This window comes from Arenicella xantha (genome assembly GCF_003315245.1).
Taxonomy (GTDB): domain Bacteria; phylum Pseudomonadota; class Gammaproteobacteria; order Arenicellales; family Arenicellaceae; genus Arenicella; species Arenicella xantha.
The window spans coordinates 523,273-638,615 of sequence record NZ_QNRT01000002.1; the positions used below are offsets into that span (position 1 = coordinate 523,273).

Annotated in this window: 90 protein-coding genes; 43 read left to right on the forward strand and 47 right to left on the reverse strand. The window is 46.2% G+C overall.

What is annotated here, in order from left to right; genetic code table 11:
* Nucleotides 1-35 precede the first annotated feature (35 nt).
* Both DFR28_RS08150 and DFR28_RS08155 read left to right on the forward strand, forming a co-directional pair.
* On the forward strand, nt 36-1,127 hold the full coding sequence (locus DFR28_RS08150) for a CNNM domain-containing protein (RefSeq protein ID WP_113953838.1): 1,092 nt from the start codon (nt 36-38) through the stop codon (nt 1,125-1,127).
* Nucleotides 1,128-1,409: 282 nt separating this feature from the next.
* Nucleotides 1,410-3,350 carry a S8 family peptidase gene (locus DFR28_RS08155; protein ID WP_170132023.1) on the forward strand — a complete coding sequence of 647 codons (1,941 nt, stop codon included), beginning with the start codon at nt 1,410-1,412 and terminating at the stop codon, nt 3,348-3,350.
* Nucleotides 3,351-3,988: 638 nt separating this feature from the next.
* Here the strand turns inward: DFR28_RS08155 and DFR28_RS08160 are convergent.
* The 4 genes from DFR28_RS08160 to DFR28_RS08175 form a co-directional block, all read right to left on the reverse strand.
* Nucleotides 3,989-4,525: a hypothetical protein gene (locus tag DFR28_RS08160; protein WP_113953840.1), complete on the reverse strand. Its 537-nt coding sequence runs from the start codon at nt 4,523-4,525 to the stop codon at nt 3,989-3,991.
* 32 nt (nt 4,526-4,557) lie between these two features.
* Nucleotides 4,558-5,451 (reverse strand): hypothetical protein, encoded by an 894-nt coding sequence (locus DFR28_RS08165; RefSeq protein WP_113953841.1) that lies wholly within the window; start codon nt 5,449-5,451, stop codon nt 4,558-4,560.
* Nucleotides 5,452-5,712: 261 nt separating this feature from the next.
* Entirely contained in the window at nt 5,713-7,281 is a 1,569-nt protein-coding gene (locus DFR28_RS08170; protein ID WP_113953842.1) for a choice-of-anchor Q domain-containing protein, read from the reverse strand.
* 165 nt (nt 7,282-7,446) lie between these two features.
* Nucleotides 7,447-8,502: a class I SAM-dependent methyltransferase gene (locus DFR28_RS08175; RefSeq protein WP_211316927.1), complete on the reverse strand. Its 1,056-nt coding sequence runs from the start codon at nt 8,500-8,502 to the stop codon at nt 7,447-7,449.
* A gap of 334 nt (nt 8,503-8,836) precedes the next feature.
* Between DFR28_RS08175 and DFR28_RS08180 the strand changes: the two genes are divergently transcribed.
* Nucleotides 8,837-10,459 carry a winged helix-turn-helix domain-containing tetratricopeptide repeat protein gene (locus DFR28_RS08180; protein WP_147250959.1) on the forward strand — a complete coding sequence of 541 codons (1,623 nt, stop codon included), beginning with the start codon at nt 8,837-8,839 and terminating at the stop codon, nt 10,457-10,459.
* Between the two features lie 273 nt (nt 10,460-10,732).
* Here the strand turns inward: DFR28_RS08180 and DFR28_RS08190 are convergent, their stop codons facing one another.
* Entirely contained in the window at nt 10,733-10,918 is a 186-nt protein-coding gene (locus tag DFR28_RS08190; RefSeq protein ID WP_147250960.1) for a hypothetical protein, read from the reverse strand.
* A 396-nt stretch (nt 10,919-11,314) separates the two neighbouring features.
* Here DFR28_RS08190 and DFR28_RS08195 point away from each other — a divergent pair, with 396 nt between their 5' ends.
* Nucleotides 11,315-13,186 carry a gamma-glutamyltransferase family protein gene (locus tag DFR28_RS08195; protein ID WP_113953846.1) on the forward strand — a complete coding sequence of 624 codons (1,872 nt, stop codon included), beginning with the start codon at nt 11,315-11,317 and terminating at the stop codon, nt 13,184-13,186.
* Nucleotides 13,187-13,268: 82 nt separating this feature from the next.
* Here the strand turns inward: DFR28_RS08195 and DFR28_RS08200 are convergent, their stop codons facing one another.
* From DFR28_RS08200 to DFR28_RS08225, 6 genes are all read right to left on the reverse strand, one after another.
* The gene (locus tag DFR28_RS08200; RefSeq protein WP_113953847.1) at nt 13,269-14,999 is read right to left on the reverse strand and encodes a hypothetical protein; all 1,731 of its coding nucleotides are present in this window, start codon (nt 14,997-14,999) and stop codon (nt 13,269-13,271) included.
* 317 nt (nt 15,000-15,316) lie between these two features.
* A complete protein-coding gene (locus DFR28_RS08205; protein WP_113953848.1) occupies nt 15,317-15,700 on the reverse strand; it encodes a hypothetical protein in 384 nt (127 codons plus the stop codon).
* Nucleotides 15,701-15,884: 184 nt separating this feature from the next.
* The gene (locus DFR28_RS08210; protein ID WP_170132024.1) at nt 15,885-16,493 is read right to left on the reverse strand and encodes a thiol:disulfide interchange protein DsbA/DsbL; all 609 of its coding nucleotides are present in this window, start codon (nt 16,491-16,493) and stop codon (nt 15,885-15,887) included.
* A 35-nt stretch (nt 16,494-16,528) separates the two neighbouring features.
* Nucleotides 16,529-17,269 (reverse strand): DsbC family protein, encoded by a 741-nt coding sequence (locus DFR28_RS08215; RefSeq protein ID WP_147250961.1) that lies wholly within the window; start codon nt 17,267-17,269, stop codon nt 16,529-16,531.
* A 102-nt stretch (nt 17,270-17,371) separates the two neighbouring features.
* A complete protein-coding gene (locus DFR28_RS08220) occupies nt 17,372-18,391 on the reverse strand; it encodes a winged helix-turn-helix domain-containing protein (RefSeq protein WP_170132025.1) in 1,020 nt (339 codons plus the stop codon).
* 152 nt (nt 18,392-18,543) lie between these two features.
* A complete protein-coding gene (locus tag DFR28_RS08225) occupies nt 18,544-20,763 on the reverse strand; it encodes a M20/M25/M40 family metallo-hydrolase (protein ID WP_113953852.1) in 2,220 nt (739 codons plus the stop codon).
* Nucleotides 20,764-21,079: 316 nt separating this feature from the next.
* Between DFR28_RS08225 and DFR28_RS08230 the strand changes: the two genes are divergently transcribed.
* Complete coding sequence (locus DFR28_RS08230) at nt 21,080-21,526, forward strand: hypothetical protein (protein ID WP_113953853.1); 447 nt, start codon at nt 21,080-21,082, stop codon at nt 21,524-21,526.
* 407 nt (nt 21,527-21,933) lie between these two features.
* Here the strand turns inward: DFR28_RS08230 and DFR28_RS08235 are convergent, their stop codons facing one another.
* Entirely contained in the window at nt 21,934-22,488 is a 555-nt protein-coding gene (locus DFR28_RS08235; protein ID WP_113953854.1) for a hypothetical protein, read from the reverse strand.
* An 11-nt stretch (nt 22,489-22,499) separates the two neighbouring features.
* Nucleotides 22,500-24,479 (reverse strand): hypothetical protein, encoded by a 1,980-nt coding sequence (locus DFR28_RS08240; RefSeq protein ID WP_113953855.1) that lies wholly within the window; start codon nt 24,477-24,479, stop codon nt 22,500-22,502.
* Nucleotides 24,480-24,965: 486 nt separating this feature from the next.
* On the opposite strand from DFR28_RS08240, the gene DFR28_RS08245 reads away from it, so the two are divergent.
* Complete coding sequence (locus DFR28_RS08245) at nt 24,966-25,487, forward strand: histidine phosphatase family protein (protein ID WP_170132026.1); 522 nt, start codon at nt 24,966-24,968, stop codon at nt 25,485-25,487.
* Nucleotides 25,488-25,726: 239 nt separating this feature from the next.
* On the opposite strand, the gene DFR28_RS08250 is transcribed toward DFR28_RS08245, so the two are convergent.
* On the reverse strand, nt 25,727-27,235 hold the full coding sequence (locus tag DFR28_RS08250) for a choice-of-anchor Q domain-containing protein (protein ID WP_113953857.1): 1,509 nt from the start codon (nt 27,233-27,235) through the stop codon (nt 25,727-25,729).
* 677 nt (nt 27,236-27,912) lie between these two features.
* Here DFR28_RS08250 and DFR28_RS08255 point away from each other — a divergent pair.
* The 6 genes from DFR28_RS08255 to DFR28_RS08275 all read left to right on the forward strand — a co-directional run bounded on the left by DFR28_RS08255 (nt 27,913) and on the right by DFR28_RS08275 (nt 36,108).
* Nucleotides 27,913-29,883, forward strand: a complete 1,971-nt coding sequence (locus DFR28_RS08255; protein WP_113953858.1) for an ankyrin repeat domain-containing protein — start codon at nt 27,913-27,915, stop codon at nt 29,881-29,883.
* A 247-nt stretch (nt 29,884-30,130) separates the two neighbouring features.
* Nucleotides 30,131-31,144 carry an SGNH/GDSL hydrolase family protein gene (locus DFR28_RS08260; RefSeq protein WP_113953859.1) on the forward strand — a complete coding sequence of 338 codons (1,014 nt, stop codon included), beginning with the start codon at nt 30,131-30,133 and terminating at the stop codon, nt 31,142-31,144.
* A gap of 251 nt (nt 31,145-31,395) precedes the next feature.
* Entirely contained in the window at nt 31,396-31,530 is a 135-nt protein-coding gene (locus tag DFR28_RS19985) for a hypothetical protein (RefSeq protein WP_281268366.1), read from the forward strand.
* A 293-nt stretch (nt 31,531-31,823) separates the two neighbouring features.
* On the forward strand, nt 31,824-32,885 hold the full coding sequence (locus DFR28_RS19665; RefSeq protein ID WP_170132027.1) for a hypothetical protein: 1,062 nt from the start codon (nt 31,824-31,826) through the stop codon (nt 32,883-32,885).
* Between the two features lie 281 nt (nt 32,886-33,166).
* Complete coding sequence (locus DFR28_RS08270) at nt 33,167-34,591, forward strand: right-handed parallel beta-helix repeat-containing protein (protein ID WP_113953860.1); 1,425 nt, start codon at nt 33,167-33,169, stop codon at nt 34,589-34,591.
* Between the two features lie 185 nt (nt 34,592-34,776).
* Nucleotides 34,777-36,108: a hypothetical protein gene (locus DFR28_RS08275; RefSeq protein WP_113953861.1), complete on the forward strand. Its 1,332-nt coding sequence runs from the start codon at nt 34,777-34,779 to the stop codon at nt 36,106-36,108.
* 9 nt (nt 36,109-36,117) lie between these two features.
* Here the strand turns inward: DFR28_RS08275 and DFR28_RS08280 are convergent, their stop codons facing one another.
* Together DFR28_RS08280 and DFR28_RS08285 are read right to left on the reverse strand one after the other, a co-directional pair.
* The gene (locus DFR28_RS08280) at nt 36,118-36,651 is read right to left on the reverse strand and encodes a hypothetical protein (protein ID WP_147250962.1); all 534 of its coding nucleotides are present in this window, start codon (nt 36,649-36,651) and stop codon (nt 36,118-36,120) included.
* A 550-nt stretch (nt 36,652-37,201) separates the two neighbouring features.
* A complete protein-coding gene (locus DFR28_RS08285) occupies nt 37,202-37,885 on the reverse strand; it encodes a sigma-70 family RNA polymerase sigma factor (protein ID WP_211316928.1) in 684 nt (227 codons plus the stop codon).
* Nucleotides 37,886-38,106: 221 nt separating this feature from the next.
* Here DFR28_RS08285 and DFR28_RS08290 point away from each other — a divergent pair, with 221 nt between their 5' ends.
* The 4 genes from DFR28_RS08290 to DFR28_RS08305 all read left to right on the forward strand — a co-directional run bounded on the left by DFR28_RS08290 (nt 38,107) and on the right by DFR28_RS08305 (nt 45,695).
* Nucleotides 38,107-39,711, forward strand: coding sequence for a bifunctional AfsR/SARP family transcriptional regulator/alpha/beta hydrolase (locus tag DFR28_RS08290; RefSeq protein WP_211316929.1), 1,605 nt, complete (start codon nt 38,107-38,109; stop codon nt 39,709-39,711).
* A gap of 394 nt (nt 39,712-40,105) precedes the next feature.
* On the forward strand, nt 40,106-41,050 hold the full coding sequence (locus DFR28_RS08295) for a DegV family protein (RefSeq protein ID WP_113953864.1): 945 nt from the start codon (nt 40,106-40,108) through the stop codon (nt 41,048-41,050).
* Nucleotides 41,051-41,171: 121 nt separating this feature from the next.
* On the forward strand, nt 41,172-44,369 hold the full coding sequence (gene lacZ / locus DFR28_RS08300) for a beta-galactosidase, LacZ type (RefSeq protein WP_113953865.1): 3,198 nt from the start codon (nt 41,172-41,174) through the stop codon (nt 44,367-44,369).
* 702 nt (nt 44,370-45,071) lie between these two features.
* Nucleotides 45,072-45,695: an SGNH/GDSL hydrolase family protein gene (locus DFR28_RS08305; RefSeq protein ID WP_113953866.1), complete on the forward strand. Its 624-nt coding sequence runs from the start codon at nt 45,072-45,074 to the stop codon at nt 45,693-45,695.
* Nucleotides 45,696-45,872: 177 nt separating this feature from the next.
* Here DFR28_RS08305 and DFR28_RS08310 read toward each other — a convergent pair whose 3' ends face one another.
* Nucleotides 45,873-46,778, reverse strand: coding sequence for a LysR family transcriptional regulator (locus DFR28_RS08310; RefSeq protein ID WP_113953867.1), 906 nt, complete (start codon nt 46,776-46,778; stop codon nt 45,873-45,875).
* A gap of 75 nt (nt 46,779-46,853) precedes the next feature.
* On the opposite strand from DFR28_RS08310, the gene DFR28_RS08315 reads away from it, so the two are divergent.
* Both DFR28_RS08315 and DFR28_RS08320 read left to right on the forward strand, forming a co-directional pair.
* The gene (locus tag DFR28_RS08315) at nt 46,854-47,324 is read left to right on the forward strand and encodes an anthrone oxygenase family protein (RefSeq protein ID WP_170132028.1); all 471 of its coding nucleotides are present in this window, start codon (nt 46,854-46,856) and stop codon (nt 47,322-47,324) included.
* A gap of 169 nt (nt 47,325-47,493) precedes the next feature.
* Entirely contained in the window at nt 47,494-48,024 is a 531-nt protein-coding gene (locus DFR28_RS08320; protein ID WP_147250963.1) for a hypothetical protein, read from the forward strand.
* 36 nt (nt 48,025-48,060) lie between these two features.
* Here the strand turns inward: DFR28_RS08320 and DFR28_RS08325 are convergent, their stop codons facing one another.
* The 8 genes from DFR28_RS08325 to DFR28_RS08355 all read right to left on the reverse strand — a co-directional run bounded on the left by DFR28_RS08325 (nt 48,061) and on the right by DFR28_RS08355 (nt 56,709).
* Nucleotides 48,061-50,007, reverse strand: coding sequence for a RecQ family ATP-dependent DNA helicase (locus DFR28_RS08325; protein ID WP_113953870.1), 1,947 nt, complete (start codon nt 50,005-50,007; stop codon nt 48,061-48,063).
* Nucleotides 50,008-50,097: 90 nt separating this feature from the next.
* Complete coding sequence (locus DFR28_RS19670; protein WP_170132029.1) at nt 50,098-50,268, reverse strand: hypothetical protein; 171 nt, start codon at nt 50,266-50,268, stop codon at nt 50,098-50,100.
* An 83-nt stretch (nt 50,269-50,351) separates the two neighbouring features.
* Nucleotides 50,352-51,143, reverse strand: coding sequence for a ribonuclease H family protein (locus DFR28_RS08330; protein WP_113953871.1), 792 nt, complete (start codon nt 51,141-51,143; stop codon nt 50,352-50,354).
* 400 nt (nt 51,144-51,543) lie between these two features.
* The gene (gene lnt, locus DFR28_RS08335) at nt 51,544-53,097 is read right to left on the reverse strand and encodes an apolipoprotein N-acyltransferase (protein WP_211316930.1); all 1,554 of its coding nucleotides are present in this window, start codon (nt 53,095-53,097) and stop codon (nt 51,544-51,546) included.
* Nucleotides 53,098-53,260: 163 nt separating this feature from the next.
* A complete protein-coding gene (locus DFR28_RS08340) occupies nt 53,261-54,064 on the reverse strand; it encodes a hypothetical protein (RefSeq protein ID WP_113953873.1) in 804 nt (267 codons plus the stop codon).
* A gap of 200 nt (nt 54,065-54,264) precedes the next feature.
* Complete coding sequence (locus DFR28_RS08345; protein ID WP_147250964.1) at nt 54,265-54,846, reverse strand: hypothetical protein; 582 nt, start codon at nt 54,844-54,846, stop codon at nt 54,265-54,267.
* Nucleotides 54,847-55,489: 643 nt separating this feature from the next.
* Entirely contained in the window at nt 55,490-55,744 is a 255-nt protein-coding gene (locus tag DFR28_RS08350) for a GFA family protein (RefSeq protein WP_113953875.1), read from the reverse strand.
* Nucleotides 55,745-55,863: 119 nt separating this feature from the next.
* The gene (locus DFR28_RS08355; RefSeq protein WP_170132030.1) at nt 55,864-56,709 is read right to left on the reverse strand and encodes an alpha/beta fold hydrolase; all 846 of its coding nucleotides are present in this window, start codon (nt 56,707-56,709) and stop codon (nt 55,864-55,866) included.
* A 249-nt stretch (nt 56,710-56,958) separates the two neighbouring features.
* On the opposite strand from DFR28_RS08355, the gene DFR28_RS08360 reads away from it, so the two are divergent.
* The 3 genes from DFR28_RS08360 to DFR28_RS08370 are packed head-to-tail and all read left to right on the forward strand — an operon-like array spanning nt 56,959 to nt 58,860.
* Nucleotides 56,959-57,387 carry a tautomerase family protein gene (locus tag DFR28_RS08360; protein ID WP_113953877.1) on the forward strand — a complete coding sequence of 143 codons (429 nt, stop codon included), beginning with the start codon at nt 56,959-56,961 and terminating at the stop codon, nt 57,385-57,387.
* Between the two features lie 47 nt (nt 57,388-57,434).
* Nucleotides 57,435-58,226, forward strand: a complete 792-nt coding sequence (locus DFR28_RS08365) for an SDR family NAD(P)-dependent oxidoreductase (protein ID WP_113953878.1) — start codon at nt 57,435-57,437, stop codon at nt 58,224-58,226.
* A 40-nt stretch (nt 58,227-58,266) separates the two neighbouring features.
* Nucleotides 58,267-58,860 carry a TetR/AcrR family transcriptional regulator gene (locus DFR28_RS08370; protein ID WP_113953879.1) on the forward strand — a complete coding sequence of 198 codons (594 nt, stop codon included), beginning with the start codon at nt 58,267-58,269 and terminating at the stop codon, nt 58,858-58,860.
* Between the two features lie 13 nt (nt 58,861-58,873).
* On the opposite strand, the gene DFR28_RS08375 is transcribed toward DFR28_RS08370, so the two are convergent.
* The gene (locus DFR28_RS08375; protein ID WP_113953880.1) at nt 58,874-59,206 is read right to left on the reverse strand and encodes a hypothetical protein; all 333 of its coding nucleotides are present in this window, start codon (nt 59,204-59,206) and stop codon (nt 58,874-58,876) included.
* A 463-nt stretch (nt 59,207-59,669) separates the two neighbouring features.
* Here DFR28_RS08375 and DFR28_RS08380 point away from each other — a divergent pair, with 463 nt between their 5' ends.
* The 6 genes from DFR28_RS08380 (at nt 59,670) to DFR28_RS08405 (ending at nt 65,540) form a co-directional block, all read left to right on the forward strand.
* Nucleotides 59,670-60,488 (forward strand): helix-turn-helix domain-containing protein, encoded by an 819-nt coding sequence (locus DFR28_RS08380; protein WP_113953881.1) that lies wholly within the window; start codon nt 59,670-59,672, stop codon nt 60,486-60,488.
* Nucleotides 60,489-60,566: 78 nt separating this feature from the next.
* Nucleotides 60,567-61,139, forward strand: coding sequence for an NAD(P)H-dependent oxidoreductase (locus DFR28_RS08385; protein WP_113953882.1), 573 nt, complete (start codon nt 60,567-60,569; stop codon nt 61,137-61,139).
* Nucleotides 61,140-61,164: 25 nt separating this feature from the next.
* Nucleotides 61,165-62,151: a zinc-dependent peptidase gene (locus DFR28_RS08390; protein WP_113953883.1), complete on the forward strand. Its 987-nt coding sequence runs from the start codon at nt 61,165-61,167 to the stop codon at nt 62,149-62,151.
* A gap of 159 nt (nt 62,152-62,310) precedes the next feature.
* Entirely contained in the window at nt 62,311-62,907 is a 597-nt protein-coding gene (locus tag DFR28_RS08395) for a Crp/Fnr family transcriptional regulator (protein WP_113953884.1), read from the forward strand.
* A gap of 89 nt (nt 62,908-62,996) precedes the next feature.
* Complete coding sequence (locus DFR28_RS08400; RefSeq protein WP_113953885.1) at nt 62,997-63,755, forward strand: helix-turn-helix transcriptional regulator; 759 nt, start codon at nt 62,997-62,999, stop codon at nt 63,753-63,755.
* 465 nt (nt 63,756-64,220) lie between these two features.
* On the forward strand, nt 64,221-65,540 hold the full coding sequence (locus DFR28_RS08405) for a spinster family MFS transporter (RefSeq protein ID WP_113953886.1): 1,320 nt from the start codon (nt 64,221-64,223) through the stop codon (nt 65,538-65,540).
* Between the two features lie 287 nt (nt 65,541-65,827).
* On the opposite strand, the gene DFR28_RS08410 is transcribed toward DFR28_RS08405, so the two are convergent.
* The 4 genes from DFR28_RS08410 to DFR28_RS08425 all read right to left on the reverse strand — a co-directional run bounded on the left by DFR28_RS08410 (nt 65,828) and on the right by DFR28_RS08425 (nt 68,586).
* Nucleotides 65,828-66,343, reverse strand: a complete 516-nt coding sequence (locus DFR28_RS08410) for a hypothetical protein (RefSeq protein WP_113953887.1) — start codon at nt 66,341-66,343, stop codon at nt 65,828-65,830.
* Nucleotides 66,344-66,588: 245 nt separating this feature from the next.
* The gene (locus tag DFR28_RS08415; RefSeq protein ID WP_113953888.1) at nt 66,589-67,278 is read right to left on the reverse strand and encodes a haloacid dehalogenase type II; all 690 of its coding nucleotides are present in this window, start codon (nt 67,276-67,278) and stop codon (nt 66,589-66,591) included.
* A 22-nt stretch (nt 67,279-67,300) separates the two neighbouring features.
* On the reverse strand, nt 67,301-67,777 hold the full coding sequence (locus tag DFR28_RS08420) for a hypothetical protein (RefSeq protein WP_113953889.1): 477 nt from the start codon (nt 67,775-67,777) through the stop codon (nt 67,301-67,303).
* A 254-nt stretch (nt 67,778-68,031) separates the two neighbouring features.
* A complete protein-coding gene (locus DFR28_RS08425; protein WP_113953890.1) occupies nt 68,032-68,586 on the reverse strand; it encodes a carboxymuconolactone decarboxylase family protein in 555 nt (184 codons plus the stop codon).
* A 251-nt stretch (nt 68,587-68,837) separates the two neighbouring features.
* Here DFR28_RS08425 and DFR28_RS08430 point away from each other — a divergent pair, with 251 nt between their 5' ends.
* Entirely contained in the window at nt 68,838-69,416 is a 579-nt protein-coding gene (locus DFR28_RS08430) for a TetR/AcrR family transcriptional regulator (protein WP_113953891.1), read from the forward strand.
* 150 nt (nt 69,417-69,566) lie between these two features.
* Here DFR28_RS08430 and DFR28_RS08435 read toward each other — a convergent pair whose 3' ends face one another.
* The gene (locus DFR28_RS08435; RefSeq protein WP_147250965.1) at nt 69,567-69,755 is read right to left on the reverse strand and encodes a hypothetical protein; all 189 of its coding nucleotides are present in this window, start codon (nt 69,753-69,755) and stop codon (nt 69,567-69,569) included.
* 383 nt (nt 69,756-70,138) lie between these two features.
* On the opposite strand from DFR28_RS08435, the gene DFR28_RS08440 reads away from it, so the two are divergent.
* Together DFR28_RS08440 and DFR28_RS08445 are read left to right on the forward strand one after the other, a co-directional pair.
* Nucleotides 70,139-72,292, forward strand: coding sequence for a right-handed parallel beta-helix repeat-containing protein (locus DFR28_RS08440; RefSeq protein ID WP_113953893.1), 2,154 nt, complete (start codon nt 70,139-70,141; stop codon nt 72,290-72,292).
* A gap of 520 nt (nt 72,293-72,812) precedes the next feature.
* The gene (locus DFR28_RS08445; RefSeq protein ID WP_113953894.1) at nt 72,813-73,202 is read left to right on the forward strand and encodes a VOC family protein; all 390 of its coding nucleotides are present in this window, start codon (nt 72,813-72,815) and stop codon (nt 73,200-73,202) included.
* A 70-nt stretch (nt 73,203-73,272) separates the two neighbouring features.
* Here the strand turns inward: DFR28_RS08445 and DFR28_RS08450 are convergent, their stop codons facing one another.
* Nucleotides 73,273-74,262 (reverse strand): hypothetical protein, encoded by a 990-nt coding sequence (locus DFR28_RS08450; RefSeq protein WP_113953895.1) that lies wholly within the window; start codon nt 74,260-74,262, stop codon nt 73,273-73,275.
* 287 nt (nt 74,263-74,549) lie between these two features.
* Here DFR28_RS08450 and DFR28_RS08455 point away from each other — a divergent pair, with 287 nt between their 5' ends.
* Nucleotides 74,550-75,110 (forward strand): hypothetical protein, encoded by a 561-nt coding sequence (locus DFR28_RS08455; protein ID WP_113953896.1) that lies wholly within the window; start codon nt 74,550-74,552, stop codon nt 75,108-75,110.
* 149 nt (nt 75,111-75,259) lie between these two features.
* On the opposite strand, the gene DFR28_RS08460 is transcribed toward DFR28_RS08455, so the two are convergent.
* Complete coding sequence (locus DFR28_RS08460; RefSeq protein ID WP_113953897.1) at nt 75,260-76,852, reverse strand: ABC-F family ATPase; 1,593 nt, start codon at nt 76,850-76,852, stop codon at nt 75,260-75,262.
* Nucleotides 76,853-77,290: 438 nt separating this feature from the next.
* Between DFR28_RS08460 and DFR28_RS08465 the strand changes: the two genes are divergently transcribed.
* The 4 genes from DFR28_RS08465 (at nt 77,291) to DFR28_RS08485 (ending at nt 82,098) form a co-directional block, all read left to right on the forward strand.
* Nucleotides 77,291-78,361, forward strand: coding sequence for a hypothetical protein (locus tag DFR28_RS08465; RefSeq protein WP_113953898.1), 1,071 nt, complete (start codon nt 77,291-77,293; stop codon nt 78,359-78,361).
* A 2-nt stretch (nt 78,362-78,363) separates the two neighbouring features.
* Nucleotides 78,364-79,086: a 2OG-Fe(II) oxygenase gene (locus DFR28_RS08470; protein ID WP_113953899.1), complete on the forward strand. Its 723-nt coding sequence runs from the start codon at nt 78,364-78,366 to the stop codon at nt 79,084-79,086.
* A gap of 160 nt (nt 79,087-79,246) precedes the next feature.
* Nucleotides 79,247-80,119: a radical SAM/SPASM domain-containing protein gene (locus tag DFR28_RS08475; RefSeq protein WP_170132031.1), complete on the forward strand. Its 873-nt coding sequence runs from the start codon at nt 79,247-79,249 to the stop codon at nt 80,117-80,119.
* Nucleotides 80,120-80,445: 326 nt separating this feature from the next.
* A complete protein-coding gene (locus DFR28_RS08485; protein WP_113953902.1) occupies nt 80,446-82,098 on the forward strand; it encodes a choice-of-anchor Q domain-containing protein in 1,653 nt (550 codons plus the stop codon).
* A 132-nt stretch (nt 82,099-82,230) separates the two neighbouring features.
* Here DFR28_RS08485 and DFR28_RS08490 read toward each other — a convergent pair whose 3' ends face one another.
* The 6 genes from DFR28_RS08490 to DFR28_RS08515 form a co-directional block, all read right to left on the reverse strand.
* A complete protein-coding gene (locus DFR28_RS08490) occupies nt 82,231-83,745 on the reverse strand; it encodes a PepSY-associated TM helix domain-containing protein (protein WP_113953903.1) in 1,515 nt (504 codons plus the stop codon).
* Nucleotides 83,746-83,755: 10 nt separating this feature from the next.
* Nucleotides 83,756-85,873, reverse strand: coding sequence for a TonB-dependent receptor family protein (locus DFR28_RS08495; RefSeq protein ID WP_113953904.1), 2,118 nt, complete (start codon nt 85,871-85,873; stop codon nt 83,756-83,758).
* Between the two features lie 90 nt (nt 85,874-85,963).
* On the reverse strand, nt 85,964-86,377 hold the full coding sequence (locus tag DFR28_RS08500; RefSeq protein ID WP_170132032.1) for a DUF2946 family protein: 414 nt from the start codon (nt 86,375-86,377) through the stop codon (nt 85,964-85,966).
* Nucleotides 86,378-86,455: 78 nt separating this feature from the next.
* Nucleotides 86,456-86,959, reverse strand: a complete 504-nt coding sequence (locus tag DFR28_RS08505; protein WP_113953906.1) for a cytochrome b — start codon at nt 86,957-86,959, stop codon at nt 86,456-86,458.
* 189 nt (nt 86,960-87,148) lie between these two features.
* Complete coding sequence (locus DFR28_RS08510; protein WP_113953907.1) at nt 87,149-88,501, reverse strand: hypothetical protein; 1,353 nt, start codon at nt 88,499-88,501, stop codon at nt 87,149-87,151.
* Nucleotides 88,502-89,007: 506 nt separating this feature from the next.
* The gene (locus DFR28_RS08515; protein ID WP_113953908.1) at nt 89,008-89,796 is read right to left on the reverse strand and encodes an SDR family oxidoreductase; all 789 of its coding nucleotides are present in this window, start codon (nt 89,794-89,796) and stop codon (nt 89,008-89,010) included.
* Nucleotides 89,797-90,046: 250 nt separating this feature from the next.
* On the opposite strand from DFR28_RS08515, the gene DFR28_RS08520 reads away from it, so the two are divergent.
* Entirely contained in the window at nt 90,047-92,029 is a 1,983-nt protein-coding gene (locus DFR28_RS08520) for an acyltransferase family protein (protein ID WP_113953909.1), read from the forward strand.
* A gap of 107 nt (nt 92,030-92,136) precedes the next feature.
* On the opposite strand, the gene DFR28_RS08525 is transcribed toward DFR28_RS08520, so the two are convergent.
* Together DFR28_RS08525 and DFR28_RS08530 are read right to left on the reverse strand one after the other, a co-directional pair.
* Entirely contained in the window at nt 92,137-92,781 is a 645-nt protein-coding gene (locus DFR28_RS08525; RefSeq protein WP_113953910.1) for a response regulator transcription factor, read from the reverse strand.
* Entirely contained in the window at nt 92,778-94,346 is a 1,569-nt protein-coding gene (locus tag DFR28_RS08530) for a two-component system sensor histidine kinase NtrB (protein ID WP_113953911.1), read from the reverse strand. The genes DFR28_RS08525 and DFR28_RS08530 overlap by 4 nt, the downstream gene beginning before the upstream one ends.
* Before the next feature lie 475 nt (nt 94,347-94,821).
* On the opposite strand from DFR28_RS08530, the gene DFR28_RS08535 reads away from it, so the two are divergent.
* The 3 genes from DFR28_RS08535 (at nt 94,822) to DFR28_RS08545 (ending at nt 100,030) form a co-directional block, all read left to right on the forward strand.
* Nucleotides 94,822-95,370, forward strand: coding sequence for a hypothetical protein (locus DFR28_RS08535; RefSeq protein ID WP_113953912.1), 549 nt, complete (start codon nt 94,822-94,824; stop codon nt 95,368-95,370).
* 431 nt (nt 95,371-95,801) lie between these two features.
* Complete coding sequence (locus DFR28_RS08540; RefSeq protein WP_113953913.1) at nt 95,802-97,550, forward strand: energy transducer TonB; 1,749 nt, start codon at nt 95,802-95,804, stop codon at nt 97,548-97,550.
* 59 nt (nt 97,551-97,609) lie between these two features.
* Nucleotides 97,610-100,030, forward strand: a complete 2,421-nt coding sequence (locus DFR28_RS08545; RefSeq protein WP_113953914.1) for a TonB-dependent receptor — start codon at nt 97,610-97,612, stop codon at nt 100,028-100,030.
* 104 nt (nt 100,031-100,134) lie between these two features.
* Here DFR28_RS08545 and DFR28_RS08550 read toward each other — a convergent pair whose 3' ends face one another.
* Complete coding sequence (locus DFR28_RS08550) at nt 100,135-100,662, reverse strand: Crp/Fnr family transcriptional regulator (RefSeq protein WP_113953915.1); 528 nt, start codon at nt 100,660-100,662, stop codon at nt 100,135-100,137.
* 78 nt (nt 100,663-100,740) lie between these two features.
* On the opposite strand from DFR28_RS08550, the gene DFR28_RS08555 reads away from it, so the two are divergent.
* Together DFR28_RS08555 and DFR28_RS08560 are read left to right on the forward strand one after the other, a co-directional pair.
* The gene (locus DFR28_RS08555) at nt 100,741-101,472 is read left to right on the forward strand and encodes an SDR family oxidoreductase (protein WP_113953916.1); all 732 of its coding nucleotides are present in this window, start codon (nt 100,741-100,743) and stop codon (nt 101,470-101,472) included.
* Nucleotides 101,473-101,725: 253 nt separating this feature from the next.
* Entirely contained in the window at nt 101,726-102,415 is a 690-nt protein-coding gene (locus tag DFR28_RS08560; protein WP_113953917.1) for a response regulator, read from the forward strand.
* A 1-nt stretch (nt 102,416) separates the two neighbouring features.
* Here the strand turns inward: DFR28_RS08560 and DFR28_RS08565 are convergent, their stop codons facing one another.
* Nucleotides 102,417-104,141 carry a hybrid sensor histidine kinase/response regulator gene (locus DFR28_RS08565; RefSeq protein ID WP_113953918.1) on the reverse strand — a complete coding sequence of 575 codons (1,725 nt, stop codon included), beginning with the start codon at nt 104,139-104,141 and terminating at the stop codon, nt 102,417-102,419.
* A gap of 282 nt (nt 104,142-104,423) precedes the next feature.
* Here DFR28_RS08565 and DFR28_RS08570 point away from each other — a divergent pair, with 282 nt between their 5' ends.
* On the forward strand, nt 104,424-106,151 hold the full coding sequence (locus DFR28_RS08570) for a TolB-like translocation protein (protein ID WP_113953919.1): 1,728 nt from the start codon (nt 104,424-104,426) through the stop codon (nt 106,149-106,151).
* Nucleotides 106,152-106,493: 342 nt separating this feature from the next.
* Nucleotides 106,494-108,467, forward strand: coding sequence for an ankyrin repeat domain-containing protein (locus tag DFR28_RS08575; protein ID WP_113953920.1), 1,974 nt, complete (start codon nt 106,494-106,496; stop codon nt 108,465-108,467).
* 194 nt (nt 108,468-108,661) lie between these two features.
* Here the strand turns inward: DFR28_RS08575 and DFR28_RS08580 are convergent, their stop codons facing one another.
* The 4 genes from DFR28_RS08580 to DFR28_RS08595 form a co-directional block, all read right to left on the reverse strand.
* Nucleotides 108,662-110,104, reverse strand: coding sequence for a linalool dehydratase/isomerase domain-containing protein (locus DFR28_RS08580; protein ID WP_113953921.1), 1,443 nt, complete (start codon nt 110,102-110,104; stop codon nt 108,662-108,664).
* A gap of 128 nt (nt 110,105-110,232) precedes the next feature.
* Nucleotides 110,233-113,367, reverse strand: coding sequence for an efflux RND transporter permease subunit (locus tag DFR28_RS08585; protein ID WP_113953922.1), 3,135 nt, complete (start codon nt 113,365-113,367; stop codon nt 110,233-110,235).
* Nucleotides 113,360-114,730, reverse strand: a complete 1,371-nt coding sequence (locus DFR28_RS08590; RefSeq protein ID WP_113953923.1) for an efflux RND transporter periplasmic adaptor subunit — start codon at nt 114,728-114,730, stop codon at nt 113,360-113,362. The genes DFR28_RS08585 and DFR28_RS08590 overlap by 8 nt, the downstream gene beginning before the upstream one ends.
* Nucleotides 114,731-115,025: 295 nt before the next feature.
* Nucleotides 115,026-115,229, reverse strand: coding sequence for a CopG family transcriptional regulator (locus DFR28_RS08595; RefSeq protein WP_113953924.1), 204 nt, complete (start codon nt 115,227-115,229; stop codon nt 115,026-115,028).
* Nucleotides 115,230-115,343 lie beyond the last annotated feature (114 nt).

The window sequence follows — 115,343 nt, forward strand, 5'->3', positions numbered from 1 at the left end:
TTGAACTGAAACACCAAACTTAATAGAGTCATATAATGTATACGTTGTTAATCACATTTTTTGTTCTTGCGATCTTCTTTTCTTTCATGTGCTCGCTATGGGAGGCGGTGCTGCTTAGTATTACGCCAACCTACGCCCGTATCCAACAACAAAAAGGCACAGCTACTGGCAACTACCTCAACGCATTTAAGCAAGACATTGATCGTCCGTTATCAGCAATTTTGACGCTGAACACCATTGCTCATACTGTCGGTGCGATTGGCGTGGGCGAGCAAGCCGCGGCCATATGGTCCGAAAGCAATCCACTTATTACTCGTTTAGTCGTGCCGGCCGCCATGACGCTGGCAGTTCTATTATTATCTGAGATTGTGCCCAAGACCATCGGCGCACTTTATTGGCGCAAACTAGCGGGCTTTACGGTTGCTTCGCTACGATTTCTACTCGTTGTATTGGCGCCGCTTGTATGGATGAGTCAACTACTAACAAAATTACTCAAGACAGACGGCCACGGCGCAGTGCTGACGCGAAATGATTTTCTAGCCATGACAGAAATGGGGGCTGAGGACGGCGTCTTAGAAGCAGTCGAATCGAAGATGTTGGGTAGCATGCTGCGGTTTCAGGGGATCACGGCGAGCGACGTAATGACTCCACGCACAGTGGTTTCAGCCACTCCCGAAGAACAAAGCATTGGCGACTACTACAACGCACGCAAAAGTACTCAGTTTTCGCGTATTCCCACATTCACGCAAAACAATAAAGATCATATTTCTGGTTACATCCTGAAAATGGACGTGATGGAAGCAATGATCGACAATCGTGAAAATGATTCCGTGGCGAGCTTAAAACGCGACATCATTGCTATTGGTCAAAATTTTGCATTGACTGAGCTATTTACTACATTGATGCAACGCAAAGAACATATAGCCGTGGTACTCGATGACTTCGGTGGCATGGCTGGCATCGTCACGATGGAAGACGTGATTGAGACGATGCTGGGTATGGAGATAATAGATGAGACCGATACCGCGACCGACATGCGAGTGCTCGCGCAAGGCCTTAGGAAAAAACGAGCCAAATTATTGGGAGCTATCGACTCGGCAGTCACCGATGACAACGTGACCCCATAAAGTAAAGCAGGTTAGAATCAATTTTATCTCACGAAAAAGCATTGACTTCAAACCACACAAACTTTGTAGGCCAGCTACTGCAACGTACATTTAGAACTAACGAAAACCGACAATAACTATTACTCATTTAAAGGGCCCTGAATCAAGATAGTTTAGGAAAGCCCGCCTCGTCAAGGCCTGATCGATATCTGCCGGCTAAAGACCACATAGCGTTTTTGGTTACACTGTTCTGAAAACTCGGTAGAATGCATTGCTATTTTGGATTTAAAAATGGGGCTTAGCTTGAAAAAACAAATCATTATTTGCGCTTTATTATTAAGTATAGGGTGCTCGAATTATTCTTTTGCCAGCGTATTTGATGAGGCTGGGTCGAACCAAGAAAACATGGTGACTAGTGAGCCCACAGCAAATCACACTACAAACAAGCGCGCCAAGTTGAAGCCTTTCAACACGCTTAAGAAAAACAACGATGTTCAATTTAAGCCAAGCCTGCGCAAATTTGGAAAATTTCTTGCCAAAAGCCTGTCTAATCAAGAAGAAACGAGTGCTAAAACTGATGGTGCAAACACACCGAATACGAGCGCCTTCGTACATCGCAATCAGCACGACCAAATCCAAGTTTATATTGACTTCTTTAACCTCGACGAGGCCGTTGAGAAGGCTATCAGAAATGCCGGCCTCACTATTGAACTAGTTAGTTCTGATTTAAACCGAGTACAGGGCTGGGCCAATGAACAAACTCTTCTAGCGCTAGCTGAAGATAGCAATGTCTTGAGAATTTCAGCGCCCAATTATGCGTTTCCAAAATCGGGTGCCGCAGTAACTCAAGGAGACCAAATCCTAGGTAGTGACCTCCTGCGACAAATTGGTCATACGGGAAAAGGAGTACGTGTCGGGATTCTTTCTGATGGGGCGAAGAACTGGACGCAAGCACGAGATTCTGGTGACCTACCTGCCAAGATTACGCTCTATGGAAATTGTGATTCAGGCAGTACGAGCGCTGATCTTTGTCGAGCCGGTGGAGGCACCTGCAATGAAGGAACAGCTATGGCCGAGATAGTACATGACATCGCGCCCGATGCTGACATAGCGGTAGCATCAGTACGCACATCGCTGGAATTCATAGATAAGATAAACACTCTAATTAACGACTTTGGTGCCGATATCATCGTGGATGATCTTGGCTTTTATGGAGAACCATCGTTTTATGACGGTGACATCGCAACCGCCGTGGCGAATGCATCAAAGCGAGTGCTGTTCGTGTCCGCAGCAGGAAACGACGGGTATGGCCACTATCTGGCTAGTTACCGAGGCTCTCATGAACCAATTTGGCTTGATAATCCAAATTATAGTAACACTTCCGTTCACACGTTTGTTGATCCGTTGAGAGGTAACACTTACTACCCTGCTGAAGAGGATCATTATCACGGGTTTATCGTCACAGCCAATAGCGCGTCAACCGTCATCTTACAGTGGGATGGTCGACTTGGCGGATTTGGTAGCCGAAATGCTCTTCGACTCAGAATACATGATAGCCAAGGATATGTTGTTTACGCGAGTGACGGCACTCGAACAGCTTCCCCCGAGGATGCAATCGAGGGCGTCTGCATTCCAAATCCATCTAACGATGATAAAGTTTATTTTGTCACCGTCGAGCTAACTAACGGTCCAGTTTATCAATTTCATTTTAGACTCTTTTTTCTAGGTCAGGGCGCCATCGAGTACCCTATGGCCGAGTCAAGCATATTTGGTCACCCAAGTGTTGAGCGAGTCTTGGCTGTCGGAACCATAAATTCAAGTCAAGTCAACACTGGAGAGGTCGCGTTTTACTCCTCTCAAGGCCCGGCCCTTATACACACAACCTCCAGAAATTCAGTGACTGGAGGTGCCCAGTTTGAATCACAACAGAAAAGAAGAAAACCGGACTTAGTTGCGCTAGATCAAGTTTCCGTATCGGGGGCCGGTGGGTTCCCGTCGCTATTTTATGGCACCTCTGCTGCTGCACCTCACGTTGCAGGAATTGCCGCACAGCTAATGAGTGTCACAAATCTCGTGAAAGCTGACGATGTCCGCAGAGCACTTATAAACGGTGCACAAGATATAGGTAAAAAAGGGTTTGATTTCACGTCTGGCTACGGATTAGTAGACGCTGAGCAGGCTCTCGACAAGCTGCAATATGGGAACCCACTCCCTGCAATATTTTTACTTCTGGATAAGCGGTGAAAATGAGCAAAGTAGTAATACAAGAACGCCCCACTAGACACTCAAAAGCCGACGCGAAGCTGGAGACCCATCACTACGTCCCTAGTTTCTCCACTTCTCGTCATAGGTGTCCTGATAAGTTTTTATGGAGCGAACAATTTCGTGGGCATTGGTAACAACCTTGTCTTGCTCTCCACCCAGCAAAAGCTGCAACTGAGGGAGGTGACTCATTCGAGCCCAGTGGAACAACAACTGTGCGATTTATGATTGATTCAAACATTAGACGCTCCCTTAAAACGAAACTTTAGGAAGGTGTCAGATCTTGCAGTTTGCACGATCAACCCGAAAGGGGAATGGTTGGGGTCAAAGCCGAGTCGAACTAAGCCGCGATACAGTTCATGGCGGCAACTAGATTAAGCTGATGCCTACATAAAACAGGTTCAAATAGCCCTAAATCAATCGTGTCATGCACCGCCCAATAGTTCCCTGACTTCAACCCTAGCAGAGCTCCTTAACACGCTTAGTTTGTTACCTCTGCAGTGCAGCTGAAACAGCTTAGGAGGCCGCCTTTAGACCCGACTAATCGTACACAAGCAATAGTGGCAAAACACAAGGTAAAGCCACTATTCCTGCAATCAAAGTCACACTCTATAACATAATCACTTAGCTGCCTTAGTTATGCAGCCATTACTATTATTGATCAAACATGACTGCTTGCTAGCGCACGACGCATCACGTTGTACCGTGCCACCATATGCCGTGCAGTCACTTGTACTAATGGCCGCGGAGTTAACTCTTGTGGAGTTCTGCTGCGACGTTTGTCTATGATCACGTGGCTTTCGTGTGCTGCTCGATGCGGGGGCGACTCTTTGTGGGCCACCAGCCTGAGGCGTTTTGTCTGGGCGATCTGCGACTCGATCGCGTGTTAGGCAGTCCGAAGTCGAGCCGTAGGCATTTTTACACGTATTCACCTCGCTCGACTGGCACAAACTGGATGCAAGATCTGTGCCGTAAGTTGAGTCACAATCCTCATTAGCGCTGTCAACACAGCTGCGCAGTTTAGCGTCACACCACTCAGTTCGATCCTCCGAACCAGGCGCACCCTTGCGCGCTGCTTCGGCGTTGGTAGCGTATGCTGTGAGTATGATAATCGTTGCCGCAAGCGTGAGATACTTGCTCTGTAGAAAGTGGTTCATTCGATTGTCTCCCTGATTGACTATGTAATTGACTATTGATTTTTCAACATCATGGCAGCCCATACTTCGGGGCGTAAATTTTTCTTGCTGGTGTATTTTTCGCTGCGAGTACGTAAGGTGGTGGCAAGGTACTCGGTGCTATCAGGCCAACCTAAATGCCCCGCATTGTCCCGCGCGTAGTAGATCATTGGTTGCTTATGCTTCACGTTATAGAGGATTACCCAATCTTTACCTGCCCGTACTGTGGTACCAGGCTTGCCACCAAGCACGGCCCACTCATAGACAGGCTTTTTGTCCCAGTTCAGGTTAATGCCCTTCTTACGTTTGCTGTACTTAAGAAATCTCCAACTGTTGTTCGGTGTACTTGCACCCGGTGAGCGTGGCTTCGGTTGACGACCAAGCGCAATTAGCTCCCCGTACTTGATGGGTTGCGCGCGAAGTGCTTCACCGCGATCTTTAACGCCGACACGTCGAGATTGATCCTTAGGCACGAAGACCCAGTAAGAGCTATCAGCAGCCGTTTTGGCGCTGGCGTTATTAGTCCAACCCAAGTTAATGCCGCCGAAATAACCCTGACGTTCGTACTGCAGAAACTTCCTATTGTCGAGGCCTTTGAGGTTGTAGCGACTTCCGATAGGTGACGTAGGCTTGATCACCGCATCGACTACCCCAGACCCATTAGCGCCAATCATCCATGTCTTAAACACAGCAACTTCATTTGCAGCACTTTCAAAGTTGACTCGATGATCGACGCTTGCCCGCTCTCGTTCAGCAGCGTGACCGTTTATGACAAACAGCATTAGTAAAGCAGCACCTAGCTGCAGCGCGGTCCGAATTGTTGTGTGCCAGTCAAACAGCTGGATTAGATTAGATCGCTGATCAACAGCATTGCCGGTACACTTACTGGCGAGTTTTTTATAATTCATAGGGTTTACACCTTTATTGGGAACATGGTTGGTAGGGGGAATGGTTAAACGTTCTGGGTTAGATGACGTATCCTTGTCAAATCGAAGTCAATCCTAAAGTTCGATCAGACTAGCCTTAACTTAAGCGGTATGAACTGTGATAGCTATTATCAAGTTGGATGAGGTTTCGGCAACAAAGAACGACGGCCGCGTTCTACAGTAAGCAATTTACTCACGAGGATCCTCATGCCGGCCCCATACTTTGATAATTGCCGGGGCATACTAAATCTCGAATGCGCCGACATCGCATTCGCCATCGAGGTTGATGACGGCGATTTTTTTGCTAGCAGTGACTATCGGAACAAACATACCGGCGATATCACGCACTTCACCGCGTTGATCGGTCGACGGGCATTGCGATGGGTTTGCAGTGCCGATCGCTGGGCTAGTTAGGCTTAGTGCATGTGTGTCAGTTGAACCACCGTTGTTTGCCAGGGGCAACAAGCCTGGGTCGCCAAAACGACTAGCCCCGCAGGAAGCATCTTCAATTATGGTAGCGTAGTCTACGGTAATGGTACTGTCGATATTGTCGCAGTCACCATCACCAAGAGAATTAGCAATAATACTGTTGCTCAGGTTTATGGTAGCCGAACTTGCTGCAACTCCGCCACCGTATAGGTCAGCTGAATTATCCGAAACAGTGCTATTAATTAGGGTGATGCTACCGGAGTTAGCGTTAATTCCGCCGCCGCGATAATTCGATAAATTACTCGATACGGTACTGTTAACCAAGCTTACGTTGGCATAGTTACCAGCAAAAACCCCTCCGCCCGCATAATAAGCCGAATTACTCGACACGCTACTGTTGCTTATGCTCATACGGGTATAGTTACGGGTGAAAATACCGCCGCCGTTGTAGGCGTGATTACTCAATATATTGCTACCACTCAAGCTTGCGCTAGCGTAATCGCTTATCTGAATTCCACCGCCGGAACTAGCCGAATTGCCAGACACGGTGCTGTTAATTAGGCTCACGCTGGCTGAGTTGACAGCATGAATTCCGCCGCCTCGAATTGCAAAATTAGCAGACACAATACCACTGTCGATATTCACGCTGGCAGAATTATGGGCGTAAATTCCACCGCCGTTGTCCGCTAAGTTACTCGATATGACACTGCTATTTAAACTTACGCTGGCTGAGTTAAGGTAAATTCCACCACCAAGACCTGCGACGTTTTCAGACACTGCACTGTTGTTTAAACTTAAGCTGGTGGACACCGTACTAGCATAGATTCCGCCACCGCCAAGATTTGCCGAATTACCAAACACTCTGCTGTCGCTTAGGCTTAGCTTGGCCGAGTTGATCGCGACCACGCCACCGCCAATGCTTGCGGATCCGCCAGTTATATTCAGGTTAAGTAAGCTTACGGTCGCTGAATTAATATAAAGAACACGCGACGCGTTATTTGCGTCAATGGTAATTCCGCCAGTGATGCTGCTGGCATTAATCTCAATATTCTTACTTTCAAGCTCAAGCGCGCCGGCCAACAGAGTGATCGTGTTTGATGCCAAACTGTTTGCAAACGTAATCGTGTCGGTGCTCGTGGGGATACCCCCTGATACGCAGCCGTTGCCGAGACTCGAAGGATTGTTGGCCGACGCAATAGCCTCACGCAAACTGCAGCCAGTGACTGAATTGGTATCTAAATTAGAATTAACCGAAATTGTGTTCGCCTGCACCGCACTGTGTGCCAAGCCGAGGCCGATAATGCTCGCGCGAATAGCTAGGTTTAATGGCGTCAAGCTGATCGCGGTACTTGCACTAGGCTTTTCGATACGATTCGATTTCATCGTCTATCCTAGTTTGGTAAAGAGAAGTTATGCACTGATTTACGATTGCATCTACTCAAGACTAACAGCCTGTTTGCATTATTTTTAACGTGCGTATTCATTAAATTTTTCCTATTTATCAATTTTGGTTCTGCGCTCTTGCTGCGCTTGGCGAATCAACATCAACTAGAACCTTGCTTCAATTACCATGTTTGTGGCGGTCTCAGTGGCCCGGCGGACATTGCCAAAACCAGCTTGAGTAAGTACGTCAGTCAGTTTTTTCTCGCCAGCCTGCGCACCAAGACCCAAGCCCACTTCTTGTGCTCGTGATGCCGGAACGCAAACAGTGGTGGAAAAACCATAAAATATAGCGCCTAGCAAATTAAGGTTCTCTTCCAAACTGTCATTGGCTAATGGCTCGACCAACATGAAGCTGCCATCTTCCTTCATACATTGTTTGATATTTGCGGCAGCACCGACCGGGTCCCCCATGTCATGCAGCGCATCGAAAATACACACAAAATCAAAATCTCTGTCGGTTATTTCCTTGGCTGAAATTGTGTGAAATTCCACATTTGAGATGCCGGCGGCAAGTGCTTTTGCTTTGGCAGCGTCAATCGATGGTTGATGAAAGTCATAACCATGCACGGTTGAATTGGGGTAGTGTTGTGCCATTAATAGACTTGAGGATCCGCGACCACAACCAATGTCTGCGACCTTTCCGCCCTGTTGTAGCTTTTCGTCAACGCCCTGCATCGCGGGGATCCAGTTAGCTATTAGGTTTACTTGATAGCCTGGGCGAAAAAATCGATCCGTGCCACAAAAGCAACCAGGATTATGATCACCCCAAGCACGACCCTCGCCAGTTTTTAGTGTCTCAATAGCTGTTTCGCTTTCCATTACTTGTGTAATTACTGATTGAAAAAAGCCTTGCAGACAAGTTGGCTCGCCTTCGTGCGCAAACAACGCTGCTTGCTCAGGGCTTAGTCCAAATTCACTGGTCTGCGGGTTATAGTCTATGTATCCTGCAGCCGCATTGGCCGACAGCCACTCAAGCAAATAACGCTCATCTACATTCGCCTTTTGCGCCAACACCTCTGCCGTACATGCCCCCGCTTGATCCAAGGCTTTATATATCCCTGCTTGATCGCCCATGTAGGCCATAAACAGCCCCATGGCGCCGCCAATGTCGGCGAAGACTTTGCCAAAAAGCTGATTAAATTTTTCTTCGTTAATGTCCACTTCATTCTCCAAATTAATACACGATCAAACGTATTTATGCGGTGGTCCTCACCTGTCACTACACAACTTTGTGCAACAGCGGCTCGCATAAAATGCATTCAATTAGTTAGCGCTTGCTCAAGCTCGATCATGGTAAACACCCTAAAGCGAACCACTATTCGGAACTTCACGCGCAGTAATATTACGCCGCAGTGTGCTACCCTCACTCTGCTTGGCATAACTTGACATCAGTCATTTTAGCTCTAAGCTGCGTATAAATTACTTAGGGAATTCTTGTGATTTTCTTGTGATTTCCCTATATTTTGCTGTCTATGGATGATTTAGATAAATAGTTTTGAAATACCAACTCGATGGTTACGAACTTTGCACTAACGCGATGGAGCTAACGCGTTTTGGCCGCCCACAACGAACCGAACCGCTGCATATTAAATTACTGACGTTCATGTTTCAGAACCCAAACAGGGTATTGTTGTATGAAGAGCTAGTGGCGGCAGTATGGTATCCAGCTGTGGTATCAAACTCTGCGCTGAATGCAGCAATAAGCAATACCCGAAAAGCCTTAGGTGATAGTGGAAAGTGTCAGAAATACATCAAGACTGTGTCAGGGTCTGGGTACCGTTTTATTGCCGATTTCAGCATCATCGATACACCACAATTTGCTAATTACGCGCAAAACAGCTCTCAAAACGTGAAGCTTCCACGTTCCGATCAAACGAACTCTACACATAAAGAACCGGCACTACCCAACAAACCATCCATCGCCGTACTCGATTTTGATTGTGTGGCGGCAGACCAATTCAGCACCTTGTTCGCACGCGGGCTTTGTATCGATATCAACGCACAACTCTCTCGACAGTCACATATATTTACCATCGCTAGAGCGTCCGCAGCCCGGCTAAACCCCAACCTAATGCGGCCCGAAGATATTGGTCGGATTCTTGGTGTGCGGTATTTAGTGTACGGACACGTTTTGCATACCGGTTCACAGTTTCGCATTACACTGTCAATCACCGATGCGACTCAAGATTGTGAGATTTGGTCAGAACAATTTGATTGCAGCGCTGATGGTCTTTTAATGCTGCAATTGGAAATTATACTGGCCATCGCCAGCGCGATTGATCGCGCGGTCGAGACCTGTGAAATCGAACGAGCTTTCCTGTTACCAACTGAAGATTTAAACGCATGGGAGGCGTATCACAGAGGGCTTTGGCATATAGATAAACCAACACCAAAAGACATTGCCATTGCTCAAGCTCACTTTCAATACGCGATCAAACTTGACCCACGTCTTTGCAGAGCCTACGCAGGACTTTCAATTATTCACACCAATAAAGTTTTCATCAACGTAGACGGCAATACCACTGAAGACATGTCTCAGGCCAGCGATTATGCCAAAAGAGCTATCGAACACGGAGACCGAGATGCATTAGCGCATTGGTCTTGGGGCAAGGTATTATTCCTTGCTGGAGAGCATCAACAATCTCTTCAGGTTTACCGCAACGTCGTGTCCCTAAGCCCCAGCTACGCGCACGCCTACGTGGCTATCGCGGCAGTATGTGCGCACCATGATAAAAATACTGAGGCTTTAACCCACATCGCGCAAGGTGAACGCTTGAGCCCATGCGACCCCTTACAATTTGCCCAAGACTCGATGCGCGCAGTGGCTTTGGCAAATCTGCAACATTATCAACAAGCCGCCGACTCGGCCGTAAACGCAGTCGCGGCCCCAAATGCCTACTTTATGACCTATGCGGTGGCTGCCGCCTGCCTCTACTTATCCCAAGATATTCAATCAGCAAAAGCCATGGCCGACAAGGCCCTACAATGCCAACCAGACTTTTCTGTTTCGGCCTACCAACGTTGCTTTCCAGCTAGTGATGAATCGTCTAGATCTGATTTCATTGAGGCAATGATTGCTTCAGGTTTACCAAGAACTCAGACAGTTAGTCAGAATTAAATAGACAAGTAAGCGTTCACATCAGCCGGAACCGAGGGCCGATCACGCAAATTGCCATATAACTAACCATTATCACTTGCTAGTAGCATCGTTAGCCTTCAATTAACCGCATTTTAGTGCCCGCAGCTCCGTTGAGCTGAACTAATCGCTGCCCCCACGACTCAGTCAACTCACAGTCTTGATCCATGATAAATTCCATTCGGTAGAATTTTGCATCACACCGAAAGACCAACTCATCAAGCTGACCTGATACCTGGTCGACGGTGAAGCGATTCACCAGTAGCCAGCATAGTTCATACCCACGATCTGATTTTTGAGCATTGCTCGCAACGATTCCCGCTCGGCTGTAACCTTTTCGATCTGTCTTAAGGGTTCGGCAAAAGGCCCCGATTCAAGATTGACTAAATTCAGCAGTTGCCAATGACTTCCCTTAAACTGTTGAAGATATTGAACCTGCATCAATATCGCCTCTAGGCTAACGTCTTTAGACCTGACTATCACCGTGTGCTCTGCGGTGAAAAAGCTAGTGCCCTAAACAAAATTGGGAACACTGTTCACCGACCTTTTACAAAGCGCGCATAGAATTCTTCTGCCTTCCTTTTTAGGCAGCCCAACTTCCTATGACGAAAAATCATGCTAGTAGACCGTAACCTAGTTTAGAGTCTAGACTCGAGGAACAACTGGAAAATCGTGATCTAGCATTTATAAGTCTAGTGAACATATCGGTCCAGCATAAATACCTGGCGAGCGCTAAGTCATTGAGGTGTACTTTTCGATCGAACCGACTAGGCCTTAAAGGCGATCTGCTCGCGCGTTTTGCAATTATTTTTAACGATGTTGTAGTGGAGGCTTTGAATGACAATTAAGCGGTTGATGATAGTCGGAAAATTTTTAGGTATTTGCGCATTAGTACTGATTGTCTCAATCTGGTTAGCGAGTGTGCTCGATCAACCAGAGCTGGTTGAATGGCAAGACCCGTGGCAGCAAAAACGCGAACATGTGCAAGCCCAAGACTATATGGTTGTCGCCGGCACGCCATGGGCAGCTCAGGCCGCGGCCGACATATTAGACAATGGTGGCAACGCGTTTGATGCAGCGGTGGCGGCTCTATTAGTATTGAACGTTACCTTTGGTGAAGCGGCCAGCTTTCCGAGCATTGCGCCATTACTAATTTATGACGCTAAAAATAATGAATCGCGTTCCTATGTCGGTGTAGGCACAGCACCAGCCGCCGCTACGATTGACGCTTTCAATGCCCGAGGGTTTAAAGTTGTACCCAAAATGGACATCTACTCGCAGTTGATCCCTGCATCGCCAGATGTGATTGCCCGCTTACTCAGCCAGTATGGCACTCGATCTTTTAAAGAAGTCAGCGCACCTGCGATACAGATTGCTACGGATGGTTTTCCCGTACATAAAATCATGTTGCGTAACCTCGACCTCAATGTGTTTGAGCGATTTGCTTATAATTATTTATTACCTTATAACGCGAAGGTGTACCTCGATAACCGGTGGTGGCGCCCTTTGCGTCATAAACAAAGGTTTACGCGGCCCGATTTAGCCAAGACGTTAAGCCAGTTAGCTCAAGCAGAAACGAAAGCGCTCCTAAATGGCGGAGATCGCAATGCCGGTTTACAAGCAATGCGAGATTATTTCTATAACGGCCCGTTAGCTGAGAAGATTGTTAAATTGCATAAGGAAAAGTCAGGCTTGATTAGCGCTGATGATTTGGCAAACTATTCTGGCCATTGGGAAAAACCATTGTCCGGCGATTTTCAGGATTTCGAGATTCAAACCAACGGCACATGGACCCAAGGTATTGTTGTGCCAATGGTGCTACAGATACTAGATGGTATCGACTTAAAATCCATGGGCCATAACTCAGAGCAGTACGTTCATACGGTTGCCCAAGCAATTGAATTAGTAATGGCTGACCGAGAAACCTTTATTGGCGACCCTGAGTTTAATGACGTGCCGATTGAGCAGTTATTGAGCAAAGAATATGCGGCTTTACGCCGTGGTTTAATGAACAAGAAGGCCTTTAACGCCATCCCCAATGCCGGTGCGCCGCTTGAGATGCAAGCAAATGGTGAGCAAGTTAATTTGAATGCGCACGTGGCATCGCTGTATAACAAAACGATTGGTAGAGACACCAGCTACCTTAGTATTGTAGACAAAGATGGCAACGCGGTATCGATGACACCAAGCGACTTCCCACACTCTCCGATGGTGCCAGACACTGGTATGACGCTGGGTATTCGGATGACGCAATTCAGGCTAGATGACACTCATCCATCATCATTAGAGCCAGGCAAACGCCCACGGGTAACTCCTCATGCACTGATGGTTTTTAACAAGTCTGATCAATCGCTTTATATGAGTTTAGGAACCCCTGGGGCTGATATGCAAACCCAGGCGTTAATTCAAGTTCTTCTAAATCACTTGGTGTTTGATATGGACATTCAAACAGCAGTAGACCAGCCCCGTTTTCGCTCGAGGAACTTACCAGACTCTTTTTCACCGCACAGCTATTCACCGGCCACCTTGGATCTAGAGGATGACTTGTATCAGTCGATCTCGGTAAGCTTGAATAAACGTGGCTATACCACCAAGCGTTTTGAAAAGCTGCACAATCATTTTAGCGCCGTAGGCGCTATTGTGCTAAAAAATAACCGCTTGTTTGCCGGTGCCGACCCGAGAGAAGGCACCACCGCGATCGGTCATTAGAACAATTCCTACTTAGCGGCATAAGCGCACAACTCTGCATGTTAATTACTGGTTTCTGCGTACACCGAAGCCACACCTAACATTACAAACAAACCAGAGCGCCTTTGCCGTTACTCGGGAGTATCGGAAAACAAAGCTCATCGCGGTACTCTACCGCGCCGATATCGCATGCCCTGCCATCAAAACGCGAAGAACGTAATTGGTCGTCTCTAAACGGCGGTGGTGGCAGCGCTGCCGATTGGATTACCGTCTCTGTACCACGACAGCCTTGTATGTAAACTGTTTGTGGCCCACTTGGCGACGAGATTGTAAAGGTATCTATAAAAGCAACGGCAGCGTCAATCGCTGGGCTCCCACTGGCCAATGCGTGATGCGCACGACTTGTTCCGCTCTGCTGGAGCGGCTTAATAATTCCATTTAGCGCCGTTGGTCGATCACCATCCACAGTGAGAATTAGATTATCGTTCTGCGAAAAATTATAAGCAATAGGTGGCGAGTCAGGCGCAGCTTTGTAAGTTGCTTGATGGGACGAAAAAGTAAATGCTTCCGATGAGCCAAACACCGAATGGCTAGGGATAAAGTTAGTTTTATTGTCATAGATCAAAAAAATATTCTTGCCCGACGACAGAGATGCATCTGCACCAAGGTTGCCGGCTATAATGGAATTCGTGATAAAAAATTTGCTATTCAATTCATTTGCCGCATGGGTAAAGGCGACATTGACCGCGGCGAAATCACCCAAGTTATTCGCAATAGTAGAATTCGTTATCAAAAGGTCAACTTGCCCAAGCGCACCCGATATAGCACTCCCCGATTTGGCTCTATTACCGGAAAGGGTTGAGTCGAGGATCGACACATTTAAATTGCGGCTGATTCGAAGGGCTCCACCGGTCGACGTGCTGATTGATCCTTCTTTGTAACAAGTATTGTTTGCGAAAGCCGATCGCATAATAACAACTCTCGGTCTAAGATCAGACGTGACAACGCCAGTTTTTCCACTAGCGATATTAATGGCGCCGCCGGAGCACCCCCTATTTAGACTTGAATCAGTCTCAGCGACGTTGGCTTGAAACACGCTATCGATAATTGTTACATTGCCAAACAAGTTGCTGATTGTAATCGCGCCTCCAGACAGTAATCGAGATGCGCTATTATCACTGCTGTTTACACGAGCTCCGTTACTAATAAATCTCGTGTTTTCAATGGTGACATCTGCGCCATCCACACCGTTGAAAAAGATTGCCCCACCTACTGCCCCGCTATTAGAGTCCACACTTGTCGCTGCATTCTGTAGAAAGTCAGAATTACGGATAGTCAAACTGCCACCAATCACACTGACCGCCCCTCCGCGCGGTGTAGTAGTCATACCTGGAAGCGAGTGGTTTCCTTTAGAGAAAATCAAATTCTCTAAAGTGAGAGAGGCTTGCAGCACACTAATAAACCTGAATGGTTGACTGGCAGAATTAGCTCGCGTAATCAAAGCCTTGCCACCCACGCCACGAATCGTGAGTGGATCCACATTGGTATATTCTATAAATGCATTCCGCGCATCATGCGCCTGAGTGACGTGTGTTTCAATTGAGCTCGGCACCAATATCAAATTTGAAAAAGGTTGAGTGGCACTACTAGTTGCCAACACGCAACCACCGACACTACTTTCTACATTCATCGATTGCATTGCTTCAGACAAACTGCAACCACCGGCATCCGTAGCCGAGTCTACGGTGGTTTCCCATACCGACGGTGCTGATCGCGCCAGCGCACCGTAAGAGCAACACAACACCGATACCAATATTAATGCTAGACCTTTCATAGACTCTCCCTAAAAACGTATTCTCACGCGTATGCACAAAGACCGAAGAGTCTAACCTTGTTGGACAATAATGAAATTATCCTATGATAATTTCGCTCTATTTTTTGAACGTTGCCATAAGAAACTATGTGCACGACGATCATTCAAAAAAAACAAGAATAAAACAAACGTGACCAATGAGTTAACGCAGTATCTCTGCTGTTTATTACTACGAGTCAGCAGTCTAAAACCCCACGCTGATTCGCCAGTTAGCGTATTGATGCAGTGTATTGATCATGATTTTGAGTAATATAGTGGTACTCGTTCTCAGGGATGTGCTATTTCCAAAAATACTTCTGAGTCGCTAAACTACTTACTTGATACTTTTCAATTACCCGTCTGGGCTCGAACACATTGAATTCGGCATGCCAAAAGTACCATTGCTTATGACCAATAACTACGGTGCCGTGCTCTCTATACAGCTCGCACAGCGACACCGGAATCTTGAACCCGTGCGTATCTTCAAGTAACTCGTTCAACTCCTCACGCGAGAATTCCTTCACCCACTTCGGTAAATAACACTCTCCAACATTTCGCTCATAGCCCTCTCCCAGATGGGTACTGTAGTCAGTCAGAAAACGTTCGAAACAGACCAAGTAATCCGTAAGCGAAACATTGCCTGGTAGAATCAATTGATCAAAATACTGAGTCGAACTAGTCATTCTTATACGCGTAGTGAGCTGGATTGAAGACGACCTTTAAAAAGTTCGCTTCCTGCGTCTCTCGTATTGTCCAGAGATACAGCGCTAGATCAGTTCAAGACAGGTTTGCTAGCATGTTGCTGAGCACATGAGATACTTTGGGCTAAAAACTCACACAGAAGAACAGCTTAAGGTTGAATCCAACTTACTCAGGCAAACTATTTAAATAGTCGATCAACCGAGTAAAGTCATCAGCTGACGATACCGCGGCAAGGATGACTTGGTAGCGACCATTAACAACGAAGCTCGGCACGCTTTGAACCTTGCGGTTAATCCCCTCCTTATTCATCTGACGCAGTTTAGTATCCGCTGAGAAAGATCTAAATAACTGTTCAACTTTTAGGCGCTCATAGCCAATATCGACAAAATAGCCGATGATCTCCTCATCACTATCGAATAAGTCTTGCTGCAGGTGAATTCGCTCAAAAATCGCATTTTTATATTGTTCGGCATGGAGCAAGGTCATCAATACAAATACTTTCTGAGACTGTTTGGCTTTTCTACCGCCATAAGGCATGTGCACACGACGCAAATTGATCTCTGGCATTGCGGCTTGCATTGACTCTACTAATGGTTCCATGGCGTAGCAACCGGGGCAGCTGAACGAGAAAAACTCGACCACCTCTGGTGATTCTGAAAGTGTAGAGTGCTCAACAACAGAATAATGAGTGCCTTCTACAAAGCTTTGTGCCTGAGCCGATTGAACGACAAACAGTGACAGGCATAACGCTAAAGCTATAAGTATGGCTCTCATCGTAAAAACACGATTGCTAATATAAAAACAGCTGATCATAGCGGCGCTCCGTCTAAATCATTTAGTCGTCGATTTGCGAGTTCGATCAGGCTCATAAGACGATCCGGTGTCATAAAACCAGGTTTAAGCTCGCCATTCGGTAACACGACGGTCGGCGTCGATGTAATGCTCAGCGCTCGTGCTAATGACATTTGCTGATTCAGCTGCGTAGCTTCGCAATTCTGAGGCGCGGGTATCTGTCCTTGCATTGCATCGGTAATCGCCGCCGCAGGCGTATCAGAACATAGAGCATTGAGTGTCTTGGTATAGGATGCGGAGTCAACTCCGGCCCTTGGAAGCATCACGTAGTTCACGGTAATGCCACGTTGATTCATATCGTCCATATAATTATGTAGCTTGCGGCAATAGGGGCAGTCGATGTCGGTGAACACCGTGATCTGATGTTTTTGGCCATTGCTACTTGGGTAACGAATGAATAAGGACTCTGGCTGCTCACTCAGCAACGTTTTGCGCGCCAGGGCTTCTTTCTCGGCAACTAGATCAACCTGACGTTGGGTATCAATTACTGGCCCAGCAAACACATACCGTCCGTCATGAGTTGTATAGAAGTTAGAGGTACCGACTACCACCGATTTAAGTTGTGCATCGTGGTCACTGACTTGAATCGATTGATCGCCAAACACCGCTTGCAAACGTTCTTCCAAACCTTCAGCTCGCACTTCGCTGATCGCCCCACAGACCATGGCGACATAAAGAGTTAATATGATGTTTTTCACTGGTTAATTACCTCATGTTGAGGCCGCAGTGTGGGTTAATCGAACGCTATAAATAAAGTATAAAAATCTATAAGTATCTAAATATCCATATTTATCAGAAACTTAAGACACACCTATCACCCGACTTTCGGTAGTGCTCGCATAATAACTGTCGGTATCTTCAGGCTCGCAGTAAGAGGTTTTCTTAGTGTCAGTGTTTAATTGTCCGCATTGTGTTTCATAGTTTTCAGGTCTGGTACCGTTGGATTCAGAACCAGAACCATCAGCGCCTTGCTGCTCACCTGAGGATGCTACCGGCAAGCCTAACTCTCCCTCTAGCATTTCAATTCGTCGCTCGACCACGTCGACCGAACATTGCGCGATCACGTTTGCTTGCCCTGACTCTCGCGCATAACGCAGAGCGTCATGCAACCGGCCCTCACGCTGACGCACACGGCTGAGCAAATCCGTAGCGGTCATTTTGTTGTATGCGTCAAGCGTGGGTTTTTCTAATAGCGCCTGCAACTGTGCTGAAGACTCCGCTGTTTTATCTTGTTTGAGCAGGGTCTCGGCCAAGAACAAGGACGACTCCACTGACTCCGGATTCTCAGTCAATGCAAATTCAAACCATTCAGCAGCCAGCTCATTGTCTTCGCGTTCCAATGCCACCACGCCCTTAGAAAAAGCGCTATGCGCCGGCAGTCGATCGGACTTAGCGGTCGTTATATCGCCCCCGTTCATTGTTGTCGAAATGGTGGCAGTCATTGTGAACCACGCCATCAAACAGAGCGCAGCCGAAGCCATGCTTGCAACGAACTTCAGCGGCATGCGAATTGGGCGTCGCACCACCTTAGTCGGCACCGTCCATTGGTATCCTTCATTGGGCTGGGTTCGCAGGAAATCTGCTCTTAGTGGCGGTTTGCGTAACTCACTGATTAGCTGAAACAAGAGATGATCACGCGCATAGTTCGAGTCCCAAACACTCGCCATAATCTCTGACTTGGCAATTACTCGCTCGCGATTTTGAATAAGTAAATTCAATAGCTTCTGCGCCTTCGGCCGCAACGCCACTTGCTTGCCTCGATGCGTGAGTTGGTAATTCATTGAGTCAAACCTAAACTCATCAAATTTATATACGGTCATTTGAGACACCACTTGGAAGCTTCTATCAGAGTTAATAAGCTTAGCATATCTCACATAGATCATTTCCTTTGCAGCGGTAGTTAGCAGCCAAGGCTTACCGCGCCCTACGCCCTGCCATTAGCAAAGACACGCTAAATTAATACACACATTAATTACCGCAACTCAACAGTGTTAGAGACCACACGTAGATCCCCCCAACTTCTCGGTAGCACAGAATCAGGGCGTGCCTGCAAGAGCCGTTGTCCCTCATTCCCTAAGCCATAACGAAAGCCATTCACCTGTAGGCTTACATCGGTCTCATGTCGACTCACTGATAAACTGAGTGTGAATGACCGACATTGCCGGCCATGGCAGGAGAAGCGACTGGTGCCAGCATCAGCACTGGCAATTCCATTGAGCGTCATTGAGTTAACGATCACCGCTTTGGGTTTGACACGCCCCGTAATAATGTCGCTGTCGGGCGCAGTAACTTTGAGAACCAGCAAACGTTCATCAGCCACGATTTCATCACTTTCAATCCGGACTTCAACGCCCTCTGTAGCAAAACTTGGTGCCGGAGCTACATAAGCCTCATCATCAAAGCCAGCAACAGAGCCACGCTCAAATGGCGTAACCGCGAGCATTGCCGCTGGCAACAGATCGTCAGTGAACGCTACGAACTTGGCGTCGTCGGATCCATTTTCAGCAGCCTGAATAATCGACAAACCACGTGGTGCATCTGGACTATAAGCGGGAACTAAAGTGGCTACAGTAACCAATAATAGTACGATACTACCGCCGGCCGCTGACACGCCCCATGCACGCTTCTCTTGATAGCCATCAGCTGGTAACACATGTGGAACAAATAGCAAAAAGCAGAATACTAAGAACACCGTAAACGGTGCAGCGTATTCTGGAAACAGCATCATTTCTGCCAACGCCGAGGTCGGCACCACCAGCAGCGAGAATAGCAGCGCCGCCAACACCGACAGAATGCTAGCCAACCTTTGTTTATTTATCAGCACCAACAGCGCAGCGACCGTCATTGTCAGCAACGCGGGTACAAACAGAATTGCCGCGCCAGGGAAGAAGAAACTCAATACACCACCGAGCAGTGCTAGACAAAACCACGAAGACGCCAGCAATCGCCAAACAGCAATCGAGCGACCTATCAGCATAAACGCTAACAGCGCCCCCAACAAAGCCGCCGCGTGTTGTGTCGCTCGCAGCGCCCATGGATGCGCCGCTGCATAATGTGATTCCGGCCGCATTGCATCGACACTAAACGAGGCCGCAACCGCAAAGCTAACGCCAAGTAAAATAGCTAAAAACGGAAAGGCCAACGCACGCACCGGCGAGCCCGCACCTTTAACCACGAACACGGCTAACGCCATTAGTCCGCCGAAGATAATCAGTGGCATGCCGACTACTTGTGGTAGCGAAATGATCGATAAACCCAAGACGTCAGCATAAATCCACTGTTGCTCGGGTTCATCACCTGATTGCGCCAACAGTGCTTCGACGGTATTCAAAGCACTGACGCCCATATGAAAAAACGAGCGTTGATCGAGCATCGCCAAATTGTCTCGTGGCGTGTGATAAAACTCTGGCGAACCGCCGATCGCAAAATTATTGGCATCTATACCGAGTTTTAAGAACTGCGTAACGTCGGTGCCATTCGGCATTCGTTGATACACATCCGCCGCCAGCGAATTGGTCGACGCCGTCTTAATATCAGACTGCATCGCAGCGATATCACGACCATTTGGTGTGCTTGTTTGAAACATCGCAACTGGGCCACTCACTCCACGCGCTTCCATACTAACTACGGCACTGACCAGTTTAGCCACGGGGTCTTTTGCAACGAACGAAGCCGCGCCCACCAAACCAATTTCTTCACCATCGGTGATCAGCACCAACACTGGCCGCGCTAACGCTCGACCTTTCAACAAGGAAGCAATTTCTAGGCTAGCGGCCACACCAGCGCCATCATCCCCAGCGCCCGGCCCTGCCGGCACCGAATCATAATGCGACGCAATCATCACCGCGTTTGGCCCAGCTTCACCGACCCAAAACAGTATATTTTGCACTTGCGCGCATCGCATCGCTTGTCGGCCTTCACTGCAGTGGAAATCATCACGTACGATCGGGCTAAAACCCAAAGCCCGAATCTCAGTCAATAGACGCTCACGTACCGCATCATTCGAGACCGAGTCGACAGGATGTGGCGCTTCATCATCAAGCAAACGAACCAACCGTGAGAAAGCTTGGTCTGAGTTAAACGCATGCTCCGGATCAACCGACGGTGGACTAACCGTATACAATCGCAGGGTAAACACCAAGAACAACACAGCCGTCATAACGACTAAGCGAAAGACCACATTCTTATGCATACACTCTTCCTTCACCAATCGACTGACGTTTAACTAACACGCCAACTAATCTCCAGTTAACAATAGCTTCAAACTATCACACTTCTACGCATATCGTGAAGCTGCGAAAAATACACCACGCATCTACAACCACGCAGACTGTGAACTAGACAAGTTCATTAGCTGAACCACGCGAGAAGAGTTACCGTTGCTAGTGGCTAAGCGACTGTGACGTTTATCGCTACCTTGGTTTCAGTCGCTTCAATTTATCTTGCGAGACTTTCCTTGATCTAGAATCAAATGTTTGGTTATCATTCGCTGGATAAAAGACACGAGAATGTCGCAAAACAACGAGAACATTATGCAAAGCTGGCTAGGTTTATTAGTATTATTATTGTCCCAAAGCACGTTAGCGGGCGAAATCCAAACGCACACAGACAATGGTGGACGCGCTCACTTTAGCTCCAAGCAAGCAACTGCAAGCAACGTGTCTTCCAACGATTCGTCGGCACTAAAAATCGACAGTCGTTTTATGCTCGGTCGCTGGCAAAGTGAAGAGTATTCGGCGTATGGAACAGTAATTCCGGCGCAAGTATATGTCTTCACAGCAACGACTCAGGGAGTTGAAGGAGTGTCGCAAACGTTGCCGGTAACGGCTTACTCAGTTAATGGCAAAGTAATTTCCGTAGAGGGCTCAATCAGTCAAAACTATACGGTTATTGACCGCAACACCGTAAGCTATGACACTGGTGTCGTGGGAACAAAGACATTGCGCCGACTGTAGCTTTGTATTACGCCATCCAGCCCACAGTGGTAACACGAGCGCGACGGCAATATTAGCCCTAGCCTGAGGCTTAGTGGCTCCCAACATTACACAAATTGCTTGATCAGCAAGCTACTCGACTTTGAATGATTGTCGTTGAGGCTTGCTTACTTACTGCCTTGCTCACCGAATCACTTGGCGGTCTACGGCAAACAAGATTCACTCAGCTTAGGCGACTATGCTAATCCAAGAACATGCTAATCCAAGAACATGCTAATCCAAGTCGCGGCACTGATTTAGTGAGCGTCGTCATAGCCATACCCCATCGCCTTCGTTCGGAGCAATGCACCAAGGCAACGGTGTTCTATACCGTTGCCCCGCATTGTTAATTAAAAAAGATCGCCTTGTGCGCTTTAATTAAAAATTTTCTAGAACCGTTCGGCGGGCATTTCAATAATATTCTCTTTATCTTTCGGTGCGTTCTTGTGCTCTACCTGCGGTTTTGGCATGCCAACTTGGATTGGTACCGAGAAGCTGCGACCCATCAATCCCTTACCGTGAATATCGAACTCTCGCACCGACACATTCAAGTAGTACAAGCCATTAGTTGGAGTGCCTAGCACAACGTCGACATTACTGCTTGGAGTCGTCGGCAAGTTTAGGCTGAAGCTCTGCGAATTTAACAGCACCATACCTTCGTCCGCATTTAGCTTGACCTGCAATTGGCCCTGAGTCTTTTGCGCCGAAAATGCCAAGTTGACGTTGATTGTTTCGCCCGCGCTGATGGTCTCAGGAACTTGGTAGGTTAACGCAACCGACGCACCCGGTTTGCCGTGTTGCGGATTGATCGTGTGTGTCACTAACGGTTTCGTGTCAGCAAGTTGCGCCGACATATCATTCGCGGATGCCGTGTTACTCACACTAATCAGTGTGCTGAACATGACTGTAATAGCAGCAATTGGAATAAAAATTGATTTTTGCATGATGCTCTCGTTCAGTTAGGTGAGGAAAAAATTGAGATGTCGAAACAGGCAACACCGCTCGCGCCGTTCTCGATGTTGTAGTCATTGATCGACATAACATGGTCACCACTCGTTAGCGCACCAGTTGCTTGTTCAAAATCCACGTCGGTCGAATTACCTTTAAATTTTGATACGCCGTTGTGCACGATATCCAACTCTGGGTCTGTGTCCATTCCTTGGTTGGTGGAAGGCGTTTTACTTGCCTCCACAGTGTAGTTGCCGTCGAATGGCACATTAAATGTCAAGAAGCGATAGTTGGAAAGCTTGTTACCGTCGCTGCCACTATTGAATTGCGTAATAGTACACACATTGACGGCGCTGCCGCCGACAGTAATCGAGGTATACACCGGTAGCACGTTATTCGCCACATCGGCATTGTTGGTTTCGGTAGAGCCGGTTGCATCAATCGTAGACCCAACAATAGACTGGCCATCAACTATTGCACTGATACCCGCAGCTTGAGCAGCGTTGTTGGCTTTCAACGCACTAATGAAGGAGAAGATGCTGGTGTAGACTGGACTATTCTTTTGCTCGTTAACCAACACGTTGTAGATTGGTGCGAGACCCAGTGACACGGTGTCAGGGCCATCGTCAGCGCTGTCATACAGATCGTAGAGAATCGATTGAACGCTGCCTTCACTGTACCAGCCGGGATTAGTCCAGCTATTCTGTTCAACATCAATAATGAATCCGCTGGCTTGCTCGCTGCCAGATGTGTCTACGTAGATCGGATCGTCGGTGATGATGCCTGATAGCGCATTGCCAAAGCCTTCGCCAAATGCAACGCGCATATCAACACGATCAGCATCGCCATGATCACCGCCGGGGCTATCTGAACGTGACAGCTTGTCTTCGAAATAGTGTCCCCACTCGTGCAAAATGATGTGGTCATCAAACTCATCGGTGTCACTGTTTTCTTTACCTAAGATATAGAGTTTACCGTCACCATAGAACGAAGTGCCAATCGCACCAGCAGCTAAATTCTGTGGCGAAGTGGGGGCGTTGTTCACACTCCAGTTAACTACCAAAGGTGGAAACACTACGCTCGGATCGACGTTCACGATGTCGCTTATTGCTTCATAAATGGAATCCAAGATCGCGAACGGTGCGGCCGCACGAACACCCGTGTATGAGCTTTGTCCCCAGCCAGCGTTGGCATTAAGGTTTCTAGTCCCGGTTGCACTAATTAGACTTGGCGACGTTTCGGCTAAAGTGTAAAGCGCATCGGCACTCGTGTTATCAACCACTTTGACATCGTATTGGGCGCCGGAGGTTTTTAGTAGTTCTGCTCGAACACGTAACCTAACTGGTTGATTTTGCGGAATGTCAAAGAGGTACTCGCCGTTTGCCAGAGTTTCTTTAGTTTGCAATACAGTGTTAGCACTATCTAACAGTTCAATGGTCGCGCCGCGCACAGGCTGCTGTGTGATGTTGGCGTAATCAAGAGCGGTTGACGGCGTAGATATCGCGGCTATACGGTCATACGTGATGAAGCCATGTAGAATAGCCGGACCGTTAAAAATGATTAATGAGACGGTCGTCAGATCGCTACCAACGGCATTGGTTGCGGTGATAGTGAATTCGGTTTCAGGATGCGTTGTTCCCGGTGTTCCGACAATTTCGCAGGTCTTTGCATCCGCAGATATTTGAATACTCAAACCCTGCGGTAGCGCCGGTGATACTGAGCAATCAGTTATATCAGGTCCACCAGTATTACCAACCGATAGGGTTATCGGTCCATCAGTTGTATAAAAAATGGGTTCGGGGAAGCTTTGTAAATTAGGGGCAGTAGGGCCGTCAAATAACAAAAGGCTAATTACGGCAGTCAGAGCACGTGTATCTTGCTGGCCAAAAGCTGAGGTGCTAAAGCTCAATGTCGTTGCTAGCAGCAGGCTTATAAGCAGCCCAACACGTTTTGTTGACCCATTTTTATAGGTAGACGAGTAGTTCATTATTTGTGAGGCCTGAGGTTATTCGAATTTGAATCGCGAATAGGCTATTCGATAGAGTCATTTCACGCAACAAATTATGCCTACGATCGGCAAAAAAATCAGATAACAAGAACGATGTCAATTAACATCATTGTAATGAACAGCATCATTTAATCACCCAAGCGACCACGCACTTTGCACATGTTGAGCTAATGCTAAAGAGTGCGTAAAGTGTGACCTTAAATATTTTGAGCATTCACAGCGACGGTACTTCTAGCCCAACTCGCGATGTAGTCAAGCTAGTTAATCCGCACCGTTGCCCAACGGAGGTTCAATGCGCGCCTTAAAATCTTAGCTAAATTCGAAACGCGTTTTTTTGCTAAGATAAACACAACATAAAGCGTATACGAAACAACACTTGTTCACGGACATTCAATAGTAAGCCGCAATAGACATACATACGGATCTTTCAGGTGGGGTCGCAAAATGAGAATGAGGCAGATCGTCATGTATCACAAAACAATATATTGCGCCCTATTGCTGACGCTGGCATTTACCGCTGGTTGTGCCAATGATCCTTACACAACAATTACCATCGTACGCCACGCCGAAAAAATAGCCGATGGAAGCAAGGACCCCTCATTAACGAATCAAGGCAACGCAAGAGCACTCGCGTTACGAGATAAGTATACAAACACACCAATTTCAGCGGTGTATTCGACCAGCACCAATCGTACTAAGCAAACCGCTATGCCGCTTGCTATCGCTAACGGTCTTACTGTCACGAGCTACAGCACGCCCGAGGAAGTTGCCACAGCGATAATCAGCAAGCACGCTGGTGAGCACGTGGCAGTAGTTGGGCATAGTAATACGGTAGGCGACATTATTTTGGCACTTGGTGCACAAATACCCGAAGGCTTAACCCACCCTATGGATGAAAGTGATTACGATAATTTGGTCATTGTTTTAATCAATAACAACGGGCTGGCGACCGCCACACACTCCACATACGGCAAGGTCTCACCATAGAAATGGCTCCTCTCGGCCAAACTCGACAACTGTCGTTTGACCCTAACGATGCTAGGCCAAACGCAGCATGCAACAACCGTATCTCCGATTCCAGTTTCCTGTTAGCTCACACCAACCTCCGCCAGCGCGACAAACAGCTGTGACAGCATCAATTTTTTGTTACTAACGCATCGCACTCAGTAAAGAGTCAGCGAACAGCAATAGCTGTTCGCTGTTCGCTGTTAAAACAATCAGTGCGTTTATTGAACCTCGTAAGCACCAATATCGCAGCGATTAAGCACTCGCACATACCCTCGTTGATCACGGCTCAATGGTGAACCGCTGATCGCGCTGACACAGTTGTTAGCGCCTGAGTCTACGGCATTACTTGCCGAAGAAATCGCGTGCGTCTGGGTAAATCCTCCATTATTGCTTAAATTTGAATCTAAACCTGACACGCTGCCAAGGCTAAACGGCAACGCAAACCCGTATGGCCCAGAGTTGGCTCCATTATTCGGGTCGCAGGACAATGTATCAGTCAGGTTATGCTCTCCAACAATGAAGCCATTCGCGCCATTAAAGTCACACTCCACTCCGGTGTTTTTAGAAAAAATGGAATTTGATATCACTTTATCACCGGTATTTAACAAAGTATGAAAGCTTAGAACCGAGCCGTTAGCTCGGTCTTTGCTGTGGTTCGCAAAGAATGTGCTGTTGGCAATACCGGCAAGGTCGTAGGCCGACCGAAACTCGATAGCTGAGCCTTGTTGTAATGCCGAATTTTGGCTAAAGGTTGAGTTATCCACAGACAGTGACTCAACACTAAGAGCACCTCCTTCAGTCGCGCTGTTTCCATAAAATGTCGAGCGTCGAATATCTAAGATATTTGTACCAATATCGTATAACGCACCACCGGCAAGCTCGGCGTTATTCTTGAAAAAAGTTTCATTAGTTAGCTTGGCATGCAGCGAGGGCGAGCCAAACGTCGAAAGAGCTATAGCGCCGCCCTCTCCAACCGCCGAATTTCCCGTATAGGTATTTTGATTCGCGCTGATATTATTGGTTTGCCACGCGAATATAGCCCCGCCGCTCCAAGACGTACCCGACCCAACCGGCTGCGCTTTATTTTGGTCAAAGGTATTTCGAAATATCTCTATGCCATCGCAATAACCACAAGCTATCGCTCCACCGCCGCCATCGTTGTTGATTGGCAAGCTAGACAATACTTTATTCTGGCTAAATTCACTCTTACCAATCAACAAGTTGCTGTATGCACTAAGCGAGCTATTGTCACGCCCCGCTAAATAGATTGCACCACCGTAGCGCCCTGCGGTATTTCGCACGAAGGATACTTGCCAAATCTTGAGATGAACCGCCAGAGCACAAAGCGAACCACCTTCGCGATATGCGGACGAACCACAAAGTGGCGCAACGAGGGAGTTACCATTGGTTAGCGTCAAGTCTTGTAAACCAACGCTGTCAGCGGATTCAAGTATATTAAAATGTCGTCCATCCTCGGTTGCATCAACAATGGTGTTTTGCTGACTCTCCCCAACAATTGTTAGTCGCTTATCGATGACTATGTCGTGTTCAAGATAGGTGCCGTTTCGTACGTATATTTGATCTCCAGCGCTGGCGGCAAAAACCGCACCGGCTATTGTTTGGTATTGGCATCCACTAGTGCACACTTGCAACGTGGCGGCCTCACTCTGCTGACTATAATTTGCCGCCAGCAACAGCCCTAGACTCAGTATTATTTTATTTTTCATATTGGTTTCCTTAAAGGTTGATATTCACGAAAATGTGCAGAACTTAGCGCATACAAAGGCTTGGTTCCCCACGACACTTGGGCATCCGTATGGAATGGCGGTGAGCAAAATGCACAACGCGCTCCACGATATTAAAAATGGCTACCACCGGCCTTCCGATAGGGTATTCAGGTGGATTGAATGAAAGCCACTATTGATGGACTTTGCTGCCTCCTTCGTTTGCAGCATTTTTTGCTTCACTTAGATAGCCCCACCCCTTTCGAATAAACGTCTCTACCGGCAATTAACTACAGCCTCGTAGCGGTATAAATACACGCTAGCACACGCGGATTAATGGTCGTTACGGGCCAAATGGCCAGTTTTAGCCAAGCAAGTACCCGCTCGCCTCGGAAACCAGATGCGCAAGCACCAACGTTGACTAGTCAATATTGATGAGTGCGGTTTCTCCGCCGCACTTAACCGTCAACTTCTCACATCAATCCAAACGTTGGTTTTCGTAAAACCGGCGACTAGGCTGCCGGTCGTTATGGTTGCCCAGACCTATCCTCATCTGTTCAAGCCGTGACGAGCACATTTTCCCGCAGACCAGTTAGACAATTGACGCACACAATTAATCGGGATAGCCTTGCGCTCCCGGCACATAAAATTTTGATTAAAAAAGGATTAGGAGAACGTAAATGGGAGTCCACTCTGAATGTATCAGCTCGACCGTCGCCATTGATGCGAAGCAAGTTGATAAAGCCCTCAAGACTTTAAAGAGACAAGTCTTGGACATGAGCTTTATGCGCGATATCAACATCGAGCTCTGTCACAGTCTGCCCGAGGCGCTAGATAAACTAGGTTTTGAGTGTGAACTGACTAAGACCGGTGTCAATAAGATTCAGTTTGTTGGTGGCAAGGGCGATAATTCAAGTTTGATTTGGCCAATCCTCGCGCCATATGTGAAGGAAGGCAGCGAGATCATAATGGAGCATGATGGGGAGCGTGAGATCACGATTTTTACGGACGGCGAGTGCTACACCCAGTGTGATGATGAAGAAGACTATCAAGATGAAGAGGAAGACGACGAACCTAGCGATGCTGTTTACGACTTATTAGAAAAGCTCGAGCAAGATGAACTTAACGAGCAAGACATCCGATCACACGTCACCACTCATGGTGTCGCTGGCCCAGTCGATTACAGCGGTAACTCTCTATTGATGGTGTTGCTTGAAAAGTACTGCGAGTATGACCAAGACGACACCTCCCAAGAACAAACCCTGGATTCAGAGATCAGCAATTTGGTGCAGGTGTTATTAGACGTCAAAATCGATCTCAACAAGGTGAATGATGAAAGTGAAACAGCGTTATACATTGCCTTGCGGGGAACCTATCTCGAGCTAGCAAAGACACTAATTGAGCATGGTGCCAAGTTAGCACCAAAGGGCAGCGCTAGTTTGTTTGATATGGCGGCTGAATACTTAAATCTCAATGCATTAGAATTTTTGCTCGAGCATGACGTTGATTTTTCCAAGCACGGCAAGACGACATTGATCACCGCCTGCACCGCTGATCATGACAACCCAGCCAAACTGCCATTCGTGCGCCACCTGATCGACGAGCTAAATGCCGATGTGAATGCCGCTAGTAAGAAAAAGATATATGCATGGCATGGGGAATTAAGTAAGCGAGCGACTCCATTAATAGCAGCTGCCTATGCCGATGATTTTTCACTACTCGAGCTACTTATTGATAAAGGCGCAGACACTTCTACTCCGGATGCGGCTGGCAACACAGCGCTGCATTATTGCAGTGGGCAAACATGGCCATCAGGCGATGGCTCTGTTTGTTGGCGGGCAGGCAAAGACAACCTATCGGTCGTAAAATTGTTAAGTGCTGATGCGAGCACAATTGGCGTCCGCAACAACGTCGGCAAAACACCATACATGCTTGCAAGAGAAGATAATCTACCGGCTCTCGAATGGTTCCGCGCCCAGCTAACTGCGAGTGGCCGACAAGTCCCAGTCGAACTCACTGCTGACTTAGAGGGTACCGTGTCTTATTCATCCGACACTGGGCTCGGTTATGCACTCTCATTTAAACAAGGCAAACTGCACGGTCAACAAAAGTTCTTTACTAAGAACGGCGCGCCATTTGTAGAACTCACCTACGTGGAGGGCTTAGCACATGGCGCTTACAACGCTTGGTACGAAGATGGTCAGCCAATGCTGGAAGCATCCTTACAACAAGGGAAATGGCATGACGAGGTCAAACTATTTCACCCATCTGGCTTATTGATCAAACACCTCAGCTATTTAGAGGGTAGACGCCATGGTACGCAATTTATCTTTCAGGAAGATGGAGAGCCCATGATCGAAGCACACTATAAGCAAGGTAAAAAGCACGGACGATTTAATTTCACTAAGCCCGACGGTGAAGTAGTCGTCGACGAAATATTTGTTGAGGGCGTTGCAGAAAGTAGCGCTGAAGAAACTGATACCGAAAAACCAAAGGGCTTATTGTCGGCTCTATTTGGTTCCATCTCCAAGGCCAGCGTGGCAGCCGAATTAGTTGAGGACAAGTTAGCGCCAAGTGAAAAACTATTCTTCCACGATCCAAAGAAAGTGCTCGCCATTTTCGAAAAGACGCAAGCGCAACTGTGTTGTTGATTTGTGCGAGTAACTAAGCAAGAAGTTTATCAGCATCCTCCTAGTTGAGTCTCTCGTCTGCTAAATTGCGAAAGTGAACTGCAAACCGCAGTTTACTTTTGCATATCGTACCAAATGGATACAAAGGTACTTATAGCCGCAAGCTACCTCTCCATAACTTGATCGATTGAAACAGCACATAGTGCCGCAAACACCTTTTAATCGGCAGCATTGCGACTCCCAAAACTAACTGGTAATTCGTCTAGATATGCTTAAAACCATTGCGACATACTTTTTCATTTTGTTTGCCTCAATACTAGCGACATGTGTGCTCATTGAGAGCTTATTGCGTTATACGGCGTGGTTAGATCAACTCAATAACCCACAACCATCTTATATTCCGGCGTATCTGTATGAGCAATATCAAGAGGTCGATAAAGATGGGTATGTCGATCTATTTGGCTTTCGAACAACCTTCGCGACCAACAATCTAATCGAGACACTAAAACAAACTGATGGATGTCGGGTCGTAGTATTAGGTGACAGCTTTGTTTGGGGTAGTGGTCTTTCCGTACAACAGTCGTGGCCAAGTCAACTACAAAAACTGACTCCCTGCACCGTATTCCCCTTTGGCAAACCGGGTTGGTCTAGCTATCAATATCTAAATCTATACCAAACTCATTTGCGCGAGCTTGAATTTGACTATTTAATCATTGGTATCGTAGCTAACGACCCCCACCCGCTCGGAAAGTTAGATACTCTGAACTTTTCACCAGAGTTGTATCAGCGGCACTCCGTTAAACTGATTAACCATAATGGCCAACGCCAGTACTTAGACTCACTAACATTCGACGACTATATTAACTCGGTGCTTGGAGGGTTTGCCGAAAGCAGCAAATCTAGCCAAGGTAGCATGGATCGGCCTCCGATTATTTCATGGGGCTACTATAATTGGCGAAAGCGCCTTTACGAATCAGACGTTTATACTGCTTGGGAAAACGCATTAGTAAAAACCGTCGAATCAGCCAAACACCCAACCTGCTTGCTTCTGACACCTACCAGCAATTCTGCCGATGAAATTGCGATTTTTGACCAGATCGAAACGACGCTCGCTAATCATGGTTTGAATTATCTCAACATGATGCCAAAACTCGATGCGTTGTTTGAATCAAGCATTAGACCTAGAGATGCTTGGGCAAATCCTGCTGACGGCCACCCGGGTACAAAACAAACCGCCTTATACGCGAAAGGCGCCAGTGAATTGCTGTTAGCTTGCGATTGAAATGAGCTGGCTCATCAAGATAAAGATGGGTTTAGCTTCACATTGATGCAGAAGCTGCACCCATCTAAAGCCAAATATGACCACCGAATCAAACCCTCCGTTATAACTAACACACGAGTTTGATGGCGATTATTCCTAGCTATACTGCTTGGTAATAAGAATCGGAAAATTATTTTACAATTAATACATCCAAAGCACTCATTAGCTGCATCAAAGAGGAAACAACAAAAACCTTCTTATAGAGGCAGCCAATGAAATACTTTTTTCTTATGCTGATGCTAGCGATGCAAAGCACCTTCGCATCAACTAACATCGACTCCAATCTCTTTAAAGATCTCGAACAGATGGATGCATTGTTATTTGAGCGCGATTTTTATCGAAGGTAATATGGTCGCGCTAACCATCGGTGGCGGTTGTTTAGCCCTAATTCTCAGCGTGTTCTTAGCGCAGCAAATAGATGATGACTAGTGGCGGGTTAAGCTCTCACAACCATAAACTCAATACCGAATATACCACCGCGCTCTGATTGAGCTTGTAACGTGTCGCCGCTCCTTCGACCCTTTCAATCAACACTGGTTAATTCAATTACGTCACCTAGCGCTATTAAATTCAGCGAATCTGAGCCCGAAAATTCATGATAATATCTTTGCTTAAATTAAAAACTTAAGGTCAAAGGGTTATGAAAAAGAACGACTCAATAGATAAGTCGCGGCGCGTGGTGATTAAGAGTTTAGCGGTCGGTGCTACTGGTATTACGTTCGCCAAGTTAGTGCCAGCGCAGGCTGCCGGAGAAAAAACAATTCCGGCTGTTGTGAACCTTTTAATGGACGACACTAAAGTCTGCGCTGCACTTGGAGAACCCTTAACCTTAGGCCCTACCTCACCAAACGCTGCACAAAATGTTTGTATTCCTGAAGGTGCCATTCGAGCAGTTGTTAGCCTAAATGGCGCAGGCGGCGGAAGCGCGAATGCGGCTGGCAGCTCTTTAGCTTTTAGCAGCGCACCTGGTGGTAATGGCGGTAACGTAATCGGTTCTTTAGATGTTAGCGGTATTGATGAATTAATCGTACATGTTGGCGAAGGCGGCAAACCAGATGGTACGCCCGGTGAATTTGGCGGTGGCGCGGGCGGCACTACTCCGTTTGACGACATGACTACCTTTGGTTCTGTCGCTGGCGGCGGTGGTGGCGGTTACGCCGCAGTATTCGACAGTAACGATACCGTGCTTGCTCTGGCCGGTGGCGGTGGCGGAGGCGGTGGCGGTAACGATGCGCAGAGCTCCATAGGTGGTGCTGGTGGTACAGCGACCAATAATAATGAAGAAGGTGATGGCAGCAACGGCCAAGGATTGTACTCTTACTTAGGAGGGACATTCGGCAACGGCGCGAATACGACTGGTGGCGCAGGCGCGAATGGAGGCGGCGATGGTACCGGAGGTAGCTTATTACAAGGTGGTACTGGCGGTAGCAACCTCATCACCACGGTAAACAAAGGCGGTGCCGGCGGTGGCGGTGGCGGTGGCTTAACTGGTGGTGCCGGTGGAGGCGCCGGTGGTGGTGGTGAAGGAGATGACGGCGGCGGCGGTGGTGGTGGCGGTGGCGGCCTACAAGTACTCCCGTCCGTGGCTACTTCCGACACATCAGGCGGCGGACAAGGTGGTACGGGCGCTCTAGAAGGCAGCAGCGGCAACGCAGGCCAAGCCGGCAGCGTGCAAATTACTTTTTATGATTCCGCTCCATAATATTCTGTTTCGTATAGTCGAAACAGACATAGCCGCGTTAACCAAGTCGAGCTTAGTCATTTCGAATCAAAACTGAAAGTAAGCCTGAGCAGTTACAGCTCAGGCTTTTTATTTAGCCGCTTCTGGTCTCCGACTCACACCACGCGTAAAAAAATCTAACGACCGAGTACTTGCCCGTTTAACTATCGAGCGTGAAAATCAAGCCGTTTATTTATCTCACTTAAATGCTAAAGTAATGTTGGGCTAGGCGCGGGGCATTAACTTAAAAGATTGAGCTAGAAATGAAATCGAATCCAACACATCTGTTCCTGCTAACCGCGTGTGCGCTAATATATTTATCCGGACCAGGGGTCAGCCTAGCGGCTAACTTTTACATCGATCCGATTAATGGTGATAGTGAAAACTCAGGCACTCAGGCCGCACCATGGCGAACCCTGCAGCAAGTAATAGAAGATGACTTGATAGAGTCGCACGCTTGGCGTCGCCCATATTACTCGTTTGGCGATACAGAACCTCGAAATCAAGGCGCACCGGTTAAAGCCGGCGATACCTTAATATTAATGTCTGGTTATCACGGCAAAGTTAATATTCACAAATACGTTAATACCAGCACCATCCACGTCAAAGCCGGTGCAGGTCAGACCCCAACGTTGAGCCAACTGCATTTTCAAGCCTCGGCCAATTGGTCAGTTAGCGGCTTAACGATTAGCCCAATCTATGGCGACATCGATGAAAGCTCGTTGCTCCGAATCGAATCAAATAGTTTTAACGGTCCCAGCCACAACATCACGGTGCAAGACAATGAGCTGTTCAGCGCAACCGATGTCAGCAACTGGTCAGTTGCAAACTGGCTAGAGCGACGCAAGAGCGGCATTTCGGTGGACGCAGATAATAGCCTGATCGCAAACAACACAATTCGCAACATTGCCTTTGGAATCACAGTCAGCTCTGACAACGTGACGGTACGCAATAATCGCGTAATCAATTTCTCTGGCGACGCGCTACGCGGGCTTGGTAACTACGGATTATTTGAATACAATTTTGTCGCCAATGCCTTCAAGGTTGACGGCAACCATGACGATGGTTTTCAAAGCTGGTCACGCGACGGCAAACCGGTGGTTGGTATGACCCTGCGAGGCAATGAATTTTACACCAACTACAATCATCCCAACCCTGCCCTACTATCGAATTTTCAGGGCATTGGCTGCTTCGATGGCTTCTACAATAATTGGCTTATCGAAAACAACTTGGTCGCAGTCAGCCACTGGCATGGCATTAGTGTGTATGGCGCGAACAATACACGCATCATTAATAACACGGTGGTCGATGATCCACGTCATACTGATGACCCAATGGTGCCATGGATTCGTCTGACCACGCATAAAAATAATACCCACGGCATTAACAACGTAGTGCGCAATAATATCGGCAAACTTGCCTCAACCACTCTCGGTGTTACGCTGGACCATAATTTTGATCCAGGTGTCGCTGCCGACGATCATAGTAATTACCTTAGCTACTTCCGCAGCCCGTTAAACTTCGACTATAGATTAAAGCGCACTGCCCCACCGGTTGGCGCTGGGAGTGAAATATTGGCTCCCAACATCGACATTACCGGTCGCCTGAGAAACAAACCATTCGACGTCGGTGCGTACGCATTTCAGCTAATTGTGTTGCCCTTCTTACCATTAATAATGGAAGACTGATTTTTCGCCATATATGCCACACCCGCAACAATCTGAGTAGCGAGAACTCTGAGGTTGTAGCTAACATCCGGCGCCCGTTCAGCGTTTAGTACGCGTAAAGGAATCGGGCGCGTGACTGTTTAACAGCGTTCACATCGCCAGAATGCGCTCTAGACACACATACATAAAAATTACGATAGATAATCATGATCAAACGAATTGGCAAAGCTTTACTAATCATCATTGGTGTATTTGCGCTAGCAACAACGGCACTCAACTACCTCGGAGTTGCTCTCGACGAGAAGCCTCTCGATTACACGGGTCTGTATCCAATTGCCGATGTTTCGTCAAACAACAATGGTTTTGATGATCTACAGGAATTCCTTTCTGAAGCCGATGAAGAAAGCTCAGCCGAAGTAGAAGAGGCTCTTGAAAACGCTTTCAACAAAGCCCGTACTGACGCTTTGTTAGCCCAGCACGAACACAGACTCTTACTAATCGAGCAAGCGTTAGAAAAGCCCTCGTTTAAATCTCACCCGATTGACTTCGATAGTCCCTTTCCAAACTATGGTGGCTATGGCGACCTACTAAATATCGTTTTATTAAAGGCAAGGAGCGAGCTACAAGCACAGAATTTTCCAGCCGCGATTACTCATATCGAACTAGCGGTTAAATTAACGCAACAAATAAAAACCGATCAGTCGGCGACCCTTATTACTTATCTGGTGGGCGTTAGTTATCAAGAAAAAGTTATGAATTGGTTACATCAGTTTGTTTCATCACAGCAATTGTCTGAATCGGAACTTAGTCAGCTTATGGCGGTTATCGATGTGATTCCCGATTACCATAATGATCAGTTCAACATGGTATTTAGTGGGGAGTTTGCTTACATGCAATCATTTCCAGAAGAAGTTTCGAACCCGTCAATTGGCGCTCGCATTTCAGCACTTCTCGATTCTGATTCAGACGCCAACCTATGGTGGACAGTGTGGCAAGACAATACGGCGGTAAACTTGCTGTCGATTCCAAGCTATAACTATTTTTACCAGAAAAATCGAACCAAAAACAAGCTGTACAAACACCTCCAATACTTGCAAAAACAAACTACTACAAACTACTGCACAAAAATAGACTATCAGACTATACCCTCTGGGCAGCCAAGCTTCTGGACGTCGCTAGGCATGAACGCTCTTAGTATTGTTAATCACGACACCTGGAGCACTTACATAAACCGACGCTGTTTTAGTAACTTTCACACGCAGGCAATCAAAACCATTGTTGCGCTAAAACAATACTCATTGACGTACAACAAACCGGTTAAAACGCTCGAACAACTTGTGCCAGAATATCTAGATAGCGTTCCAATCGATGCATTTACTGGCGAGCCTATTTTATACAACCGATCAGCCCAAACTCTTTACTCGAGGGGCATCGACGCAACGGCTGGCAACGGCGAGGTTGCCAACTTTGTTGCTCGGTGCTTCGCAGACATCTCCTGTAAAAACGACCCGACTATTTCAATCGAGTTTGATCAATAAGGGTAGGCATCACTGTGGCAGAGCCAAACACATACAGTGCGCTTGAAGAGAATTGTCGGAACCACCACTTTCGTCATGATAGAAGTAGCATCCACTAAGATTTTGTTTCACGTAGCAGCCCATTACATCTTCTTCACTGGCGTTTGATTTAAAGGTACCACACGAGATAGCGACTTCCCCTGCATTGCAATCCACCGATGTGTAGCCATTTGTTACGGGCGTAGCCGAACGACGGGTCAAATTGAAAGATGCTAGACCAGCCGGGCCCTGCGGGCCAGGTTCGCCTCTCGCTGCAACCAATCCCCAATGAGACGCAGCTGGGGGACGATTGCTCTCAGTAGCGTCGTGCGAAACCAATGCTAGGTAACTATTACCATCATTTGATGCCACGTCGCCCTTGCTGTAAGTTTGACCAACCAACCACTCACCGCGCCAGTTACTTTCTTCGCCACCCAGTGGAATGACCACTACTTTATTATGGGCAGAAGTCGTTCCAGACCACAGCACGGCGATTACTAAAGATACTAAAACTAGCTTATACACGCTTGGCACTCCATTGAGTAAAAGGTTAGAAACCTTGTTTTTGAACTAAGCAGGGGCAATCAAACCGAGACGATAAACACTGTTTCACTATTCGCCATGTGTTTGTCGAGACCACAAACACCTACAAGAAAATTTTAGCTAACCGGCATTGCCAAAATTTACCTAACGCTTGGCTTCGCGCAAACATTGCAGCGCATATTTTTGACCCAACTAAATTCTGTTATCCCACACGAGCGCCAACCGGTCAAAGGACCATATGGCCCTCCGCAGAGATTCTGCAACAAGCTAAAAATGTATATCTAACAAAATCACGCAGTTCTCGTGTACTAACGAGGATCAAAAGTTGAGTAGTCCATGACTCCCATGCTAAGTCCTTGGTTGCTTCGCTGGCTAGTTATTGAATTGCCTTCTAGACCTCAGTCTACTTCCTAAGCTCAGTAAAAATATATAGAGTATCCCCGCGTATGTAATGAGCCTATTGGGAACCACTTACTAGTTCATGCTGATTGATTTTGGCGGTCATTTACTGCGCACGTTATCTAACTATTTATTAGATCGACCGCAAAACAAACTGCGGTGCGGATGCTAACTTTTTAGCAACGATACTTATTGGCTTGCGAAGCGCCTGGCTGGTGCTCGGCGCCACACCAATTCGATCGGCTTCGAGTGCTGCTTTAAGTTTCTTGCGTGCATGAAACAGACGGGTCTTTACTGTGTTAGCAGGAATATCCACGATTTGAGCAATTTCAGAAGTACTATAACCATGAAAATACGCTAGTTCAGTAACAATGCGATGTGCTTCGGAAAGTTCGAGTAAGGCCGCATGTAACGATTCATTGACGTCGGCTTGCGCCTCAGTACCTTCGCCTGATATCACACTGTCGACAAGCTCGTCAGAGCTAACATGGTTATGACGACGCTCTTTACGCGAATGGGCAAGACCTGTACGGTAGGCAATACCAAATAACCAGGTCGATACTTTGGACTCACCTCGAAAACCAGCAGCCTTATTCCACACCGTTAATATCACGTCATTGTAAGCTTCTTCGACCAACGTGGTTGAAAACATCTGGCGCTGTAAAAAACGGGTAATGGGTAATTGAAATCGGTGATAGAGTTCGCTTAAAGCCGCACGATCGCGACTCGTGCCTATAAGCATAAGAAGTTTATCATCAGCGAACTCGCTATAACGCTCGCGGAGCTTGGCATGCTCTTTGACTATGCAATGAGGCATAACAGTTGTTACAACTGGTTTGTTAGTTCCCATTGGCTCTCCATAAAATTGATCGCGTGTTGTGGTGACAAAGGTAACTGCCAATACAGTAAGCATGATGTTCGCGCGCCGTATCGATAGTCGTTATCTTGTTGATTGGAATTTATCGGTAGAGCGTTGTAACGAGCGTGGTAATTTCAGGGAAAGACCACGGTATTTTTTAGAATTCAGGTGATTTAGGTTTGAATAAAGCAATATTTATTAAAACGTTGGGGTCTTTAACGCTATCTCGGGACGGTCAAGAACTGCCGCTGCCTGCGTCTAAAAAGACACGCGCCTTGTTGGCTTTTTTGGCAATAAGCGCACGCCCCCATCGGCGCGAACGTCTGTGCGAGCTATTTTGGGAAGCGCCTGATGACCCGCGTGGCGCCTTACGTTGGTCGCTGAGTAAATTGCGAGGAGTGTTAAAATCAACAACCGAGATGGGGCCAATAATAGCCGACCGAGAACGCGCGCAGCTTAATCTCGAAGGCATTGACATTGATTTCTCCACGATCAGAAAAACCCTGTTTGATCAGCATGCCGTGTTGCCCTTGGCCGAGTTAAGGAGTATCGCTGCAATGCTTGAACAGCCACTATTAGACGGGCTCGACTTGCCCAATCAACCGGGCTTTCAATCGTGGTTAGTCGCCGAGCGAGAAGATGCTCGTTTACTTAGAGTGAACGTAATGCGACGCCTTACGCTACACCCCGAAATTGAACATCAAGAAGCATGCAATTGGGCGCGTCGCTGGCTTGAGCTAGACCCGTTCAGCGACGGTGCCGCCGAAGCTCGCGTCATGACTCTGCGTCGACTTGGTCAATTGGCCGAAGCTCAACAAGTCATCGACCACTTTACGTCGTCACTTCAAAGCGCTGGGCTAACCATCAATGCCAAATTTGAAACTAGTCTGCAAGAGTATGATCGAAAAGATCAGGAAGAACCCAACCGAACATTGCTACGGCAGCAGAATATTAGCTTCTGTAAAACCGCGGATAATGTTCGGATTGCTTATGCAACCGTAGGGTCGGGACGCCCCATTGTCAAAGCGGCGAATTGGTTAAATCATTTGGAGCTTGATTGGGACAGCCCGATATGGGGCGACTTATTTCATGCACTTGCTAAAGACCGAACCTTTATTCGCTATGATGAGCGTGGCAACGGTTTATCAGATTGGGACGTAGACGAAATAAACCAAGCGGTCTTTGTCAACGACCTTGAGACCGTGGTGGATCAACTTGAACTAAAAAAGTTTCCGCTCTTAGGTATCTCACAAGGCTGTGCGGTATCGATTGAATACGCTGTACGTCATCCAGAGCGAGTGTCCGCACTGATTCTTATCTCCGGTTATGCAAGCGGCTGGCGCATCGGCGCAAGTGTCGAGGAACAAGCAAAACGTGAAGCAGTGATGACGCTAACCCAACACGGATGGGGCGGCAAAAACCCGGCCTATCGACACATCTTCACCCAAACGTTTATGCCCGACGCCAAGCCCGAAGAGCTTGACTGGTTCGACGAATTTCAACGACAAACCACGTCGCCTGAGAATGCGGTTCGGTTTCAACAAGCCTTTGCCGATATCGATGTGCGTGCGCTCCTGAGTCAAGTTAATGTACCGACCATCGTCTTCCACTCACGACATGACCAGCGGATATCCCTAGAACAAGGCCGAGAAGTAGCCAACGGCATACCGAACGCTCGCTTTGTAGCGCTTGAAAGCAACAACCATATTTTACTTGGACACGAACCCGCGTGGCAGGTAGTGATGGATGAGACTGAGCGTTTCCTCGCCGAACATAAACTCTAATTCGGAAGCGCGCCCAGATTAAGATATCTTTCAAGTCTACTAACTAAGCGCAACTCGGCATGAGGACATATTCACTTATCATGCCCTATCCAATCACTCGCATAGGCTTGCCTTTTCGACCCTATTTTTCCACTTGATTAGGAAGATTAGCACTCTTTACAAGTGTTAAAGCGACCAATCTAACGATAATCGTTATTGCAGCCCCAGAAAGATGAAATGGATCAATCGCTAAGTCTTCAGCAACCTCTAACCCTCAAGCGGCTAGCAAATGGTTTTAAATTTTTGTTTCAAAAAGTAGTCGTATCAAACTATGCTACCGCTAGACAAACGTAAGCACCAAGAATGCAAGCCTGCGAAAAATAATTATAACTATAAAAAATAAGGTAATACGGCAATGAGCTATACGATTATTATTGATTCGAGTGCGCAACTTCCAGAATCATACATAAAAGACAGACCAATCACAGTTTTACCCCTGCATATATCGCTCAATGGAAACGTTTTTTCAGACCGTATTAGTGAAAACAAACTAATAGATATTTATAACAGCGGTGAGATCACGGTCGATGCACAGATAAGTAGCGAACCCATTACCACGGGCGAGCTTATCGAGTTTATGGTTGAGAAAATAATACCGAACTATGACACAGCAATCTGCCAGACCATTGCCAAGGCACACAGCGCTACTTATGATAATTACACCAATGCGATTAACTCAATATTAATTGAGTCCCGAAGACTGCGCGCTGCGCAGGATTTACCACGCCCATTTCGCATGACCTATATGAGCACTGGCAACACCTCTACGGGGCAAGGCTTAGTCGCGGCATATGCCGACGCCCTGGTCAGCAGAGGCTATGAATTTAATAAATACAAATCACAAATCGAAAAATTTAAAGTCTTTGCTAAGTCATACACAACCATCAAGGACATGGTTTATGGTCGACACAAATCCAAACAGCGCGGCGTTAGCTCTGTGTCGTACCCAACAGCCGTGATTATGAATAAAACCGGCGTGGTGCCGATTGTCTGCAATAACAACGAGAAAATGTGGGTAATTGGGCTTCAACCTAAGTTTGAAAAAGCGGTCAATAGAATATTCAGATATGCCATCGAAAGAATCAAAGAAGGGCTGTATTTTAATACGATCATAGTCAGCATTGCCGACGATACAGGTCGGTTAGATAACTTTTCTGAATACTCAAAACTAATCAGTGTTGCACAACAAGCCGGGGTACAGGTGTTAGTAAACGTTATGACCCTGACCATCGCGTCCAACTATGGCCCCGGCTCTTTTTCGTTGGGTATTGCACCTAAGAACAGCAAAGTAGAACCGTGATTTCGATATCAGAAAACACCTAGTCTCACCAACTCAAAATATTAAACTCATCTGAACCGTGAGCACAATAAAAAGTACGCTCACCGTGCTTCATCACAAATACAAAAGGGTAACTCAAGTTATGATTAGACTACACAACTTGGCGGTCAGCGCGGTTGCGATTCTGTCTTTATTCGCGGTCAGTTCAGCCACCGCGAAGCCGCTCAGCGACGTTTCTGATTGGCAAAACCCCGAAGTGTTTCGAATTAACAAATTGCCTGCACGTAGTTTTTTTCATTCCTATAACAATGTGCAGGACTTACAACAAGAACTCGCTTGGGATACGCAGAATCACCAACTACTGAATGGTACCTGGAAATTCCATTGGGTAGAACATCCCTCGCTGCGGATACCTGAATTCTACAAGCTCGACTTCGACGACTCGAATTGGTCCAATATCGCGGTGCCAGCCAACTGGGAAATAAACGGTTATGGCATACCGTTTTACCACAGTCATCAGTGCTTTAAAGACGGCGCAATACCACCAGAACTGCCAAGCAAATACAATCCCGTCGGTAGCTATCGAAGCAAATTTGAAGTGCCCGAGAGCTGGTTAAATCAGCAAGTTATCATTCATTTCGGCGCAGTGAAGTCAGCCTTTTACCTTTGGATAAATGGTCAGAAAGTTGGTTATTCCCAAGACTCGAAAACGGCGGCTGAATTTGATATTACGCCCTTCATTCAATCGGGCAATAATCAGCTTGCGCTCCAAGTATTTCGATACTCAGACGGTTCATACTTCGAGTGCCAAGACATGTGGCGTCTCAGCGGAATCGAACGCGACGTCTATCTGTTTACCACGCCGCAAACTCATATTCGCGATTTTCATGCTAAGACAACGCTAAGCAATAATTACAAAGATGGAGTGGTTGAGTTGTCCACCGAAGTCCACAATGCATCTGAACTAATTAGCGAGGCACGGTCCTTACGTTTCATGCTTATTGACCAAGCGGGCAAATCGATTTCAAGTGAGACACTTAAGGTTCCGCGTATCAATCCGCATAGCTCAGTCACAATTGGTACTAAGAAAACTATAGCCAATGTCGCCCGCTGGAGCGCGGAACAAACAAATCTCTATACCGTGCGCCTAACACTCGATAATGCGACACAATCTGGGACCCAAATGCTTCAGCGAAAGATCGGCTTTCGATCAACAGAGCTTAAAGATGGCAACATTCTAATAAACGGAAAAGCCGTTTTGTTTAAGGGCGTTAACCGACACGAACATGACCCCATCACGGGGCATGTAGTATCACGAGAATCGATGCGCGCTGATATTAAACTAATGAAGCAGTTCAACATCAACGCGGTGCGTTTAGCGCACTATCCACACGATTCTTATTGGTACGATTTAGCTGACGAATATGGTCTTTACGTGATGGACGAGGCTAACATTGAATCGCACGGAATTGGCGCAGCGAACCAATCAGAGTATGACCCGAGCATTCATCTAGTCAATAAACCCGAATGGCGTGCTGCCTATATTGACCGCATCCAGAATATGTACGAACGTAGTAAAAATAACGCGTCGGTGGTAATGCGCTCGCTTGGAAACGAGTCGGGCGATGGGCCGAACTTAGAGGCCTCATACGATTGGTTGAAGGCACGTGACGATGCTCCAGTTATCTCTGAACAAGCACAGCTGCGTCGACATACCGACACTTACAGTCAAATGTACGCGCCAATTGAGTTACTTGAGCGCTATGCTACCGCTCAGCATGACACACGACCCGCGTTGTTAATCGAGTATGAACATGCAATGGGCAATTCACTCGGCAACTTGCAAGAATATTGGAACGCCTTCGAGAAGCACTCGGCATTGCAAGGCGGGTTTATCTGGGATTGGGTCGACCAGACCTTTGCACGATTCACTGAGACTGGACAAGCCTACTGGGCTTATGGCGGAGACCTCGAACCAGAAGGTACCAAAAACTCTGCTAGCTTTTGCGCAAATGGCCTCGTCTATGCTGACCGTCAGCCCTACCCTTACCTGTGGGAGGTGAAGAAAGTTCATCAAAATATTGCCTTCAACTGGCACGATGAAGAGCTCCAACAACTTCGAGTATCGAACAAATTCTATTTTCAAGACCTAGCTGACCTGCGACTAGATTGGGAGATAATCGCCGATGGCGTTCCGGTGGCATCCAGTCGAATATCGAAAAGTGGAATCTCCCTAAGTGCAGAGGCACAATCGAGTGAAGTAATAGAGTTACCCTATCAAATTAACTACGAGTCTGGGGTTGAATACTTTCTAAATTTGGCGGTAACCACTACTAAAAGCAAGGGCCTACTGGATGCTGGCCACAATATTGCAACCGAACAACTTGCCGTATCAGCTAGCGCTGAGCAGGTCGAAAACAACCCACCAGAAAATACCAGAGCGTTGACTATAAACGAGGGCCAAGATTCAATTCGCTTTACTGGGCCGGCATTCTCAATGAGCCTGAGTAAGGGCACAGGGCGAATTGACTCATTAACGTACGACCAACATGAACTGTTCAAAACAGCACCAAGACCAAACTTTTGGCGCGCGCCGATTGATAACGATTTTGATGTTACGCCGTATCGCGATGGCCTCGAGGTCTGGCGCAAGGTTGGCAAAACCCCACACCTGACTTCGCTGCGCGTATCTTCGACCTCTGATACACAGGCAGTTATTGATATAGAACACGCCTTACCGGAGATCGAGAGCCGTTATTTCACTCGCTATACAATCAATGGCAACGGCCATATAAAGACTGACGTGTGGTTTTACGCTGCTCCCCACAAGAAACACACAGAGCTGCCTAGAATCGGCACGCTGTTCGAGCTAGATAAGCAGTTTGAGGCAGTGCAATGGTATGGCCGTGGTCCGCATGAAAACTACTGGGACCGGCAAGCCTCCGCCCACGTCGGCCTATACAATGCCACCGTTGATGAGCTCTACACGCCTTACGTTCGCCCACAAGAAAATGGTTACAGAACCGATGTGCGCTATGTGACGTTGAGTAATAAAGACGGCTTGGGCGTAAAGTTCCGCGGCACGCCACGCATCAATTTTAACGTACAACGCTTTGATCCCGAAGACTATGACACCACTGCAGCTGATCGCTCGCGCAATACGCACCCACATGATTTAGCAACCACTGAAACACTGTTTTTGAATATTGATTATCGACAACGCGGCGTCGGTGGCACTGACTCTTGGGGCTCCCCACCACTAACGAAATACACATTGCCGTGGCTTGACTACCGATATTCATATTTTATAGAGCCTTACCACGCGATAGACAATGACTAATCATGATTGGCCTGAGGGAGGCGGGAATGACATACAGCCGCTTGGGTAACATGTATTAGGCGGCTGAAGTGAGAATCATCAGCGAAGTTGAGGCAAACTATTATCTAAGAGTATATCCGTAAACATGCTCAGTATCCCCTAGAGCGGTGACTAAAACGCTAACACCACATAAAACTATTAGCCTTTGAACTCAGTAGGTACTCGTCCAAATTGGCTCGCCTAGTACTTTAGTACAATTGTCTAACTATAGACTCTTGTCGTACACTAGCTATATGACGCAGAGAGATACTTATTAGTACCCTGTTCTCCTGCAACAACCTAGCATTTTTTTACTAGATAGTTTGATAGCTCCAACAGCGAGAGCTAACGTTAGATAGTTTATCTAGTGCTAAGTAACCGAATATAAGTTGGCAGTACTTTCTCGGGTAGATATGTCTCATGCTCTATCCCCTGAATGGCCATGAGATATGTCGATAGAAACCGACAGTACTGCCAGCTTATTCATCACTAGAAACTAAAACGAGTAGTTAAAGTCGCATCGCAACCTTGCTTGGCGGCACGATTGAGTTCGTTCCTTCCAATACCTTAAATAGACAAGCTCTAGACACACAAGCTGTGCTTTGCCCATTTTTGCTTGGTAACGCCCACCTTATAGTGTAATCTACGCAGCGTTTTGACTCAGATTTATCGCCTCTTCCTATTATGTCTTTCGCATTTAATCGCTCTTCGCTTCTGGTTCTCGCCAGTGTTTTCCTAATCGCCTGTGGAGGCGGTAATTCTGACAGTGGTGGTGGTCAGGTGCCACCCGAACCTACCGCTGAAAAAACCACCGTCATTGCCATTGGTGACAGTATTGGCAACGGCTTTGGCATTGCGACCCCGTGGCCCACCATTTTAAGTGGCAAAATTAGCCGAGAAATGGTTAATACTTCTGTCACCAATGAACGAACCGACTTTGGCGTACGCAACATCGAGATACTCGTCAATGAGCATAACCCTAGCCATGTTTTCATCTTGCTGGGCACCAATGAGGCCCTAAGAGACGAATCTATATCCAACGCAATTAGTAACTTACAAAGCATGGTTGACTTCGCGCGTTCAAGAGACGTTGTTCCAGTAGTCGGAACGCTTCCACCGATTACCGCTGATTCAGCTCAAAATCGTCGTGCAGACGAGATAAGTCGAGGTATACGACGCCTCAACAATGCGGTAGTCGCCGAGGTGCGCGGCGCACTTGGCAGTGGCGAGACGATTATCGATGGGGTACATCCAAACCAAGAAGGACAAGAAATTATAGCCAATGCCTTTGCTAGTGTATTCCCATAGCATCGACCTGCTGCGGCATAAACGGAACCACCAGACATAGAACCATTACTTAAACAGCGCATTTTTAGCGTTAGATTGATAACCGTTAGGCAGCTTTCTAAACCAGCTTTGAGTAATTGCCAACTCAGAGCTAGTTTCATGCCGAACATCTAGGCTTACTTATGCTGGCTCTCGCTTCTAAGATCCCAAATGCGAGTCGCCAGCAAAGCGATCCGCCATAAAATCCACAAACGTTCGGATTTTTTGCGCAACATACTTTGCCTGCGGATACACCACGTACAGTGACTGAGGAGTGGGTTGGAAGTCTGGTAAGGTTTGCACTAACGTGCCACTCGCCAGCTCTTGACTGACAATAAAGGTAGGAATAAGACTGATGCCAACGCCAGTGGTTAGCGCATCACGCAGAGCAAGACTGTTGTTGACAATTAGCGGTCCAGTTACGTCAACTGATTGAATCTCGCCAGCTTTGCTGAACAACCAGGTTTTTGGTGACGACGACAGACTGTAGACCAAACAACGATGCCTATGTAAGTCGATCGGCGCCTGCGGGCGTCCAAACCTTTCGAAGTACTCTGGAGCCCCACATAAAACCCGCTCTACCGATGACAAATGCCGTGAAACAAGCGTTGAGTCTTGGAGAGCGCTGCCAACACGAAGACCGACATCGAAGTCCCCTTCAATTAAATCGACAACATGATCGTCAAGCACCAGTTCGACTTCAATATCTTGATACTGAAACAGGAACTCAGAAACTAGCGGTGCCACATGCAGCAGCCCGAACGACATCGGCGCGTTTACCCGTAAGCGGCCACGCGGCTCGCAAGAATTAGACGCTGCAGTGAGATCCGCTTCCTCTAAATCTTGAAGAATGGCAACACAGCGCCGATAGTACGCATCCCCGACTTCAGTAACGCTGAGACGCCGAGTGGTTCGCACCAGAAGCTGTGCACCAAGGTGTGCTTCTAAGTCACTGACATTTTTACTAATGGCGGCATTCGATATTCCAAGTTCACGCGCGGCAGCTGAAAAACCGTTGAGCTCGACAACTCGCCTGAATACCCGCATTGCATTTAACTGATTCATTGTTAACTTTTATAGAACTATATTTCAATAAAATCAAATATTATCAACCATTCACGAACTATGTATTATTGGCACATGAATTCGATAACTACATTTTTTAGCATTGTGAGCCTCGCATCGGCAACGGCGTCGGGAATATTAGCTGGCGCGCTTTTGACCGAGGCCAACGTACTTGTTCCATATTGGCGAAAGATGAAACCAAAGGAATTCCTTGGTTTGCACCATCAAATGGGGCCGTCACTATTCCGCTTCTTCGCACCTCTTACAATTGCGGGCACCATGCTGCCGCTTATTACGCTAATTGGCGCCTATATCGTTGGCTCACAAGCCCTGTACTGGTGGGCAATATCGGCTGCACTGGGGCTGCTTATGCTAGGCATCTATTTTGCTTACTTCAAATCGGCTAATAAACGCTTTGAAACCTCCTCGATAAGCGAAGACGAATTACCGGCCGAACTCTCAAGATGGGCTTATTGGCATAATTTACGTTGCGTATTAGCGGTTGCCAGCTTAATAGCCGCACTACTCGCGATTCGAATCCAGTAGAGAAGAACCATAGCTTCAACCCGAAAACCAAACGCTTAAAGAAAATCAATTAAAAATAGGTATATACACTCATGAACTAAGCTGCCGAATTCTCCAGAATACAATTCAGTTTACGGCCGCAATAAAAAGTAGCTGAATATGAATATCCTATCGATTTGGAGTTTTTACGATGCACCGAAGCCTATGTACAAGCGCCCTACTGTTGTTGCTCAGCACAACTCAGTCGGTGGCACAAAATAAAGTTGTGGTAGTGCCATTACTGGGCGATGAAGACCAGCCGTCCACTTACCAACAAAGCGGCGACTTGAACAATGCGCTTTACGATATCTTCAGCCACAGCAGCCATCCCTTTGGCACGCCGATAGGCCCTTCGGTAATATTCAATAAACAAAGTGACGATACTGCATTAGAAGCCTTTCTGTTCAGCCATATTAGAATCCGCGGTCTCTCAGCTGAAGTAAGTGCGCCGTTTTGTCAGTTTACCCTGCTTGCCAATGGTAGTGAGCCCAGTTATTACAACCGCGCTGGACTAGACAACGACCGTAGAGAGGATGAGGTTTCACTCTGGTCGGTATATCAAAATCTACCTAAGGGCGTCTACGAGTTTCGTGTTTACGCATGGACAAACTCTATCGCACTCGACGTTGGGCTAGACCCCAACGGCTATGGCGGTCGGATAATCGTGAAAGAAACGAGATAAACCCAAAGTGCGGTTTACCATCCGCGTAAAAGATGCTCACATCAAGCTTTGAACTTTACTGCGAATATCGGCGTATCTAAAGTTCTCACATACTGCAAAACCACCAAGCTGCCTAACTTTATGGCGCGCGAAGATAGGCACACTTAACCCCGCAAGAAACCGGCAAAACAACTCTTCTGACAATTCGGAAAGAGGCGCAGCGAGTTTGTCTGTAAGGTGGCTTTGTAACGTGGATAAAGCCTGCCGTAACGATTCATCGCTGGGCCAATCTAGTTGCTGTGAATAGCTCAGCGTTGCAACTTGACCTCGACATACCGAGCAATGCCCACATTGTTGCGGAGCTTGCTGGTCATCAAAATATCGTGACAAGTTGTGGCTCAAACAAACATCCAACTCAAAGAAACGTATCAGTGCAGCAATGCGTTTAATCTCTTTTTGCTCTTTTTCGATGAAATACCGATACAATGTTTGGGCTAGATTAACATCCGCTAAAGCATCGGAATTGACGGCAAACACCTCGGTCATGCGTTTGCTCTCCAACTCAATGCATTGCGTTTCTTGTAAGTATTCCAGCGCCCGAATCACTCGCCCACGATCACAAGAATAGTTGCTATACAGGGCGTCGAAATCCGGTTGGCCCCATACTTTCTTCATATGTGTGTGCTTAAAAATTGCATCGATAAAGCTACGTCTCTCGCCGTCAAAGCGAGCTAGTATTTGATCACGCGATTTTATGAATTTGTAATTAATGTCTGCAAAATAGGCATACTTTGGGCGTACGACTCCCAATAACTCCAACTGTACTAACAAGGTTTTTAGCGGTAGCTGCCGTACATTACTAGCATTGGAAAGGCTCACTAACAACAACTCCCAGTTACCGTCCTGTTGCTCGCTTCGAATATTGTCTAATACAAAGTTGATCGAGGCTAACTCAGGTGTATCACCGTAGACGAAATTCTCAACAGTGTTCAAGCCATCTAAATTGGCCAAGGTGATACACCGCGAAGGCAAACCATCTCGCCCGGCTCGTCCAATTTCTTGACTGTAGTTCTCAATAGATTTAGGGAGATCATAATGCACTACGAAGCGTATATCTGATTTATCAATACCCATACCAAACGCGATGGTAGCCACCACGATTTGGATACCCCCAGCCATAAACTGCTCTTGTATCTGCTGCCGCTTTTGGTTGTCGAAGCCGGCATGGTAGGCCGCCGCATTGAGGTTATTTTGACATAAAAAATCGGCAACTTTTTCTGCCGAGTGTTGCAGCGTGACATACACAATGCCAGCACCCTGAATTGATGACGCGTACTCGAGTAGCGCGACGTTTTTGTCTGCCGTCGTTACCGGCACCACGGCCAAATCGAGATTGGGTCGATAGAACCCGGTTTGCACAATATTTTGTTCAACGATAGCAAATTTGTGCGCCATATCACGTTTGACCGCTTTGGTAGCGGTTGCCGTTAACAAGAGCACCAATGGAATATTTAAGTCATCACAATATGCCGGTAGCTTTAAGTAGTCAGGCCTAAAATTATGGCCCCATTCTGAAATACAATGCGCCTCATCAACCACTAACATGGATATCGGCACACTACCGATAAATTCGCGAAAGCGTTCATTTTTGAAACGCTCAACTGACACCATCAATATCTTCAAATCACCAGCACGCACGCGCGCCATCACCTGCTGATTTTCAGACGGGGTTAAGGTGGAATCAATGCTAGCCGCAGAAATACCTTTGCTTGCTAAAAAAGCAAGCTGATCCTTCATCAAGGCCAACAATGGCGAAACGACCAACGTAAGGTGAGGCAAATGCAAGGCGGCAAACTGATAACACAATGATTTACCTGACCCGGTTGGAAAAATCGCTAACGACGAATGACCCGCCAATAGTTGCGTAATTGTTTGCTCTTGCCCTTCGCGAAACTGATCAAAGCCGAACGTCTGTTTTAGTGCATTGTGAATATCTAGTTTCATATTTTTGGTCAAAGCAATACAGTGAATCCTTGGTTGCTTAAACACTCCTTTGTGGTTGCCGGTGAGCTGTAAACCAAGCTTGCAGCTACATTAGTCTTTTTTAGCAATGGTGATTTCTAGCGTTTCAGCGTCACCAGCAAACCATTTCTGCACATACAAAGTGCCAATTATTGGAGCCTTACCTGCTTCCGGTTGCTCTTTATAACGCACACTATTTTTGGTTTCTTTTTCTATACTAAATTTTACCGTGATTTGTGACATACAAATTCCTGCGTTTTTAGTTTACGTGATTGTTTGACTTTGGTTACATCTAAGATGCATCGACGGAGTTACCGGTAACAACATTATCCGGCTCGCATTGCCAATAAGCCATTGACGTCAAGTTCGCCGGTGTACCGAGTAAAGCTTGGGTCTTTGGCTTTAATTGCCAGAATTGACATGCGATCCGCCAACTCGTTACCCTCAACACCAACGTGACCATTCACATGCAACACCTGTACCTTGTCCTTTAGCTGTTGATGGAGGGGAAACATTTCTTTGATTAGCTCAAGGTTTTTAATCTCACCGCCATTTTTTTTCCACCCCTTTTTCTGCCAATTCACCGCCCATTGGGTAACACATTGAATGGAATACTTTGAATCACAAAGTATTGCGACAGACCTATCATGCTCAATTTCGTCTTTTGCCATGATTAATGCTTGATGCAAGGCATGCAACTCGGCCGTGTTGTTGGTGCCATTGGGGCTGTACAAACCGTACCAGAGCTCATCAACTGCGTTGTTGCGATATATCGCTATGCCCGAGCCCGCTTCTCCTGGATTGGGCTCACAACCTCCATCCGTGAAGATTTTGGTATCCAGTGACAGCGCCGCGACTTCGTCGGCAGTATAGGTTTTTACTGTCTGTCTAGACGAGCTCTTTTTGACCGGCGACCCTCCTGACTTACCTGCCCCAAAGCTTACGGCAGCTTTTGCGGCACCAGCATTGCCGGTATAAGCCGCTTCGGCTTCAGCCCGAGTTTTGAACGATTTATATTTCGCTCCAGGGAATGCGTCGACTTGCTTTTTACAGGTATTCCAATCGGTAAAAATACCTGTTTCTCTGCCCTTCCAGACCACATAAAATTTTTTTATCACAGCTGCTTCTTAATAGTTTTAATAGACCTAGTATTTTAACAAGATCATTAGGAAAGTCTTAAGGTATCTAGCTACGTATGTAGCTCGCTTTTTGAGGCTTCGACCAATTACTCCTACCATCCAAATTTTCTTCTCATATTAGAATCTGCAAGCTGCTTATGGAAAAACCACCACGAGGGATCGGCTTATTGAGTTTATCGTGTTGACACTAAACACATAGGCAATTGAAACTGAGGGTATTATTAATAGATAATTACTAATGAGCTACGCGAAACATCAAATATCACCGTCAAGATAAACATAGCCCGCTGCTTTAGCACTTTGCAGTTATTCATGTTGTAAGCTAAAACTAAAGAGTGAGCAACCAGCTCCTCAGCCGCCGCGCGCAAGCAATCACTGGTTATGATTTTATGGTACTCAATCCAGTTGTTCGCCTCACCATTATTGTCATGACTAAAGCAATGGTCAAAACTAAAATACAAAAGACTATAAAAATATCACCGATGTAAAAATAGATGGTGCGAGTGCTTCGCAGCCGAACATCTGCTATTACAGTACTCGGCTCAAATATCTCATCGGACATCGCCAAAACTCGACCATTAGAATCTATAATTTGGCTGGGGCCAGTATTTGATGATATTACCAAAGGCAACCCGTTTTCAATTGCTCTAAAAACAGAAATGTTGTTGTGCTGATATGGTGCAGGTGTGTTGCCAAACCAATTATCATTAACTATATCAATAATGATATTTGACTCCTTAGATAAGGATTTTTTAACAAAACCTGCAAATAAATTTTCCCAGCAAATAATGGGCACTGCATGAATATCACCGGCACTCATTGGAGTAGACTTAACACCGGGGGTTAAAAACATATCATTCGGCACCAACCATCTTGGCCATACAATAATGCCTTCTAAGGGTAACCTCTCTGAAAATGGCATTAATAGCATCTTGTGATAAATGGTTAGCTCCTTATCTGAATCAATCAAGATTGCTGCATTAAATTGTTCTTTAGAATCGACCTGACTGGAGTACTTATCATCCCGCATGTAACCAAGCACGATAGGTATCTGATTTCTTTTAGCAAAAGCCCGTAGTCTCGCCAGATTAATATCGTAAGCGACACCATTACCATGAAGTGTTCCTTCAGGAAAAACCAATATATCAGGTGATTCGGCAAGGCTGTCCTCAGCCATAGATAAAACCCTTTGTAGCCGGCGCGCTGGATCCACATTTTCAGCAGTTCTAACTCGTAAAAAATTCGTTTGAAAGGAAGCCACTCTGACCGGTTTACCTGTTTGATCATTGTTGAAGTAATAATCCAATGCGCCGCTTAGATAGAAAATCACAACAAACAAAGCGCTTACTCTGATTTCTCGTTTACTAAACGTTTTGTGAGCATAGAATATATAGTTAACAGCGATTATGAAAAACGCAATAACATACTCACCAAAAACAGCCGACCATTGAATTAGCCAAAGGTTTGAGGTCTGCGACTGGGCTAGTGTGTTCCATGGAAACGCCAGAAATCCCATATTCGCCATACCGTACTCAAGCAGCACCCAAACCGATGCAACACTTAGCATCTTCAAAGTTTGCGACAATTTACTCCGTAGTATCCAGCTAGTGCATGCGCCCCAAATCGACCAATATAGGGCAAAATAAACTCCAAGTAACAATCCATGTACCGGCGTAAAAACTTCGAGTTTATATATCCAAATGAAGATGATATTTTCGACAATCAAGCCTACGCACATCAGTATCGCAAAACTTTGAAATGCAGAGTGCTTTGAGCACACTATCATCAATGGAACAAACGCAATAAACGCTAAAGGCCATATCGAAGTAGGTGGAAATATCGAAGCAAGCAATATTATGGAAACAAACGCACAGAATGATGTCTTCATTGCAAACCTAAAACCCGCCCCATTTTTGCTAGATGAAATTTGCACATGCGCCTTCAAGCCGCAACCAAAGCTATTAAACCTGAATAGGTCAATTTATTATATAGGTAACAATAGCAAACCCGCATTCGACCAAATCAATGTTATATTAGACTAATTCTAGTCCCAATATAGCTAGTGCATTTCAGATCAAAAGTTGAGCATATTTAAACTATTGCTGTATAGCTGCTCGTATCTCCGCAATGACCGCAGGGTCATTCAAATCAAGTTGATTTTCCGGCAACTTAGTCGAACGATCACTAACATAACCTTGGTATGAAATTTGCCCGTTTTTCTCAACCTGCTTCAGTCTTGTGTCTGGAAATTGTGTAGAAAGAGCAATAAGCATGCGATTTTCAGCTTCAAATAGCTCTTCTTCCGAAAACTTGCCGCCATTATTGCTAGTAAATGAGATATCAACCTTACAAACACCTGCTTTGCACGTCGCTTCATTGACTTGAGTTGTAGCGATACTCTGTAATTTTGAATCCGATATTGATTCACTAATAAATGCTTGAGACTCGGCACTCCAACTAGGGTCTATATCGGACAGTTGAGAGAAATATAGATCCGTTTCTTTATCAGAGTTTAATTGATGCCTATCCAAGTACGGAGCAATTTTCATTGCTACTGAATCAGGGTCATCCATATATTGTTGAAATAACTCAGCAAGGCCAACAGTATTTGAATCGGCATCGTTATTGCCTGAGTTTGATGAATCACCCCCACTATGCTGAAGCTCGCTTACTGCCACCTTCATCGTATCCAAGTCGGACCTAATTTTGACAATCTCTTTGTATAAATCGGATAAAGTGAAATCATCTCCCCCAGAAGACTTTTCGATCGAATCACCATTTCTCGAATCACTTAAACTAATGGATTCATGAGAAGGAGGCTGATTTAATGACCAAGCAAGAATAACCGCCGAGGACAACACAACAAATAATGCGCTAATTATAGTAGTTTGTTTTGACATTGTTTTGAGCACGTAAACTGAGCAAGAAAAATTCGAGATAAGCTCGCCTGAACTTAACCAAGGTTACAAAGGTGAAGCACAATTGCCCACCAACATTCCATTTCTGAGTCATCACGAGCGATCCACGACCGTACCCAGAAATGAAATGAAGGTGAGACTTGCCTAACCGGCATTGATCCACTAAGAATCTAGCGCATCGATTATGACGAAGGAAGAGTCTGATTCGCCCAATAAGCATTGATTCCGACACCAGGATCTAAAGCGCAGGTCATGGTATAAGTACGTGTGGTAGACGCAGAACCACCAATTCCAATGTTAATACCAAAACTTAGACCAGCGCCAGAACTGAAGCTGCCTCGAGCAGTATTGGCGGCTGCAGCATCGCCATTGACAACCGTTACAACTGAAGTATCAGCGCCAGCATTTCCAGTGCTTCCAGAGCTCATTTCGCGAAAAATACAAGCGGCTTCAGCCGAACCACTCGCGTCAGCGTGAAAATATGCCTCAACACCGCCTGACTCGACGGAAGTGATCTGCAACGACGGGTCCATATCCATATACTTTGGCCCAGTAGAAATCGTGCAAGTAACAAATCTCGTATTCGGGTTAGTCGCGGGGTTTAGTACACGCGCCTGGTTCCATTGGAGTTCGAAAGCTTGATTCAAATTCGCGGCAACACAAGCATTACCATTAATTACATCATAAGCATGGACAGCCCCACCGGTAAACCCAGCACTGACTAGCGCTACAAATGAGAACAGCTTTATCATATTTTTCTTCATAATAATTAACCCGTTTTTATAGTTAACTTTGCTTAAGGTAAGCACAATATAGATGCACTTACTCATAACAAAGAGTTGAACAAGGAAAATCAGTATAACCAAAAGATTTTTTAGGTAAATCCCTCATATGGATGATTCTCTACTCATTTTTGGTGCTTACTACTCAGTTTTAACTAATTTTTGAGCAAAACTGATCTTGATTAAGGCTCAATGGCGTTGGTCATCAATCAATGAACCAACAGTATTTCACTATTCACACATTTTCAAAACTTAGCTTTTAGCGCAATACCGATATGAAGTTTTATCAGCAAAGAGATACCTAAATCACCGAAGATAAGCAGAAAATAGCGGAGAACATTATCGAGGTTTATGAGAAGACATTACGTCAGCGTGGACTTCTAGAAGAAGGCCTCAGTGTCGTTTTACATTGGTGGTGCGGCTCAGAATAATTTCGTACAAATATGAATTGACCTCATAGCCTGCGACCGTTCTGGTGACCTGGAGCGCTCGGGTTATCATTATCGCTGCCACCGTTATTATACCTTGCGTTAAGGATCGAAACTTTGATTCGGAATTTCACATATGCGAAACTCAATTCAAGAAGGCTACTTTTCACCTCTTGAAGACGCCAAAGACAAATCGCTCAGAATAAAGCATCGCCGCGATCACGACAAAATGCTTTAGAAAATTCACGTGTAGGATGTTCATATTGTTTAACTTTTTGCTGACCATACTCCCAAATAATATTGCCGCTAACAGTAAAAAAGTTTGACGCAAATGCGGTGCCGGTTAGTTGCTGACATTGTCTACAATGACATTGATAGAACGCCTTGAAGTCGTCTCTTAGTGAATACACTACACCACCACAAAGACAACCACCCTTTATCTTGTTGTGCATTTTGCTACTCCTTGAATGCCTAGCATTACCAGAAAAAATTGAGATAAATCGTGTCATTAACTCAGCCGTTTTACAAGATCAAGCGTTAGCTTACTAGCGGCAACATCAAACTTGCTAGGCTATTCATTACCCAAGAAATTATTCACATCAACTGAGAACCGACTCGCATATTGAAATAAGAATGCATGGCCTGCATCCGGATAAATCACTAGTTTACTATCAGGTATTTCGCGATGAAGTACGATTGAGTTAATCACCGGAAAGGCTAAATCGGAATCACCATTAGCGATCAAAACTGGGCGCTCAATATGTGTAAGCCGTTGGTACCAATTCCCCCGATTATCAATAAAGCCACGCGCGGCAATAGCTTGGGGCATAATTATCGAAGCGCTCGTTTTAGTCCTTACCCCACGTTCATAAAGTCTTTCAAACCTTTGTTGTGATTCAAGCGCGGCCCTTAATCCTGAATCAGTCGTGGTATAGAAAAGGTAAGCCATATCCGCTGCTGAATTCTCTGGCTTGGTAGCAATGGAGGTCCACTCATCCGGTGCAAATTGCACCTCGTCACTTCCAGCTGGTGGAGTAGTACCGGCCAGTATGAGCTTTTCTACCCGGTCAGGATGCTTAATCGCCAATACTTGTGCCGTCATTCCACCTAAAGACCAACCCAACACATTTGCCCGTTGAATTTTGAGTGCGTCCATAAAGGCAACAACAAAATCGGCGGCACCTTCAAGCGTTTCGGGAATCTGTCCTTCACTGTCTGCAACCCCAATGCTATCAAAAGTGATTACACGGTTCGAAACAGACAATGCCGTCAAAAGTTCTGGGTCCCAGTCGTTTAGACTGCCACGAAACCTCTGCAATAGCAGCAGCGGCGCCCCTGTGCCGAACGACCTGTAACTGATTTTTTCTCCATTTACCTCAACAACTTCAGTTTTAGAGTGCATCACATTATCAGTCATACCAAGTCTGTTCTTAGGAGCTATACAGCCTGATACTGTTACGCACAACATCAATGCGAAACCTAACAGGACTGTTCTCTTACAATAATCTATTGTCTTCATTTGGCCTCCGACGGCAGTAGTAATAAACAACAAGCCCATAGTATTTCAGTCGTAATGCTATTGCAATCCGCAATCGAGGTATTTATATTGCACTTGTAATATTTATTAAAAAATTTCTTTATAACTAACTATTCGAGGATTTATACGATGCCACTTTGGAACTTTTATCACCCGACAGATGCCTACAACGCAGACGATAAGCAAGCAATAGCTGAGAGCATCACTGCAATATATGCTCAATTTATGCCAAAATTTTATGTCGGCGTGGTTTTTCAACCCATTGAATCCGAGTCATTTTATATCGGAGGCGTGGCTAGAAATAATTTCATAAGAATTTGGATTGATCACATCGCCCGCGACTTTCCCGATGAACAATCAAGTGTTCGGTTTATCAATGCGGTTAACAAGGTAATTGCGCCTTGGGTTAAAGATCGAGGCTTTGACTGGGAATTTCACGTCGACGAAACCCCATTCTCGATGTGGTCAATACAAGGCCACTTCCCTCCACGCGAAGGCACCGAAGACGAAGCTCGCTGGATTGCTCAGAACAAGGCTTCTCCGCGTACACACGCATAGTTCACATCTAATCCAACACAAAAACCTTTGTATAAAAGGAAAATTTCATGACTAATTCAAATCAAAAAGGGCTCGCCATTATCACTGGTGCATCGTCCGGTATTGGCGCTATTTATGCTGATAGACTCGCAGCACAGGGGCATCCGCTACTTATTGTTGCAAGAAGGAAAGATCGTTTACAACAACTAGCAACACAACTCAAAAAGCGGTATACGGTAAATGTGGAAACACTGTCATTAGATCTAGCAAATCCAAGCGACTTGTTAACTTTAGAGACAAAACTCAAATCAGATCCAGTCGATATTTTGGTAAATAATGCCGGTAGCGGTGGCCTCGGCCCCTTATCCTCGACTACTGCAGATAAAACAGAAGCACTGGTTCGTCTAAATATAATCGCAGTCACTCGCCTTTCGCAGGCTGCTCTTGACGGTTTTCGTGATCGCGGCAAAGGCACGCTAATAAACCTTGGTTCCATTATTGCTTTTTGGCCAAGTGCCGCCGCGGCAGTTTATAGTGGCACTAAAAGCTATGTAGTCAATTTTACTCGAAGCATCGCGATGGAGTTTGAAGGCACGGATATTCGAATTCAAGTCGTGATGCCAGGCCCAGTGCGAACAGAGTTTTTTTCCTCACAAGGAATGAGCGACTCGGTGTTTCCAGACGACTACTATATCACCGCAGATGAATTAGTTGATGCCGCACTGAGCGGCCTTGAACAAGGTGAAATTGTGACCAACCCGACAATGGCTGAGCCAAAAGTATGGGAAGATATGGAAAACACACGTACTACATACTTTGCTGCTGTTAGCTCAGGAAAAGTCGCACCACGCTACTTATAGTTTTAGAATAAAGGGGCTTCCAACCAACAAACCGAAATGTATGAGATACCAGGAAACACATAAATCTGAGACACGGCGAAAGCTGATATCTCAAGCATCCATTCGTCTACGCCGTGACGGGCTTAATGCTGTTGGACTGCGAACTTTGGTCGCTGATGCAGGGGTAACCCACGGGGCATTTTATGCGCATTTCCCGTCTAAGGCTAAGCTCGTCGAAGCCGCAATAGAAGAGGCGCTAAGCCAAACCTATCAGAATCTGCTTGCCGTCGTTCAGCTCGCTGAGGCAAACGAACAATTAGAAGCATTTGTGTCGGCCTATCTAAGCCAACGGCATTGGGAGTCATTTGATAACGGTTGCATTATTGCTGCACTCGCCCCGGAAGTTAGCCGCGAGAGCCATGAGATGCGAGTAGCGCTTACCGAAGGAGCGAGACCTATTGTGTCATTATTAGCGCGCTTACTGCCTGACGGAGGAGGTTCACCAAACCGAGAAGCCCGCGCCACAACAATTTTCGCTGGTATGGTAGGAGCCCTACAATTTGCACGGTTATATGATGACGTAACAGCCGTCAACGCGATGTTGGCGGCTGCACGTGTTAATGCCCTTATTGCGGCACGTCAAGGCTGGAAGTGATCAGGTGTTCGCTTTAGGCGACAAACTCTCTGTCAAACAGATGACACTTTCGCCCTCGAGTAATATGAGCCATTAATTGATCGGCCAACATCCCATCACATTCGGTTAACGAACTCTCTATTTTATTGCTGAACTCGGCTCGAAGATGTAAATAAATCGAGCGCAAGCGCCGGTCTTTACTGCGCTTAGAATTACGCAACACTTGTATAACAGCGTCATCCAATTCTAAGTCAATTAGCTCGCCAGTATTGGCATGCCAAATTAATGCAAACTCAGACAAAAGAGCCAATGCTTTGTGAGAAAGCATGTCCTTTTTCAAGTCTCTATAACTAAATTCAATCCCCATTTTCTACGTTCCCCCGAAGTAAGATAGGCAAATTTAATCATTCGGGTAGATACCGAGCAATGGACTAAAGGCCCGTCTGCATGCTGCCATTTATTGACATGCCTAGACACGCATAGAATAAGGCCGCGCGGCCCATGTCAGACAAAAAATGTCAGCCTGTTTTTTAGCTAATTTCGTTAGAGTTACATTTATGTAAGTGCCTATAAACAACGAATTTATTGGAATAACATAAGAAGACTTCCTTTAACACTAAACAGTAGTGCAAAGTCAGTAGCACAAGGTCAGTAGCACAAGGTCAGTAGCACAAGGTCAGTAGTACAAAGTCGGGAACCAAGCTTCTTGAAATACCCCGACAACTGTCTGTTTGCGATTTGACAATGCTGCTTGAGTATCGAATGATCAAGTCTCGAAACCACACCCAAGAACTCGCCCTTGGTGAAGTCTAATTACTTAGCACCGACGCATGCGAACAAACAGTCAATACACTCATTATAGAATCGATGTCCCGGATGAATTTTCAGCTGTATTTTCTCACTTCTATTTCGCACAAAATAATTCCGAGAAAACGATTCGCCGAACGTTATTGCCTTCGTTTCAGACTATTCTGATTTTTAGCTTCAAAGCTAGAACCATCCTAGGCAGCCAGACAAGTGGGCAAATCAGCGTAGACAAATGCTTGATACTTGGTCCGATAAAACAAGCCTTTGACTATGCCCTACCAGCAAACTCAGAAATTCTAGTCGCTAACTTTAAGGACGATGCATTCTTTCGTTTCTTTGGACTCGTCGCTATTCAAGAAAATCGTCAAACCAGCCCAGATGAATTGTTAAGTGATAATTGTTTCACAGCATTGTGGCATGACCTCAATCGAATCGATTCCGCTTATAACCGCGTGGACTTTATTCTAGAGTTTTGTCGGCCATACTTAAAAACCCGCAATGAACTCGCCGCGCAATTAGTTCATGCTAAAGGGCAATCACCAGAACCAATAAACACCGTTGCCCATTCTAGCAACAAGTCACAACGCACCATTCAAACGCATTTCAAAAGGTATTTTGGCTACACCGCGAAGCAAGTCAACCGATATCAACGCTTTCTAAAAGCCATTGAATTGGTCCATCATTTAAACGATCAGGATAAATGCATCGATTGGTTCGACGTACTCTCAGAATGCGGTTACTACGACCAAAGTCACCTAATTCATGACTTCAAGCATTATCTTAATTTGAGCCCATCGCAGTACCTCAAGTTCCAGCAAACCATTTGCAACCCAGTCAGCTGAACTTCGTTTTCTTACAATCATCGATCACGCCAAGCTTCTATTCTTGAGTTAACGCAACCAACAATTTAAGCCCTAGCCATGAATCATCTAATCGTGTTCGCTCATCCTAATAACGAGAGTCTAAATTCGACATTGCTATACGCACTCGAAATGCATCTTAAACGGCAAGACCATACGGTTAAAACCCGAAATTTATACGAACTAAAATTTGACCCTGTTTTGTCATTATCCGATATGCAAGGCCAGCGAATTGGCCAGGTCGCCGAAGAAGTCGCGCTAGAGCAAGACTTTATCCGCTGGGCCGATTGCATCACGTTTATTCACCCGATTTGGTGGACCGGCTTACCAGCAATATTCAAAGGCTATATCGATCGAGTATTTAGTTATGGTTTTGCGTATTGCTACGAGGCCGGTAAGCAACATGGCCTATTGTCTGGCAAACAAGCTGTGGTCATTAATACCCACGGAAAGTCACAACCCGAATACCAAGCTATCGGTATGGATAAAGCACTAGCACTAACTAGCGATGTTGGCATTTATAATTACTGCGGTATGGCGCTCAAACGACATCTCTATTTTGATAATGCCGACCGAGCAACGCGTGACACAATAGAGCAATGGATCAATCATATCGAGTCAGTGTTTGCCTGACTGATACTTAGGAGTTGAAGCATCATTGGGGCAAGCGTCAATATACCAGCGCAGCGCTGGTTTACCGCTGCCCCGCTATTTACCCGTTCAACAATTACCCTTTCCACGGTCGAACGACTACAATGCTGTTATTCCATTTTCTATCATCGGTAGCGCTTCAAACGCTACCCATTTGCCGATGTTTAGTTTTCTAAATCAGCTGTTCTCTTCACTGTTTTTCAGCACACCGGTACCGGCCAAACTGAATCAGCAACACCGTGCTTTTCTCACCTCCACGGTCTCGTTTTACGCCGCCTTAAACGCGTCAGAGCGCCTCGAGTTCGAGTCTCGTTGTGTATCCTTTATTCAAAGCACCGTGTTTATTGGTCATCAACTAGAAGTATCAGATGAAGACAAACTGCTCGTGGCCGCTGGATCTGTAATATTGGCGTGGGGATTTCCTCAATGGCATTACGTTAAAGTCGGCACAGTTTATCTGGTCGCCACAACTATCGGTCAAGAGGTCACACAAGATAGCGGCTCAGCGATTACCGGCATGGTCGGGACCCAGCACTTATCAAATAAGCTATTTTTAAGCCAACCGGCCTTGCACCAAGGGTTCAGCAACGATCGTGATAAACGTAATGTAGCGATCCACGAATTTGCTCATCTTATCGACTTAGCCGATGGCGACATCGACGGACTTCCGCAACAACTCACCGAACATTCGTTTGCACTGCCTTGGTTAGACTTAGTCAAACAAAAAATTAGCGACATTAATCAACGTAAAAGCGACATACGAGACTATGGAGCGACCAATAATGCGGAGTTTTTTGCGGTAATTAGCGAGTATTTTTTCGAACGTCCTAAATTATTGAAACGTAAACACCCTGAAATCTATCAGGCTCTACAAAAGTTCTATCGTCAGGACCGAGCTGCTGTACAACAGACCCTTAGAATTCGTAAAAAGGCGCCCTGCCCTTGTGGTAGCGGAAAACGTTTCAAACGCTGTTGTATGCTATCAGAAACGTAGAATTCAAAAGCATCCAACAGCAGCCTTTCTCGAGGTCAACCGTCGCGCACCGATGTAAACTGACGCCGCAACATTCACTTAATATGTGATAAAAATCAGGGCGTAAATTGTCATGTGTATTAGGCAACAACCCCACACACTCAGGTTTCACAAAACACAATGCAAAGCCCCGTTGATAGCTTCCCTGAACTCTATAAATTCCTCAAAACATTCCATGACATTCCCGAGTCGCTGCTGTCAGTGGCAGGACTATCGATCAATAAAGTGTTGCTAAAAAAAGGCGAGCACCTGTTGAAGGTAGGTCAACCTTCTGGCAAGGCAGGCTTTGTGGTAAACGGCTTATGCCGACAGTATTACCTCGCTGAAGATGGCAAAGAATTCACCAAGTACTTTCAACCACCGGGGCTCGTCGCGATCGCGTTTGCAGAAGTCATCCGAGGCGTGCCAGCGCGCTGCTGCATCCAAGCGGTAACCGATACCGAATTGTACGTAATGACGCATCCTGATTTTTGGAGTTTATTCGATATAGACCTCGATACTAATATTCTCGGAAAAAAGATAGCGGAACGATTCTTTGTCGAGAAAGACCAACGCGAATACGAATTCTTGCATTTCGATGCCGCTCAACGTTATCGTGCTTTTCAGCAAAAATACGGCGAATTTGAACACCTGATACCGAAATATCAAATCGCCTCGTATATCGGTATCACAGCCGTAAGCCTTAGCCGTCTACTTACCAAACCAAGCACTGAATAGCTAGCATCTAGAGTTAACCAATCCTCTACTTAGATAGGGTATATTCGGTTTCTATATCCACCTCAAAAAATATTGATGTTTTGCAAATAATGAAGCAGGTAAAGCTGATTGAGTCCTTAGACGACTTAGACAGCGTCTGGAAAGCGTTCGTTCCACTTGCGAGAGAACTTGGGTTTGACTACGTCGTCTACACCATTTCAAATCACAATAACGATGAGTTTTTTTACTACGACAATTTTGGTCTGCATTCAGATAATGAGGCGGACTTTTATGATCCCTTCCTAGAGTTTTGCTGTCACAGCTACGACACCATGTTTACTGGATTGGAGTTCTCAGAGTTTAACGCTGGTTACAATTTACCGCCTAAGGCCATTGAACTCATAGAACTCGGCGCTAAGCTCGGTATGATTTCAGGGCTCGCTATTCCACTGCGCCTTGCTGGGTCCAATCGCTACGGCGGATTCAATTTAGGTACCGGATTAAAACGTAAAGCGCATCAGGCCTTATGTGCCGAAGTTGAGGGGGCTGCCCAGGTGGCGTGCATGTTGGTGCACCGACACATTGAAAAAATACTCGACCGAAAAAATATAATGGTTGCCCCTAACACGGTGAAGGATTCTTCCGCGAATGCAGATACTAATGGACTTGAGAATTTAACGCCGAAAGAAAACCGCGTGCTAAAAAAAATTGCCAACGGCTACTCACGAAAAAAGTGTGCTGAAGCCTTGTGCGTATCCGAAAGTACGGTTTCCACTCACATGAAGAATATCTATCGCAAGCTTGGCGTGCATAACCGAGTACAAGCGACTAAAATTATCGTTGAACACGAGTTAAGTATCAGCAATTAGCCGTTTAGCCAAGTGTGTTTATTAGAGCTTCGATGAATGGAACTGCGGTATTTAGTTTACTCTACACGCCCTGAATCGGCTGTCCAACCGGTGTTGTACCTGCCTCCAACGCGCCAAACACCTCTCATCGCGGCCTAATAACAATACATTAAGGCCCGATTCCCCTTGTACATTAATAGTGAATTTTGACTGAGCTCTAAATTGCTCCAACATGCTCTGCTTAGCGTTAGCCATCCACATATACTTCGTGAATACAATAATGATGGTAAAACTAAACGCTAGTCAGACGGCCAATAAATTTTAGCTATTGATACGATGAATTCTGAATATTTTCAGAAATGCTTCTGAGTCAATCAAAAAGATATGGGTATACTGGACGGAAGAACTATAAAACCTTAACGGCAGCTCCATTCGCTTAATAAGGTAATAATAAAAATTTTAATAAACATCAAAGGAAACTGCTAAATGACCGACCCAAAATCCTCTAGCAAACAATATCGTGCACTTGTACTGGTTTTACTCACTGTAGTTTATGGATTTAATTTTATCGATCGGCAAATAGTTGGCATTCTAGCGCCATTTATACAAAAGGATTTAGGGCTGACAAACACGCAGCTTGGCCTGTTGATTGGCCTAGCCTTCGCCGCTTTTTACACCGGTGTCGCGATTCCGATCGCCTGGCTGGCAGACCGCTATAACCGCGTTAACATACTGTCAATTTCATTAGCCATGTGGAGTGGTTTTACTGCGCTAACCGGCTTAGCAGGAAACTTTTTCCAAATCGGTATGGCACGTATGGGCGTGGGTATTGGCGAAGCCGGTGGCAGCCCACCGTCACATTCCATTATTTCGGATCTCTACGGCAAGGAAGAACGGGCTAGCGCACTCGGTGTTTACTCAATGGGTATTCCGCTTGGAATCATGTCAGCGTATTTCGCTACAGCGTTTCTGATGGGATCATCAGGTGAAGATGTCGATTGGCGACGAATTTTTGTGTTCCTTGGTTTGACTGGTGTCGCATTAGCGGTTGTTGTTCGTTTGGTGCTCCGTGAGCCAATCCGCGGCGCGATGGAATTCAAAAATCACGCAAGCATAAAGCAACCGCCGTTTAAAGAGTCTCTTAAGAGCCTACTCAAGATTCCTGCTTGGTGGGCAATGTGCTTTGGAATTGCTTTTGGTTCGTTCGTGTCATACGGATTTTCGGCCTTTCAAACGAAGTATTTGCGCCTTCTTGACCCCAGCTTCGACTTTCAAACCTTGGTCATCGTACTGGGTATTATCAACGGTACAACCTACGCCGGTGGCGCCTTTCTAGGTGCGAAAGTTGCTGACAAATGGGGCAGCAAAAATATTCGTGCCTACGGTTGGCTACCTGCGATTGCGATTGCTATCTGCCTCCCTGTCGCCATTATGGGGTTCTGGGTTTCGTCAGTATGGGTTCACTTGGGCTTTACGACCTTTTTACTGTTCTTCTTAGGCATCTACCTAGGTCCTAGCTTTGCTATCGCGCAGACTTTAGCACCGATTAATATGCGCGCTATGTCTACCGCCCTATTTTTCTTTATTCTCAATATGGTGGCATTAGGCGGTGGACCGACTTTCGCCGGCTGGTTAATAGATGTATTTAAACAAAGCAATGGTGATTTGATGTCAATGCGATACGCAATGACGGTAACTTGCTTAATGTTTATACCTTCGATTATAAGCTTTCTAATCGTTTCTAAAGTATTGCCTAAAGATTGGGATGCTGCAGAAAAAAGAAATATTAAGTTAGCCGAGGGATAAGGCCAAACGGAGGAGTCGACGCACACCAGTTGAACGTGCGTCTGGCTCCACTATTGTTTAGTGAGCGGCACACTCTTCATCTATCAAAAAAGCTTGGTGCAGATCGATGACCAAACCTTGACCGGCTAAGTCATAACAGCTCACACATTGTTCAAATAAGACCAAATAGAATCAAGCTGAGTGTCAGCCAATGATTGTGGAACGAGAACTCGTCCTTGTAAGCTCGAACTTCCTTTATCTCTCTAATGCTGCTCGCCAACTTTGGCACTACTCAGCGCTTAACAAAATTAATTAGCCGCATTCAGGTACTTACGCAAACTTAGTTCAACATTTTCCTTAATCTTCAAAACACCAGTTTTGGGAATGAAATTGATACTCAGTTTAAAGTTACTCTCATAGTATCGGTTTATGATTGTTCTAAACCGGTCTAACGATGAAATCATGGTAATCGGTGTATCTGGTAACTCTTCAGTCACAATATCCACTGCCTTGTGCTGCCCAGTTATAACATGATTGGTCTTTACCAGCTGGTCGTGAGCTTCACCACCTTTAGAATCCGGTGAATTACAATCCAATACAGCGAGTATCACGTTCTTATGCATGGACGCAGCCGTTTGTAATGACTTGATATTACTCACTTTTATAATCCGAATTCGCTTCAATTTCTGCCGCTGCGCTTCGTTAATACTCTTATCATTCATGAGCTCTTTGATCTCTGTTAACGTGAAATCAACCAACAACTCCATTTGGTCAAGGTCGTCTTCAAGGATAAGAATATTCGGATCGGTTTCAGGGCTTGGCATTTTATGAGGCGCTATTTAATCGAATTAACTAGAATGAGGACAAGCCAATTGATTAGGCCACTAGTACTAGCTAATCAGGCTGAGGTAAGCTATTCATTAAAGTACTAGATAGCTATTTATGCAAGGAATACTTTCAAATACATGAATACGAGAAAATAGCTGGTTTAGAGTATTTTTTAGTTTTACGCGGCGAATTGGCTACAAATAACCCAACTGAACGAGTAATACAAAACTCAAATTACTGGCTAGTAAACTATCAATTCTTGATAGAGTTCATTCAGTGAGCTAATCGTCAATGTTGGCTCCATACCCCAAGGGTCAAACACTGCGGCACTTGACCTTTGAACCCATACCGCTTGCATGCCGGCCGACATTGCACCAATCACATCGAATGGATTGCTTGAAACCAACCATGCACTGCTAACCGATGCCTTACTGGTAGTCAAAAAGTGCGTGTAAACATCAGGATTTGGTTTAAAAGACATCACGTCATCACAGCTGACAGTATCGAGAAATAGATCGCGAATACCCGCGTTATGCAATAATTCTTGAACCGCGTTTGTACTGCCATTGGAGAAGGCATATAGATTAACCTTAGCATTAACTAACAAAGTCAACCCGGCGCGTACATCGTTGAATGCTGGAAGGTTCCGATAGCTATCAAATAAGCGCTGTTTTTGCATCGCGGACAAGGACACGCCATGCTGCTGACACGCAAAGTCAAGCGCATGGCTGGTGCATGTGGCGAAGTCTACGTAACGTCGCATCAAACCTCGGCGAAATGAATATTCCAATTGTTTACTACGCCATGTTTCTGACAATAACCCAGCTCGGTCGCCAACCACCGCCTCCAAGCTAGCTAGCACGCCTTGGGTATCGATCAGCGTGCCATACACATCGAAGGCAATAGTGAGAGTTTGGCTAGATTGAGTCATGCTAAATTACTCCATGCTTACATCAAAGTTGTGTTGAAATGCGCTGATAGCTCCACAGTGATATAGCAATAACGGCAAAGAAAATAAGATGCAACACAAGCTTAGCATCGAAGGCAAAATTCAATGCCGGCAACGTGCTAATAGCTGGCAACGATTGAGTACCAATTAGCTTAACCAAAAAAGCATTCGCTGGCGGCGCAATCACGGTGGTAATCCAACCAAGAAACACTATTTGTAGCGTATAGGGCAATGCGTTGCGACTAATCAATAATGCGATCGCCGATGCAATTCCGTAACAAGCCGAAATGAATAGATGAACAAACCACGCGGATACTAGCGCTGTGCTTTCACTCATGGAGCCCAATTTCATATAACCTTCGGCATGGCGCTGAGTAAGCGCGGACATACCAAATAAGGGTTGTACAAAAATAAAGATAACGCCCACCAGCAACCCGATGACTACCGATGAAATTAATAATGTGATGGTTTTTTTTGTCATTTTTTGTTCATGTGCTTTGTACAATTGCGATTAGCAAAGAGAGTTACAGACCAGCAATTGATACCGAAAATTACGCACAGACTACCTATCGAGTGTCATAAACCTTGCAACAAGCTAAGCGATGCTAGCTTGTTACTTTCTCAGGGTAGACTTTCTCAGGTTAGCATGGCAATAAGCTTTAGTGCTAAGTGCAAGACGGCTGTTTCGCAACCGCCTTGCTCATTAGGTACTATTACGCGCCCCTTATAGGACAGTTAAACAACCTTATTCCACTCGTACTTTTGAAATACCGCGTCGACCGGTGTTTGCGCAAAGTGATTGGTATAGTTCGACATAATTTTCTGCGACAGGCCAAGAATGACCTCGAGTACTTGGCGCTTGGTGAAACCAGCATCTAAAAATGCCTGAACAGATGCGTCTTCAACCACACCACGATTTCTAACCACATCAAGCGTAAAATTTCGCAATTCCTCTAAACGTGCATTGGGTAATGGTGTTTCATTGCGCAAAGCTTCAGTAATGGCATCGTCCACCTTCATGCTTTTAGCGATCCCGGTATGCGCAGGAACGCAATAATGACATTCATGTTCTACGTTAATGGTTTGCCACACCACCGTAAGTTCGTCTTTATCAAAGCTTGAATTCATAAACTGCTCATGCACCGCACCATAAGCAGCAAACAAGCCTGGCGCCTCGGCCATAACGGCATGCAAGCCAGGAATTCTGCCGTTAGTCTTTTTCGACTTAGCGAGTAGCTCTTTGCTCTCGTCGGGGGCGGTTTCTTCAGTGTGTAGAGTAAAGTTAATCATAGTGTTTCCTAACAGGTATTGGGTTTGTTTATACTGATCGGTATAGACTATCTTGATTTGTACCGATAGGTCAACACAAACCTCTAACGTTTTACATCTATGCATAGCACTAATTCTTATGAAGCACTCGCATGCCCGCTCTAATAAGGGCGCATGGCATATTGAATCAATGCCTGGCCTATCGTTATTTGTACCAAACGGTATATATATGATATAAACGTGAGTGTCTAAATCCAACTAAAGACTCTGCCATGCCGTGGGAAAAATCATTTAACGAACAAGAAGTACTCGACAACGCAACGCAAGTGTTTTGGCAGAAAGGTTATGAGTCGACCTCTATCGCTGATCTGTTAGATCGAACTGGTCTTAATCGTGGCAGCCTTTACAACGCCTATGGTGGAAAGCAGGCGTTATTCATAAAAACCTTACTGAACTATGACCAGACTCGGCTTGAAATGCTGGCTGCATTAGAAGCGTTAGATGAACCAGTAAAAGCGATTACCAAATTTTTTGATGATGTTGTTTCAAGCACCTTGGCCGACACCGAACACAAGGGATGCTTTTTGTTTAACACCGCGTTGCAAATCCACGCTCATGATCGACAGGTCAATGAGATAGTCACGAATGGGATCAACCAAATAGAAGCGTTTTTTCGTCGTAGTATCGAAGTCGGTCAAGCACGCGGCGATATTCGCAAAGAACTAGATCCAGCCGAAACAGCTAAAACGCTAATAGCGTTAACCGTAGCGATTCGCGTATTAGGTCGCGGTGTGTTTAATAAATCAGCGTTACAGACTATTGCCAATCAGGCCAAGAAGATCATTCTCTAGGAATTAGCGTCAGGCGCACAATTACTGAGTCCAACGCACCGAATACTGAACGCCAAGTTGAGAACATAAACAAACAGCAATTAAAGATCGCTACCCCTTGCCGAGTATAGGTAGCAACACTCATGTGACAAGCAAGCCAGACCACCGCATTCAATCTAGCGCCACCTGAAAACGACGCCCTTGCTTTCCGACAATAGCGAGTAATGGAAAATTGGCGCCTATCTGCATATAACGGCAGGCCGTACAATTAATATTTGAATGACCTTTAAGCACATCACGGCGTACGCCAGCCACATCGATATCAAACCGCAATGTGGCTGGACTACACGTCTGAAGCATAATTAACATCGCCCCCGGCCATGCTAATTTCGACTTAGTGCTTTCATTAGCCTACCGGCATCGAACTGGTAGCAACACGCTCAATCGTGATCGGCGTTAACTAAACCCAGCAGAATCCGACAAAATTAAAAAGAGAATAACCAAAAAGATCAATCGCTTACATATAGTCTATTTGACTAATTTATTTATTGAGCTTACCATACGCGCCCCACGGAATCGATTAAGCACGGCTGCAGACTAGTTGACAACTATTCAGCCTTGCGGTTTCGGCCGTTACCCTATAAGCAATAACACCAGCTTGCTAACCGGCTTTCAGACAAGTTGCATACTCACCATTCGCTTCATTGCTGAAGCAAACAACAAGATACCCCCTACTCTATCCCATGAACCTAAATAAACTTATTAGCCTGATCTGCATCACCGCATCATGCAGTCATTTAGTACAGGCGCAATCCATTTCAGTAGAAAACCAAATCAACCGAATCGTGCCGATCGTTACCTATATGCTGCTCGCTGACTCGCCTTGCATAACCGAGTTATCCAGCGTTACAGAAAACCAATGCGTATTGATCGAGGAACACCTAAATCTAAACGGTGAAACGATAGACTTGCCGTCTAACGTCACCTTGAAATTTGCCGATGGTTCGCTCACCAATGGCAGCATTAACTTTAATGGTGGCTCGATTGATGGCGAGTTGCTAAACGCCTACTTAAATATTACTGGAACAGTCCAACTAAGCAACCCGATGGTCGAATTCGTTACTTCACGCTGGGATGTGGTTGAAGGTGAAGTCACTGATTTACGCGCCACACAAAACACCGAGGGCATGAATGAAGCTATTCAAAAAGTTCATAGCTTGGGCGGCACAACCTTGAAAATCGGCACACTTGACGCTTACTTTTACGGACGTGGCGGTTTAAATGGTCGTCACATTTATTACAGTAAAGAAGGCGCTTTGGAAAATGCCATCTTGATGCCGTCAAACTTCCACTTCATGATGAGTAAAACCACCATGCTGCGGGTACAACCATCCAATAACCCGGCCGACAGATTACTCGCAATAGTGAATGAGAGTAACGTTACGATTAGCGGTGGCAATCTGATTGGTGACCGATTCGAACACGATTATGCTTGCGTCGAAGACGTAGACGGGCTGCGACGAACAACACATGAATATGGAGCACTCATTGCCCTGTACGGTGCACACGACAGTCTAATAGACAATGTGATTATGGACAAATCAACGGGCGATGGAATATCAGCTCTTGGAACTGGTCTACGCGCGGCATCTGGCGAGTTACAAGGCAACAACCGTGAAAACTTTAGAGTCACTATTAATAAATCGACTATCAATCGGTCTCGCCGAAATAATATAAGCTTGACTGATGGTCGCACAATTATATTAACTGAAAACACCTTCAGCAACGCTGGCCATGGAGAGCAAATACCACAACGCCAATACAAAAGAGCCTTGGCGCCCGGTGAAGTGACTAAGGATCCGGTTGGCGGCCGTGGCTGCGCTTTTGAATTAGACCAGAACGGCCAAAAGATTCCCTTGTTTATCGATAATGGCGTGATCTCTGAAACGGGTACTAATCCGTATTTTTTCGCTACTCCGAATACCGCGGGCACCCTGCCTCGCTCTGGAATCGACTTAGAATCCTTTAGGGGGCGCGCAGCGGATGGCACTTTGATACAGTACGAACGAATTAGTGATGTACACCTAAGTAGAAACACATTTACCGGCAACACCACCGATTTGGTTCTGTTTTCCACAGATCATGTATACATTGATCGGAACTACTTTACCGATGGAATTAATGCCACTCAAGCAGCGGATCAAGTTTGGATCACCAATAACACCTTCATGCGTGGCGACGCTGAAACAAACCCCTATGTGCTAGCCAACCGCGCAATTTCGGTTAACTCAGTGATCAAGAAAGTTCAAGGAGTCGACACACAGTTAGTGCACGATTTTGAGATATCCGGCAACACGATCGTCGGCTATGACGCTGGCATGATTTTACGCGGCAACAATCTTGAGGTTCACCACAATTACATCAAGGATTCATTAACTGGTTTTACTTTCGAAAAGCAAGGTGAGAACATTCACCTGTACGACAACACCATCTACAGTAGAAAGAAGCTCTACAATGACCAAGGCCAAGCAACTCGATCTAGCACTGGCTACCATTTCTTCGCTGCGCCAAAAATGAAAAATGTGGTTATCGAAAATATCGAATATAACGTCGCTGGCAGCCCGCAATATTTTGATGACGGAACTGAAAAAGGCAGTACTGATATTGGTTATCGTCCTCTAGATATGGATCGATTCAATGCCGGATTACCATTCGGGCCGGAGCCGCAACTCACGATCGACAAAGCTATTTTTAAATCATCGGTCTTCGCTGGGCAGATCTACTCGTCGAATTCGCAGGGCGTGGTAATTAAGAACAGTCGAATCGGTGACAATATTGAAAACAAATTCATCAACGGGTCGACCGTCACCTTGGAAAATAATACCGGACTAGATTAACCACCGCTGTCGCTTAGCGAAAAATTCTAAATTTATCGCTAAGCAAATTTCCATCACCAACTAACGGCGCCTGTGCATTTTCACGGCGTCGTTAGTCTATCGAGTTTCCACTTTCACCGAATTCGCTATATGACAGCCCGTATAACTGCCCATTCGTAGACATCAACCCATCATAATTTGACGGCAAGGAACCAAAGGCTGACCCAGCTGCGATGCGACTAGGTCAGTCTTAAAACGCGATGCTCATGTAGCAATGCAACCGAACATTTGCTAGATCAAATCAATTAGTACCTACGAATAATATATCCCTAAGAGCAAACTAATTTGGTACGTCAAATGTCGTCCGTATTCCCCTTCTCTTTACTCTAGCCCAATAACCTCCCACGCTAATTACCGGTTCACCTAACATCGAAAATTTGGAGACTAGCCAGTCAAGAACATTTTGACAATAAAGATTGACATACGACAAGCACTGTATAAACATACAGCCTTCAATAATCACACAAAGAGGCTAAGCATCATGATTGGTTACGTAACACTGGGCACTAACGACTTTCCACGAGCGGTTGGATTTTACGATAGCTTATTCGGTTCGTTAGGAATTAAGCGCTTCATGGAAGAGGAAAATTATTTCGTTGCTTGGGCAGCAGCGCCGGACCAACCCTCCGTGGCGGTATCGGTTCCGTTCAACAAAGAAGCGGCTAGCGTCGGTAACGGCACGATGGTCGCCTTGGTAATGGACTCCCCAGAAAAAGTGGATGCGCTATACAACAAGGCAATGGAGCTGGGCGCAACAGACGAAGGACAACCCGGCTTTCGACCGACCGACGCGACGAGTGGCTTTTATGCTGGATACTTCCGAGACTTAGACGGTAATAAACTGAATGCTTTTTGCATCGTTGAGGGGTAAACCTTGGCTGCAAGCCGAATCTGAGTAATTAACAGATTCGGCTTTCAAACCTTCCCAGGAATATCAACACTTACTGACCAGGAATTAACCCACCACTGTGTTCGAAGGTATTTCCTGAAACAATCTTGTCGCTACTATTAATTAGAATATGGCCGAATCTAACTTCTTTATCGTCATTTTCATCCGCGTTAATACGGCCAAATTTATTATCGCGCACTACAATATCAGTCATGCCTTCGCCAATAGGCAAACTCCAATTACCACCGATCAGCCAATTATTCTCGATAACGATTCCATCGATACCGCTATCGGGAGCATCGTCGTGTTGGTGTAGAAAAATTGTAGCATTGGATTTATAGGGATCTACCAGTTCATTTACCGCCATATCAAAAAAGTTATTGCGATAAACGTGATTTTCCCAACGGCCGGAAGTAATGGTACCTTGCACACCATCAGCATGCGCTCCGCTCTTTGCGCCTAAATCATATACCCAACAGTTTTCCATAGTAAAATTACTGCCCTGTACCTTAACCCCATCACCACCACTTTCGTGAATTTCTAATCGACGCAAAGTTACGCCGTTTCGGACAATCACCGGGGCACTGGTATTGTTTCGCCCACCTTTAATTTCACCATCCTCAATCAGGACATTTTCTACCCCATCATAGTTAGTTTGCAATAAATACAAACCATCTGCTGACACTCGAAAATTTCGAACGATGACATTAGGCGCTTCAATTTTAAGTGATCCAGCGATGTCTAGATTTTCGACGATAAATGGGTCTTCAACCGTACCAGCACCACCACCAGCCCAATTCGCACGCACCCTCACACTACCGCTAGCCACCAGCAGGCTTTCATTCGTCGGCCCAGTATTTTGCGGCCCTGGTTTATCTGATGGAGTTGGGACCGGTGGCGTAACCGGATCGGTTGGCTCAGCGGTGGTATCGCTATTCAGCACCAGGTCAATGACTGGTGGAATAGTGGAAGCCTGAGCCGACAAAATTGCAGTAAACAATAGTGGAAATAGAAGTGGTTTTATTATCGCAGACGCTCTCATTTATAGCACTTAAGTATTTGATAATTATAGATCGATGGCATTCTACACAACAATTAGTGATAGCGCTGATTTACGATTCTTCAACCTGCAGAATATACCTATTGTGAGTTCAGTCACGAAAAACAAACCGACAAGGATCAAACACTAAATTCCTATAATATTACCAAGCGCCGACTCGCTAAGTGGCCATTCTGCCCGTTGCGCTTAGCCGATTGAGTAGCGTAAATTGCCGTCAAACAAAGTACTTCATGCCCTTATTCCAAACCCAATCAAACAGGCAATTTCGTATGAGAAAATATTTTCCGCAACTACTTATGGCTTCTTTCGCGCTACTTATTTCAGTACAACACAATACCGTTTTGGCACAGTCTCAAGCGCCGAAAGTTGTGGTGATACCGTTAGGCAGTGAATCCAAAACTATTCATGAGCCCGGCGTTGCACAGAGTCTAAATTTTTCGAATACCGCCCTAGAGACAAACACCACAACACTCGACGAAGTGCAGCTAAACGCACCAGCTGCGGGTTATGCCCAAGTTATGGCTACTTTTACCGTACTCATCTTCCATGTATCAGGAGGATTCGACACTCTGGCCTACTTTAACCTTCAAGAATCTCAAGGCAATGTCGCCACCGGGGTTGCATGGATCGAGAGTGTTGACGCAAACGCCCCGACAGGACTGTATCGACGCATTGTTACGGTACAGAAGATATTGGAGATTGACGAGGCCGGCCCTATAACTTATTACCTAACCGGTCAGAAAGGCAACGGTGGTGGCGATGTGCGTTTTGATCAAGTGTATTTGTCGGCTATCTATTTTGCTAAAACGTATGGAGCCAGCACTGAATAAACTAAAGGCATATACCTAAACCGCATTAGCATATTCTAAACAATTACTGCGCCCCACGTATCATTCTGGCTATGGGGCCGCGGCCCATATAGGTCTATAATTTGTGCAGCAGCAATACGCTTTAAGCTTGATCGAATCACCTAGTGATCTTAAACCCTAGATTTGCTGGCTTGATATTCGTCATAGGTTCCGTCATAAACGATCATATTTTTGTCTTTGATTTCAACGATGCGATCAGCGAGTGTGGAAACAAACTCTCGGTCATGGCTAACAAAGATCAGGGTGCCTTCATACACTTTTAGCGCATTATTTAGCGCTTCGATTGCTTCCATGTCCATATGATTAGTCGGCTCATCCAGAATTAACACATTGCTGTCTTGCATCATTAGCTTACCAAACAACAAGCGATTCTTTTCACCACCAGAGCAGACCTTAGCTTTCTTGTTGAAGTCGTCTTCAGTAAACAGCAAATTCCCTAACAAGCCTCGAACCTTAAGATCATCGTGTTTAGGTGTGCGCCATTGCATCATCCAATCAAACAAAGTCATGTCATTATCAAAGTCACGGGTATTGTCTTGTGGACAATATCCGATGACCGCATTTTCAGACCACTTATAACTACCGCTATTCGGTTTAAGTTGATCCATAAGACACTTAAGAAACGTGGTTTTACCTGAACCATTCTCACCTAATATAGCTAGCCGCGATCCGGCTTCAAGGAAAAAATCATTGCTGGTGAATAAGGTATCGCCATTAAACCCATGCGAGAGTGTTTCTAACACTAAGGCATTACGATGCAATTTTTTATGCTGCTTAAATTTAAGTTTCGGAGTCATTCGACTCGAAGACTTAACTTCGTCTAGCTTAATTTTGTCGAGTTTTTTAGCGCGTGAACTTGCTTGTTTGGCCTTGGAGGCATTCGCACCAAAGCGATTAACAAAGTCCTGTAATTCTTCAATTTCAGCACTTTTACGTGTATTACCCGCTAACAGCTGCTCGCGGATTAGGCTTGATGCAGCTTGGAAGTACTCATAATTACCCGGATAAATGCGCAGTTCCCCGTAGTCGATATCGGCCATATGCGTACACACAGAGTTCAGAAAGTGCCTATCGTGCGAGATAATAACCATCGTGCAAGTACGCTTATTTAGTTCAATACTTAACCAGTTAATTGTATCGATATCGAGGTTATTAGTCGGTTCATCGAGTAGCAGAATGTCTGGGTTAGCGAATAACGCTTGGGCCAACAGCACTCGCAATTTGCGGCCCGGAGCAACCTCACTCATTAGACCAAAATGTAATGACTCCTCAATGCCCGCGTTCAGTAAAATATCTCCCGCTCGACTCTCTGCGCTATAACCATCCATCTCGGCAAACTCGGCTTCAAGATTACCCACCTTCATACCATCAGCTTCAGACATTTCTGGCAAGCTGTAGATACGATCGCGCTCTGCTTTAACTTTCCACAACTCCTTGTCCCCCATGATCACCGCATCAATGACACTATATTGCTCAAAAGCAAATTGATCTTGACTCAAGGTCCCGAGTTTATCGCCAGGCGTAATCGATACGTTACCAGAGCTAGGCTCTAATTCACCGCTCATGATTTTCATCAACGTTGACTTACCACAGCCATTCGCGCCGATTAATCCATACCGGTTACCTTTGTCGAATTTAGCCGATATATTTTCAAATAATGGCTCGGCGCCAAATTGCATAGTGATGTTTGCAGTGGAGATCAAAACAGAGTCCGGAAGGGGATAAGAAATAAGGCTGCGGAGTCTACAGACTTATTGTTTTTGAGTATATGGCATCGCAGGCGCAAATCGCAATTATGACCTGCGCTTGCCCTGCATGCACTTACATTGTTAGCCGCAATAAGGCATTGCCACGCGGATTAAACCGAACAATTCGTGATTGATGACGGCTGGTTCAAGTCGAACCTATGGCAAAAACCACGATGATTACGCTACTTACGCAACGCTGAATAATGACTAACGCCGATTCATGTTTTCGCCACCAACATTAACTTAATTTCATAATCGAAATATTCTGAAACTAAAAAACCTTCTTCTGCATCTAAACCATAGTCGGCGCTTCTAAAACACAAAAGAAATGCGCCATGAGTAAGCAAAGCCGCTAACTCAAACAAAAACTTAATGCCTAAGAGAGTAGTACTAATGACAGAGCACGCTGTTGCGCTTTTTGCCGCCGAAGAATCCTGGCACTCGATCCTTGAATCTCCTGCCTATTTCTTACATCGAATAGATCTGCAAAACCAGTCATTTGAGTTTATACACACAAATCGTGAAACGCTTAATTCCAATTCGTTTCTTGACGGCCGCACACCCCTTTCGCACACCGATAAATCTTACATACTGCCTATTAAAGACTCTTTGGAGTGGTACAACAAATCAATAGTGCCCTCTCATGTGAATCGGTTCATTTTTCATATGTCATTTTGCGGTTCGACATTAGTCGCGCGCGCGCTCGATAAACCCGGCACCGCAATCGGCTATAAAGAACCTCAAATTCTGTTGGAGCTGGCTGAGATCAAAGCGGCGAACATCGATTGGTTTCGCAATAAAGTGCAATGGCAAACATTAGTCGGGTTCGTCTTATCGCAACTGAATAAGCAATGGTCGCCTGGTGAGTCAGTAGTAATCAAGCCATCTAACTGGGCCAACTCAATGTTACCGCAGTTAATCGAAGATGGCGGTTTCTCTCGGGCGTTGTTCTTAAGTACATCACCGATCGATTTTCTGATATCGGTATTTCGTGGCGGCGGTGAACGGATCCAATTCACCTACTCCGTTCTAAAGCACCTTCTAACGGCTTTTCCAGAATTTACAAAAATAGTAGCCAACGTAGAATCGCAAAAACTCACTACCGTAGAAATGTTTGCCCGCTTATCGCTTATTCTGCATGCCATTCAATGCAAAGCATTTGAGCGGGCAAAAGCCAACAGCCATTTGAAAACTCACGCAGAGTGCAGCTACCAAGACCTACAGAAAAATCCGGCCACTTGCTTAGAACTAGCCGCGACTACACTCGACCTCAATTTCACCATGGAGCAACTGAATCATTCAATCAATAACACGTTTTCGCAGCATGCCAAGATCACTCAAAGAAACTATAATACCCAAGACGCACAACACGTAGATCAGCAGGTTCTCGCGGTTTATGGCGACACATTTTCGCGCACTTTTACTTGGGCGGAAAAAAACCTTATCCCTTCGGACTTCTTCTAAGCATGAGCACAATGATAAAAATGGCCAAGCTCAACAGCTTGCAGCAAATCAGCCAGACCTATCAACGCAGCTCTCGCGTACAAATAGTTGATTTTTTGGAATCAGAGAGTGCGCAACATATCTATGATGCACTGAAATCACAAACGCAGTGGAACCTTGCGTGGAATTTGGATGGCCAGCACCAAGACATGGATTACACCGCTGTGCAAAATTGGACACAAAAACAAAGAGAGCAGCTCGACGAGCTTATTTATGCACAAGCGTCGGATAGCTTTCAATATCGGTATGCGTCGGTTCCAATCTACGATATTTATCAGCAGAATCTATTACCAGGACACTTTTTCAACTCGATCTATGAGTTTTTCAATAGCGATGAACTACTCACACTAGCACGCCAAGTAACCGGTTTTGAGCAGATCGACTTCGCAGACGTACAGGCGACACGTTACTCCAAAGGGCATTTTTTAACTGAGCACGACGATAATGTCGCCGGCAAAAACCGTCTGGCTGCCTTCGTACTAAACCTGACACCAAAATGGAAATTTGATTGGGGCGGTGGCTTAGTTTTTCCAGATAAAAACGATCAAGCCGAGACATGGTTTCCCAAGTTCAATGCATTGAACATTTTCACAGTTCCACAGAAACACGCAGTGACGGTAGTCAGCCCTTTTGCAACAGAGGAAAGATACGCCCTAACCGGCTGGTTCCGATCCCACCAAAGCTAGCGGCTACCTTTCCGAAACAACCTAAAGCTACATCCCAGAGTGCGTTGTTCTTTTCAGCGTTGCAACAAAGACCGCTACGATAACGCATTTTAGCTGCATACCGGGCTCGAGTGACACAATCGGCTTGACTGTTTAAAAGGTCAGAGGCATGCTCGCGCGCATGGCAAAGCGATTCCACAAAGTTCATATCGAGATAAGCAATATTTGCAATCTGCAATGCAGCTTCTGCCCAGCCGTTATTCGTGACAACAAGATGATGGACCTGGATCTATTTCGCGATATCGTAAAACAGGTGGCGCCCCTAACCGAACTTGTATGCCTTCACTTAATGGGCGACCCCTTAGTCCATCCTAAGCTTGAGGCAATGATAGAGATATGCGACGAATATGACGCGAACCTATTTTTAGTCACCAACGGAGTTTTGCTGCGCCCCGAAAAATACACTCTAATGTTGCATCGGCGTTTTTACCAAATCAATTTTTCGCTACACAGCTTTTTCGATAATTTCCCGGACAAAGACCCAAGCAACTATCTGGAACGAATCTTTGCGTTCACCGAACGCGCGCTCATCGAACGACCCGACCTGTATTTGAATTTCCGTTTGTGGAACCTCAATGATCCGCTTGGCAGTCAAACCCCAAACACTGAGATGTTAGAGCGGATATGCCAGCGCTTTGATTTTAACGCACCAAGCGAGCTCGATGTACGCAAACGCAAAAGCATTAATATCAAGAATCGACTCTACCTACATTTTGACACAGAGTTCATTTGGCCCAGCTTAGATCTCCCTGTGCTTGGCACTAGCGGAAAATGTTATGGCTTATCATCGCATTTTGGCGTACTCGTTGACGGTACTGTTGTGCCCTGCTGCCTCGACAAAGAAGCAGCAATACCTTTAGGTAAAGTGCAAGACGCATCCATTCTAGATATTTTAGGGTCACGTCGAGCGCAAGATATCGTCAAAGGTTTTAAACAAAAGCAGCTAGTCGAAAAACTGTGCCAGCGTTGCCAGTACATTGAGCGTTTTAATTAAACCAACTTAGGTCGACCTGCACGATAGTTAGTCTCGCATGCCATTTCTTGGTTAATGACTAACGGTGCGACGCTTTTTTTACCGCGTGCTGGACACTCTAACCTAAACCCAAGATGGCCATTTGGCTAGTTGTGCCTGGCACTTACCCATTGTTCAATAACGATACTGAAATTTTGTCCAAGCAGTCAATTACCAGCTTAAGCTACTTAGGCTTTAGGCTCATTCGCCTATTTCCACATTGCTTAAAAAGCAGGTCACTTGGAAAAGCAGACAAATTCTTTTTGATAATATTTTTATTCAACTAGCGTCGTACTTGGAGTTGGTCTATGCGTCAATTTATCCTATTCTCATTTGTAATTCTTATTTGCTCAACAGTCCCGGCAACATCAGCAACTTTAGAGGTCTGTAGTGCCTGTCAGTACAACTCAATTTCCGATGCACTGTTGAATGCAGAGCCAAATGATACCGTGTATGTGCATGACGGTACCTACAATGAGTTCAATCTAAACATCTTCGCCGACGATATAACTATTACAGGTCAGAGCCGAGACGGCACCATTATCGATGCGGACGGTCTCGGGCGACATTTCAACTTTACCTCTGCTGGTTCGAAAACAACCATTCAAAACCTGACTCTGAAAAATGGTGTTGGCTCTCCGGGAGTGTGCTCAGTCCAAGGTCAAGGTGGCTCGATTTGCGCAAGAAATGTGGCACTCAACATCGACGCGGTAACATTTCAAAATAATATTGGAGTGGCAGCTGGGGGCGCAATACATTTGGACGGCGACCCTTCGATACCTCGATCGCTGTCGATCAAAAATTCAACGTTCAGTGATAACCATTTAATTGAAGCGCCCAGCTTACTGCTCGCTCAGGGATTTGGCGGTGCAATCGCGTGTGTCAGCTGTGATAGGTTGTCGATAGACTCTTCAATTTTCCAAAAAAATAGTAGCCATATAGAACTAGTCGGGCCCGATAATGCCGGCATCGGTGGGGCTATCTGGATGGCTCAATCGGCCTTTAACCCAAACTCAATACAGTTTACCAGCACAAATAATACGTTTGACTCAAATCGCTCGCTTAAGGAAGGTGGCGCCATTGCCCTCTATGCGCCGCGTTCAAGTCATAACGATCTCTCGAGCTATACGATCAGTGAAACAGCATTTATTAACAACTACGCAGGCACAAAAGGGGGCGCGATATTTTTTGGGAATTTATCGTCCTTGGGCGATCCTGCCTTGGTAGCGCTAAATATTGAGCGTTCGTTGTTTCACAAAAATCGCGCCGCAAACGGCGGCGCACTAGCGTCAGTTAATATGTCCGTGCTAAGCGAAGATTCAACATTTTCAATGAATACCGCATCTATTACTGGGGGCGCTGTTGAACTATATCGAAACAATATTGTTGAGTCACAGAGTCATCACTTTGCAAATGTCAGCTTTATTGCAAATAGAGTCCTTGATCAAAACGGCGCCGCAGTATTCGCCTTCTCGATCAACCCAACATTGTACCTAACCTCAAACACTCTGTTTCTCGGAGAGCTACAGCTTTTCAACTCGATCGTGCATAACAGTAACGGAGTCGAATGCGTATTTTCTGGTGGGCAACAGGTGATCGTCGGGGAACATAACTTCACTAACGACGACAGCTGTGAACCGTCACCGAGCGCTAACCTCAGCGTGCTCGGTTCAGCAGAGCCATTTAGCCTTGGGAGCGTAAATGGTATAGATACACGACTCGCCGCAAATGGCGGCCCTACCCTAACCTACGCATTACTAAAGGGTAGTAATGCAATCAACGCAAGTACAAACAATTGCCCCAGCGTGATACGCCCATCATCTCGCAAACGCTTCGATCAACGTGGAGAAAACCGTAGCGCGCGCTCTCCATTCAGCCTCTCAACTCTAGTGTGTGACGTTGGCGCGTATGAATATATAGAAAGGAGCGTTAATGTAGGCCGCAACACAGTAACGAAATAGTCGTCTATATGTAAAAAGGCTCCAGCACTTAAGATGGTAATAAGCATCGTGCTTAGCAGTGCACATGCAACCGCCAATTCGACCACCCGCTATATTGCTAGGTGGTCGAACTGCGAGCAATCACTCTTGGCATTAACGTTTAAGTCGCATTGCAACGCCAAGTAAACTGAGCAAAATGATTAAGGAGAGAATCACTACGACGAGCATGTCTCGCCAAAACCGCCCCATCAATGGTGTGAGGAAATTCCACTTGTGTAAAAAGCCAAATGAGTAAGCTTCATATCGATCCTTATTCACTAGGCGATCAACCAACATGCCAGTAGTCGGATCAATAAACACCTTATCGCCGACATCACTATCGACATCAATCTGCCAAACCGGTAAGCGCTTATTGCGAAAATCATAATGCAGTCCGAAGCGCGTGATTAGTGTCGAACTGGTGATTTGACTGTTATCAAGCTGCAAGTACTGACTTGCGAGTGCCTGCGCCAACTGCTCATCATTAAGATCACTTTGCTGCCCCGTTTTTGCCGCAAAGTATAGGCCGGCATGTTCAGTTGGCTGCCCTTTAAACCGCGCTGTGCGACTTGCCACATCACTCGACATATCGTGATGTGCGTGCTCACCGCCTGACGACACAGACGCCGGCTTAACATTAGCTCGCGCCATAGCCGGAAAGCCGAGTCGATAGTAAAGTTGGTCATTATATGAGACCACAGATACCTGATTAAGCGGCACATCCGGTAAGTCAGCCAAACTCACGTTTTCGTTTAGGCTAGCTAATAACATCGGCTCACCAAGCTTGAGACCGCGATTGGTTTCGTTAAACCCATAGTGCAATAAATGCCAAAAACCGCTAACACAAAAAGCCAAAAGCGGTAATGCTACGACATAACCAGTAAAACGGTGAAGCTTTGTTTTACGAGGCATGTTCTTGCGTGCTCTCAGCATCAGTAACAAACCGACCCCAGCCGCACTTAAGGCAAAAATGCTTAGCAACAACAACGCCATGACAATAATTCGCGCGCCATCAACATGATCTAACCAAGCCCAGGTATGTAGGTTGCGAAACACCGCTTGCAACTGAGTTTTATAATCATTGCCCATGCCAGCTAGCGCGTTAATTTCCGTGTAAATGTAAGCACTGGAATTAGCGGCGTCTGAGAATTCAACTTTATATACAGGTAATAGCCGGTTAACCCAAGGGTAGGCAGAATCAAACTCAGTTTGAAACCGAATGCTTTTAATAGCCAACGGACTATCGCCAGCGACATAATACTGAGCAAGCCACGCCGCGTGTTGTTGATCGTAGTTCGGCAGTTCAGTGCCGCTCGCTAAATCAAAATAGCGCCGTGGTGCCGTCGCCGAATCGGTTACCTGTAAAACAACTCCGCGCGCGCTCGGAACAAGCTTAACAACCAATGCTTGCTGGATGTTGTGACGTTTTAGCACCGTCGCAATCGAGCGAACTTGTTGCGCGTTGATAACCGTATTAGGCGGTCGAAAATTGGCCGCCTGCGGACCGGTCCATGACAACAATGGATGGGTTAGTGCTGAGACAGCAAACATCAGTACTGCAAACAGTCCGATCCAGGTCAGCTTGCGGTGCCACTTGAACGACGCCTTTCGAAAATAAGCTTTACGCATTTAAGTACTCCTAGAAATCGATGCTAATGCCGGCGTAGGCAGCACGCCCTTGCCCCGGAGTGAATATCTGTTCATCTGGCGTCGCAATCCCGACCGTCGCCACATTCGACACATACGCTTGATCCGACAAATTCTCGCCCGAGGCAAAGACTCTAATATGATCATTCAACTGCCAAGCGACGCTTAAGCCAAGCAATGTATAGCCCTCGGTTTGCACGCTATTAGCATAGTCCGCATAAGGCCCGTCTTTTACGTATCGAACACTAATTCCTGCCGTCCAGTTCTCCCCCGCTATCGACATATCACTTAGATAACTAAATTCCGGCACACCGGCCAATGTGTTATTGCCGTAAAGAGAATGGTTATCAAAACTGAAATCATTAACTGTGACAATATTACGCCAAGCAAGTTGCCAGCCATGTGACCGTAGCGCTTCAAAGCTAGGCAACCAATCTAGACCGACTTCAGCACCTTGATGGACTGTGCCGCTGCTCGAATTGACCGTATTGGTAATTCGACCATCGGTAAAATCGATAAATTCGTCATCGAGTTCGCTGCGATAGATCGCGAGATCCCAGGCCCACTGGTCGGCGTGACCTCGAGTACCAATTTCTAACGTGGTGGACTTCTGAATTGCCAATGGATCAAATGGTAGAACGCCGGCTGACGTCAAATCAGAAATGCCCGGCGCTTCGTACGCGCGACTTAGATTGATAAAGCCTTGTTGCTGATCTGACCATTTCCAAAGCAGACCAATGCGCGGCGCAATTTCATCATAGGTAAGCGAGCCTGAGTCATCTTCAATATCAAATTCATTAAGTGGCGAATGCTCATTTTCGCGAACTGAGCGCACATATTGTGCACCGACAACAACGCGTAATGACTCCACTAATGGGTAAGACAATTGTCCGAAAATATTGGCATTTTCAGCATCTTGATAATTCTGTGACGACTGCACGCCGCGCTCACCAAATTCATTTCGAAATGTTTTAGCATCGTTCTCAGCTTGATTGAATGAGGCTCCAAGCGACCATATGAGACCGTCCAACACTTCAGCTTCATTGCTCGCTCGCAGACTCACGCCACGCTCTGTTTCATCCTGGACAACCATTCCAGCATAACGCGTGATCGCATGGTCTAGAGCTCGGTCGGCATACCAAACGCCGGCCTCGAGTGACCATCTATCAAAACCAACAACGGTTCGATTAGCTAAACGTTTAACCGTTAGGTTGCGATCCCAATCATCATCCACTGCTGTATATAAACCAGGGCCACCTAAAAACGGAAGTTGTGCCGGCACAAAGCTACCGCCTACCGCTGAATCAGGCTTATTCAACGCGTCTTCTTGTGACACGCTACCAACCAGCTCGAATTGATCCTTGAGCGACGTAATGTAAAACCGACTCTCAATTGAATCACTCAATGCAAAACCTAGATTGGCAAAACCATAAACGCTGTCGACCTCGCTGTGCGTCCTGAAGCCATCGCTGTCCAGCTTAGTGAGCGCGGCATAGTAGTCCATTGACTCTGTTCGACCAGTGCTCGCGACATTGACCCGTGATGAACCAAAGCTACCGGCTTCCAATCGGAGATTACTGCCCGCTTGCGAATTCCGACCGGTAGGAGTCACTATATTAATCGCTCCGCCTAAAGCATTCGCACCGTAGCGTAGACCATTACTTCCCTTGAACACCTCAATGTACTTTACCGACAATGGGTCAATCTCTTGAAACTCGGTAATACCGCTAGCCCGCGTAATCGGCACACCATCTCGGTATACGCTAATACCCCGACGTTCGAAGCCTGAATTAAGCCCAGAACCACGGATAGAGATGCGATTTTCGCGTTGCGCCGAAGTATCAGCATACACACCTGGTGTATACACCAGCGTATCACCGAGGCTTTGAGTGAAATTATTTTGATAGTCTGTCACTTCAACAAAGCCAATGCCGCCCGGAATCTGTTCCAATGTGCTGCGAGCTTGCTCAACGCTAAGCGATGTTAGTGAACCGGCGCTCTTTGTGGCCGTAACAACAATTTCTTCTAGGTTCTGTTGACCTAGACCTTTGGCTCCGGCAACGACCGGCAGTACGAGGCAAACAGCACTCGCAATTAGTGATTTATTCATTATTTTCTCAATTCTGTTGGCAGCACGACTTATTGGGCGTGCCACTATGAAAACGACATCGAAGCAAGGTTCGATGTCAGTCCAATTTCTTTAAACTAGAATTGGCAGCGGCGGAGCGCGTAGATATATCTCGCTTAAAATCGGTTTAAGCGACATTTTTGTAGCCGGAGCAAGGTAGTGCTGCTGAATAACAACACTCGGCTGGGGATAGTTAAGACCAGGATCAGCCAAACTCACCGGATGATCGATAAATTTGCAATACACACAATGTTTAGTGCGCACCTCAGAAGTCGAAGACGATTCCGTTGCGCCATCCAATGCGACTTTGACTAAACCTTGAGACGTACACAACCATGTGTACTTTTGCTGATTGCCCTGCGCCCCATTGTCCATCGACGCCAACGCAGCGGAAGACGCAATGTTGCAGAACAACACAGCGACCAACAGTCGACTAATGGTTAACAAACGGCGCGCAGTCATTGACGGGTATAGACACGGATTCAATTGCCACGGAGTGTAATTCGCAACTCTTGAAAAAGCAACGGCTCCGATCCCCAGCTATGCCTGCTAGTTCAACAAACCTTATACAATTCTGCGCAGAATTCGGGTTCCACAAAACTCATGTTTTACGGCTGCCAACACATGCACAATGACGCACGCTGCTAAAGAATAGGATAAGTAATTATGTATCAAACTAAAAAACGCAGTGATTTCTCTGTCATAAATAATATGCGGAATCGTACTAAGTCCAAACACTTGAAAATCCCGATTCATCATCAACACACCGCTTACTAAAATGCCGGCCACTAAAACATATAATAATTTGTGCATATAGCTGGCTGCGCGAATCTCTAAGCTCGAAAGTGCGCTCGCATAAGGCGGCGCGCCATTCCTGATTCTGTGCCAAACACGCCACACAAAAATCGGTATAAAAACAAATGTAATAGACACATTAAAGTCTAATATTTTATGTTTGATATTCGGATCTACTTTATAAAACGCCAGATATAAACCCGTGACCGTGGCCCAAATAATAATCAGAGCCGACACCCAATGCAGCACGCGCGCAGTAACCTTAAACTTCATAACCCTTACCCATTTCCGACTGACTAGTACTAAATTTCAATGCCAAATGACAAACCTTATGCGGTTCGGCCGCACGCTGTCAGACTAATGGTTGCCGCAACTTGCCAACGCCTGTTGAGGCAACCGAACATTACGCAATCCATATCGCTAAATTAGTGAAACTAAATTAGTGAAACTAAATTGGCGAAACTAAATTGGCGAAACTATGCCAAAGTCGATTTGCATATTTTGACCCGTTTCATCCCAATGCGAATATGTGAAAGTTTGCTCAAAGTGAAAGGGCGTATCTTTTAAGCCCACCGCGTCGATGCCGACATACTGATAGACTCCAGTGAAATCCAAAACAACGTTAGCGATGCCTTCATAAGTATTGGGCGCCTGCAGCACGATTTGACTGTTGGTGGTATAAGAACTCTTTGCTAACTCAGGTACGCTATACAGGTCCTTGTCGACCACTTGGTTATTCACCAGGTCTTCCCATTCTGAATATGGGTGTCCTTCAACACTGCACATCGCGTAGTCCCAGTGCATTCCGCAAGTGATACCTATTTGGTAAGGTGCCACTCCAACCTCAAAATCACTCAAGTTATACGTGTAAGAGTTTCCAACCGTCAAACCGGCGTCTGCCCCAGGACCACCTCGACTGGCACTTACTCCGACATTAAAACTGACCGAGGATGTTGCCGATGAAGTACTGTTGGTCACCTTCGGGTTATAGTCATACACCGCGAAGTTGGACGCCAGAGACGGCATTGAATTCGCGGCATTTTGCATATCAGCCCAATACATGTTGAACTGCAGATGCTCCTGATAAAAGCCCTGTGTATTCTTATCGTCGCCTATTAGCGAACCCGGATACGCCCCAGCGCCAGTTTGATACACATACAAGTATTTATAGGGGTAAACACCGCTAGCATCGGTGTCTTGGGAGGCCCACAGTTCGATGTTGTAGATAGTGTCAATATTGACCACCTGGGAGCCACCAGGATAGTTATTGTTATGGAATGGGTAGCTAATCGTTTTAGTTGCGCCGCAGTTCCATTGCCAAGTATGCGATATCTGCTGCAGGTCTGAATTCGATACTGCAGCACTGGTCGCCATACTCGTTGATTTACTGTTTTGCTTCTCAACCAATGCGGGTAACTCCCAAGCACTGTCGGCAAGAGACGCTAGCTGTGTGGCCGCCGCATCAATATGCCGCGATTGACTTTCAGCATCTGACACATAAGTGTTAATCACTGAATGATTGTCTGTTACAAAACGGATAAGCGCGATTTGCGACGGAATACCAATACCAACAAGCTTACGCATGACCGACGGATCCTCGGCGGCCTCCAGTATCAACGGAATTCCAAGTCGCCGTGCGGCATGGATCGCCTCATGGCCTTCAATTCCGCTTGCGCCAACGGCACTGACGTTGAGACTGAGAGCCGTATAATGACTCAAATCAAGCTCTCCATGCTCAGCGTCTATACTAAAGTGATCTGCCAATCGTTTTTCAAAGTCAGTTAGCTCTAAATTCAAACTCAAAATTCTGTGCATTTTATTTCTCCTTGTAAATTGCAATAAGTTCAAACGCGATAGCCTTTATGACAGTGATAAGCCGCTGTCAAATAGACTGTGTGCGTCTTTGGAAAAATGAATTTAGTGCCAAATTTGTCAATCAACTGTCAACAAAATGGAGATTTCCGTATCTCGATGGCAAGTACTGACTAGCTATCTATCAACAACCCGCTGTTCGTCTGCGGCTTCTATAACCGCTCCTATAACCGCTCCTATAACCTACTACCCTTATCGTCTGGTGAGTCACCGATGACACACCGACTTGCCCTAGACTGTGCCATGAAAGTCGCTGCTGTCCAACTTTAGCTCAGTCGATTTCGCATCGGAAATATGGTTTCTTTCTGACAGCCCGACCTCAACAAACTTGGTCAGACTAAACAGAGCAACGCTTGATTCTTTGCGTTGCTCTGTCAATGCCGTAACGCTTGGCTTGGCTTAACCAACCGCCTGCGTATTACAAACACTATTGCTAGACTATTCCGACACTAGGCGTCAATGCTCTGCCCCAACGACGCATTTACGATACCACCATCCACTGAAATTGTGTCGCCAACCACATAATCACCTGCTCGGCTAGCCAAATATATCGCCGTACCTGCGATGTCTTCAGCAACCCCAATTCGTTTAGACGGAATGCCTTCGGCTACTTCATCGGCATGATCTCGTGCAGCACGATTCATTTCCGAGGGAAACGCTCCGGGCGCAATAGACGTGACATTTATATGCTCACCGACTAAACGTGCAGCTAGTCGTTTAGTTAAATAGATTAGCGCAGATTTTGACGCATGGTAACTATAGGTGTCCCAAGGGTTTAAACGCAGACCATCGATAGACGTAATATTAATCACTTTAGCAGGCTGATTCGCGCTACCTCCAGCAACTAACAGCTTATGCAATGCTTGCAATAAGAAGAACGGTGACTTCAAGTTAAGGTCCATCACTTTGTCCCAACCCACTTCGGAAAACTCCTCAAACGGCATACCCCAAGCGGCGCCTGCATTGTTGACCAATATATCGAGTCTGGATTCCAGCTCAGCAAACCGCGACGCCAAGGTTTTACAGCCCTCGACCGAACTAATATCTTGCGGCAATGAGATACATTTCGGCCCAAGTTCAGCCGCTACCGCATTACATATGTCGGCCTTGCGCGAAGATATATACACCGTCGCACCCTGGGCAATAAACCCTTCAGCGATCATTTTACCAATGCCACGCGAACCGCCGGTGACTAAGGCTATTTTGCCTTCGAGTGAAAAAAGTTTTGAAGTGTCCATAAGATTATTGTTATTTGAGAATAATTAGATCAAGAATCTTAGCCTACCTCGGAATGCATTGACAGCCCACCGTCAAAGCGCAAACCCGACGGCTTACAAAAGCTACTGTAGGGTTTTCATGAGATGCAACAGAGGCGGCGTAAACTGCCCCATTAATTTGCCAACACATTGCGTTTAGACCAGCACCCTTTTACGCTATCCTATGCGTTGTATTCATGCCGCCACGTGTTTAGACACACTCAATTAGAACATGCTTAAATATCGTCCCGACATCGATGGGCTACGTGCGATTGCGGTCGCGAGCGTAGTGTTATTCCACCTTCAAGAATCGCTGCTACCCGGCGGTTTTGTCGGTGTCGATATATTCTTTGTAATCAGTGGCTACCTGATCACTAAGCTGATTTACTCCGAGCTGTCAGAAACCGGGCAGTTTAGCTTCAAGCGTTTCTATATTCGCCGTGTTCGCAGGCTATTCCCCGCCCTATTCTCAATATTTTTATTGTGCCTAGTGTTAGCCTATTTGCTGTTTTCGCCCTCCTACTTAGTTGAGTTTGCACAATCACTGATCACCGCGTTTTTTAGTGTTAGTAATATATTTTTTTGGAGCATTAGCGACTATTTCAATTCAGACAGCTCAGTCAAACCGTTACTGCACACCTGGTCGCTGTCTGTTGAAGAACAATTTTACCTACTTTGGCCCGCCACCTTAGTAGGCTTGTTCGCGCTAAACAAGAAACCACTGATACCCGCCTTTATTGTGTTGGTAGGGGTCGCCAGTCTGCTACTGAACCTTGAGGCATTTTCTGATGATTCGATCATCATGCCTTGGATCGCTACACAGAATGACCCGATATCGAATAATGTCGCGTCTACCGCCTTTTACTGGCTGCCATTCCGCGTATTCGAGTTCTCGATTGGGGCGATCTTAGTTTGGCTTGCTCAACCCAAGCGGCAGTGGCTAGCTGAGTGTGCGTTTGCAGCAGGCTTGAGCATGATTCTACTATCAATTTTTGCGCTCGATAGTGAAATCAATTTCCCCTCGACCGCAGCGTTAATCCCCACTATTGGTGCTGCTCTTATGATATTCAGCGGCGGCGGTCATCGCCTGAGCTGGCTGGTATCCAATCGACTTATGGTTCGCCTTGGACTCATTAGTTATTCGCTATACCTTATTCACTGGCCCTTGATCGTATTCTATAAGTACTCGATCGGGCGAGCATTTTGGTTCAGCGAAATTGTGCTGCTAACTGTGATTTCGTTAATCGTAGCAAGCCTCATGTACCGCTTTATCGAGCAACCATTCAGAAAACCAAATATAGAAAAAGAAAGCATTGAAAAGGCAAGCACAGGAAAAAAAGCCACCGCCGCTTCGCCCAACCGACGGTTTCTCATTGGGTCCGCTTGTGCCACTCTGATCACTATCGCCATCAGTGCAAACGCAATCAGCTCACACGGCTGGTTATGGCGTTACCCGCCAGACGTTGTCGCCCAACTTAGTTATCAAAAAGGCGACTACACAGAATTCTTCTGGGCCGATATAAAACGACTAGAGGCTGGTTTCCAAAACAACGACAAGCCCAAAGTTCTAATTATTGGCGACAGCATGGCGGCAAACTTAGTTAATGTGTTGGTCGCAGCCAATGCGAGCGAACAGTTGGATATGGCGACGATTATGATTAGCCATAATTGCAAAACTTTGTTTGGCTTCACTGATAATCAGTATCTCAGAATTTACCGTGGAGCCGCCACAAAATGCCAGCGTGAACATGACAGAGTACTAGCCAAAACAGCACTTCTCGAGAACGCCGACACCATTGTGTTAGCTAGCCACCTATGGAACTTTAATAAGGCCGAATCCATTCCGGGTACCGTGGCGCACCTCAAGACACTAAGCGACGCTAAAGTGATGGTGCTCGGCTTAAAAGTACAACGCGACAATGGCATCGTATTTCTGAGCAAGCATGCTTTTTCACCGCAGGTACACACACTCAGGACGCTGCCGCATCCTAAAACGGTCGAAATCAATGACGTGCTAAAAAGCCAAGCGAACGACTATATCTACTTCGACTTACTCGATGGCTTTTGCAATGAGCAAGGTTGTCAGCGCGTCACCAAAGACGGCTATGCGATTATCTTCGACGAGAGCCACTTAAGCGAAAATGGTGCTAAATTGTTGGCGCAAAACATCCATACTACCGACTGGTTCAAGCATTTATTAGAGCGCAAACAATAGCGTGCTTAACTGCCTACTTGAAAACAGCGCCTGAATTAGCTCGTGCTAATCAACTTGAATACCAGATTCCGATTATACCGAGCATCACCAAGACGAAATGTGGGCGACTATTGATATCCGTTCAAACCACAAATTTTGGCTTTTGCCACCAAGTGAGTTATAGACGCGGCATCCATCTTTTGAAAAATTCTCGAGCGATATTCTTCAACGGTACGATGGCTAATGCCAATGATCTGAGCCACCTCTTTGTTGGATTTATCGGCATGACCAGAGACTAAACTGGCCATGACCTCTTTTTCACGTTTAGTGAGCGTTTCGAATTGCTCAAGCACCTCAGCATTAGCCTGATCGCCCGCACGGCGCAATGCTTCCATTCTTAACGCTTCGTCTATTCTTTCAAATAGCACATCCATTGAGTATGGCTTTTCCAGAAATTCAATAGCGCCATTCCTGATAGCCCTAACCGAGGTTGGCACATCACCGTGTCCGGTCATAAAGATAATCGGGATTAAGCAACTACGGTTAGCAAGTTCCGATTGCACCTCGAATCCAGATAAGCCCGGCATGGCTATATCGAGCAGAATACAGCCGTATTGTTCTGCCTCTAGCGCCTCTAAAAACACACCACCAGACTCGAAGCTCTCAACACTATAGCCATGATGTTGCAACGACCGCGACAGTGACTTGCGTACCGCCTCATCGTCATCAACTATAAAAATAGTATTAGGGTGGATTGCATTGGTCTGTGTCATGAGGCCTCCTCAGGCGTTGTGGTAATAGCAATCGTAAATAAGAAACGACTGCCTTCAACGTAATTACTATCAAGCCATAATTCACCACCATGCGACTCCACAATGGTTCGGCAAATTGGCAAACCCAAGCCCATGCCGCCATCCTTGCTAGTGATATAGGGTTGAAATAAGCTTTCTCTAACTGCTTCCGTCATACCTGGTCCATTATCAGCCACCGACACACAGATCAGCCCATGTGAATCGATCGATGTGCCAATGCTTATGACCGGATTATCTTTGCCACTGTGTGAGAGCTCCTCGATCGCATTACGCATCAAGTTCACCATGACCTGCTGGAGCTGAACCGCATCCGTTAAGGTACGTGGCAATAATTCATCAAGAAGTGAAACAATCTCAACTCCAGCCGCTTTTGCTTCCGCACCAATAAAATTCTGCGATAACGTAATCAAGTCATTAATATTGGTTGGATACTTTTCACCTTCCTTTTTTCGCACTAAACGTCGCAAACTTTTAATGATTTGGCCAGCACGAAGCGCGGAGTTATAATTTTCCTCCATCATCTCCATTAAAATCGGGTCTGGTTTTTTCTTACTCCGCTGAATCGACATGGCAGTGTGCAAGTTGCTGGTGATTGCGGTTAGCGGTTGATTCAATTCGTGCGCGAGCCCCGCCGCCATCTGGCCAACGGTATTAAGCCGTGAGACATGCGCTAATTCTTCCAAATTCTTACGCGTGCTTTCTTCGGTTTCTTTGCGATCAGTTAAATCTCGGAGGGTTGCAAGCACCGTCAGCCTGCTGCCCCTTTCACGGCTATAGATTGGCCGGAGTCGAATTTCAACGGGGAATTCAGTTCCGTCTTTACGCATTCCAATAAACTCTGCGCCGCCTTGTTCGGAGTGCGCTAACTCAGTGGAATACAAATCGTTATGAAACGGGCTGATCAAGCCTCGCGAACGCTCGGGCAGTATCTCTAAGATACTCTGATTGTTGAGATCTCCGGGAGGACGCCCAAACATGGCATTTAGCATATCGTTGGTATACTCGATGCGACCAGATGGCTCAACAATCAATAGACCATCAGGCGCTTGCTGAAGAAACTGCCGCATTTGTTGTTCGGCATTAATTAGATTGTCGGTGGCAACCTCTTGCGCTTCAATTTGAAACTGTAACTTCTGATTTAAAGTTTCTAGCTCTCTAACTCTTTTACCCGACATCATAACCGGCATTCGCGCACCAACGGCTACCGCTGTCGCAATTGCAATGATGGCAGCGATGCTCTTGCTGAGCCCTTGTACGCCGTAATCACCATGCCAAACGGTCCAAACAGCAACCATATGGGTCACACTGGCAACCAATGTAAACCATAGAAACAGGGTTAGCCGCGCGCGATATGGCGATTGTGGTTGTTTACGTACCACCGTATAAAAAGTGAATGCGATAAACAACAAGGCCAGCGCAATGACCCCATCTGCAATCACATTGAGCCAGAGTATGTCTGAGCGCCAGAGATAATTCTCTCCAGAAGGAACAAATGTATTCCAAAACGAATTGTTTTGACTATTCATCGGTGACCTTGTCGCAACGAAGGCTAAAACTACCTACTGCAGTCGAAGTGAAAAAGACACGACTCACACAATACTTGCTTGATCTAAGACTCGCCTTAGTGAGTTTTGCGTGTCGTTTATTTATTGCGGTCAAAGCCAAAATCCCGATTATATGAAAGCAAAAATCAGTATAAACGCAATTAATTTAAAGGACTGTAAAATGCTGAAAATTCCCGTATTTCACACAATTCTCATAGCCTAGAATTTTCATTTTGTGGGCTTTTTGGAGAATAACAACCGGTTGCCTTGGACAAATGACCGTTTTTTCCCGCATTTATTGCGAATAAATGTCAAAATCTGTCACATTAATGCGATTAATGATAAAAGTCGTAGTTCTACGTATTTCTTCACAAATGTGTGCCCTATAGACTGCATCGCAGGTCGAAATGGTTCTGCTGAATATAAGCTACCTTTTTGACGTTACTAGCTAACGATAATGATTGTTGATAAAGAACAATTAATGTCGATTCAACTTTCTAGGCTAATTAATGCAACAACCAAGGGAAAAACCATGATCGAGTCACCAGCAATTGCAACAATCTATACCACCGACAAAAAACTAAACGACTTGGTTTGCATCGAAGGCAAATCGATTAACGTAGGCAGCTCAACAGAATTAGCGCCCATTTACCTTGTCAGCCCCTCGGCGACCTACGCGCATCAGCTGAAAGCTACCGATGTGGTTATTTATGACCTAGATCTCGTTGCAGGAAACTTGGAACAAGTAATTGAAGATGTAGCACACTTAAAGCTTACATCGCAAAACCTGCCACTTATTTTGATCGGCTCACGTGAAGACTTAGTTCGAGTAATGCAATCGACAAAACTGAAGCCACTGGTTAATCGTGTGATAGCCAAGCCGTTTACTGGCAGTCAGCTTGACATGGTCGTGAATGCAACGGTAAGCAAAAAAACCGGCGCAGCAAGCTCAACACCAAAACAAACGGTACTAAAGTGGCTCGGTCTTGGCGCAAGCGCAGCATAGTTACAGTGCACAGCTCGGCGAAATAATTTGATGGCTTAGCAAACAACGCTAAATATCACCTAAGAAGATGAGAACATGGTTCTCTAGCAGAATAACCAAGTGTCGTATTCATACGGATAGACCTAAACCATGATGCTTATGTAGAGCGATTAGTAGTTTTGGCAACGAACCTCCACTAATTATGGTTTAACTAAGACACGTATAGCCGTTAGATGATTGGGCATCTATTTCAGAACCCACACGCTAATCCGGCAAGAAATGTATCCCCCCTTAGGGGCTAGTTTATAGCTCCGCTTGAGGGAAGCGCGTAATTGACATATAGCAACCGTCATCCACCCGGTTGTTTATCAATACGCGCTTCCCAACCTTATCGTGGATCATTGTTTTTTATTTACGCTCAACTTAACAACCATAGCTAAACCCAAACCCACATGAATCAACAGAATAGTCGAAGAGTCATTCTTTTCTCTCGAGACGATGCACTCATTGAGGACATAAACCTCAAAACAATCGGCGACCAAGGCGTTGCTAGTAACAATCTCGAGGTTAAAGTCGAATCGGCACTAAATGCTGACCTTGTTAGTAACGAACTAACCGCGGTTATTTACGATCTCGATTTAGTTGGCAATGACTTAAACATTGCGGCAATCGATATTTTGCAACTTAGGCAGGCTTGTCCGGACCTATCGTTAATATTGATTGGCGAGAAAGAGCCTTTGAGTAAGGCACTTAAGACCGAACGCATAGCATCGATGGTTACAAAATCCGTGAGTAAGCCCAAGGCGACCAATCAGCTTTTGATGGCGATTTCCGCTGCGGGCATCTTGAACGATGGTCAGGCCAAGATTCAAAGGCAATCAAATATAAAACGCTACAGCATAGTAGCTGGTGGAGTATGTGCTATTGGTTTAGTTTCAGCACTCCTATTGTCAGGCCGCCAAGCGGTTGAAACGCCGGTAACCGCCGGCAGTGACAGCGCAACACAGCGAAGTCCAAACCAAGCAAGCGTCCCAGCACTAAGTACCAACAATCAGACTCAAACTGAAATCCGACAACTAAAAGTGTTGGCATCAGAAGCATACAGCGCTGGCCGATTGATACGCCCAACCCGTGACAACGCCTTCTACTATTATCAAAAAATACTAGAACTTGATGACTACGATGAACAAGCCTACACAATGAAGTGGCAGATTCTTGAGCAGCTTCGCGCTTCATTTCCGTCATTAATCGAGCAAGGTGAATTTGACCGAGCCGAAACTATTGTTGCAATGCTTGTAGAAGCTGAGCCATTTAATAATTCTAATAATGATCTTCAGGCTAAGCTTATTGAAGCAACAACGGACTCTGACCTACTGACTCAAACGGCTACTGAGGACGAAGCGCCTGAAATAGAGGCAAAACCGGCCGAGACGCAAAAACAAGCTGAGCCAGCTCGCACCAAACAGCAAGCAGCGGCGGCCAAAGCGGACATTGAAAAACGGGCAGCAAATGAAATCAGTGCGGCCATTAAGTCAGGTCGTTTGACGCCGCCGCAGTCCAACAATGCCTATCAACTATTGTTATCAGCTGCACGCGAAAAAACTGTTCGCCAAACGATATTCACATCCCTGAAAACCGATTTAGAAACACGGCTGGTTGCACGCGCTCAGCAGTCTCTACGTGATTCAAATACCGGCAATGCAGCAAGTGACATCAGTTTTCTTAGAAAGCTAGATCACACAAATTCTGCGCTTTCGGAATTAACCGCATCATTAGTTGAGGCTAGACGCCCAGCGGCGCCAGCCCCTGTTGTGGAGCAACCGACACCCGAAACCGCCGCAGCTAAAACAGAGCCAGCCAAAGGCACTCAACTCAGCAATGTCGCTAAGAGTGCTAATAATCCAACCAGTGTCGCCGCGATCACGCCGTCGGAGATATTGAACAAGGCACAACCGGACTATCCACGACGCGCATTCAACATGGATATTGAAGGTTGGGTAGAGCTCGACTATCAGGTTGATGAGACTGGGCAACCAATCAACATCAAGGTCGTCAATGCGCAACCCAAAAAGATATTTGATAAGGCAGGAATCGACGCGATCAAGCGCTCACGTTTTTCTCCTGCTAGAAATACCGCAACCGGTGAAGCCGTTACATCTGACGGAACTGCCATTCGATTTAATTTTTCAATAGGACGTTAATTTCATAACGCCGTTGAAAAGCAGAAAACACGAAAATAACACGAGTGAGAGAGAATATTATGAAACACAATCAAAAATATAAGGCTATAACCGCCGCTATTCTGGCTTTGACCTTGTCGTCGCAAGCCAATGCTGAGGATCAAAAAAACGATAAACTTGAGGAAGTTTTGGTTACCGCCCAGAAGCGTGTGCAAAACGCACAACGTGTTCCAGTCGCCGTCACTAAATTCTCTGGTCAACAGTTACGTGAACTCGGCGTGACAGATGTGCTTGATTTGCAAACGAGCGCGCCAGCATTAATCGTAGGCAATACCCAGTCAGCATCAACCACCAGTTTTAGCATCCGCGGAGTCGGTACAAGTGCGCAAAATTTTGGTTTGGAATCATCTGTTGGCCTTTATGTAGATGGCGTTTATCGTGCCCGTCAAAGTTCGGTAATTAACGAACTGATCGATATCGAAGCAATCGAAGTGCTGCGAGGCCCGCAGGGAACATTGTTTGGTCGAAACACGCCTTCCGGCGCAGTACAAATTAAGACTAATGCCCCAAGCCACGAAGCTGGCGGCAACGTTAGCCTTTCCGCTGGTAATTTCGGTCTATTGTCAGCCAGTGCCGCTGGCGGTGGTTCTCTTATTGATGATGTATTGGCGGTTCGAGTAACAGGCTTTACTTCACAACGCGACGGTCATGTAAGCGATGAGAATTTTGGTGAAGATGTATTGAACGATCGTAATCGCTTCGGTGGTCGACTACAGTTTTTGTACACGCCTTCAGAAACTTTTTCCGCACGCTTGATTGCAGATTACTCTGAAATTGATGAAATCTGTTGTGCTGGCGTAACAGTCCGCAACAATTTTGTTGGCGCAGATGGTCAACTAGGTAGTGACGCACTCCTCACAGCCTTCGGTGGCAATATCATCTCTGAAGATCAGGTATTTGACGACGTCTCCGCTTTGAACAGCCTCCCTATCTCTAAAAATGAAGATTCTGGCGTATCTCTGGAGCTAAATTTTGGCGACGAAGATAGCCGTCAATTAACATCGATTACTGCGGTCAGAAGCTTTGATCAATTCACTTCTGTGGATGCGGACTTCAGCAATGTTGACCTGTTCACTCGTGTCGAAGATTCAGAAACAAGTGCCTTTAGCCAAGAGCTACGATTCACCAACAAAAGCGAAATCTTTGAATACGTGGTTGGGGCTTACTATTTCGAGCAAGAGATAAAAAGCGGAGCGCAATTCAACGTTGGATCAGCGTTTAGCCCTTTTCTAGCTCAAGACCCATCGATTGGTCAACTAATTGGCGCCGCAACTGCCGCTGGTATTCCAGTAGCAGACATTACTCCGGCTGGATCGGGTTCACGAGACAGCTTTGTACAAGATCACCAATCAACCGCGATTTTTGGTCAAATCGATTTTCGCGCGACCGACAACGTGATGTTGTCAGCGGGTCTTCGCTACACTGATGAACAAAAAGAAATGAACGGCGTGTTTACTCAAGGCGATACGGGACCTGCGGTTGACCTAGGGGCGATCGCAAGTGGCGACCCACGGAGCATTGTTGGTTTGGCGTTTCCAGGTTGGGGTTACACATTAGGTGGGCCATTGACCGTAGTTAGCGCCCGCGACAATGTCGAAGCCAGCTTGGATGATTCCCAACTTACCGGCACAGCAAAGCTAGCGTACACGCCAAATAAGCAAACAATGTTTTATGTTTCGTACGGCACTGGCTTCAAGTCTGGTGGTACAAACACCGACCGAATTGCACCTCAATTTAGTACTGTGTTCGGTGCTGAAACATCAAAATCATTAGAAATTGGGGTAAAGAAAGACTTCCCAAGCCAAGGTTTGCGCGTCAATCTAAGTTTGCATAACACAACCACTGAAGACTTTCAGTCTATCGCCTTTGCAGGCAACGGGTTCAACCTGATTAATGCCGGTGAAGTTGAGACTCGAGGCGGTGAGCTCGAAGTTTTGTGGTACCCAACGGATTCACTATCAATCAGCGGCGCAGTAGTTCTTAATGACGGCGAGTTTACTTCGTTCCCTGGCTCGACTTGTTGGACCGCGACCCCGTTTCAGCTAGGTCAAAATGACCCAACTGAAGTGAACGGCGTTTGCGACCGATCAGGAGATCCATTGAACTTTAATCCAGAAGAAGTGTTCATGCTGGCGGTTAACAAGCAGTTTACTATTGGTCAAAATGACGCATATCTACATGCTGACTATTTCCATCGTTCAAGTGTGTTTGAAGATGGCGACCTTGACCCACTTAAAGAACAAAGTGGATACGGCTTGCTTAATTTACGGGCCGGCATGTTCTTTAGCGAAGGCAGTACTGAATGGTCTTTCTGGGTTCGCAACGCACTCGATGAAGACTACTTAGGTACGTATTTCGATGTGCCACTACAAACGGGTAAATTGAACGCCTATGCACGCGAGCCACGCACCTTTGGTGTTTCAATTCGTAAGGACTTCTAGTCATTAGTTAGTCTAAGCTTTAACGAGCACACTCAGTGAAACCTGCCGCCCCTGCAGACACTGCGTGTGCTCGTCTTAGTTGCGCTTTATAAAGGCTTAACTAGTCAGCAAGGAAGTCTGGCTTTAATTCTACTCAAGGCAACCGGCGTGATGCCCAAATATCGGGCAATATCATTTTGCGTAACTCGACCTATTAACTCGGGCTCCCGCTCACGCAGCAAACGATATCGCTGTTCGGCCGATAAACACAGAAACTCATACTCACGACGCTCTTTCTTCATCGATAATTCGAGCAAACTATCAATCAAGAATTGTGATGCCTCCATGTTTTCTCGCGATAAGGATCTAAGATCATCGAAAGACAATTTATACAATTCACTATTCTCCAGACAAATCAAACTAAACGAGCATTGTTGCTTACTATGGCAGGCGGTAAGGCTGCCAATGAACGCCCCAGACAGTAACAAAGACTTAACGTGCTCCTTGCCGTCGCTGCTTAGGTAATACGCTTTAACCAATCCGCTTTGCAGCAAGTAGACATGTCGATCAACGTCCCCTTGCCGATAAATATGCTCGCCCTTTTTTGCTCTGACTAACTGCCCGCGTTGACTTAATAGTTGAGAGAAATTCATGACTTTTAACTTGGGTTAATTCGCGGACTCAAGTTTACTCATAAAGTGGCAGCCTGATTAAACAAATGGGCTAACAAAATGAATCTTGTCAATAAGCGAATCCTAATTACCGGAGGCACGTCTGGCATTGGTCTAGAAATGGTGCGACAGCTATGTGCACAAAACCAAGTGATTGTAATTTCACGTAGCGCAGAACTAGCCGAAGAAGTCCCAGCAACAACATATCCAGTACGCATATTTCAAGCCGACTTTGCTAATCAGCAAGCCCTCAAATCGGCCATGGACGAAATTGTGAGTAACTACGACCAGCTTGATGTGCTGATCAACAATGCAGCTATACAAAATACCCCTGAACTGCTGTCCGAGGCATTTAACTATGCCGACATCCAACGCGAAATCGATATCAATTTCACCGCAGTTTGTCAGCTGAGCTACCGCATGTTGCCACTCCTGCAAGGCGACACTGAGTCGGTGATTCTAAATATAAACACCGGCTTAGCGCTGTCGCCAAAACGCTCTTCGGCCATTTACTGTGCAACTAAAGGCGCACTCAATCTGTTTTCACAGTCGCTTCAGTACCAACTCGCGGAGACTAATATTTCAGTCCAACAAGCATTCCTTCCATTAGTCGATACCAACATGACAAAAGGTCGTGGAAGCAACAAGCGCGCGGCCAGCTCAGTGGCAAATGAAATTATTGACGGACTTCGTAACAAGCGCATTATTAACGACGTTGGAAAAGCAAAACTGCTACGCCTAATGGTCCGCTTTGCGCCGAGTCTTGCGCGCAAAATCATGCGTAATAGTTAATCACTAATTGAGCATCATCAGCCCACCGCACAATCGATCAAGCAATAGCCTCTTAAGCAAAAATGAACAGTCAAAGAAGCATCGGAGGTGTCGGTGTGTGGCAAATAAGCGAGTAGTACCGCCCCATCACGGATCAATTAAATCGGATAACGCGTTGCCCTAAAGTACTATTGTAATCGGCTTAGTATTGTCGCAAAGTAGAGAGAACAAGCATCTTAACGTCACGCCGGCGTGATTTCCGAGCTCGAAATCTATGACAAACAAAGCCATAAACATCTTAATAATTGATGACCATCGCCTAGTAGCCGATGGACTGGGGCTGATTTTATCTCGGTTGAGTAACACGGTGAACATAACAACTCTATACAGCGTGCGGTCTGCATTATCGGACTTGGTCATGCTTAAGCAGCAGAGTTTGATCCTCGTCGATCTAAATATGCCCGCGATGGATGGATTGAGCTTTCTCCAATCACTGTCCAATCGAAGAGTAACGGTGCCGGTGGTGGTGGTCTCAGCAGTGGAAAATCGCACTGAGATCAAGAAGGTACTGCAATGTGGGGCGCGCGGCTTTATACCAAAAGAGTTATCAGCGGCTCAGATGCTGGAGGGAGTTAAACGAGTATTGTCGGGCGAGCGCTATCTACCTGATCACTTGGCGGAGTTACTGCAGGTTAAAACCATGAGCCAACAACAGATCGCGCGCAATGCCGAAACTGGTATGAGAATCAGCGCTGAATCGGACTACCCGCAGCTCCGAGAACGTCAACTGGATGTGTTAAAGCTAATACAAACGGGGCTATCTAATTCTGATATTGCTGATATCTTGGGCGTCAGTGAGTCGACGGTCAAATCCCATGTTTCAACCTTGTTCAAGGCGTTTGGCGTAAGCAACCGAACCGCCTGCGTGAAGGTCGGTCTTGAATCAAAATTGATCGACGGTTGATCTACTTAACTAGTTCAGAGGCAATTATGTCTAATAACTTTGCGGCGGCTATGGGCTTGTGTTCAATTCTGAGCTTTCCGGCTTGAGCCAGCAACAAGCGATCCGGTGAGGTATCTCCGGTGATTAACATCGCCTTGATCTCGATATTAAACTCATCGCGAATTTGTTTAATCGCATCAATACCATTAATGTCGCCGCGCAAGCGAAAATCAGCGACGATTAATTCGGGTATCAAATCTTTATCATGCAAGCCGCGTATCGCATCAAGACAGTCAGCGGCGGCCACTACCTGAGCACCAGACTGCTCCAAAATACGAGTCATTCCATCACGAATATCAAGTTCATCGTCTATCACCAAGATGACTCGATCAACTAAGCTCAGACTCAACATGTCTGTCGTTTCGATGGTATCGACTGGATCACTACTGGTCAGTCGGAGCGTTAGGGTCGTACCCACGTTGGGACTCGACTCTAAACTTAGCGGTATGCTCATCAAACTGCAGAGTCGTTTCACAATGGTTAAGCCCAGTCCTAGACCTTTTTGCCGGTCGCGTTCAGGATTATTCAATTGGGTAAACTCTAAAAATATAACAGAATGTTCCGCATCAGGAATACCTATGCCAGTATCGACAACCTTAACATCAATGGTCTCATCATCGTTTCGTGCGGCTGACAACGTGACCGAGCCGTGATCGGTAAACTTCAATGCATTTTCAACTAAGTTTCTGATGACCCGCTCCAACAACATCGGGTCGCTGTAGCTAAACAAACTGGGCTCAACCGACAGCACCAGCTCAATGTTAGACCCAGCGTGACCATCTCGGTATTCCTGATAAATTCGCTCCAGCAACTTCGAGAGGTTAAAACCCTTAGGTAGATATTCAACCACGTTAGCATCAAGGCGGGAGATATCCAGCAACTCATGCAACAACTTGTTTAACGAGCTTGTCGACAGCGTCAGTTTTTCAAGAATAGCTTCTGCATCTTTACCCAAATTCAAATGATTGAGTGCATCTACAAACATACCCGAAGCATGCAGTGGTTGCCGCAAGTCATGACTAGCGGCGGCTAAAAAACGATCTTTAGCAAACACCGCATTTTCCGCCGCTTCTTTTTGCTCAGTAAGCTGGTCTACTAATGACTTGTTCTCATAAGATAACGTAGAACGTTCTTGAAACACGCTGTGGGCATTTTTTGCAAACGAAACAAGGATAAACAAAAACAGAAAGATCATGCCGGCAATGGCATACAGTAAACTGCCACCACGGAGTAAACACCCTAAAAAAAACAACACCGACATTGGCACCGAAAATGACAAGAAAACGCGAAATGACAGCGCCATCGACGATACGCTAGCGGCCATGTAACCTGCAAACGCACAGGTAATCATCAAGGTTAAGACAGGTTCATCGGCTTTAATAAACAGCAACGGAACGAGACCCCACACTATGCCTGTCAGCGTCGCCCAAATCACAACTTGGTCGAACCAATACTGAGTAGACGATGGGTCATGCGCCGCTGAATGAAATTTTAGGACACTTAACCAACGCAATAACAAGATACTATATGCCGCGACAACCCAGATGAGCAAGTAAGTGCGATCCGACGTTGACCACAACATTCCTAGGGTCAGCACATACACACCAGCGGTGCCCATAATTACGGCGGGCAGCTGTTTATATAAAGCGTTTGTTTGTTCGTATAACTGAAATTCAGTAAGCGTCATCAGCGAGTGATATCGAGGTTTTAAGCCTGCAGAGTGAGTCTAAAGGTACTGGACCGACACCATGGGTGTGTCGAATACATAAGATTGTAGCACTTGACGTTTAGCTCAGTGATACAACTCAGTAATACAGACAGAAACAGGAGCTCAATTCAAGTCAGTATGCGACATGCTACGGAGCGCTAGCTTTTGATCCTGCTGTCGAATCGTACTTAAGTACCATTGAGTGACTTAGTGGACATGTGACAGCATTATGACCTTCAATTAAACACTTGGTCAACGTTAATGATTTTCATCAAAGAATACCGAACAATGCGGTCGGCTACTCGCTCTAGGCCGATATCCGCTTGCACAGTAGGATTACTGGCATTTGCTATCGGCGCTCAATCTTATGCAGAAGGTCTCGAATTTAGCGATCCTAAACAACTCAATCATATCTTGCGCACAAATGAGAGGGTACTTCAGTTTGAGGTTGGCGGGGACTCAAAACGCATGATCTATCACGTGACAAACCTATCAACTCAGTATGGGGAACTGCGAGTCGCACCGCTCAGCGGCAATGCAGAAGCAACGCGCATCAATACTAGTAACCTTAGAGACTATGACATGAGCGCTGATGGGAAGTACGTGGTTTACACCACATCAAATAGCCCTTTCACCTCTGCGAATCGCTTGAATAGTCAGGTCAGCGATATGAGTGAGCCAGCAGTGCAACTTATTCCGGCGCTTAGTAGCGGAAAAGAGGTGGCTCGACCGGAAATTTCACCTGACGGCCACACAGTCGTCTTTATATCAGAAGAAAGACAAAATAATTTACGAGAACTATACTCAGTGCCAATCACCGGCCCTAGCTCAAGCCGAGTAAGGCTCAGCGGGCCATTAGATCCCCCTGACGAGAGCTCAGTCGTAGGCGTCGGTGGATTTTATATTAGCCCTGATAGCTCGACTGTTGTTTACTTCGCTCGCCCTCCAGGCTCTACTGTAGCTGAGTTATATAGCGTACCAATTGACCGTTCCTCAGAGCCGGTGCAATTGACTGACCTCAACACCAATAATCGCAGAATATCGGGGTCTATCATGTTTAGCCCTGACAGTACTACGATAAGTTTTGTTTCAAACCAAGGAGTTAATGACGTTTACAACTTATACAGCATTCCAATTAATGGTCCCAAAGAGAGTGCCATTCGACTGAATCATGATTCTGATGGTGAATCAGTCAGAGATAGCCGAATCAGCGCCGATGGAACAACTATCGTCTATCGCTCTGCGGGATCAAGCTCGGACCTGCTATACAGTGTTCCCATCGACCGAAGCACTGAGCCCGTTTTAATTAGCCCCATTCCCGTGTTCGACGGTGATGTATCGCAGTACTATGAAATCAGCTCAGACTCGTCAACGGTAGTATTCAAAGCCGATATGCACATTAACAATGTTAGTGAGATATTTGCAGTACCGATTAACGGACCGAGCACCAGCGCTATCAAATTACATCAAGATCTGGTAGTGGGCCAATCAGTTGCTACATTTGACAAAATCGAGCTCAGTCCAGACGGTCAGTCAGTCACATTCAGGATCGATGATTCAGTGGCCGATAATTTAACTAAGCTGTACACGGCACCGCTTGATACCGCAAATGCGGCGGTAGACCTCACACCAATGCTGGTAAATGATCAATATGTGCAGTCGTCATTTAAGCTTAGCGCAGATAGCGAGTACGTCGTCTACATAGCCAATCAAGAGGACGACATCTACGAGTTATACCTTGCAACGCTTGATGGTCAGCAGCCGCCATTAAAACTCAATGCGGCACTGCCAGATGGCGGAAGAATCGGTACTACTTTTTTAAGCGATAAGAACATCGTCCGTATCAGCGCCGATTCAAGCAGTATTGTGTATGCAGCTGAACAGATAGCCAGCGGACTTGGCGGCCTATTCGTAGTGCGAAAAATAGACGACGAAATATGTTTTGTAACGGTAGCCAGCAATAATAAGGTCGTCACTTTTTGTTTATAACGTACAAGCAGGAGCTCATAAAAGCTGAGTTAACATGAACTTTCGCCCTACCCCGTGTATTTATTGCTTAACTATAAACTGACTATACGCGGGATAGAGCGCTCTTTCGGAAATGACGGCGAGCGCTAATCCAACTTCTGTCACAACAGCTGTCACAACTCCTTTGACTTCAGCCTTTGTATGGCACTCGACCGTGCTTAACCCTATAATATCCGACCGCTAGTCTTGGCAAATATGCCTTGCATCTATTGCCACGCGTAACGCTGCTGCGATTGTTTTCCAGCTCAGACGTCGCAGACAACTTAAGACTCTCTCTATATATACCAACTGGATAGCACGCTCATGGACTTCCTCAGCAAACTCGTCGCCATTATTGTCAAAATCGTTAAATTTATATTCAGTGCGATCTGGCTAGTCATCGGGTTATTGATAATAGCTGCATATGCCTACAGCTGGTGGAGTGAACACCAGTACGAACAAGAGCTAGCTGAACAAGAAGCATTCATCGAAGCCGAGGCCGAATCATATAAAGCACAAGACCTTGGTGATCTCGAAGCGTTAAGCAGCGAATACCAAGCCATCTGTGAAAGTGAAATCACGCAACTTGCCAGCGTTTCAAATGGCGATGAAAGCGCACTTTGCGTTAAGGCCGCTAAGATACTCGTAGATACCAGCCAACAGACCGGCATGTCACTCGACAACTTCGCAGATATGCAAAGCAAGGTCTGCCTCCGAGACTATCAAGACAGCGACGAAGAAGCCAACGACCCAGAGAATCAAGAATACTGCTTAGAAGTTGGCAACAACGGCAAAACCGACGCAGTCAAAAACGCTATTGCACTGGCATTGTGTGAATTTGACAGCGGGCATGTGATGCAACATGAAACTGATCAATCATACTTCGCGTGGTTGTTATCAAAACACGGTGCGGCAGTGTATGTCGATCGCTCCTTTTATTTAGATTGTGACCTAAAGAAATTTAGTCAGCTCAACTATCGAGGCTTCTTTACACAGGAACTCAGTGACGAAGAACTGTACCCTGACTTTCAAACTAACATTTGGGACTTACTCGATAACAAGGACTATAACGGTGCCCTCAAAACATTAAGAGCGCACCCGTTTGGTGAGAATTTGCTATTCGATAAGTGGCTGCTAGACGCAGTGCTCAGCAATCATGCCGATGCTCAGCTACTGACCGAAGTACTTGCGCTAAATGGCAACCGAGTGAACTACAACGAAGAATATTACGATCAACCACTCAGCCTTGCGATTAATGAAGGCTTGTCTGACGCGGCACTAACATTGTTAAAAGCTGGTGCCGATCCATCAAGACCCGACGACAGCGGTCAAGCTCCAATCACGTTGGCGGCACGAGCCAATTTGTTACCGGTAGTTACGGCCTTATTAGCCGCCGGAGTTGACGCCAACGGAACACAAAACGCGGTAAGCCTCGATTTTGCCGAACCCCTAACTGCAGCAGCCCTTAGCGGTAACGCGGTGGTGTTCTCGACCTTGCGCGATAATGGCGCACTGTTACGCCCTGAAAACGCGTCAAAATTTCCTCAGTGGGAACAGGACTACCTAGCCGACGCAGCGTTACAAGGCGGCAACTACCAAATTGTCAAGGCCGTGGCCGATGCACAATTTTCGTTTGCCGAACCGCGTCGAGCATGGACTTATGCGATTCAAGGCGGTAACCCACAGGTGTTAGCATTTTTATTCGACTCCGGCATGACTCTACCGGAGCATAAATATCATACCGATATTTATAACGCCTTAAGCAAATCAGTACGAACCAAAGAAGACAATGAGTTCAAGGGCGGTCCGGCAGAGGCCGACCAAATGCTCAGCCTTCTATTAAAACACGGCTTAGACTTGTCATCGCTGTCATCAAACGGAAATAGCCTGGCTCATCATGCAATCGTGTTCGCGGCTCCCAACAATGTTGCTCGAACAAAAACTGAAAACCAACAAGACCGCCAACTACGACTTAAGTTCGCTGCACGTGTAATAGATGCGGTTCTCAAAACCAGCATCGATGTTAACCACGTTGGTAACAAAGGTGAGACCTTGCTGATGAAAGCCGCTAGCCGATCTCACCCAGAATTAGTCAAACTGCTAATAAATCGAGGTGCGGAAAAATCACTCAAAAACGAACAGGGATTGACAGCACTGGATCTCGCTATTCGCGAGGGCCGACGCCTCACTCGATTCTGGAAAAATGACACCGTCCTTAAAGAAAAATACCAGGCAGTGATTGAAGCGCTTGGTGGTGACCCAGCGGATCTCGACAAAGTCGCCGAAAAGCGGGCTTAAGCAAGCTAGCCTTGAGTTGGCTAAATGAATGGTATTTGAAGTTTTCGCCTGAGTCTCCGATTTGATTATTTATGCCGTGACGCCTGCTGGGAATTAGGTATCGATAGCCAAGCTGCCATCAACACCGTTCACTCGGAGAGTTGGCATTGACGGCAAGTAACGGTGAAACATGACTTTACCAGCAGTGACTATTCCTACATACCTGGCGCTAAGTCACGCTCAAGAATCGATTCATCTAACGATTCCAAACCACAGCTAGCGCTGTCAGCGGCATCAGTCGGGCAATTGGCTTGGCGTTGATCCACCTGCATACGGATTGACTTAAAATCGCCCCAAAAGCAGGCTGGGCAGGCCCGTTGCTCGTCGGCTGTCGGTAACGTATGCCCATCGCCCATGGCATAACTACGCGTCGGCAAAATATCTCGCCAGCTCAGCTCACTAACATCAGGAATTTGAGCAAACTCATCGCCATACCCCCAATCGTAATCCAACACCGCTTGCCAACCAAGGTGCATTTTACTGGCGACAATAACGCCGTTGATCAGCACGCTGTTCGGATCATCATACGCCAACCCAGCACTTTCAACCTCCGGCCCCAGCCGGCCAAATTTATCGACCGCATTGCGTAATTTGCCAAACAGTTCAGGGTCGTTAAATTCCTTCGCAGCCCATAAACCGAATATCTGTGCAACTTGGTCTGGATCCCCTTCAGTTTGTCCGAGTACCGCTGCATACGGGCCAAACTCTTCGACTAAATTTTCCTTAAATGAAGGGTAAAGCTCATCTAACTCGTCGCCCGTAAACGGTGTCAAAAAAGTAAGAATCCAAGCATTGGCATAGCCGCTGATTTGCTTTTTAACGAGGTCATGGTTTGGCAAGTAAGCGCGGTAAAACAAGCCAGTTTCAGGGTCGCGCATACGTTTCATAATAAAATCTAACGACCATTGTATTTCGTTGCTGGTATACGCCGTTCCATACAGACGGTCGTAGATATGCAAACTCAACATACTGATTGTGTTGCACTCAACAAACCAAGCATTCGGTTCGCAAGTAACGCCCTCATAAATTCCTTCGTGATGGAGCCGCATTTCATCTGCAATCTGCTGGGTCAACCAAGTAAATTCACGGGCATAACGCACGTCGCCAGTAGACATTTGGTAGAGGCCATACATCAAGTTAAGATGCCCCTTGTACATAATATTTTGCACTGAAATAGGGTCGGCCCCGAAGCCACGATCAGTAAAATCGCCCCAAACCTTCTTCGACTTCATCTTCCAAATCATCATATCCATCAAGGCTTTATATTCAGCTTGATTGTCAGGATCGATGATCATCGCAGACGGTAAACCATATGCCGCGAATGCTATCGAATACTTCCAAAAATCCTGTTGTTCAGTATTCCAGTCAGCGAAATCATCGCCGGATAATGACAATTTGAAATAGTCTTCGGTGACGCTACGCAGTTGCCCAATTTCATCAGACTGGAGACGACGCTCCGGCATCGGTTCAAAATAGGCTGCGCTGTCTGGAAAACCTAAGGGCAGAAAGCGAACGGCGCCCCAAATGATAAGACCAACGATAATCATGGCCAGTAACAGTCGCACACTGAATTTTCTAAATATTAGTGCTGATACCATTGCAATACCAAAGAAGGTTAGCGGTGCTGGACAGTATTACTAATATCTTTTGAAATAGCCAGTCAGAAGAAAACTGGAACATCATGTTGAATCCAGCGCCGACAATTACCTACGGCGCTGGCCCTCAATTAGTCATGTGGTGAAACCATCGCATCCGGCGTTTCATCTCGACCAAACCGATTAGCTAGAAGTCGTTTTACATCTCTAGCCACTAGCAGGTTGATCGGCACAAAAAACAAGGTGATCACCGTGGCAAATAATATTCCAAATGAAAGCGATACTGCCATTGGTTGCAAAAATGCCGCACTAACGTCCCCTTTACTGATAAACGTTAACGGTATTAGGCCAAAAAACGTTGTTAAAGAGGTCAGTAGTACCGGGCGAAATCGAGAAACCCCAGCTTGGCGTACCGCATCTAACAGGCTGCTGCCTTGCATGCGCAATTGCCGTATGTAATCGACTAAGACTAGACTGTCGTTAATCACCACGCCCAATAATGCCAGTAGGCCCAATATGCTTAACAGCGAAATCGGGATGCCCATTAACCAATGCCCCAGTACTCCACCAACTAATGAAAATGGGATCACCGACATCACCGCTAACGGCAGACCGTATGACTTTAGCGGCAGTGCAAGTAGCACATAAATAGCAAAAATCAACACCAATAAGCTGACCGTAACGCTTGAAAACGCTTTTCGTTGCTCTTCAGCCTCGCCAGTAAACTTAACGCGCACGTTCGGATGCTGAGCCAACACCTGCTCCAAGAACTCATCTATTTCACGATTGATCACTGTCATATTAGTCGCCTCTTTGTCGACATCTGCCGACACCGTAACGGTACGATACTGGTCGATTCGAATGATCTCGCTCGGACCACGCCCAGGCGACAAAGTAGCAACATTTGATAACGGGATTTTCTGACCATTAGGCGCCGTGATCAGCATGTCTTGCAAGGTGTCAGTAGTGCTGCGTTCCGACTTTGGAAAGCGTACAAGCACACGAACGTCATCGCGCCCACGCTGAATTCGTTGCGCTTGGAACCCACTAAAGGCCTGCCCTACTTGCCCAACAATATCGTTACGCGTGAGTCCTAACAAATGGGCATTAGGCGTGAGCTCTATTTGAATTTCCTGCTTACCATTAGCCAGTGTGTCAGCGATATCAAACACACCATTAAACTCAGCTAAACGCTCTTTGAGTTGGTTGGACACTTCCAACAGCTCGTCGAAAGACTGACCACGTAACTCTATATTGATGGGCTCACCAGCACTGAAGCCACGCGACCGGAAAGTCAATGACTCGGCTCCAGGTATATCGCCTACGCGCTCTCGCCACGCTTGCATTATCTCGATACTCGACACATCAACCAATCGCTCAGTTCTTGGAATGCCTTCGAATCGCAGCGATGCAACATGCGACGAACCGCCGTTCCCGGTGGTCGCAAAAATATGCGTAATTATTGGCTCTCCGCCCTCCCCGTTGGTTAGCTCTTTTTGTAGCTCTAACCCAACCTGCATAAAACGTTGCATATGGCGGTCAGTGACTTCAAACGGCGTTCCGGTAGGCATTACCAGAGTGACCTGACCACCATCTCGTTCGATACTCGGAATAAACACGAATCGCGACCAGCCTGTCGAAATAGAAAAAGAAATGATAAAAAACAGACAAATAAACCCAGTGAGCACCGAATACCGATACTCAATAGCACGCTCGAGCGCTGGCTTGTACCATTTAAGAATAAGGCCCTCAAAGCCTTGCGCAAAATTCATCTGCCATCGTGACAGACGCCCTACTTTGTTCGGGTCGCGAATCTTAATGTGCTTTAAATGCGCGGGTAAAATGAACTTCGATTCAATTAACGAGAACAGCAACACCGGAATCACAACCGCTGGAATCGGCGAAAAAATAGCGCCCAACCGACCTTCGAGTTGTGAGATTGGGATGAACGCAGCAACCGTCGTCAAAATTCCAAACGTCACCGGCACTGCAACCGACTTAGTTCCTTTGATTGAGGCTTGCAACCCATCTTCACCATTGCGTAACCGCGAATAGACACTCTCGCCGGTCACAATGGCATCATCCACCACAATTCCAAGCACCGTGATAAAACCAAACAAGCTCATGACATTGATACTAACTCCCATCAAGTCAATCACGGCGAGGGCGCCCATAAAGGTCACCGGAATACCGAGTGTCACCCAAAAAGCTACCGCTGGCCGGAGAAATAGCGCCAATAAAATGATAACTAGCAGGCCGCCTTGTAAGGCACTGCTGCCCAGCGTAGACAAACGCGACTTGAGCGCCTTTGAGTCGTCGTCCCAGTATTCAATTTTTGCGCCAGTTGGTAAGCTTGCTTGTCGAAGGTCGATGTAGTCTCGAACGGATTTCGCCACGGCGATAGAGTCTTCCTCTTCAGTTCGGTATACGTCGATCATGGCCGCCACTTCACCATTAAATCGTGCCAGCAAGGCCTCTTCCTGAAATCCATCATTGACGGTAGCAACATCGCTAACGCGCACGATGGCGCCATCAACATCAGCCTTGACTACAATATTCGCAAAGTCCGCATAGCGATAAGCCTGCCCTTTGGAACGCAGCAAGATGTCGCCTCCCACGGTTCTAACGTTACCTGCCGACATGTCTTGAGAGTCAGCCGATATGGCATTAGCCACATCGGAAATCGTAAGATTAAAACGACGAAGTTTATCTTGGCTGACTTCGATAGCGATTTCATAACCACGTACCGAGTCTAACTCAACTTGAGAAATACCATCGATTCGTAAAAGATCTTCACGCACTTGCTCAGCAAGTAAGCGAGTCTCTTGTTCACCGTATTCAGTTGTCACGGCGACCGAGATTACTTCTCGCCGACGCTGCGCTAAGGCAATCACTGGCCGCTCCGCCTCAGACGGTAACGTGCTTATGGCATCTACACGATTCTTAACATCGTCTAATATCTCACGCGGATCATAGTCTTCATTTACTTCAATACTGATAGACACCGAGCCTTCACGCGAATTGCTGCGGATTTCATCAATCCCAGCGAGCCCTTGCAATGCTTCTTCAATACGCACCGCCACACCGAGCTCCATATCTTCTGGTGTGGCACCACGTAAACTTACCGACACTGAAATGCTTTCAGGGTCCGAGGTTGGAAAGATCTCAAGCTTTAAATTGAAACTAAGAGTAATCGCTCCGGCTAACAGAATTGTGATCATCAGCAGATTTGCAGCTACTGAGTTTCTAGCAAACCATTCAATCATTAGTTGCTCCAGCGGAGTCGCTCGATTTTACTCGCTTAGGTCTGTTAGATTCTGACGCTGACTTATCTGTTCGTCGTCCCGCACCGCGTTGCCCTTGGCTCTTCGCTTCGCCTTCGATATTCACTTTAGTACCCGATGCAACCTGCCCAAGCGCGGTAGTGACTAGGCGATCACCGGCACTTAACCCCGAGCCAATGATTGCCTGCGTTTCGTCTTTCCACAATACCGTGACGGCTCTTCGTATAACCACACCATTTTCAACCACGTAAACGTAGGAGTCTTGATAAATCGCTGTGTACGGCACAACAATAGCGTTCGGCAATGTCTTCCCTTGTATTTCGGCCGTCACATACTCGCCAATTTTTAACTGAACACGCCCCTTATTCTGCGAACCAAAGGGATCATCGATTTGGGCGACTACGTTTAGCTGCCTAGAGTTTTCATCGATTGCACTCTCACTTCTTACTACTTTGCTAAGCCACGGCTGTGCATTTTCAGACAGCGAAGAAAATATCTCAGCACTGATAGTCTGTGAAACTTCCCTCGCATCATGATAGGTCTCAGGTAGGTCGATAAACTTCAAATCCGACCCAGCGATAGGAAGACGCACCTCTAGGTAGTCCGATGCAAATATCCGCGCGACCTGTGTCGAGCCGTTTACAAATTGTCCGACATCAACCAGCTTTTCCAATACTCGACCTGAATACGGAGCAATCACCTTGGTACGCGCGAGATTCAATTTAGCTTTGGCCACCGCCGCTTCGGCCGACGCCAATGCCGATCTAGCAGCTTGCAATTGCGGTTTACGTAGCACCAAGTCTGTCGGTGGTGTGGTATTGCCTAACCGCTGCCAATCCAGTTCGGCCTGCTTTGATTGAGCAAGCTCTTCAGACAATACTTGTTGCGCACTGGCAAGATTCGCTTCGGAAATTTTGACATCATAAGCATAGTCTCGATCATCGACTTCAAGTAACACATCACCCTTTTTGAAAAAGCTACCTTGGCGTAAATTCTCATCAATATAGGTAATCTGACCACTGACTTGAGAAAACAGCGAGGTTTCCGTTCGCGGTCGAATACTGCCATAACTTTTAATCTTAACTCGAAACTCGCTACTCACAACATCGTGCACCGACACTGAGAGGGTTGGAGTTAAGTCGCCACGACGTCGTTCACTAACGGGTTGATTCAGCAAAAAGAACACAATAATCATCGCAGTGACCAGCAAGATAGTCAGCGGCACCACCACTTTTGCTTTACCTTTAAACCGATCAACGAGGCGCTTGCCTATGCGATGTTCAGAACCACCCTTGTGGTTTGATTCAACAGTATTTTCTGATATTTCTGAGTTTTCTCTAGTCATTACTATGCGATTGGTTTTTGGCCATAGTTAATGATACGCACGAGCAGCGAAACTCCTGCTAAAAAAGTTTTTTTAGCAAAACATATGCAGAAAAAGCATTAGCCGAAAACGACGCTCATTAAGACTTAGGTAGGATAGAGTCAGAGCCTATCTATAAAGAGAGTTCGCGATGTAACAAGCAACCTGACCTCCCCCGAAATAGACGACCTTTCTTGGCCACCAACAACAAACTTACAGCACCTTAACGCGTTAGAAAATACTAAATAAATCTACTTCTGCGCGGCAATAAGAAAAATCAGACGCCAGACACATCGTCAGTTGAATTATCCAACAAAACTTTATCTTGCCAGTTCGGCCCCACGTGTTGCTCCATATAGTCGCGCATGAATTGACGTATCTTTTGAGATGGCGTTATGTCATCCAACTCACAGAGTCTTTCAAATATTGCTTTTTTCTTTGGGTCAACTAGCACAGTTAGTCGTGCGGTTCGCTTTTCCATTAGCTTTTTCTCGGTGTCTTAAAAACAGCGGCATATTACCATATGGATCACATATGATTAACACTCGAGAATAATAAAAGGACACATTTTGACTCCCGACTTTTTTAAACAAAC

Coding starts and splice junctions, on each gene's coding strand:
- DFR28_RS08150 (WP_113953838.1), top strand. CDS start 36: ATGTATACGTTGTTAATCACATTTTTTGTTCTTGCGATCTTCTTTTCT.
- DFR28_RS08160 (WP_113953840.1), bottom strand. CDS start 4,525: ATGAACCACTTTCTACAGAGCAAGTATCTCACGCTTGCGGCAACGATT.
- DFR28_RS08165 (WP_113953841.1), bottom strand. CDS start 5,451: ATGAATTATAAAAAACTCGCCAGTAAGTGTACCGGCAATGCTGTTGAT.
- DFR28_RS08170 (WP_113953842.1), bottom strand. CDS start 7,281: ATGAAATCGAATCGTATCGAAAAGCCTAGTGCAAGTACCGCGATCAGC.
- DFR28_RS08190 (WP_147250960.1), bottom strand. CDS start 10,918: ATGCAGGTTCAATATCTTCAACAGTTTAAGGGAAGTCATTGGCAACTG.
- DFR28_RS08195 (WP_113953846.1), top strand. CDS start 11,315: ATGACAATTAAGCGGTTGATGATAGTCGGAAAATTTTTAGGTATTTGC.
- DFR28_RS08200 (WP_113953847.1), bottom strand. CDS start 14,999: ATGAAAGGTCTAGCATTAATATTGGTATCGGTGTTGTGTTGCTCTTAC.
- DFR28_RS08205 (WP_113953848.1), bottom strand. CDS start 15,700: ATGACTAGTTCGACTCAGTATTTTGATCAATTGATTCTACCAGGCAAT.
- DFR28_RS08210 (WP_170132024.1), bottom strand. CDS start 16,493: ATGAGAGCCATACTTATAGCTTTAGCGTTATGCCTGTCACTGTTTGTC.
- DFR28_RS08220 (WP_170132025.1), bottom strand. CDS start 18,391: ATGACCGTATATAAATTTGATGAGTTTAGGTTTGACTCAATGAATTAC.
- DFR28_RS08225 (WP_113953852.1), bottom strand. CDS start 20,763: ATGCATAAGAATGTGGTCTTTCGCTTAGTCGTTATGACGGCTGTGTTG.
- DFR28_RS08230 (WP_113953853.1), top strand. CDS start 21,080: ATGTCGCAAAACAACGAGAACATTATGCAAAGCTGGCTAGGTTTATTA.
- DFR28_RS08235 (WP_113953854.1), bottom strand. CDS start 22,488: ATGCAAAAATCAATTTTTATTCCAATTGCTGCTATTACAGTCATGTTC.
- DFR28_RS08240 (WP_113953855.1), bottom strand. CDS start 24,479: ATGAACTACTCGTCTACCTATAAAAATGGGTCAACAAAACGTGTTGGG.
- DFR28_RS08245 (WP_170132026.1), top strand. CDS start 24,966: ATGTATCACAAAACAATATATTGCGCCCTATTGCTGACGCTGGCATTT.
- DFR28_RS08250 (WP_113953857.1), bottom strand. CDS start 27,235: ATGAAAAATAAAATAATACTGAGTCTAGGGCTGTTGCTGGCGGCAAAT.
- DFR28_RS08255 (WP_113953858.1), top strand. CDS start 27,913: ATGGGAGTCCACTCTGAATGTATCAGCTCGACCGTCGCCATTGATGCG.
- DFR28_RS08260 (WP_113953859.1), top strand. CDS start 30,131: ATGCTTAAAACCATTGCGACATACTTTTTCATTTTGTTTGCCTCAATA.
- DFR28_RS19985 (WP_281268366.1), top strand. CDS start 31,396: ATGAAATACTTTTTTCTTATGCTGATGCTAGCGATGCAAAGCACCTTC.
- DFR28_RS19665 (WP_170132027.1), top strand. CDS start 31,824: ATGAAAAAGAACGACTCAATAGATAAGTCGCGGCGCGTGGTGATTAAG.
- DFR28_RS08270 (WP_113953860.1), top strand. CDS start 33,167: ATGAAATCGAATCCAACACATCTGTTCCTGCTAACCGCGTGTGCGCTA.
- DFR28_RS08275 (WP_113953861.1), top strand. CDS start 34,777: ATGATCAAACGAATTGGCAAAGCTTTACTAATCATCATTGGTGTATTT.
- DFR28_RS08285 (WP_211316928.1), bottom strand. CDS start 37,885: ATGCCTCATTGCATAGTCAAAGAGCATGCCAAGCTCCGCGAGCGTTAT.
- DFR28_RS08295 (WP_113953864.1), top strand. CDS start 40,106: ATGAGCTATACGATTATTATTGATTCGAGTGCGCAACTTCCAGAATCA.
- lacZ (WP_113953865.1), top strand. CDS start 41,172: ATGATTAGACTACACAACTTGGCGGTCAGCGCGGTTGCGATTCTGTCT.
- DFR28_RS08305 (WP_113953866.1), top strand. CDS start 45,072: ATGTCTTTCGCATTTAATCGCTCTTCGCTTCTGGTTCTCGCCAGTGTT.
- DFR28_RS08310 (WP_113953867.1), bottom strand. CDS start 46,778: ATGAATCAGTTAAATGCAATGCGGGTATTCAGGCGAGTTGTCGAGCTC.
- DFR28_RS08315 (WP_170132028.1), top strand. CDS start 46,854: ATGAATTCGATAACTACATTTTTTAGCATTGTGAGCCTCGCATCGGCA.
- DFR28_RS08320 (WP_147250963.1), top strand. CDS start 47,494: ATGCACCGAAGCCTATGTACAAGCGCCCTACTGTTGTTGCTCAGCACA.
- DFR28_RS08325 (WP_113953870.1), bottom strand. CDS start 50,007: ATGAAACTAGATATTCACAATGCACTAAAACAGACGTTCGGCTTTGAT.
- DFR28_RS19670 (WP_170132029.1), bottom strand. CDS start 50,268: ATGTCACAAATCACGGTAAAATTTAGTATAGAAAAAGAAACCAAAAAT.
- DFR28_RS08340 (WP_113953873.1), bottom strand. CDS start 54,064: ATGTCAAAACAAACTACTATAATTAGCGCATTATTTGTTGTGTTGTCC.
- DFR28_RS08345 (WP_147250964.1), bottom strand. CDS start 54,846: ATGAAGAAAAATATGATAAAGCTGTTCTCATTTGTAGCGCTAGTCAGT.
- DFR28_RS08350 (WP_113953875.1), bottom strand. CDS start 55,744: ATGCACAACAAGATAAAGGGTGGTTGTCTTTGTGGTGGTGTAGTGTAT.
- DFR28_RS08355 (WP_170132030.1), bottom strand. CDS start 56,709: ATGACTGATAATGTGATGCACTCTAAAACTGAAGTTGTTGAGGTAAAT.
- DFR28_RS08360 (WP_113953877.1), top strand. CDS start 56,959: ATGCCACTTTGGAACTTTTATCACCCGACAGATGCCTACAACGCAGAC.
- DFR28_RS08365 (WP_113953878.1), top strand. CDS start 57,435: ATGACTAATTCAAATCAAAAAGGGCTCGCCATTATCACTGGTGCATCG.
- DFR28_RS08370 (WP_113953879.1), top strand. CDS start 58,267: ATGAGATACCAGGAAACACATAAATCTGAGACACGGCGAAAGCTGATA.
- DFR28_RS08375 (WP_113953880.1), bottom strand. CDS start 59,206: ATGGGGATTGAATTTAGTTATAGAGACTTGAAAAAGGACATGCTTTCT.
- DFR28_RS08380 (WP_113953881.1), top strand. CDS start 59,670: ATGCGAACAAACAGTCAATACACTCATTATAGAATCGATGTCCCGGAT.
- DFR28_RS08385 (WP_113953882.1), top strand. CDS start 60,567: ATGAATCATCTAATCGTGTTCGCTCATCCTAATAACGAGAGTCTAAAT.
- DFR28_RS08395 (WP_113953884.1), top strand. CDS start 62,311: ATGCAAAGCCCCGTTGATAGCTTCCCTGAACTCTATAAATTCCTCAAA.
- DFR28_RS08400 (WP_113953885.1), top strand. CDS start 62,997: ATGAAGCAGGTAAAGCTGATTGAGTCCTTAGACGACTTAGACAGCGTC.
- DFR28_RS08405 (WP_113953886.1), top strand. CDS start 64,221: ATGACCGACCCAAAATCCTCTAGCAAACAATATCGTGCACTTGTACTG.
- DFR28_RS08410 (WP_113953887.1), bottom strand. CDS start 66,343: ATGCCAAGCCCTGAAACCGATCCGAATATTCTTATCCTTGAAGACGAC.
- DFR28_RS08415 (WP_113953888.1), bottom strand. CDS start 67,278: ATGACTCAATCTAGCCAAACTCTCACTATTGCCTTCGATGTGTATGGC.
- DFR28_RS08420 (WP_113953889.1), bottom strand. CDS start 67,777: ATGACAAAAAAAACCATCACATTATTAATTTCATCGGTAGTCATCGGG.
- DFR28_RS08425 (WP_113953890.1), bottom strand. CDS start 68,586: ATGATTAACTTTACTCTACACACTGAAGAAACCGCCCCCGACGAGAGC.
- DFR28_RS08430 (WP_113953891.1), top strand. CDS start 68,838: ATGCCGTGGGAAAAATCATTTAACGAACAAGAAGTACTCGACAACGCA.
- DFR28_RS08435 (WP_147250965.1), bottom strand. CDS start 69,755: ATGCTTCAGACGTGTAGTCCAGCCACATTGCGGTTTGATATCGATGTG.
- DFR28_RS08440 (WP_113953893.1), top strand. CDS start 70,139: ATGAACCTAAATAAACTTATTAGCCTGATCTGCATCACCGCATCATGC.
- DFR28_RS08445 (WP_113953894.1), top strand. CDS start 72,813: ATGATTGGTTACGTAACACTGGGCACTAACGACTTTCCACGAGCGGTT.
- DFR28_RS08450 (WP_113953895.1), bottom strand. CDS start 74,262: ATGAGAGCGTCTGCGATAATAAAACCACTTCTATTTCCACTATTGTTT.
- DFR28_RS08455 (WP_113953896.1), top strand. CDS start 74,550: ATGAGAAAATATTTTCCGCAACTACTTATGGCTTCTTTCGCGCTACTT.
- DFR28_RS08465 (WP_113953898.1), top strand. CDS start 77,291: ATGACAGAGCACGCTGTTGCGCTTTTTGCCGCCGAAGAATCCTGGCAC.
- DFR28_RS08470 (WP_113953899.1), top strand. CDS start 78,364: ATGAGCACAATGATAAAAATGGCCAAGCTCAACAGCTTGCAGCAAATC.
- DFR28_RS08475 (WP_170132031.1), top strand. CDS start 79,247: ATGGCAAAGCGATTCCACAAAGTTCATATCGAGATAAGCAATATTTGC.
- DFR28_RS08485 (WP_113953902.1), top strand. CDS start 80,446: ATGCGTCAATTTATCCTATTCTCATTTGTAATTCTTATTTGCTCAACA.
- DFR28_RS08490 (WP_113953903.1), bottom strand. CDS start 83,745: ATGCGTAAAGCTTATTTTCGAAAGGCGTCGTTCAAGTGGCACCGCAAG.
- DFR28_RS08495 (WP_113953904.1), bottom strand. CDS start 85,873: ATGAATAAATCACTAATTGCGAGTGCTGTTTGCCTCGTACTGCCGGTC.
- DFR28_RS08505 (WP_113953906.1), bottom strand. CDS start 86,959: ATGAAGTTTAAGGTTACTGCGCGCGTGCTGCATTGGGTGTCGGCTCTG.
- DFR28_RS08510 (WP_113953907.1), bottom strand. CDS start 88,501: ATGCACAGAATTTTGAGTTTGAATTTAGAGCTAACTGACTTTGAAAAA.
- DFR28_RS08515 (WP_113953908.1), bottom strand. CDS start 89,796: ATGGACACTTCAAAACTTTTTTCACTCGAAGGCAAAATAGCCTTAGTC.
- DFR28_RS08520 (WP_113953909.1), top strand. CDS start 90,047: ATGCTTAAATATCGTCCCGACATCGATGGGCTACGTGCGATTGCGGTC.
- DFR28_RS08525 (WP_113953910.1), bottom strand. CDS start 92,781: ATGACACAGACCAATGCAATCCACCCTAATACTATTTTTATAGTTGAT.
- DFR28_RS08530 (WP_113953911.1), bottom strand. CDS start 94,346: ATGAATAGTCAAAACAATTCGTTTTGGAATACATTTGTTCCTTCTGGA.
- DFR28_RS08535 (WP_113953912.1), top strand. CDS start 94,822: ATGATTGTTGATAAAGAACAATTAATGTCGATTCAACTTTCTAGGCTA.
- DFR28_RS08540 (WP_113953913.1), top strand. CDS start 95,802: ATGAATCAACAGAATAGTCGAAGAGTCATTCTTTTCTCTCGAGACGAT.
- DFR28_RS08545 (WP_113953914.1), top strand. CDS start 97,610: ATGAAACACAATCAAAAATATAAGGCTATAACCGCCGCTATTCTGGCT.
- DFR28_RS08550 (WP_113953915.1), bottom strand. CDS start 100,662: ATGAATTTCTCTCAACTATTAAGTCAACGCGGGCAGTTAGTCAGAGCA.
- DFR28_RS08555 (WP_113953916.1), top strand. CDS start 100,741: ATGAATCTTGTCAATAAGCGAATCCTAATTACCGGAGGCACGTCTGGC.
- DFR28_RS08560 (WP_113953917.1), top strand. CDS start 101,726: ATGACAAACAAAGCCATAAACATCTTAATAATTGATGACCATCGCCTA.
- DFR28_RS08565 (WP_113953918.1), bottom strand. CDS start 104,141: ATGACGCTTACTGAATTTCAGTTATACGAACAAACAAACGCTTTATAT.
- DFR28_RS08570 (WP_113953919.1), top strand. CDS start 104,424: ATGATTTTCATCAAAGAATACCGAACAATGCGGTCGGCTACTCGCTCT.
- DFR28_RS08575 (WP_113953920.1), top strand. CDS start 106,494: ATGGACTTCCTCAGCAAACTCGTCGCCATTATTGTCAAAATCGTTAAA.
- DFR28_RS08580 (WP_113953921.1), bottom strand. CDS start 110,104: ATGGTATCAGCACTAATATTTAGAAAATTCAGTGTGCGACTGTTACTG.
- DFR28_RS08585 (WP_113953922.1), bottom strand. CDS start 113,367: ATGATTGAATGGTTTGCTAGAAACTCAGTAGCTGCAAATCTGCTGATG.
- DFR28_RS08590 (WP_113953923.1), bottom strand. CDS start 114,730: ATGACTAGAGAAAACTCAGAAATATCAGAAAATACTGTTGAATCAAAC.
- DFR28_RS08595 (WP_113953924.1), bottom strand. CDS start 115,229: ATGGAAAAGCGAACCGCACGACTAACTGTGCTAGTTGACCCAAAGAAA.